Annotated in this window: 99 protein-coding genes and 1 tRNA gene (1 of these 100 cut by a window edge); 65 read left to right on the forward strand and 35 right to left on the reverse strand. The window is 68.3% G+C overall.

The window, feature by feature from the left end:
• The first annotated feature begins 406 nt into the window (after positions 1-406).
• Positions 407-1,987 (forward strand): DUF222 domain-containing protein, encoded by a 1,581-nt coding sequence (locus ACWDTI_RS11490; protein ID WP_449738199.1) that lies wholly within the window; start codon positions 407-409, stop codon positions 1,985-1,987.
• A 7-nt stretch (positions 1,988-1,994) separates the two neighbouring features.
• Positions 1,995-2,282: a hypothetical protein gene (locus ACWDTI_RS11495; protein WP_449738200.1), complete on the forward strand. Its 288-nt coding sequence runs from the start codon at positions 1,995-1,997 to the stop codon at positions 2,280-2,282.
• A 205-nt stretch (positions 2,283-2,487) separates the two neighbouring features.
• Here ACWDTI_RS11495 and ACWDTI_RS11500 read toward each other — a convergent pair whose 3' ends face one another.
• Together ACWDTI_RS11500 and ACWDTI_RS11505 are read right to left on the reverse strand one after the other, a co-directional pair.
• A complete protein-coding gene (locus ACWDTI_RS11500) occupies positions 2,488-5,406 on the reverse strand; it encodes a DEAD/DEAH box helicase (RefSeq protein WP_449738201.1) in 2,919 nt (972 codons plus the stop codon).
• Between the two features lie 52 nt (positions 5,407-5,458).
• A tRNA-Leu gene (locus tag ACWDTI_RS11505) sits at positions 5,459-5,547 on the reverse strand.
• A 65-nt stretch (positions 5,548-5,612) separates the two neighbouring features.
• Here ACWDTI_RS11505 and ACWDTI_RS11510 point away from each other — a divergent pair.
• Positions 5,613-6,959, forward strand: a complete 1,347-nt coding sequence (locus ACWDTI_RS11510) for a M20/M25/M40 family metallo-hydrolase (RefSeq protein ID WP_449738202.1) — start codon at positions 5,613-5,615, stop codon at positions 6,957-6,959.
• 60 nt (positions 6,960-7,019) lie between these two features.
• Positions 7,020-7,568 (forward strand): YbhB/YbcL family Raf kinase inhibitor-like protein, encoded by a 549-nt coding sequence (locus tag ACWDTI_RS11515; RefSeq protein WP_449738203.1) that lies wholly within the window; start codon positions 7,020-7,022, stop codon positions 7,566-7,568.
• 55 nt (positions 7,569-7,623) lie between these two features.
• On the opposite strand, the gene ACWDTI_RS11520 is transcribed toward ACWDTI_RS11515, so the two are convergent.
• Genes ACWDTI_RS11520 through ACWDTI_RS11530 form a run of 3 tightly spaced genes read right to left on the reverse strand, consistent with a single transcriptional unit; the run spans position 7,624 to position 10,096 of the window.
• Positions 7,624-8,727: a quinone-dependent dihydroorotate dehydrogenase gene (locus ACWDTI_RS11520; RefSeq protein ID WP_449738204.1), complete on the reverse strand. Its 1,104-nt coding sequence runs from the start codon at positions 8,725-8,727 to the stop codon at positions 7,624-7,626.
• Positions 8,721-8,996 carry a DUF5703 family protein gene (locus tag ACWDTI_RS11525; RefSeq protein WP_449738205.1) on the reverse strand — a complete coding sequence of 92 codons (276 nt, stop codon included), beginning with the start codon at positions 8,994-8,996 and terminating at the stop codon, positions 8,721-8,723. The genes ACWDTI_RS11520 and ACWDTI_RS11525 overlap by 7 nt, the downstream gene beginning before the upstream one ends.
• A gap of 56 nt (positions 8,997-9,052) precedes the next feature.
• A complete protein-coding gene (locus tag ACWDTI_RS11530; protein WP_449738206.1) occupies positions 9,053-10,096 on the reverse strand; it encodes a YncE family protein in 1,044 nt (347 codons plus the stop codon).
• Between the two features lie 80 nt (positions 10,097-10,176).
• Here ACWDTI_RS11530 and ACWDTI_RS11535 point away from each other — a divergent pair, with 80 nt between their 5' ends.
• The 4 genes from ACWDTI_RS11535 to ACWDTI_RS11550 are packed head-to-tail and all read left to right on the forward strand — an operon-like array spanning position 10,177 to position 13,416.
• Positions 10,177-11,019: an undecaprenyl-diphosphate phosphatase gene (locus tag ACWDTI_RS11535; RefSeq protein ID WP_449738207.1), complete on the forward strand. Its 843-nt coding sequence runs from the start codon at positions 10,177-10,179 to the stop codon at positions 11,017-11,019.
• A gap of 41 nt (positions 11,020-11,060) precedes the next feature.
• Entirely contained in the window at positions 11,061-11,822 is a 762-nt protein-coding gene (locus ACWDTI_RS11540) for an MSMEG_4193 family putative phosphomutase (protein WP_449738208.1), read from the forward strand.
• Between the two features lie 25 nt (positions 11,823-11,847).
• Positions 11,848-12,537, forward strand: a complete 690-nt coding sequence (locus ACWDTI_RS11545; protein ID WP_449738209.1) for a DUF3090 domain-containing protein — start codon at positions 11,848-11,850, stop codon at positions 12,535-12,537.
• A gap of 15 nt (positions 12,538-12,552) precedes the next feature.
• Entirely contained in the window at positions 12,553-13,416 is an 864-nt protein-coding gene (locus ACWDTI_RS11550; protein WP_449738210.1) for an SCO1664 family protein, read from the forward strand.
• 16 nt (positions 13,417-13,432) lie between these two features.
• Here ACWDTI_RS11550 and ACWDTI_RS11555 read toward each other — a convergent pair whose 3' ends face one another.
• Positions 13,433-14,299: an SMP-30/gluconolactonase/LRE family protein gene (locus ACWDTI_RS11555; RefSeq protein WP_449738211.1), complete on the reverse strand. Its 867-nt coding sequence runs from the start codon at positions 14,297-14,299 to the stop codon at positions 13,433-13,435.
• Positions 14,300-14,386: 87 nt separating this feature from the next.
• On the opposite strand from ACWDTI_RS11555, the gene mshC reads away from it, so the two are divergent.
• A complete protein-coding gene (gene mshC, locus ACWDTI_RS11560) occupies positions 14,387-15,637 on the forward strand; it encodes a cysteine--1-D-myo-inosityl 2-amino-2-deoxy-alpha-D-glucopyranoside ligase (protein WP_449738212.1) in 1,251 nt (416 codons plus the stop codon).
• A 40-nt stretch (positions 15,638-15,677) separates the two neighbouring features.
• The gene (locus ACWDTI_RS11565) at positions 15,678-15,986 is read left to right on the forward strand and encodes a hypothetical protein (protein WP_449738213.1); all 309 of its coding nucleotides are present in this window, start codon (positions 15,678-15,680) and stop codon (positions 15,984-15,986) included.
• A gap of 6 nt (positions 15,987-15,992) precedes the next feature.
• Here the strand turns inward: ACWDTI_RS11565 and ACWDTI_RS11570 are convergent, their stop codons facing one another.
• Complete coding sequence (locus ACWDTI_RS11570; protein WP_449738214.1) at positions 15,993-16,898, reverse strand: PAC2 family protein; 906 nt, start codon at positions 16,896-16,898, stop codon at positions 15,993-15,995.
• Positions 16,899-16,949: 51 nt separating this feature from the next.
• On the opposite strand from ACWDTI_RS11570, the gene metH reads away from it, so the two are divergent.
• The 7 genes from metH (at position 16,950) to hisG (ending at position 26,044) form a co-directional block, all read left to right on the forward strand.
• Positions 16,950-20,534 carry a methionine synthase gene (metH, locus tag ACWDTI_RS11575; RefSeq protein ID WP_449738215.1) on the forward strand — a complete coding sequence of 1,195 codons (3,585 nt, stop codon included), beginning with the start codon at positions 16,950-16,952 and terminating at the stop codon, positions 20,532-20,534.
• A gap of 148 nt (positions 20,535-20,682) precedes the next feature.
• Positions 20,683-21,138 (forward strand): MarR family winged helix-turn-helix transcriptional regulator, encoded by a 456-nt coding sequence (locus ACWDTI_RS11580; protein WP_449738216.1) that lies wholly within the window; start codon positions 20,683-20,685, stop codon positions 21,136-21,138.
• On the forward strand, positions 21,135-22,598 hold the full coding sequence (locus tag ACWDTI_RS11585) for an MFS transporter (protein ID WP_449738217.1): 1,464 nt from the start codon (positions 21,135-21,137) through the stop codon (positions 22,596-22,598). The genes ACWDTI_RS11580 and ACWDTI_RS11585 overlap by 4 nt, the downstream gene beginning before the upstream one ends.
• Before the next feature lie 62 nt (positions 22,599-22,660).
• A complete protein-coding gene (locus ACWDTI_RS11590) occupies positions 22,661-24,106 on the forward strand; it encodes a hypothetical protein (RefSeq protein ID WP_449738218.1) in 1,446 nt (481 codons plus the stop codon).
• 7 nt (positions 24,107-24,113) lie between these two features.
• Positions 24,114-24,845, forward strand: coding sequence for an HAD family hydrolase (locus ACWDTI_RS11595; RefSeq protein WP_449738219.1), 732 nt, complete (start codon positions 24,114-24,116; stop codon positions 24,843-24,845).
• Positions 24,846-24,851: 6 nt separating this feature from the next.
• Positions 24,852-25,115, forward strand: coding sequence for a phosphoribosyl-ATP diphosphatase (locus ACWDTI_RS11600; protein ID WP_449738220.1), 264 nt, complete (start codon positions 24,852-24,854; stop codon positions 25,113-25,115).
• Between the two features lie 77 nt (positions 25,116-25,192).
• Complete coding sequence (gene hisG, locus ACWDTI_RS11605) at positions 25,193-26,044, forward strand: ATP phosphoribosyltransferase (protein WP_449738221.1); 852 nt, start codon at positions 25,193-25,195, stop codon at positions 26,042-26,044.
• 13 nt (positions 26,045-26,057) lie between these two features.
• Here hisG and ACWDTI_RS11610 read toward each other — a convergent pair whose 3' ends face one another.
• Together ACWDTI_RS11610 and ACWDTI_RS11615 are read right to left on the reverse strand one after the other, a co-directional pair.
• Positions 26,058-26,714, reverse strand: a complete 657-nt coding sequence (locus ACWDTI_RS11610) for a response regulator (RefSeq protein WP_449738222.1) — start codon at positions 26,712-26,714, stop codon at positions 26,058-26,060.
• On the reverse strand, positions 26,711-27,901 hold the full coding sequence (locus tag ACWDTI_RS11615; protein ID WP_449738223.1) for a sensor histidine kinase: 1,191 nt from the start codon (positions 27,899-27,901) through the stop codon (positions 26,711-26,713). The genes ACWDTI_RS11610 and ACWDTI_RS11615 overlap by 4 nt, the downstream gene beginning before the upstream one ends.
• A 159-nt stretch (positions 27,902-28,060) precedes the next feature.
• Here ACWDTI_RS11615 and ACWDTI_RS11620 point away from each other — a divergent pair, with 159 nt between their 5' ends.
• Positions 28,061-28,654 carry a hypothetical protein gene (locus ACWDTI_RS11620; protein ID WP_449738224.1) on the forward strand — a complete coding sequence of 198 codons (594 nt, stop codon included), beginning with the start codon at positions 28,061-28,063 and terminating at the stop codon, positions 28,652-28,654.
• Here ACWDTI_RS11620 and ACWDTI_RS11625 read toward each other — a convergent pair.
• Complete coding sequence (locus ACWDTI_RS11625; protein WP_449738225.1) at positions 28,588-29,430, reverse strand: thioesterase family protein; 843 nt, start codon at positions 29,428-29,430, stop codon at positions 28,588-28,590. The two genes, ACWDTI_RS11620 and ACWDTI_RS11625, sit on opposite strands and share 67 nt — an antisense overlap.
• Before the next feature lie 21 nt (positions 29,431-29,451).
• Positions 29,452-30,306, reverse strand: a complete 855-nt coding sequence (locus tag ACWDTI_RS11630) for a RecB family exonuclease (RefSeq protein ID WP_449738311.1) — start codon at positions 30,304-30,306, stop codon at positions 29,452-29,454.
• Positions 30,307-30,441: 135 nt separating this feature from the next.
• Between ACWDTI_RS11630 and ACWDTI_RS11635 the strand changes: the two genes are divergently transcribed.
• The 3 genes from ACWDTI_RS11635 to ACWDTI_RS11645 all read left to right on the forward strand — a co-directional run bounded on the left by ACWDTI_RS11635 (position 30,442) and on the right by ACWDTI_RS11645 (position 35,713).
• Positions 30,442-31,287: a tRNA (adenine-N1)-methyltransferase gene (locus tag ACWDTI_RS11635; protein ID WP_449738226.1), complete on the forward strand. Its 846-nt coding sequence runs from the start codon at positions 30,442-30,444 to the stop codon at positions 31,285-31,287.
• Between the two features lie 213 nt (positions 31,288-31,500).
• Positions 31,501-33,297: a proteasome ATPase gene (arc, locus tag ACWDTI_RS11640; protein WP_449738227.1), complete on the forward strand. Its 1,797-nt coding sequence runs from the start codon at positions 31,501-31,503 to the stop codon at positions 33,295-33,297.
• A gap of 82 nt (positions 33,298-33,379) precedes the next feature.
• Positions 33,380-35,713, forward strand: coding sequence for an FHA domain-containing protein (locus ACWDTI_RS11645; protein ID WP_449738228.1), 2,334 nt, complete (start codon positions 33,380-33,382; stop codon positions 35,711-35,713).
• Positions 35,714-35,733: 20 nt separating this feature from the next.
• Here the strand turns inward: ACWDTI_RS11645 and glgP are convergent, their stop codons facing one another.
• Entirely contained in the window at positions 35,734-38,376 is a 2,643-nt protein-coding gene (gene glgP, locus ACWDTI_RS11650; RefSeq protein WP_449738229.1) for an alpha-glucan family phosphorylase, read from the reverse strand.
• A 66-nt stretch (positions 38,377-38,442) separates the two neighbouring features.
• On the opposite strand from glgP, the gene dop reads away from it, so the two are divergent.
• The 11 genes from dop (at position 38,443) to ACWDTI_RS11705 (ending at position 50,541) form a co-directional block, all read left to right on the forward strand.
• Positions 38,443-39,942, forward strand: a complete 1,500-nt coding sequence (gene dop, locus ACWDTI_RS11655) for a depupylase/deamidase Dop (protein WP_449738230.1) — start codon at positions 38,443-38,445, stop codon at positions 39,940-39,942.
• 103 nt (positions 39,943-40,045) lie between these two features.
• Positions 40,046-40,237 (forward strand): ubiquitin-like protein Pup, encoded by a 192-nt coding sequence (locus ACWDTI_RS11660; RefSeq protein WP_449738231.1) that lies wholly within the window; start codon positions 40,046-40,048, stop codon positions 40,235-40,237.
• Positions 40,234-41,088 (forward strand): proteasome subunit beta, encoded by an 855-nt coding sequence (gene prcB, locus ACWDTI_RS11665; protein WP_449738232.1) that lies wholly within the window; start codon positions 40,234-40,236, stop codon positions 41,086-41,088. The genes ACWDTI_RS11660 and prcB overlap by 4 nt, the downstream gene beginning before the upstream one ends.
• Positions 41,085-41,894, forward strand: coding sequence for a proteasome subunit alpha (gene prcA, locus ACWDTI_RS11670; protein ID WP_449738233.1), 810 nt, complete (start codon positions 41,085-41,087; stop codon positions 41,892-41,894). The genes prcB and prcA overlap by 4 nt, the downstream gene beginning before the upstream one ends.
• 76 nt (positions 41,895-41,970) lie before the next feature.
• Positions 41,971-43,329 (forward strand): Pup--protein ligase, encoded by a 1,359-nt coding sequence (gene pafA / locus ACWDTI_RS11675; protein ID WP_449738234.1) that lies wholly within the window; start codon positions 41,971-41,973, stop codon positions 43,327-43,329.
• Between the two features lie 16 nt (positions 43,330-43,345).
• The gene (locus ACWDTI_RS11680) at positions 43,346-44,338 is read left to right on the forward strand and encodes a helix-turn-helix transcriptional regulator (protein WP_449738235.1); all 993 of its coding nucleotides are present in this window, start codon (positions 43,346-43,348) and stop codon (positions 44,336-44,338) included.
• Positions 44,335-45,297 carry a helix-turn-helix transcriptional regulator gene (locus tag ACWDTI_RS11685; RefSeq protein WP_449738312.1) on the forward strand — a complete coding sequence of 321 codons (963 nt, stop codon included), beginning with the start codon at positions 44,335-44,337 and terminating at the stop codon, positions 45,295-45,297. The genes ACWDTI_RS11680 and ACWDTI_RS11685 overlap by 4 nt, the downstream gene beginning before the upstream one ends.
• Before the next feature lie 69 nt (positions 45,298-45,366).
• Complete coding sequence (gene tatA, locus ACWDTI_RS11690; RefSeq protein WP_449738236.1) at positions 45,367-45,627, forward strand: Sec-independent protein translocase subunit TatA; 261 nt, start codon at positions 45,367-45,369, stop codon at positions 45,625-45,627.
• A gap of 43 nt (positions 45,628-45,670) precedes the next feature.
• Positions 45,671-46,648, forward strand: a complete 978-nt coding sequence (gene tatC / locus ACWDTI_RS11695; protein ID WP_449738237.1) for a twin-arginine translocase subunit TatC — start codon at positions 45,671-45,673, stop codon at positions 46,646-46,648.
• Positions 46,645-49,467, forward strand: coding sequence for a DEAD/DEAH box helicase (locus ACWDTI_RS11700; RefSeq protein WP_449738238.1), 2,823 nt, complete (start codon positions 46,645-46,647; stop codon positions 49,465-49,467). The genes tatC and ACWDTI_RS11700 overlap by 4 nt, the downstream gene beginning before the upstream one ends.
• Before the next feature lie 57 nt (positions 49,468-49,524).
• A complete protein-coding gene (locus ACWDTI_RS11705) occupies positions 49,525-50,541 on the forward strand; it encodes a DUF4333 domain-containing protein (RefSeq protein ID WP_449738239.1) in 1,017 nt (338 codons plus the stop codon).
• Positions 50,542-50,598: 57 nt separating this feature from the next.
• Here ACWDTI_RS11705 and ACWDTI_RS11710 read toward each other — a convergent pair whose 3' ends face one another.
• Complete coding sequence (locus ACWDTI_RS11710; RefSeq protein WP_449738313.1) at positions 50,599-51,549, reverse strand: 5'-3' exonuclease; 951 nt, start codon at positions 51,547-51,549, stop codon at positions 50,599-50,601.
• 54 nt (positions 51,550-51,603) lie between these two features.
• Between ACWDTI_RS11710 and ACWDTI_RS11715 the strand changes: the two genes are divergently transcribed.
• Positions 51,604-52,716 carry a M24 family metallopeptidase gene (locus ACWDTI_RS11715; RefSeq protein ID WP_449738240.1) on the forward strand — a complete coding sequence of 371 codons (1,113 nt, stop codon included), beginning with the start codon at positions 51,604-51,606 and terminating at the stop codon, positions 52,714-52,716.
• Between the two features lie 18 nt (positions 52,717-52,734).
• On the opposite strand, the gene ACWDTI_RS11720 is transcribed toward ACWDTI_RS11715, so the two are convergent.
• Positions 52,735-53,136 (reverse strand): pyridoxamine 5'-phosphate oxidase family protein, encoded by a 402-nt coding sequence (locus ACWDTI_RS11720; RefSeq protein WP_449738241.1) that lies wholly within the window; start codon positions 53,134-53,136, stop codon positions 52,735-52,737.
• A 37-nt stretch (positions 53,137-53,173) separates the two neighbouring features.
• On the opposite strand from ACWDTI_RS11720, the gene ACWDTI_RS11725 reads away from it, so the two are divergent.
• Genes ACWDTI_RS11725 through ACWDTI_RS11740 form a run of 4 tightly spaced genes read left to right on the forward strand, consistent with a single transcriptional unit; the run spans position 53,174 to position 56,688 of the window.
• Positions 53,174-53,953 (forward strand): SDR family NAD(P)-dependent oxidoreductase, encoded by a 780-nt coding sequence (locus ACWDTI_RS11725; protein WP_449738314.1) that lies wholly within the window; start codon positions 53,174-53,176, stop codon positions 53,951-53,953.
• Positions 53,950-55,164 carry a precorrin-6y C5,15-methyltransferase (decarboxylating) subunit CbiE gene (gene cbiE / locus ACWDTI_RS11730; protein WP_449738242.1) on the forward strand — a complete coding sequence of 405 codons (1,215 nt, stop codon included), beginning with the start codon at positions 53,950-53,952 and terminating at the stop codon, positions 55,162-55,164. The genes ACWDTI_RS11725 and cbiE overlap by 4 nt, the downstream gene beginning before the upstream one ends.
• Complete coding sequence (locus ACWDTI_RS11735; RefSeq protein WP_449738243.1) at positions 55,161-55,949, forward strand: cobalt-precorrin-4/precorrin-4 C(11)-methyltransferase; 789 nt, start codon at positions 55,161-55,163, stop codon at positions 55,947-55,949. The genes cbiE and ACWDTI_RS11735 overlap by 4 nt, the downstream gene beginning before the upstream one ends.
• Positions 55,942-56,688: a cobalt-precorrin-6A reductase gene (locus ACWDTI_RS11740; protein WP_449738244.1), complete on the forward strand. Its 747-nt coding sequence runs from the start codon at positions 55,942-55,944 to the stop codon at positions 56,686-56,688. Before ACWDTI_RS11735 ends, ACWDTI_RS11740 begins: the two co-directional genes overlap by 8 nt.
• Positions 56,689-56,695: 7 nt before the next feature.
• Here the strand turns inward: ACWDTI_RS11740 and ygiD are convergent, their stop codons facing one another.
• On the reverse strand, positions 56,696-57,484 hold the full coding sequence (gene ygiD / locus ACWDTI_RS11745; protein WP_449738315.1) for a 4,5-DOPA-extradiol-dioxygenase: 789 nt from the start codon (positions 57,482-57,484) through the stop codon (positions 56,696-56,698).
• 126 nt (positions 57,485-57,610) lie between these two features.
• Between ygiD and ACWDTI_RS11750 the strand changes: the two genes are divergently transcribed.
• Positions 57,611-58,135, forward strand: coding sequence for a MarR family winged helix-turn-helix transcriptional regulator (locus tag ACWDTI_RS11750; protein ID WP_449738245.1), 525 nt, complete (start codon positions 57,611-57,613; stop codon positions 58,133-58,135).
• Here ACWDTI_RS11750 and ACWDTI_RS11755 read toward each other — a convergent pair.
• Genes ACWDTI_RS11755 through cobG form a run of 3 tightly spaced genes read right to left on the reverse strand, consistent with a single transcriptional unit; the run spans position 58,126 to position 61,433 of the window.
• On the reverse strand, positions 58,126-59,616 hold the full coding sequence (locus ACWDTI_RS11755) for a precorrin-2 C(20)-methyltransferase (RefSeq protein ID WP_449738246.1): 1,491 nt from the start codon (positions 59,614-59,616) through the stop codon (positions 58,126-58,128). The genes ACWDTI_RS11750 and ACWDTI_RS11755 overlap by 10 nt on opposite strands.
• Positions 59,617-59,639: 23 nt before the next feature.
• Positions 59,640-60,263, reverse strand: coding sequence for a precorrin-8X methylmutase (locus tag ACWDTI_RS11760; RefSeq protein WP_449738247.1), 624 nt, complete (start codon positions 60,261-60,263; stop codon positions 59,640-59,642).
• 12 nt (positions 60,264-60,275) lie between these two features.
• On the reverse strand, positions 60,276-61,433 hold the full coding sequence (cobG, locus tag ACWDTI_RS11765) for a precorrin-3B synthase (RefSeq protein WP_449738248.1): 1,158 nt from the start codon (positions 61,431-61,433) through the stop codon (positions 60,276-60,278).
• Between the two features lie 201 nt (positions 61,434-61,634).
• On the opposite strand from cobG, the gene cobN reads away from it, so the two are divergent.
• The 5 genes from cobN to ACWDTI_RS11790 all read left to right on the forward strand — a co-directional run bounded on the left by cobN (position 61,635) and on the right by ACWDTI_RS11790 (position 70,021).
• A complete protein-coding gene (gene cobN / locus ACWDTI_RS11770; protein WP_449738249.1) occupies positions 61,635-65,270 on the forward strand; it encodes a cobaltochelatase subunit CobN in 3,636 nt (1,211 codons plus the stop codon).
• 167 nt (positions 65,271-65,437) lie between these two features.
• Positions 65,438-65,941, forward strand: a complete 504-nt coding sequence (locus tag ACWDTI_RS11775; RefSeq protein WP_449738250.1) for an FxsA family protein — start codon at positions 65,438-65,440, stop codon at positions 65,939-65,941.
• 36 nt (positions 65,942-65,977) lie between these two features.
• Complete coding sequence (locus ACWDTI_RS11780; RefSeq protein ID WP_449738251.1) at positions 65,978-67,615, forward strand: amidohydrolase; 1,638 nt, start codon at positions 65,978-65,980, stop codon at positions 67,613-67,615.
• Positions 67,616-67,683: 68 nt separating this feature from the next.
• Entirely contained in the window at positions 67,684-69,261 is a 1,578-nt protein-coding gene (gene lnt / locus ACWDTI_RS11785; protein WP_449738316.1) for an apolipoprotein N-acyltransferase, read from the forward strand.
• Positions 69,248-70,021, forward strand: coding sequence for a polyprenol monophosphomannose synthase (locus ACWDTI_RS11790; protein WP_449738252.1), 774 nt, complete (start codon positions 69,248-69,250; stop codon positions 70,019-70,021). The genes lnt and ACWDTI_RS11790 overlap by 14 nt, the downstream gene beginning before the upstream one ends.
• 142 nt (positions 70,022-70,163) lie before the next feature.
• On the opposite strand, the gene ACWDTI_RS11795 is transcribed toward ACWDTI_RS11790, so the two are convergent.
• Entirely contained in the window at positions 70,164-71,744 is a 1,581-nt protein-coding gene (locus ACWDTI_RS11795; protein WP_449738253.1) for a DUF222 domain-containing protein, read from the reverse strand.
• Between the two features lie 152 nt (positions 71,745-71,896).
• Complete coding sequence (locus ACWDTI_RS11800; protein WP_449738254.1) at positions 71,897-72,241, reverse strand: RNA polymerase-binding protein RbpA; 345 nt, start codon at positions 72,239-72,241, stop codon at positions 71,897-71,899.
• 120 nt (positions 72,242-72,361) lie between these two features.
• On the opposite strand from ACWDTI_RS11800, the gene ACWDTI_RS11805 reads away from it, so the two are divergent.
• The 7 genes from ACWDTI_RS11805 to ACWDTI_RS11835 all read left to right on the forward strand — a co-directional run bounded on the left by ACWDTI_RS11805 (position 72,362) and on the right by ACWDTI_RS11835 (position 78,173).
• Positions 72,362-72,694 (forward strand): hypothetical protein, encoded by a 333-nt coding sequence (locus tag ACWDTI_RS11805; protein ID WP_449738255.1) that lies wholly within the window; start codon positions 72,362-72,364, stop codon positions 72,692-72,694.
• Positions 72,691-73,791, forward strand: a complete 1,101-nt coding sequence (locus ACWDTI_RS11810; protein WP_449738256.1) for a DUF475 domain-containing protein — start codon at positions 72,691-72,693, stop codon at positions 73,789-73,791. The genes ACWDTI_RS11805 and ACWDTI_RS11810 overlap by 4 nt, the downstream gene beginning before the upstream one ends.
• 340 nt (positions 73,792-74,131) lie before the next feature.
• The gene (locus tag ACWDTI_RS11815) at positions 74,132-74,377 is read left to right on the forward strand and encodes a DUF3263 domain-containing protein (RefSeq protein ID WP_449738257.1); all 246 of its coding nucleotides are present in this window, start codon (positions 74,132-74,134) and stop codon (positions 74,375-74,377) included.
• Positions 74,378-74,467: 90 nt separating this feature from the next.
• Positions 74,468-75,427: an oxygenase MpaB family protein gene (locus tag ACWDTI_RS11820; RefSeq protein ID WP_449738258.1), complete on the forward strand. Its 960-nt coding sequence runs from the start codon at positions 74,468-74,470 to the stop codon at positions 75,425-75,427.
• Positions 75,428-75,436: 9 nt separating this feature from the next.
• Complete coding sequence (locus tag ACWDTI_RS11825) at positions 75,437-75,697, forward strand: hypothetical protein (RefSeq protein ID WP_449738259.1); 261 nt, start codon at positions 75,437-75,439, stop codon at positions 75,695-75,697.
• Complete coding sequence (locus ACWDTI_RS11830; RefSeq protein WP_449738260.1) at positions 75,694-76,404, forward strand: VOC family protein; 711 nt, start codon at positions 75,694-75,696, stop codon at positions 76,402-76,404. Before ACWDTI_RS11825 ends, ACWDTI_RS11830 begins: the two co-directional genes overlap by 4 nt.
• A gap of 14 nt (positions 76,405-76,418) precedes the next feature.
• On the forward strand, positions 76,419-78,173 hold the full coding sequence (locus tag ACWDTI_RS11835; protein WP_449738261.1) for an FAD-dependent oxidoreductase: 1,755 nt from the start codon (positions 76,419-76,421) through the stop codon (positions 78,171-78,173).
• Here ACWDTI_RS11835 and ACWDTI_RS11840 read toward each other — a convergent pair.
• The 4 genes from ACWDTI_RS11840 to ACWDTI_RS11855 form a co-directional block, all read right to left on the reverse strand.
• Positions 78,149-79,273, reverse strand: coding sequence for an FAD-dependent oxidoreductase (locus ACWDTI_RS11840; RefSeq protein ID WP_449738262.1), 1,125 nt, complete (start codon positions 79,271-79,273; stop codon positions 78,149-78,151). The two genes, ACWDTI_RS11835 and ACWDTI_RS11840, sit on opposite strands and share 25 nt — an antisense overlap.
• The gene (locus tag ACWDTI_RS11845) at positions 79,270-80,139 is read right to left on the reverse strand and encodes a DUF1295 domain-containing protein (protein ID WP_449738263.1); all 870 of its coding nucleotides are present in this window, start codon (positions 80,137-80,139) and stop codon (positions 79,270-79,272) included. Before ACWDTI_RS11845 ends, ACWDTI_RS11840 begins: the two co-directional genes overlap by 4 nt.
• A gap of 5 nt (positions 80,140-80,144) precedes the next feature.
• Positions 80,145-81,176: an LLM class F420-dependent oxidoreductase gene (locus ACWDTI_RS11850; RefSeq protein ID WP_449738264.1), complete on the reverse strand. Its 1,032-nt coding sequence runs from the start codon at positions 81,174-81,176 to the stop codon at positions 80,145-80,147.
• 67 nt (positions 81,177-81,243) lie between these two features.
• On the reverse strand, positions 81,244-82,200 hold the full coding sequence (locus ACWDTI_RS11855) for a helix-turn-helix domain-containing protein (RefSeq protein WP_449738265.1): 957 nt from the start codon (positions 82,198-82,200) through the stop codon (positions 81,244-81,246).
• Between the two features lie 270 nt (positions 82,201-82,470).
• On the opposite strand from ACWDTI_RS11855, the gene ACWDTI_RS11860 reads away from it, so the two are divergent.
• The 5 genes from ACWDTI_RS11860 (at position 82,471) to ACWDTI_RS11880 (ending at position 87,107) form a co-directional block, all read left to right on the forward strand.
• Positions 82,471-83,223 (forward strand): alpha/beta fold hydrolase, encoded by a 753-nt coding sequence (locus ACWDTI_RS11860; protein WP_449738317.1) that lies wholly within the window; start codon positions 82,471-82,473, stop codon positions 83,221-83,223.
• Between the two features lie 2 nt (positions 83,224-83,225).
• Positions 83,226-84,167 carry an AraC-like ligand-binding domain-containing protein gene (locus tag ACWDTI_RS11865; RefSeq protein ID WP_449738266.1) on the forward strand — a complete coding sequence of 314 codons (942 nt, stop codon included), beginning with the start codon at positions 83,226-83,228 and terminating at the stop codon, positions 84,165-84,167.
• Between the two features lie 110 nt (positions 84,168-84,277).
• The gene (locus ACWDTI_RS11870) at positions 84,278-85,237 is read left to right on the forward strand and encodes a helix-turn-helix domain-containing protein (RefSeq protein WP_449738267.1); all 960 of its coding nucleotides are present in this window, start codon (positions 84,278-84,280) and stop codon (positions 85,235-85,237) included.
• Positions 85,238-85,239: 2 nt separating this feature from the next.
• The gene (locus ACWDTI_RS11875) at positions 85,240-86,064 is read left to right on the forward strand and encodes a helix-turn-helix domain-containing protein (RefSeq protein WP_449738268.1); all 825 of its coding nucleotides are present in this window, start codon (positions 85,240-85,242) and stop codon (positions 86,062-86,064) included.
• A gap of 218 nt (positions 86,065-86,282) precedes the next feature.
• A complete protein-coding gene (locus ACWDTI_RS11880) occupies positions 86,283-87,107 on the forward strand; it encodes an alpha/beta hydrolase (RefSeq protein WP_449738269.1) in 825 nt (274 codons plus the stop codon).
• Here the strand turns inward: ACWDTI_RS11880 and ACWDTI_RS11885 are convergent.
• Genes ACWDTI_RS11885 through ACWDTI_RS11895 form a run of 3 tightly spaced genes read right to left on the reverse strand, consistent with a single transcriptional unit; the run spans position 87,093 to position 92,049 of the window.
• Complete coding sequence (locus ACWDTI_RS11885; RefSeq protein ID WP_449738318.1) at positions 87,093-88,196, reverse strand: NAD(P)/FAD-dependent oxidoreductase; 1,104 nt, start codon at positions 88,194-88,196, stop codon at positions 87,093-87,095. The genes ACWDTI_RS11880 and ACWDTI_RS11885 overlap by 15 nt on opposite strands.
• An 8-nt stretch (positions 88,197-88,204) precedes the next feature.
• Positions 88,205-88,795 carry a TetR/AcrR family transcriptional regulator gene (locus ACWDTI_RS11890; protein ID WP_449738270.1) on the reverse strand — a complete coding sequence of 197 codons (591 nt, stop codon included), beginning with the start codon at positions 88,793-88,795 and terminating at the stop codon, positions 88,205-88,207.
• Complete coding sequence (locus ACWDTI_RS11895) at positions 88,792-92,049, reverse strand: carboxyl transferase domain-containing protein (RefSeq protein WP_449738271.1); 3,258 nt, start codon at positions 92,047-92,049, stop codon at positions 88,792-88,794. Before ACWDTI_RS11895 ends, ACWDTI_RS11890 begins: the two co-directional genes overlap by 4 nt.
• Before the next feature lie 323 nt (positions 92,050-92,372).
• Between ACWDTI_RS11895 and ACWDTI_RS11900 the strand changes: the two genes are divergently transcribed.
• The 4 genes from ACWDTI_RS11900 (at position 92,373) to ACWDTI_RS11915 (ending at position 97,500) form a co-directional block, all read left to right on the forward strand.
• On the forward strand, positions 92,373-92,720 hold the full coding sequence (locus ACWDTI_RS11900) for a hypothetical protein (protein ID WP_449738272.1): 348 nt from the start codon (positions 92,373-92,375) through the stop codon (positions 92,718-92,720).
• Positions 92,721-92,899: 179 nt separating this feature from the next.
• The gene (locus ACWDTI_RS11905) at positions 92,900-93,670 is read left to right on the forward strand and encodes a cyclase family protein (RefSeq protein WP_449738273.1); all 771 of its coding nucleotides are present in this window, start codon (positions 92,900-92,902) and stop codon (positions 93,668-93,670) included.
• Entirely contained in the window at positions 93,667-95,298 is a 1,632-nt protein-coding gene (locus ACWDTI_RS11910) for a thiamine pyrophosphate-binding protein (protein ID WP_449738274.1), read from the forward strand. Before ACWDTI_RS11905 ends, ACWDTI_RS11910 begins: the two co-directional genes overlap by 4 nt.
• A gap of 549 nt (positions 95,299-95,847) precedes the next feature.
• Entirely contained in the window at positions 95,848-97,500 is a 1,653-nt protein-coding gene (locus ACWDTI_RS11915; protein ID WP_449738275.1) for a DUF222 domain-containing protein, read from the forward strand.
• A gap of 12 nt (positions 97,501-97,512) precedes the next feature.
• Here the strand turns inward: ACWDTI_RS11915 and ACWDTI_RS11920 are convergent, their stop codons facing one another.
• Complete coding sequence (locus tag ACWDTI_RS11920) at positions 97,513-98,754, reverse strand: esterase/lipase family protein (protein WP_449738276.1); 1,242 nt, start codon at positions 98,752-98,754, stop codon at positions 97,513-97,515.
• A gap of 120 nt (positions 98,755-98,874) precedes the next feature.
• Here ACWDTI_RS11920 and ACWDTI_RS11925 point away from each other — a divergent pair, with 120 nt between their 5' ends.
• Complete coding sequence (locus tag ACWDTI_RS11925) at positions 98,875-101,232, forward strand: ATP-binding cassette domain-containing protein (protein ID WP_449738277.1); 2,358 nt, start codon at positions 98,875-98,877, stop codon at positions 101,230-101,232.
• Between the two features lie 483 nt (positions 101,233-101,715).
• Positions 101,716-103,167, forward strand: a complete 1,452-nt coding sequence (locus tag ACWDTI_RS11930; protein WP_449738278.1) for a cytochrome P450 — start codon at positions 101,716-101,718, stop codon at positions 103,165-103,167.
• On the opposite strand, the gene ACWDTI_RS11935 is transcribed toward ACWDTI_RS11930, so the two are convergent.
• Positions 103,142-103,720 carry an FKBP-type peptidyl-prolyl cis-trans isomerase gene (locus ACWDTI_RS11935; RefSeq protein WP_449738319.1) on the reverse strand — a complete coding sequence of 193 codons (579 nt, stop codon included), beginning with the start codon at positions 103,718-103,720 and terminating at the stop codon, positions 103,142-103,144. The genes ACWDTI_RS11930 and ACWDTI_RS11935 overlap by 26 nt on opposite strands.
• Positions 103,721-103,836: 116 nt before the next feature.
• Between ACWDTI_RS11935 and ACWDTI_RS11940 the strand changes: the two genes are divergently transcribed.
• From ACWDTI_RS11940 to ACWDTI_RS11950, 3 genes are all read left to right on the forward strand, one after another.
• Entirely contained in the window at positions 103,837-104,607 is a 771-nt protein-coding gene (locus tag ACWDTI_RS11940; protein ID WP_449738279.1) for an SDR family NAD(P)-dependent oxidoreductase, read from the forward strand.
• 34 nt (positions 104,608-104,641) lie between these two features.
• Complete coding sequence (locus ACWDTI_RS11945) at positions 104,642-106,045, forward strand: glycoside hydrolase family 1 protein (protein WP_449738280.1); 1,404 nt, start codon at positions 104,642-104,644, stop codon at positions 106,043-106,045.
• Positions 106,046-106,270: 225 nt separating this feature from the next.
• Positions 106,271-106,636, forward strand: coding sequence for an META domain-containing protein (locus ACWDTI_RS11950; protein WP_449738281.1), 366 nt, complete (start codon positions 106,271-106,273; stop codon positions 106,634-106,636).
• A gap of 160 nt (positions 106,637-106,796) precedes the next feature.
• On the opposite strand, the gene ACWDTI_RS11955 is transcribed toward ACWDTI_RS11950, so the two are convergent.
• The 3 genes from ACWDTI_RS11955 to ACWDTI_RS11965 form a co-directional block, all read right to left on the reverse strand.
• Positions 106,797-107,450 (reverse strand): protealysin inhibitor emfourin, encoded by a 654-nt coding sequence (locus ACWDTI_RS11955; RefSeq protein WP_449738282.1) that lies wholly within the window; start codon positions 107,448-107,450, stop codon positions 106,797-106,799.
• A gap of 262 nt (positions 107,451-107,712) precedes the next feature.
• Complete coding sequence (locus tag ACWDTI_RS11960) at positions 107,713-109,065, reverse strand: NAD(P)/FAD-dependent oxidoreductase (RefSeq protein WP_449738283.1); 1,353 nt, start codon at positions 109,063-109,065, stop codon at positions 107,713-107,715.
• Between the two features lie 35 nt (positions 109,066-109,100).
• Positions 109,101-110,537, reverse strand: coding sequence for an APC family permease (locus ACWDTI_RS11965; protein WP_449738284.1), 1,437 nt, complete (start codon positions 110,535-110,537; stop codon positions 109,101-109,103).
• A gap of 191 nt (positions 110,538-110,728) precedes the next feature.
• Here ACWDTI_RS11965 and ACWDTI_RS11970 point away from each other — a divergent pair, with 191 nt between their 5' ends.
• Positions 110,729-111,307, forward strand: a complete 579-nt coding sequence (locus ACWDTI_RS11970) for a TetR/AcrR family transcriptional regulator (protein ID WP_449738285.1) — start codon at positions 110,729-110,731, stop codon at positions 111,305-111,307.
• Positions 111,308-111,313: 6 nt separating this feature from the next.
• On the opposite strand, the gene ACWDTI_RS11975 is transcribed toward ACWDTI_RS11970, so the two are convergent.
• From ACWDTI_RS11975 to ACWDTI_RS11985, 3 genes are all read right to left on the reverse strand, one after another.
• Complete coding sequence (locus ACWDTI_RS11975) at positions 111,314-112,768, reverse strand: aldehyde dehydrogenase family protein (protein WP_449738286.1); 1,455 nt, start codon at positions 112,766-112,768, stop codon at positions 111,314-111,316.
• Between the two features lie 35 nt (positions 112,769-112,803).
• On the reverse strand, positions 112,804-114,303 hold the full coding sequence (locus ACWDTI_RS11980; protein ID WP_449738287.1) for a GMC family oxidoreductase: 1,500 nt from the start codon (positions 114,301-114,303) through the stop codon (positions 112,804-112,806).
• A 228-nt stretch (positions 114,304-114,531) separates the two neighbouring features.
• On the reverse strand, positions 114,532-115,343 hold the 3' portion of the coding sequence (locus ACWDTI_RS11985) for a PAS domain S-box protein (protein WP_449738288.1). 688 nt of this gene lie beyond the right edge of the window; the window shows 812 of its 1,500 coding nt (coding positions 689-1,500); the start codon falls outside the window, past its right edge — the gene reads right to left on this strand; the stop codon is at positions 114,532-114,534.

Raw genomic sequence — 115,343 nt, forward strand, 5'->3', positions numbered from 1 at the left:
GGCCCCGAGGAACGCGGGCGTGGGGTGCCGCTGGTTGAGCGGCCCCTAGGAACGAAGGGTATGTCGTCCCGCCGATTGAACAGCCCCGAGGGCCGCGGGGTGTCTGGCCCCGCTGGTTGAGCAGCCCCGAGGAACGAGGGGCGTGTGGTCCCGCTGGTTGAGCAGCCCCGAGGAACGAGGGGTGTCTGGCCCCGCTGGTTGAGCAGCCCCGAGGAACGAGGGGCGTGTCGAAACCAGGCATCCGCACACCGACCCGTTCTGTCGGTGGGGTGTTCTACAGTGGTCATACCGGATCGAAACAACGATGACGCTGACCAAAGCCGCTGTGTGTCTTGGTCGTTGAAGGCAACTTGATGTGGGCTCGCCGATCCGCCCGTGTCCGAGTGTGTCTGAAAGGTGTCTGGTCGTGGCGGTCGAGTCGTTGGCGTCGTGGTGGCGGGTGCCGTCACCATGGCCGGACTTGCCGCGCAGCTACACCGGTCGGGTGCACGCCGAGGACATCGGTGATCCGGATGCCGAGGTCAGCACCAACGAACTCGTCGGTGGTCTGGTGTCGAGTCAGCGCGGCCACTCCTACCTCGCCTGGCACGAGTATCAGATCGCCGCCGAAATGCACGCCCGCCTCGTCGGCGATCAGCCGCGGGAGGATGACCTGCTTCTCAAGGACGGGTTCGCCGACTGCGCCGCCCGAGTCGCGATCGCCTTGAGCATCTCCCAGTCCGAGGCCGAAAAGCAGCTGCACCGGGCGGTGTCGTTGCGCGACCGCCTCCCGCAGGTGTCGCTTCGGCTGAAGTACGGCCAGATCACCGTCGACGCGGTCAAGAAGATCATCTCCCGCACCGACCTCATCGACGGACAGGACTGCGCCGCCGATGTGGATGCCGACATCGCCGCCGAACTCGACCTCCACGCCGGTGCCTGGTCGGTGCATCGCCTGCAGATGATGGTCGACCGCATCGTGTTCCGTCACGACCCCGACGCGGTGCGCGAAGCGCGCCGACGCGCCAAGGATGCGCGCCGATTCTGGACGAGAGCCACCGATGACGGGATGGCGCAGGTGTCGGCCACCATGACCGCGGAGAACGCGCAGATCGCCGACGCCGCGGTGCACGCCCTCGCAAACACCGTGTGCGAGAAGGACCCACGCACCCTGCCGCAGCGTCTCTCCGACGCCGCTTTCGCTTCGCTGACCGGCAACCCGTTCGAGTGCCTGTGCGGGAGCGACGAGTGTGACGCGCAGATCCCCGAACCGGGTGTCACCCCGCCGGGTTCCTCGGTGGTCATTCATGTGGTGGCCGATGAGGGCACCGTCAACGGGACCGCCCGGAATGCGGGATTCATCGCCGGTCACGGCGTGATCTCTGATGAGCACGTTCGCGATCTGGCCACGCGCCCGGACGCGGTGATCCGCCCGGTGGTACCAAGGGGCACACCGATGAACCCCGACGGCACGTACACGGTGCCGGCATACTCACCGTCGAACCCGTATCGGCCGTCGACCGCGCTGGACACCTTCGTGCGCATCCGCGACGGCTACAGCGTGATCCCGGGCGACACCACCTCGTCGTTCGACTCCGATCTCGATCACGTGCGAGAGTTCGACCATGCCGACCCCGCCACGGGCGGTCAGACCACCGAGGTGAACCTGAATGCCAAGGGCCGGTTCGGTCACCTGGTGAAGACCTTCGGCCGGTGGGTCGACGAGCAATACCGCGAGCCCGACACCGGCCGCCTGCGCCAGGAGTTCATCACCCCCGAGGGCCTGGTGATCCCCGGAGATCCGGAGAACCTCGAACAACTCCTCCCCGGGCTCCGCCGCATCCGGTTCAAACGTCCACCCGCCGACAGCGGATCGGACTCCGCGGCCCCGCACCCGGACACGCCGCAACCGCCCACCCGCTCGCAGAGTCGGGTGGCGTCCAAACATGTCCGCAGACAACGAGAACGGGAGCGCAACCGGCGGAGACGGGAACAGGGGGACCAGTGATGAGCAGGTGTCGGGCTCAGCGTTCCCGGGAGAGCATCTGCCGAAGTCGTGCAAGGGATGTCTCGGTGGCCACGGCGTCGCCGAGAACCACCTGGTAGAGGACGAGGCCGTCGAGCGTGGCGTAGACGAGGAGCGCAACTTCGAATCGCTCATCGGCAGCAGCGGAACCCTCATGTGGACGCTGATCGCCAGCGTGCCGGTGGCCGCCGCTGTCGGCCTCGTCATCGGACGCCCCGTCGCCCACACCGAACATGTCGCCGAAGCAATCGACACCACCATCGTCCCAGTCGACTGACGATCGACGTGACGGAATCAACCGGCGAGAAACCGGCCGACCTCTGCGCGGACCTTGCGGTGCAGACCCGCCGGGCACACGCGCTCGGCGCAAAACGCGAGCGCCACACCCGCCGGGTGAACTCGTCGAGGAAGACCTGTGGGTCGTGGGCGCCGGAATTGCCTCCACGGGGTGTCCCGCTCGGTCCCGGAGGCCGATGTCCCGATCAGCCCACGGGCGTGAAGTCCGCCATCCAGGAAAACCCGGGACCGCCTGCGGCATCATCGAATTCGACTCCCGGTAGAGGTGTCAACCCGCGCGGGACGGTAGGCGGGTCCAGTGGTTTGAGGGCGGTCTCCGCAGACGGCAGTGGCGTCGCGCGATACCACTTGCGGCTGATGTGCAGCAGCGATACGAGCCGGCCGTCGACGGTCGTCGCGGCACCCACACGGAGTTTGAGAAGCGCTGCGAGCGAGAGGAATACGCACTCGAACTCCTTGGCGGTCGCCGTGCCCTCGAGAAACACGGTGGCCGGGGGATTCGGAGGTCCGGCGGCGGTCGCCGGCGTCACCGGAAGCAGGCGTCGGAGGTTGGTCCGCAATGCGCCCGCCCGCGCGACCGGGTCGCGGTTGCGGGGCGCGAGCATGGCGGCCACCTCGGCGAGCTGCGGATCGGGGGCCGCCTGCGGGAGCAGTTCGGCCAGGGTCTGCCCACGGTGCCCGGACCGGCGTCGTTGCCCGGCAGGTGCCGGTTGCGGCGTCAGGTCGAGGTGGGCGAGCACCTCGCGCGCATCCTCGACCGGGTCCGTCTGCTCGGGCCGCCGGGCGTCCGGGACGTCGGTGACCAGATTCTGGTAGGCGACGTCACCATCGCGGGTGAACAAGAAGACATCCGCCGACAATTCGGTCTCGTGCGTCCCGGTGTCCGGGTGGGGCAGCACCAGGGAGGGCGGTGCCGGCCGCGCCGTCGACCGCTCCCGGTGCGATCCAACCCGGGTGAGCACGGTCAGCCGTCCCTCGACGGGCGACGCGTGATGTTCCAGCGTCAGTCCGTCCGGCGGTTCGATGCCGAGGGTCGCGCGGCCGTACGCGACGACGTCGAACTGCTCCGGTGACACGTCGACGCCACGTGGGCTGCGGTTGATGCCGTCGGGCGTGGTGAAACCGGCGCGGCGGGCGCGCCGGTAGAGGTCGGGCATCCGGGTGCGCCGGTTCTCCGGTTCGAGGAGGCGTTCGAGGAACCACAGCAGCCGACCGGTGCCACGTTCGGGGTGTGGCGTCAGGTGCCACCAGGTCAGTCGGCGGGCGAGATCACCGGCGACCGCGGGCACCCAGTCGCCCTCGCCCAGGTAGCCCAGTGCGGCGGCCCACGACAGATATCGGGGGAGGGTGTCGATGACCCGGCGGATCTCGGCGGACGTCGCGCCGCGCGGCAGGTTGCGTCCGATACGGGCCGGATCCCGCAGGGCCGCGAGTGCTGCGGCCAGGGCGAAGGACGGACCGAACTCGTCGTCGAACGATCCGGCCATCGCCTTGTACGTGTCCAGGACGTCATCCGCCCAGGGCTCGTACAGCCGCGGATTGACCGGCCAATCACTGAGTGCGGCAACGTTGTTCACCACGATCTCGAGGACGATCCGTTCGGCGTCGTCGGCGTCGACGGGCCGCTCCGGCGACGCGAGCGCCCGTCGCAGACCGCCCGCCGACGCGGCGTCGATCATCAGTCGGGTGGTCAGGGCGCCGATCTCGGTGACCGTGAGTTCGCCGTCGGTGTCGGCCACCAGCCCGCGCTTGAGGAGAAGGTTGACTGCGGCACCGACGTCGGTGTCCTTCTTGGTCTGTGCGTAGGCGAAGGTGCCGCGGAACCAGGCCGCCGCGCTGTCGCGGCCGGTGATCGAACCCAGCAGGATCTCGGCGAGCAGGACGTCGGCGAGATGTCCGCGGACCTGGCTGCGGACGGTGTACCCGATGTCGAGCTTGGCCCGCCATTCCGCCTCGCGTTGGCGCGGGACGAGGACATAGCCGTATCCGTGGGTCTCCTGACCGGCGCGGCCCGCTCGGCCCAGCATCTGCTGTGCCTGGCTGACCTCGAGCGGGGTGTCGAGGCCCAGCACGAGGTCGCGGATGACGACGATGCGGGCCGGCGTGTTCACTCCGGTCGAGAGTCCCGTGGTCGCCACCAGTGTGGGGATCTGTCGGGCGTTGAACGATCGGAGCGCACGGGTGGCCTGCGGGGCGTCGCGGTAGTGCATGCCGACCCCCGCGGCGAATGCCTGCTCGGCGAGCCGCTGCTCGTCATCGTCGCGGTGGAATCCGATTCCGGCGAGCAACGCCGCGGTGCGCCGGACGGCGAGTTTGCTGCCGCAGAAGACCAGCAGGCTGCCGGTGTCGTCGATGCCGCGGACGAGCCGCTGCAGCGCCCGGTCCTTGCCTTCCTGTTCGGCCTCGTAGTCCGATTTGCTGTTCCCGTCGTCGAACGGCACCACCTCGGTGGTGAGAACTGTTGGCCGCCAATCGGTTCGGATCAGCTGGGCGTTGAACCAGGTGGCCAGCTCGGCGGCGTTGGACGCGGTCGCGGACAACGCGACGATCCGCGTGCGGCCCTGATCCGACCGCAGACGGGCGATCAGCGACTCCAGGGTCGCGCCCCGCTCGACGTCGCCGACGAGATGTACCTCGTCCACGATCAGGCATCCGACGGAGTCCAGGTGCTCGCGGAGCGACGACCGCCGATAGAGCGCCTCGAACTTCTCGGTGGTCGCCACCCACAGTTGCGCGCGACGGATGTGCGCGCTGGACATGTTGGTCTCACCGGTCAGCTCGAGCGAGGAGATGCCGTGCTCTCGCCACCGCGCGGTGGTCGTGGCGATCTCGGCGGCCAGGGCCCGCGCCGGCAGCAGCCAGACGGCCGGCTTGCGCTCCAGCACGATCGAGCGCAGCGCGGCGACCTCGCCGACGAGGGTCTTGCCGGAGCTGGTCGGCGCCACCACCATCAGGTGGCGGTCGGTGCGCAGGACCGCGGGCACGGCTGCCGCCTGCAGTGGATTGAGCCGGTCGAAACGGTCGAGGTAGGTGCGGAGCCCGGCGGGGATCAGCTCCTCCACCGGCGTCCAGTCGTCCCCGTACGGCACTGAAGAAGTATCCATTGTCGGGATCGGAATGTGAAAAAGCCCCGACCGTCTGGTCGGGGCTTTTTGCTGGTGTCCGAGGGGGGACTTGAACCCCCACGCCCGTTAATAGGGCACTAGCACCTCAAGCTAGCGCGTCTGCCATTCCGCCACTCGGACTCGCTGTAGCGCGCACAACCATAACCGAGGTTGCCCGTCTATCCCAAATCCCGTAGGAGTGAGGGGTGACTCCTGTGCCTTCCAGTCCGCGGGCCGTCGACGAAGTTGTCGATCTCGTCAGCCGGTTGATCCAGTTCGACACCAGCAACACCGGCGAACCGGAAACCACCAAGGGTGAGGAGGAGTGCGCCAAATGGGTCGCGCAACTCCTCGAGGAGGTCGGCTACACCACCGTGTACGTCGAATCCGGCCGTGAGGGGCGGGGGAACGTGTTCGCCCGGCTGCCCGGCCCACCCGACGCCGAGCACGGTGCGTTGCTGCTGCACAGCCACCTCGACGTCGTCCCGGCCGAACCGACCGACTGGAGTGTGCACCCGTTCTCCGGGTCGGTCTCCGACGGCTACATCTGGGGACGCGGGGCCGTCGACATGAAGGACATGGTCGGGATGGCGCTCGCGCTGGCCCGACAGTTCCAGCGCGATGGCACCGTCCCGCCGCGGGAGATCGTGTTCGCGTTCCTGGCCGACGAGGAGGCCGGCGGGACCTGGGGGTCGCACTGGCTGGTTGAGCACCGGCCCGAGCTGTTCGACGGCGTCACCGAGGCCGTCGGCGAGGTCGGCGGATTCTCCCTCACCGTCGATCGGCCCGACGGTACCCAGCGGCGTCTGTATCTCGTGGAGACCGCCGAAAAGGGTCTCGCATGGATGCGACTGACGGCCGACGCGACCGCCGGCCACGGATCGTTCCTGCACACCGACAACGCCGTCACCGAGGTCGCCGAGGCGGTCGCCCGCATCGGCCGCCACACCTTCCCCTTGGTGATTACCGATTCGGTCGCCGAGTTCCTCGCCGAGGTGTCCGCGGAGACCGGCCTGGACCTGCGGCCGGACGCACCCGACCTGGACACCACCCTGTTCAAGCTCGGCAACCTCGCCCGCATCATCGGCGCCACCCTCCGCGACACCGCGAACCCGACGATGCTCAAGGCGGGGTACAAGGCCAACGTGATCCCGCAGAAGGCGGAGGCCGTCGTCGACTGCAGGGTGCTGCCGGGCCGGCAGGCCGCCTTCGAGAAGGAGATCGACGAGCTGATCGGACCCAACGTCACCCGCGAGTGGATCACCCACCTCGACTCCTACGAGACGACGTTCGACGGGCGCCTCGTCGACGCGATGAACGACGCGATCCTCGAGTTCGACCCCGACGGCAAGACCGTGCCGTACATGCTGTCGGGCGGCACCGACGCCAAGGCGTTCGCCAAGCTGGGCATCCGCTGCTTCGGGTTCGCCCCGTTGCAGTTGCCGCCGGAGCTCGATTTCGCTGCGCTGTTCCACGGTGTCGACGAACGCGTCCCGGTGGACGCGGTGGTGTTCGGAACACGGGTTCTCGAACACTTCCTGCTGCACAGCTAGTTAGATGGATGCCAGTGGATTATCCGTTGGTCCCGAGCTTGATCCGAGAAAGGTGATTCGATGCCGTCGTCGTTCAACCCCTACGAGCCGCTGCCCGATCTGCCCGGGTTCACGCTGACCTCCGAGAACGTCACCGACGGTGCGTCGCTGCGCAATGAGCAGGTCAGCGGTCTCATGGGCGCAGGTGGCGAGGATCTGTCCCCTCAGCTGAGCTGGTCCGGATTCCCCTCGGAGACCAAGAGTTTCGCGGTCACCGTCTACGACCCCGACGCCCCGACGGCATCCGGGTTCTGGCACTGGGCCGTCGCCGACATCCCGGCGTCGGTGACGTCGCTGGCTGAGGGCGCGGGCGACGAGACCGGCAGCGGTCTGCCCGACGGCGCGGTCACCCTGGCCAATGACGCCGGGCTGAAGCGGTTCGTCGGCGCCGCGCCGCCGCCCGGCCACGGCCCGCACCGGTATTTTGTGGTGGTGCACGCGGTCGACGTCGAATCGCTCGGTCTGCCCGACGGTGCCACCCCGGCCTACCTCGGTTTCAACCTGTTCTCCCACGCCATCGCGCGGGCGACGATCACCGGTACCTACGAACAGCCGTCAGAAAACGTCTGATCCGTCATCGCCTGCCGGATCCGTGGCAATAAGCCGCGCCACACGCGACTTATTGCTACGGATTCGCCGCCGAACCGACCGCCTCGCTGATATCGGCGTAGCCGGCGGCACGCACCCGGGCGGCGAGGCCGTCGTGGATCTCCTTGACCCACAACGGTCCGCCGTAGATGAACGGCGTATATCCCTGCAGCAGACTGGCGCCGGCGCAGATGCGTTCCCAGGCCTGCTCGACGGTCTCGATGCCGCCCGCGCAGATCAGCGTGACCTGGCCGCCGACGCGGGAGTGCAAGCGGCGCAACACCTCCAGCGAGCGGTCCGCGAGTGGTGCACCGGACAACCCGCCGGCGCCGAGCGCAGCCACCTCGTCGGCCGGTGTGCGCAGACCGTCCCGGCTGATGGTGGTGTTGGTGGCGACGATGCCGGCCAGTCCGAGTTCGACGGCGAGATCGGCGACCGCGTCGATGTCGTCGTCGGCGAGGTCGGGGGCGATCTTCACCAGCACAGGCACTTTCACCTCGGCCTGGACCGCGGCGAGGATGGGTCGCAGCGAGTCGACGGCCTGCAGGTCGCGCAGTCCCGGCGTGTTGGGGGAGCTGACGTTGACCACCATGAAGTCGCAGAAAGGGCCGAGAACCCGTGCGCTGAAACGGTAGTCGTCGACGGCGTCGTCAACCGGCACCACCTTGGTCTTGCCGATGTTCGCCCCGATCGGCACCTGCACCGGGCCCGGCCGCGGCGCGGCGAGGTGCTCGGCCGCGACGGTGGCACCGGGATTGTTGAAGCCCATCCGGTTGATCAGCGCGTGGTCGGCGGGCAGCCGGAAGAGTCGGGGCGCGGGATTCCCCGGCTGCGCCTGGCCGGTGATGGTGCCGATCTCAGCGTAACCGAAACCGATTTGGCCCCAGGCATTCACCGCCGATGCGGATTTGTCGAAGCCGGCGGCGAGGCCCAGCGGCGCGGGGAAGTCGACACCGAACACCGTCTGCCGCAACACCGGGTCGTGGCCGGCGAGCACCTTCGCGGCGAGTTGCCGTGTGCCCGGGGTGTTTCCGGTGAATCTCAGCGCGGCGGCAGCGATCGCGTGGATGCGTTCGGGGGAGAGTAGGAACATCAACCGCAACAGGATCGGATACAGCACGTGGTTGATCCGGATCAGCATGCGGCGGCTCCCGGTTGTGGTCGGGCGCCCGGCGATTGAGCGCCGCGCGGTGGCTTCTTGCGACGCAGCAAGACCTTTCGGGTGCCGTCGGAGTACAGCCGCACCCGCTTGAGTTCCCACCCGCCGAATTCCGCCTCGATCGACAGGCGCATGGACGCGGTCACCCTGGTGACGTCGGGTGGCAGGTTGAGCAGCAGGCATTCGTGATCCTCGGTGCTCACCTCCCAGCCGCGCGGATAGCGTGCACCGAAGCGGGCGTTAACGGACATCGGCGACCGTCCTGTGTGGACGCCGATCGGTCGACGGCAGGTCGGTGCATGGCCGGTCAGTCGACGGCATTGGCCGGGGCGATCTGCAGTCCACCACGTGCGGAGAGGACGAAGACCGTGCCGGAGGCGTCGTCGACGGCGATCCGGTCCGGTTGTGCGACCGCGCCGAACCGATGCCGGGCCACGGGTTCGCCACCGGACAGGTCATAGGCCACCACCTCGTTGTTCGCCGTTGTCGACACCCACGCCAGGTTGCGCGTGTCGTCGTAGTCTACGGCGTACGGACCCGATGGCACCGGGTAGCGGAACCGCATGACCAGCGGCGACCCGAAGAACCCGATGAACTCGTTGTCGCGGGTGTTGGCGACCAGCACCCGCCCGTACCGGTCGACCGTGGAGTTGGTGGCGCCGTTGCCGGCCCGTAGCGCCGGCCCGAGCGTGCCGTCGTCGAGGTTCACCGGGGTCACCGACGACTGCGCGCGGTCGAGCACGACGACCTGCTCGGAGGGAAGATCCGCGCCGCGCGGGGAGACGGTGATGTCGTCGACGCCGACGAAGCCGTCGATGTCCCGGCCGGGCTTGAGGGTGCGGTCGAACACGATCAGGTGACCGTTGGCGGTACCGACCACCACCTGTCCGGATGCGGTCTGGGCGAGCGCGCTCGGATCGGACACCGACGTGGCGGTGGTGGTCACCGCTCCGGCGCGGTCGATCCGGGCGATGACGTCGGGTCCGACGCCGAGGAAGGTGCCGTCGCCGGCGCCGATGATCGTCGTCAGTGGGGGCGTCGTCGACCGTTGCGGCGGGGCGCTGAACGATCCGGGCCCGTAGCGCGCGACGGTGGTGCCCGATGCGTCGAGCACGGCGACGATGCCGTCGTCGACCGCGAGCGCACGGCCATCGGCAGCCGTCGGGATGACCGTGCCGGCGGGTTGTGCGGCCGGTCCGGGCGGAGCCTGGGCTGCGGAAGCCGGTGGGACGGTGGGCACATCGGGGGTCGACGACGAATCCGAGGAGCCACATCCGGCGAGAACGCCGACGGCTGTGACGACGCTTACCGCCAGCGCGGCCGTCCTCGGCAGTGATCTCGGGACTGGCATGGTCCCATCTTGCGGCACGCGGGCACCCCGACACGATCGGGGTCGTACGGTCGTCGCGTTCACCACGTAGCATCCCCGCCGTGAGTGACACCATGACGTGGACCCAGGCGATCGTGCTCGGCGCGCTGCAGGGGATCACCGAGTTCCTGCCCATCTCGTCGTCGGGCCACCTGCGCATCGCGTCGGAGATCATGTTCGGCGAGGACGCCGGCGCCTCGTTCACCGCGGTCAGCCAGCTCGGGACCGAGGCCGCGGTGCTGGTCTTCTTCGCCCGCGACATCGTGCGGATCGTCGCGGCCTGGTTCCGGGGCCTGGGCAATCGCGACGCGCGCGGCCTGGACTATCGGGTCGGGTGGTACGTGATCTTCGCGACGATCCCGATCGGCGTGCTCGGCTACCTGTTCAAGGACCAGATCCGCACCACCGGCCGAAACCTGTGGCTGGTGGCGACCGTGCTCATCCTGTTCGCCGGGGTGATCTGGCTCGCCGAACGCTACGGCCGGAAGAACCGCTCGCTCGAGCAGCTGACCCTGCGGGACGGACTGGTCATGGGCACCGCGCAGTGTCTGGCGCTCATCCCCGGCGTCTCGCGTTCCGGCGCCACCGCCAGCGCCGGTCTGTTCCTCGGGTTGGAGCGTGAGGCGTCGTTCCGGTTCTCGTTCCTTCTCGCCATCCCCGCGGTGACCGCGTCGGGGCTGTTCAGCCTGCCCGATGCCTTCCATCCGAGCGGCGAAGGCATGGAGGCCACCGGCCCGCAGCTGCTGGTCGCGACGCTGGTCGCGTTCGTCGTCGGATACGCGTCGATCGCCTGGCTGCTGCGGTTCGTCAGCACCCACTCGATGAACTGGTTCGGCGCCTACCGGGTGGTCGTGGGGCTGGTGCTGATGGGATTGCTGGCGACCGGCGTCATCAGCGCCACCTGACGGTCCGACAGGTTGACGGTGGGCACCACTAAGGTTGTGCCATGACCGTGATCCTGGTGCGCCACGGGCGCTCGGTGGCCAACACGTCCGGCGTGCTCGCCGGACGGACACCGGGTGTCTCGCTCGACGACAAGGGCCGCGAACAGGCGACGGCGCTCCTCGACCGGCTCGGCACGTGCCTGGCCGAGATCTCGGCGGTGGCCCGATCGCCGCTGGAACGCTGTGCGCAGACCGTCGCCCCACTGGTCAGCGCACTCGATGCCGACCCCGATCGTGACGTCCCGGAGATCGTCGTGGACGCGCTCGCCGAGGTCGACTACGGCAGCTGGACGAATCGGCCGATCAAGGACCTGGTCAAGGAACCGCTGTGGAAGACGGTGCAGCTGCATCCGTCGGCGGCGGTGTTCCCCGACGGGGAAGGCCTCGCGGGCGTCCAGGCCCGGGCGGTGGCCGCGGTGCGCGAACTCGATCGCACCTACGGGGGCCCCGACGGCAGCGGGGTGTGGTTGGCCTGCTCGCACGGCGACGTGATCAAGTCGGTGATCGCCGACGCGATGGGGATGCATCTCGATGCGTTTCAGCGCATCGTCGTCGAACCCGCCTCGATCAGCGTCATCCGATACAGCGCCACGAGGCCGTACGTGCACACCGTCAACAGCACCGCGGTGTTGTCGGTGCCGCCGCGCACCAAAGAGAAGGCTGCGGAGTCCGCCGACGACGACGCGGTCGTCGGTGGTTCGACCGGCGTCGACGGACGTGAACCGGAGCCGACCGCTGCGCCCACGCCGGTGGCACGCGGATAATGGACGACACCAACAAGGAGGTGTGATGGCTCGCGCGATACACGTGTTCCGCAGCCCGGACCGGTTCATCGCCGGTACCGTCGGCCAGCCGGGCGACCGCACGTTCTACCTCCAGGCCGTGCACGAGTCGCGGATCGTCAGCGTACTGCTGGAGAAGCAGCAGGTGGCCATCCTGGCGGACCGGATCGGGGCACTGCTCGAGGAGATCCATCGGCGTTTCGGCACCCCGATCCCGCCCGACGACGATCGCATCGGAGACCTCAGTCCGCTGGTCATGCCTGTCGACGCCGAGTTCCGGGTGGGCACGATGGGGCTCGGCTGGGATGCCGAGTCCCAGGCCGTCGTCGTGGAACTGCTGGCGGTCACCGAAGGAGAGTTCGACGAGAGTGTCGTCCTCGACGACACCGACGAGGGTCCCGACGCCGTGCGGGTCTTCCTCACCACTCTCGCGGCGCGTGAGTTCGCGGCGCGCTCGACCAGGGTGATCTCGGCCGGCCGGCAGCCCTGTCCGCTGTGCCACGAACCGCTCGACCCCGACGGGCACCTGTGCGTGCGGACCAACGGCTACAAACGCGACGCCGAGCTGAGCAAGTCACTGGACTTCGTCGATCCCGAGGTGTTCCGCAATCTGCAGATCACCGACGATGCCGGCTATCTGGAGACCGATGAGTCCGACGATCCCGACGCCGACCCGGATTCGTCGGCAGATGACTGACGTGCCGGGATCGACGTGAGTCAGCTACCCGAGCCGCCCGCGTCCGATGTCGACGACCTCGACGTGCTGCGCACCGGGGAGCTGGTCATCGTGGGGCGCATCCCGTCCGCCAGCAACGCCACCCTCGTCTGCGACGCCGTGCTCGGCGACACCGAGATCCGCTGTGTCTACAAGCCCGTGCGGGGCGAGGTGCCGCTGTGGGATTTCCCGGAGGGCACACTCGCCGGACGTGAGGTGGCGTCGTACCTGGTGTCCGAGGCGCTCGGCTGGTCGGTCATCCCGACGACCCTGCTGCGCGACGGGCCACTGGGCCTCGGCATGGTGCAGCGGTGGGTGGACACCTCCGACAACACCGACACACCGACCGGGCCGGCCACCGACCTGCCCGTACACCGGATGGATCTCGTCGACCTGTGCCCGGCGGACACCGTGCCCGCCGGTTACCGCGCGATCCTGCGCGCCCTGGATCCGGTCGGCGCGCCGGTCATCCTCGTGCACGCCGACGATCCGCGGCTGCAGCGCATGGCCGTGCTGGACGTCGTCATCAACAACGCCGACCGCAAGGGCGGCCATGTCCTCGAAGGCCTCGACGGCGGTGTGTACGGCGTCGATCACGGCATCTGCCTGCACTCCTCCGACAAGCTCCGGACGGTGCTGTGGGGGTGGGCGGGGGAGCAGGTCCCCGGACACCTCCTGGACGACCTCGCCGATCTGGTGGAGCATCTGACCTCCGCCGATCACCCGCTGACGGTCGAACTCTCCACCCACATCACCGACGACGAGATCCTCGCGCTCGCACAGCGCGCCGCCGACCTCGTCGACCGCGAGACCATGCCGCAACCGCCGGGTCACCGACCGATTCCGTGGCCGCCGTTCTGATCGGCGTCGGCCGCGGTCAGTTGCCGGGCCAGCCGGCCCGCGGCCGGTCGACCGGGGTCGACCACACCGTGCCATCCCAGTCGGTGGTCGCCGACAGCCCGGACGCGCCCGGCCACCGGGCACCGACGACGAAGAGTTCCGGACCCTCGGGGGTGCCCCCGAGGACGCAGGCGAAGGCACCGCGGTCGACGGTGATGCGATCGAGCACGGCACCCCCGTCGCCGACCCGGACACAGTGTCCGTGTGGCACGTCGGCGTACCAGACCGCGCCGTCGGCGTCGATCGTGATGCCGTCCGGTGGGTCGTCGTGGAGGTCCGCGAAGACCCGGCGCCCGCCGAGCGTGCCGTCGGGGAGTATCGCGAACGCCGTCAGCCGCCGGCGGTAGGACTCGGCGACGATCAGCGTGGCGTTGTCGGGGGTGACGGCCATGCCGTTCGGGAAGTCGAGATCGTCAGCCACCACCCGCACCGAACCGTCGGGCGTGACGAGCGCGATCCGGCCGGGGGCCGGCGCGCCGGGCTCGGTGGTGACGCCGAAGGGTGCGTTCGGGCTGTTCACGTAGGCGTTGCCGCGGCCGTCGACGACGATGTCGTTGGCCCCGAGCGTCGAGAGTTCGGTGAGATCGGCGAACGGGACAAGCCGTTCACCGTCGAATCTCAGCAGGGCCTGGGTGGCCGCCGACACCACCAGCAGCGTCCCGTCGGGACTGAAGTCGAAACACAGGGGCAGCGAGGCGTGTTCCACGATCACGTCGCTCGCGGCGCCCGAGGCGTCCTCGGTGAGCACGCGGATCCGGCCGGCCGTCCAGTCGGCGAACCACAGCCGGCCGTCGTGCCAGCGGGGTGACTCGAGGAGTCCGAGCCCGTCGATGAGTTTGCGCATGTCCGTCCATCCCGTGTGCCTCGACGTCGATTCTCCGGGGTTGACCGCGATTTCTGGCACAAATCATCGGGCCATACAGTGGTGGGCATGCAGTCGTGGCCCGAACCCGCACTACCCGATGTACCCGGCACCGGACCGGCCCTCCGTCTCTACGACACCGCCGACGCGGCGGTCCGACCGGTCTCGCCGGGGCCGACCGCCACGATGTACGTCTGCGGCATCACCCCCTACGACGCCACCCATCTCGGGCATGCGGCCACCTATCTCACCTTCGATCTGGTCAATCGGGTGCTGCGTGACCAGGGGCATGCCGTGCACTACGTGCAGAACATCACCGACGTCGACGACCCGCTGTTCGAGCGCGCCGAACGTGACGGCGTCGACTGGCGGGAACTCGGTTCCGAACAGATCCAGCTGTTCCGTGACGACATGACCGCCCTGCGGGTCCTCCCGCCGCGCGACTACATCGGGGCCATGGAATCCGTCGGCGAGGTCGTCGAGATGGTCGGCAAGCTGCTCGCTTCGGGTGCCGCGTATGTGGTCGACGACCCGGAGTTCCCCGACGTCTACTTCCGTGCCGACGCCACCGAGCAGTTCGGGTACGAGTCGAACTACGACCGGGCAACGATGGAGCGCTTCTTCGCCGAACGCGGCGGCGACCCCGACCGACCCGGCAAACGCGACCCACTCGATGCAGTGCTGTGGCGTGCTGCGCGGCCGGGCGAACCGTCGTGGGACTCCCCGCAGGGTCCCGGCCGTCCCGGCTGGCACATCGAGTGCTCGGCGATCGCGATCAACCGTCTCGGCATCGAGTTCGACATCCAGGGCGGCGGCAACGACCTGATCTTCCCGCACCACGAGTTCTCCGCCGCGCACGGCGAAGCGCTCTCGGATTCCCGACGGTTTGCCCGGCACTACGTGCACACCGGCATGGTCGGCCTCGACGGCGAGAAGATGTCCAAGAGCCGCGGGAACCTGGTGTTCGTCTCGAAGCTCCGGCTTTCCGGCGTCGACCCGGCGGCGATCCGCCTCGGGTTGCTCGCCGACCACTACCGTGCCGACCGGATGTGGACCGACGACGTCCTCGAGACCGCTCAGGAGAGGCTGGCGCGGTGGCGTTCGGCCACCCACGCCGGAACCGGACCCGACGCCGCGCCGGTCATCGCACGGGTGCGGGAGCATCTCGCCGACGATCTCGACACACCCAAGGCGCTCGCGGCGGTCGACGGCTGGTGCGCGGATGTCGAGTCGGGGATCGGCCAGGATGCCGGCGCTCCGGCCGCCGTCGCGGGTGCCGTCGACGCCCTCCTCGGCGTCCGTCTCGGCGACGCCCAATAGACATACGCTGGGCTACTGCGGCCTCTTGTACAGTTCTCGCGTGGCACGTACGCAGGAGATCCAGCCCGACACCACCACCGGTGTGTGGACGGTGCAGACCCGCACGTCGACCTACCTGCTGGACTTCGACGAGATGACCCTGCTCCGGGCGCCCGGTGTCGGCGTCGACGACAGCGAGGAGTGGACGGTCAGCCGCCTGCGTCGCGACTCCGAGGACATCCCCCTGCTCGGCGTGAAGTCGTGCCGTGTCGGTGAATCCGCCCAGTTCTGGGTGCGCGCGGCCGACGACCCCGATGTCCGGACGTGGCGCATCACCACGCCGGTGGTGTCGATCGAGCGGATCGGGTAGGCGCCCTCAGCCCCCGAACGGCCCGCGGCCCGGACCGCCCGGACCCCCACCCGGACCGCGGCGCTTGAGGTAGCGCTCGAACTCGGCGGCCAGTGCGTCGCCGTCGATCTTGGCCATCACCTCGTCGGTGTCGAGCTCGGCGTCGCCGCGTTCCTCGAGGCCCCGGACGTAGTCGGCGATCTCCTCGTCGTCCTCGGTCATCTCGGTGACCGCCCGCTCCCACTCCTCGGCCTGCTCGGGCAGGGTGCCCAGCGGCACCTCGAGGTCGAGCACGTCCTCGACCCGCTGCAGCAGCGCGACGGTGGCCTTGGGATTCGGCGGGGTGGACACGTAGTGCGGCACCGCCGCCCAGAACGACACCGCCGGGAAACCGGCCTGCACGAAGAGGTCCTGGAGTACGCCGGTGATCCCGGTGGGACCCTCGTAACGGCTCTCGGCGAGGTTGTACCGGGCGGCGGCCTCGCTGCTGTAGGCGGACCCGGTGACCGGCACCGGACGGGTGTGCGGCGTGTCGGCCAGCAGCGCACCCAGCATCACCGAGGTCTCGACGTCCAGCGCCTTGGCCAGGTCCACGATCTCGGCGCAGAATCCCCGCCAGCGCATGTTCGGTTCGATCCCCCGAACGAGTACGATGTCACGGTCCGCACCATGGGGGGTGCAGTAGGAGATGGACGTGGTGGGCCAGTCGATCCGCCGCGTCACGCCGTCGATCTGCTTCACCGTGGGCCGGTTGACCTGGAAGTCGTAGTAGTCGTCGGAGTCGATGTCTGCCAGGGCCACCGCGTCCCAGGTGAGCGCCAGATGTTCGACGGCGGCGCTCGCCGCATCGCCCGCGTCGTTCCACCCCTCGAATGCGGCCAACAGAATAGGCCTGCGCAGCTGGGGAAGGGTCGACATCTGCTCAGCGTTCACCGAACAAGCCTACGACCGAACCCCGAGAGAGGGCGAACTACGCTGTCAACCATGCCGGATTCCGTCACCGACACCGATCGTTACGACACGACATTCCTCTCCGCGATGTCGCGTCGCGTGCTGATCGGCGACGGAGCGATGGGCACGATGCTGCAGGCGGCCGACCTCACCCTCGACGACTTCGCCGGTCTCGAGGGCTGCAACGAGATCCTCAACGACACTCGCCCCGACATCCTCGCCGGCATCCACCGCGCCTACTTCGAGGCGGGCGCCGATGCCGTGGAAACCAACACCTTTGGATGCAACCTGTCGAACCTCGGTGACTACGACATCGCCGACCGCATCCGCGAACTCTCCTACAAGGGCACCGGCATCGCACGCGGCGTCGCCGATGAGATGGGACCGTCGTCCGACGGCACACCTCGTTTCGTGCTCGGCTCGATCGGGCCCGGCACGAAACTGCCGAGCCTGGGGCACACCACCTTCGAGGTCATCCGGAACGCGTACTACGAGTGCGTCGCCGGCATGCTCGACGGTGGCGCGGACGCCATCCTGATCGAGACCTCGCAGGACCTGCTGCAGGTCAAGGCCGCGGTGGTGGCCGCCCGACGGGCCATGAGCGATCTCGGTCGCAACATCCCGATCATCAGTCACGTCACCGTAGAGACCACCGGCACCATGCTGCTCGGCTCGGAGATCGGTGCCGCGCTGGCCGCGATCGAGCCACTGGGCGTCGACCTGATCGGCCTCAACTGCGCGACCGGGCCCGCCGAGATGAGCGAACACCTGCGCTACCTGTCGCAGCACGCTCGCATCCCGGTCTCGGTGATGCCCAACGCGGGCCTGCCGGTGCTCGGACCCAACGGCGCCGTCTACCCACTGCAGGCCGACGAATTGGCTTCGGCACTCGGTGATTTCGTCACCGACTACGGACTGTCGATGGTCGGCGGCTGCTGCGGCACCACCCCCGAACACATCCGGCAGGTGGCGCAGCGCATCGCCGAACTGATCCCGGCAACCCGGCAACCCGAGCACGTCTCGGAGACGTCGTCGCTGTACACCGCCGTGCCGTTCGACCAGGACGCCAGCATTCTGATGATCGGGGAGCGGACCAACTCCAACGGCTCCAAGGCATTTCGTGAGGCGATGCTCGCCGAGGACTATCAGAAGTGCCTGGACATCGCCAAGGACCAGACCCGCGACGGCGCGCACATGCTCGACCTCAACGTCGACTACGTGGGCCGTGACGGTGCCGCGGACATGACGGCGCTGGCCAGCCGTTTCGCGACGTCGTCGACGCTGCCGATCATGCTCGACTCCACCGAGCCGGACGTCATCCGGGCCGGGCTGGAGGCACTCGGCGGACGGTGCGCGGTCAACTCGGTGAACTACGAGGACGGCGACGGGCCGGACTCGCGGTTCACGCGCATCATGCGGCTCGTCGTCGAACACGGCGCCGCCGTTGTCGCGCTCACCATCGACGAGGAGGGGCAGGCACGCACCGCCGACTGGAAGGTGCGGATCGCCGAGCGGCTCATCGACGACATCACCGGCAACTGGGGTCTGGCCGAAGAGGACGTCATCATCGACGCCTTGACCTTCCCGATCTCCACCGGGCAGGAGGAGGTGCGACGCGACGGCATCGAGACCATCGAGGCGATCCGGCGTCTGCACGAGGCCCATCCGGACGTGCATTTCACGCTCGGTATCTCCAACATCTCGTTCGGCCTGAATGCGGCTGCGCGACAGGTGCTCAACTCGGTGTTCCTCCACGAGTGCGTGGAGGCCGGGCTGGACACGGCGATCGTGCACGCGTCGAAGATCTTGCCGATGAACAAGATTCCCGACGAGCAGCGTGAGGTGGCGCTGGACCTCGTGTACGACCGTCGCCGAGACGGGTACGACCCGCTGCAGAAGCTGATGGAGCTCTTCGAGGGCGTCTCGGCGGCCTCGGCACGGGAGTCGCGGGCCGCCGAGCTGGCGAAACTACCGCTGTTCGAGCGGCTCGAGCGCCGCATCGTCGACGGTGAACGCAACGGCCTCGAAGACGATCTCGATCAGGCGATGACCGAGGTGCCGCCGCTGCAGATCATCAACGAGACACTGCTGTCCGGCATGAAGACGGTCGGCGAGCTGTTCGGTTCGGGCCAGATGCAGCTGCCGTTCGTGCTGCAATCCGCCGAGGTGATGAAAACCGCTGTCGCGCACCTCGAACCACACATGGAGTCGACCGGCGAGGACGGCAAGGGGCGGATCGTCCTGGCCACCGTGAAGGGCGACGTCCACGACATCGGCAAGAACCTCGTCGACATCATCTTGTCCAACAACGGATATGAGGTCGTCAACCTCGGCATCAAGCAGCCGATCAACACGATTCTCGAAGCGGCCGAGGACAAGAAGGCCGACGTCATCGGCATGTCCGGCCTGTTGGTGAAGTCGACCGTGGTGATGAAGGAGAACCTCGAGGAGATCAACGCACGCGGGGCCGCGAACAGTTATCCGGTGCTGCTCGGCGGTGCCGCACTGACGCGTTCCTATGTGGAGAACGACCTCACCGAAACCTACGACGGCGACGTCCATTACGCGCGTGACGCCTTCGAGGGCCTCCGGCTGATGGACGAGATCATGGCCACCAAGCGCGGCGAGGGCCCCGATCCCGACAGTCCGGAGGCGTTGGCCGCCAAGGAGAAAGCGGCCGAACGCAAGGCGCGGCACGAACGGTCGAAGCGAATCGCCGAGAAGCGGAAGGCCGCCGAGACCCCGGTCGAGGTGCCGGCACGTTCGGATGTGGCCTCCGACAACGAGATTCCGACACCGCCGTTCTGGGGAACCCGAATCGTCAAGGGCGTCCCCGTGCACGACTACATGCAGCTGCTCGACGAGCGCGCGCTGTTCCTCGGTCAGTGGGGTCTGCGCGGGGCGCGTGGCGGTGAGGGGCCGTCGTACGACGACCTCGTCGAATCCGAAGGCCGCCCGCGGCTGCGGTACTGGATCGACCGGTTGTCCACCGAGGGCATCCTGCAGCATGCCGCGGTCGTCTACGGGTACTTCCCGGCCGTCAGCGACGGTGACACGGTGCACGTCCTGGCCGAGCCGCACCCGGATGCGCAGGTGCGCTACAGCTTTGGCTTCCCGCGTCAGCAGCGCCCACGGTTCCTGTGCATCGCCGACTTCATCACCTCCCGGGAGGCGGCCCGGGAGGCCGGCCACGTCGATGTGCTGCCGTTCCAGTTGGTGACGATGGGGCAGCCGATCGCCGACTTCGCCAACACGCTGTTCGCCGAGGACGCCTACCGCGACTATCTCGAGGTGCACGGCATCGGCGTGCAGCTCACCGAGGCGCTGGCCGAGTACTGGCATCAGCGTGTCCGCGGTGAATTGACCGTCTCCGGAACATCTTTCGCGGGAGAGGACCCGGCGAACGCGCAGGGCTTCTTCGATCTGGAGTATCGCGGCGCACGGTTCTCGTTCGGCTACGGCGCCTGCCCGGATCTCGAGGACCGGGCGAAGATGATGGCGTTGCTCGAGCCCGAGCGGATCGGTGTGGTGCTGTCCGAGGAGCTGCAGCTGCACCCTGAGCAGTCGACCGACGCGTTCGTGCTGCACCATCCGGAGGCCAAGTACTTCAACACCTGAGTTGTGGTCGCCCGCAGCGTTCTTCCCCCTCGTTTGTGTTCTTCCGCCCCGTGCACGGGGCGGAACAACGCATTTCGGGGGGAAGAACTACAGGCTGCCGACCAGAATCGAGGTTGACACCAACCAGTTGTAGTTCTACAACAGTTGTATGCGTACAACTGTCCCGGCGGAGCGCGACTCCGCGGCGCCCACCGCCACCCAGGTGTGGTTCGCGATGAACAGCCTGGTCCGCGACCAGGCCAAGCAGTCGCGTGACCGGATCAGCGCGGTCATCGACATCCCGTTCAGCCGCTTCCGCGCGCTGCGGCGGATCGCCGTGCAGGACCTCACCCAACGTGAGCTCGCCGAACGGCTGGGTGTGGACGCGCCGGCGGCCAGCGTCATCGTCAACGACCTCGTCGACCGCGGGCTGGCCACCCGGCGCCCGCACCCCACCGACGGCCGCTGCAAACTCGTCACCATCACCGAGCAGGGGCGCCACGCGGTGTCCGCGGTGACCGAGGACCCGACCACGGCACCGCCGATGTTCGATGCGCTCGACAGTGACCAGCTGCGTGAACTCGGGGGACTCCTGGAGGCACTACGAGTGGCGGCCGAGTCGTGAGCACGCGGTCGGACGAGGTGGCGGCGGCGTCGACGGAGTTGTCGGCGCGGCACCGCAGGGTCATCCTCGCGACCTGCTGTCTGAGCCTGTTCATCGTCGGCATCGACGTCTCCGCGGTCAACGTCGCGCTGCCGTCGATCAGCTCCGACCTCGGCGCCTCGCCGTCGCAGCTGCAGTGGGTCATCGACTCCTACACGCTGGTCATCGCGAGCCTGCTCACGCTCGGCGGATCGATGGGGGATCGTCTCGGTCGCAAACGCGTCTTCCAGGTCGGGCTTTTCGTGTTCGGTGTCGGCTCGATCCTGTGTTCGCTGTCGACGTCCCCGGAGATGCTCATCGGTGCCCGCATGCTGCAGGCCGTCGGTGGGTCGATGCTCAATCCCGTTGCGATGTCGATCATCACCAACGTGTTCACCGATCCGAAGGAACGCGCGAAGGCCATCGGCATGTGGGCGATGGCGATCGGCGTGAGCATGGCGTTGGGGCCGCTCGTCGGGGGTGCGCTCGTCGCCGGCATCGGTTGGGAGGCCATCTTCTGGCTCAACGTGCCGATCTGCCTGATGGCCATCGTCCTGACCGCCCGCTTCGTCCCGGAGTCCAAAGCCGACCGCGCACGACGACCCGATCCGCTCGGCCAGGTTCTCGTGTTCGCGTTCCTGGCGACCTTGACCTACGGCATCATCGAGGGCCGCGGACTCGGCTGGACCTCGGGTGTCGTCATCGGGTGCTTCGTCGTCGCCGTCTGCGCGGTCACCACGCTGATCTGGTACGAGAGCCGTCGCCGCGAGCCGCTGCTGGACCCGCGGTTCTTCCACAGCGCGCCCTTCAGCAGCGCCGTCGTGACCGCGGTGATCTTGTTCGCGGCCACCGGCGGATTCCTCTTCCTCAACACCCTGTATCTGCAGGAGGCCCGCGGTATGACCCCGCTGCAGGCCGGCGCGATGACGCTGCCGATGGCCGCCGCGAGTGCGGTCTTCGCCCCGATCGCCGGTCGCATGGTCGCCGCCAACGGCTCCCGTGCCCCGATCGCGCTCGGTGGTGTCGCGATCCTCATCAGCGGCGTGCTGTTGATGGCGGTCGGCAACGACACCTCCTTCTGGTTCATCGGCATCGCCTATCTGTTCTTCGGTATCGGTTCCGGCCTGGTGAACGCGCCCATCACCAACGCCGCGGTCTCGGGGATGCCGCGGTCGCAGGCCGGGCTCGCGGCGTCGATGACCTCGACCGGGCGTCAGGTGGGCACCGCGCTCGGTGTGGCGGTGTTCGGCACCCTCGCGTTCTCGGGAGTCGGTGGTTCGGTCGCCGAGGGGCTGGCCACCGCGGCGCGCCCGGCCTGGCTGATCATGGCGTTCTCCGGCATCCTCGTGACGGTCCTCGCGATCGCGTCGACGTCGCGGTGGGGTGCGGCGACCGCCGAGAAGACCCGCGAACTCATCGAGGCCGACGCGGCGCACACCTGATCGGGCTCAACCTCGCAGCCTGCTGACACCGTCTTCACAGTTTGGGAGCCGAGAGTGGTCGCATGACATCTGCGACCCTCGATGCCTCGATTCCTGCGGAGGCGCCTGCCGCCACGGTCGGCACCCACACGCCGCGACGCTGGATCCGGTGGCTGGTCCTGGCCGCCATGGTCGTCGCGGCCATCGCCGTCCGAGCGCACTTCCTGCATTTCGAGACGATGGACTACCAGGCCTTCCTCAGTCGCTGGTACGCCACCCTGGACACCCAGGGGTTCGGCGCGTTCCGGGAACGTTTCGCCGACTACAACTACCCGTACCTGTACCTGATCTGGGTGCTCACGGCGCTCAACATCCCGGCCCTCGTCGGGATCAAGGCGCTCTCGATCGTCTTCGACCTGGTCCTCGGATTCTTCGCCTACCGCATCGTGGCGCTGCGGACCGACCGATTCTGGTTGCGGGCGTTGGCCTTCGGGATCGTCGTGTTCCTCCCGTCGGTGATCGCCAACAGCGCCTACTGGGGTCAGGCCGACGCCATCTACTCCGCCTTCGCCCTGGGCGGTATCTACTTCCTGCTCCGTGCCCAGCGCGATCGCCTCGTGCCGAACTCGGTCTGGGCGTGCGTGTTCTTCGGCGTCGCGATCGCATTCAAACTGCAGGCGATCTTCGTCTTCCCCGTCCTGTTGTGGCTGCTGCTGCGCCGGCGGTTGCCGTGGTACTCGCTGCTCGCCATCCCGCTCGTGTACCTGTTGCTGGATCTGCCCGCCGTCCTCGCGGGCGCATCGTGGAGCACCGCGCTGTCGGTGTATCTCGACCAGACCGACTCCTACAAGCAGTTGACCCTCGGCGCGGCCAACCTGTATCAGCTGATCCCCATCGAGGGTGACGCCACGTGGCTCGCGCATCTGGGGATCGCCGCGGCAGCCGCGGTGATCCTCGCCTTCCTGGCCTGGTCGGTGTGGCGCAAGCCCGCGGTGACCCCGACCTCGATCCTGGTCGTGGCGACCGCGTCGTCGATGATCGTGCCGTTCCTGCTGCCGGCCATGCACGACCGCTACTTCTACACCGCGGAGATCCTCACCGTGGTGATGGCGTTCTACCTGCCGCTGCGGTTCGTGCTGATCCCCATCCTCGTCCAGGCCGCGGCCATCGGCGTGTATCACTCGTCTCTCAGCGGCGACCAGGGACAGGGTTTCGGTGGCCCCGGAGCCGGCGGTCGCGCCGCGGGTGGTCCGGGTGCCGGCGGTCAGGGCGCCGGGCCGGCTGGCACCCCCGGTGGGACCGGCTTCGGCGGTGAGTCTCGTCACGGCGGCCCACCCGCGCAGGCCGGGGGTGGCGGCGGTCGACCGGCCGGCGGTGGACATCCCGGTGGCGGCTCGAGCGGCGGCTACACCTCCGGGCGTGGGGACACCGCGCTCACGATCTACGCGTCGATGATGGGGCTGGCCGTGCTCGGCATCGTCTACGCGGTCGTCGACACATTTCGTCGCACGGCGAAAGCATTGCGATGATGCTGGGGTGAGCAACCCCGCACCGACCCCCGCCCAGACCGCACCCGCGGCCGTGCTCTGGGACATGGACGGAACCCTCCTCGACTCCGAACCGCTGTGGGACATCGCCATGGAGGATCTGGCCCTCCGGCACGGCATCGTGATGACGCCCGCGCTCCGCGAGACGACGCTGGGGAACTCGCTGGGGGACGCGATCACCAAGGTCCACGTCGCCGCCGACGTCGCACCACACGATCGTGACCTCGTCGCCGACGGCCGCTGGATGCTCGACCACGTCGCCGTCCTCTTCCGCAAGGACCTCCCGTGGCGGCCGGGCGCCGCGGCCGCGCTCGACCTGGTGGCGGCCGCCGGCCTGCCGATGGTGCTGGTGACCAATACGGTCCGGGAACTCGTCGAGGTGGCGCTGGAGACACTGGGGCCGCAGCGTTTCACCGCCACCGTCTGCGGAGACGAGGTGCCACAGGGCAAACCGGCCCCGGATCTCTACCTGAAGGCCGCGTCGCTGATCGGCCTGCGCATCGATCAATGCCTGGCCGTGGAGGATTCCCCGACCGGGACGATCGCCGCGACCACCGCCGGGTGCCCGACGCTGGTCGTGCCGTCGGCCGCCCCGGTACCGGCCGGAAACCTGCGGACCTTCCGGGAGACGCTGGTCGGGCTGACCGTCGACGATCTCACCGACGCGTGGACCGGCGAACACCCCGGGCACTGTCATGAGCACGGTGACATGCCAAGATAAAGACCCGTGAAGACTTTCGAGGAGCTGTTCGCCGAGTTGAGCGACAAGGCGCAGAGCCGTCCCGCCGGCAGCGGGACGGTCGCCGCCCTCGACTCCGGAATCCACACCCTGGGCAAGAAGATCATCGAAGAGGCAGGCGAGGTCTGGCTGGCGGCCGAACACGAGTCCGACGAGTCGCTCGCCGAGGAGATCTCCCAGCTCGTCTACTGGTTGCAGGTGATGATGATCAAGCGAGGTCTCTCGCCGGCCGACGTGTACCGACACCTGTAGGGCTGCGATCCAGCCCCTCCGCGAACAGGAAAGTCATCCCGGCCATCACCCAGCTCACCAGTAAGGATCCACCGAACATGTTGCGCGTAGCCGTGCCCAACAAAGGGGCGCTCTCCGAATCGGCGGCGGCCGTCCTCGCCGAAGCCGGATACCGGAAGCGGTCCGACGCCAAAGACCTCACCGTTCTCGACAACGCCAACGACGTCGAGTTCTTCTTCCTGCGCCCCAAGGACATCGCGATCTACGTCGGGTCGGGCACCCTCGACCTCGGCATCACCGGCCGCGATCTCGCTCGCGACTCCGGTGCCTCGGTCGACGAACAGCTCTCGATGGGCTTCGGTTCGTCGACGTTCCGGTACGCCGCGCCCGCCGGCCGGAACTGGACGGTCGCCGATCTCGCCGGCAAGCGGGTCGCGACGTCCTATCCCAACCTGGTCCGCGACGACCTGAAGCGACGGGGGATCGAGCCGGCCAGCATCATCCGGCTCGACGGGGCGGTGGAGATCTCCATCCAGCTCGGTGTCGCCGACGTCATCGCCGACGTGGTCGGCTCGGGCCGCACCCTGCGGCAACACGATCTCGTCGCGTTCGGCGAGTCGCTGTGCGACTCGGAGGCGGTGCTCATCTCGCGTGACGGCGGCGGCGAGCTCGAGAAGGCCGCCCGCCAGTTCGTCGCCCGCGTGCAGGGCGTCGTGTTCGGTCAGCAGTACGTGATGATCGACTACGACTGCCCGCGCACCCTGTTGGCCGAGGCCACGCAGCTGACTCCCGGCCTCGAATCCCCGACCGTGGCACCCATGGCCGACCCGGACTGGGTGGCCGTCCGCGCGATGGTGCCGCGCAAGATCCACCAGAGCCTCATGGATGAACTGTCCGACCTCGGCGCCAAGGCGATCCTGGCCACCGACATCCGGTCCTGCCGCTTCTGACCCGTCGCCGCGGCTACCGCCCGAGCCCGTGATCGAACGCGAGCCGCATGGCGTGTGCCCGATCGCGGACCCCGAGCTTGGTGAACAGGTTGTTGATGTGCGTCTTGACCGTCGCCTCACTGACGACAAGGCGGCGCGCGATCTCCCGGTTGCTCAAGCCATGCGCGATCAGGTCGAGAACCTCGGTCTCCCGCGCGGTCAGGTCGTCGAGCGGGCCCGCGTCGGTGGGGGTGTTCACGGCGTGCGACGCACCGCCGCCGGCGGCTGCCACCAGCCGGGCCTGTACCGCCGGATCGAGTACCGACTGTCCGCCGGCGGCGACCCGGATGGCAGTGGCGATTTCGTCGCGGCCCGCCTCCTTGGTGAGGTAGCCGCGCGCTCCCGCCTGCAACGCGCGCAGGATGGATTCTTCGTCGTCGTAGGTGGTCAGGAGCACCACCGCGGTGTCGGGGAAACGTGCGCACACCGCCGCGGTGGCCTCGGCGCCGTCGAGCACCGGCATCCGGAGATCGGTCAGCAGTACCTCCGGCCGATGCTCGGCCACCGCGTCGACCGCCTCCTGACCATTTGCCGCGGTCGCGACGACGTCGATGTCCTCGATCAGGCCGAGCATGATGGCCAGCGCCTCCCGGATGGCTGTCTGGTCGTCGGCGACCACGACCCGGATCATGGCCGCCCCGCCGCGTCCGGGATGTGCAGGTGCACGATCCACCCACCCGGATGAGTGGTGTCGTCGGACGGTAGTGGTCCCGAATCCACATGGGCGCCGATCGATGCCGCCCGCTCCCGCATGCCCACCAAGCCCAGCCCCGAGCCGGCTGACGCCGAGGCTCGTGCACCTGTCGGAGCGGCGTTACGCGCGGTGAAATCGATCGCGGTGGGGGTGAATTCGACGGCAAGATCAAGTGTGCTCCCCGGCGCATGACGGCGCGCGTTGGTCACCGACTCCTGCGCCGTGCGGATCAGGGTGTGTGCGCAGCGGCCGGGGATGGCGCGGGACATACCCCGGACCGCAAACGACTCGGTCGGTCCGGCGACCATCGACGCGATGGCGGCGAGCGGGTCGACGGTGTCGCCACGCAGCGTCTGCACCGCGGAACGGGCCTCCTCGAGGCCGGTGACCACCATGCCGCGCGCGGTCCGGACCGCGTCGCGCCCCTCGTCGGGGCGGTTCGCGTCGAACAGGGCGTCCGCCAACGACAGCTGCATGTTCACCCCAGAGAGCGAATGGGCCAGCACATCGTGGATATCCCGGGCGATGGCGGCACGCTCGGCCAGGGCACGCGACTGGGCCTCGGACTCCGCGGCCTTCCGGGTCTGCCGTACCACCTCGTCGGCCGCGGCGAACGTCTCCTGGCGGGTGAACCGCGCCATTCCCGGGATCAGACTCAGAAAGACCAGCAGATTGGTCCACCACGGCGTGATATCGGCTGGACCCCACAGCAATTGGACGATGACGGCGACTCCCACGTTCAGCGCGATCACCCAGACGGCCACCCGTGGGGCGAACCGGATCGCGGCGTGCAGCGCGATCATGTACGAGAACGTCGCCGGCCAGCCCTGACCGCCGAGCCCCATGAGTACCCCTGCGCCCGTTGCGGTGATGGTCGCGAGGACCAGTCGGGTCCGCAGGTCGATGATCCGGTCGGGAAGCGGCACCGTCAGCAGCAACGAAGCGCAGCCGACGATCAACGCGAGGAGCATCGGGTCGGCCGCCGTATCCGCCCACGGCAGCGTGATCACCATCATCACCGCGAAACCGATCACCAGAACCGGTTGGAGAATCCGCATCAACCGGTCCCACTCGGTCTCCCGCGGGATTCCGCTCTCGTACGTCTGGATGTCCCACCAGGCCATCGACCCATCGTGTCAGGAGCGGCCGGACGCGCCAACCACCGGCGGGTGGAGAAGCGATCTCCACCCGGACTCCACCCGCACGCCGATGTCCGTGACGTCCGGCTCGCGTTGACTCGATGACATCGCAACCGCGACCGAATCGATCGACAAGGAGCCACGATGTCGGAACTCACCCAGGCCTTCCTGATCAGCGGAGGGATCTTCGTACTCGTCATGGCCCGCGGCTACGGCCGGCGAACCCTCGACCGGCGGGCCGTGTTGCTGCCCGTGGCACTGGTGGCCGTCTTCGGGGTGATCTATCTCAAGGACGCTCCGGTCGCGGATATGCGGGATTGGGTCGTCTACGGCAGCGCGGTCGCCGTGGGACTGGTCTTCGGCGGTATCGCCACTGCGTGCACGGCGATCGAGCGGGACGACCGTACCGGTCGGATCGTGACCGTCACCGGCCCGGCATTCGTCGCCGTGTGGCTGATCGCGGTGCTCACCCGCCTGAGCTTCGTGTGGGCGGTCACCGACAACCCCACTGCACGAAACCATTTCGGCGAGTTCATGATCGGTCACCACCTCGATTTCGGGACCATCGCGCCGTTCTTCCTGCTGTGGGCGCTGACGATGGTGGTCTCCCGGATCGTGCTGCTCGAGGCCCGCGGGCGAACCCTGACTCGGCTGGAGCGGGTCTCGTCAGGTCACGCCGAGCCCGGCGCCAACAGCACCGTCTGCGCCGAGCGGCCGATGAACCCGCTCGCGTCGTAGAGATCGGCGAAGGTGGCGCCGAAACCGTCGCCACCCCGCAGCATGTCGGAATCGACACCGAGCCACGGTCCCCGCGGAACCCGGGTGAGATGGACCGTGGTGTCGGTGTTCATCCAGGTCCATTCGGTGGGATCGAGGGTGGTGCCGACACCGTTCGCGATGTCGATGACGGTGAAGATCGACTCCAGGTCGGTGATTTCCTCGCCTCCGACCAGCGGCAGCGCCGGCCGCAACCACAGCGCCATCGTCTCGCCGAGGCGTCCGGGGACGATGGCCGTCTCGCATGTGCCAATGAACCCAATTGTGCCCCAGGGAATTCCGACATCCGGATCGACGGAGATGCCGAGCGTCGGGGTCAGCTCCGCCGGACCGGGGGACAGGTGCGCGGGTAGGCGCTTGACCTCCTCGGAGTCGGCCGTGCGCAATCGCCACGCCACCGATCGTGCGGCCGGACGGAACGACCCGTCGGGCTGCGCCACCTCGAGGTCGCTGCTCACCAGGGCGATCTGCCGGCCGGCGCGCACCAACTGTGCGCGAGTTCGGTTGATGCCCAACCCGATCGGGCCCAGGATCTCGGTGGTCACGCGGGTCAGGTGCTGGTCGGGATCCGGTACGCACCGTTCCAGCGCTCGGACCATCAGCCCGGTGGGCGGTCCGCCGTGCTGCATCGTCGGTGCCCACACGCTCAGCGTCGCGTCGGTGGGCGCGAAGTACTCGTAGCCGTCGCCGTCGGCCGCGGCGGGTGGATCGATCGGGACGTAGTAGCAGCTCTCCACCCGATCACCCTATGCGAACCATCATAGGAATCCGGGCGGTGGCCCCGGGTAGGGCGGGATCTCGCCGCCGAACTCCGGACAGCGGGAGCGATGTTCGCAGGTGCCGCAGAGTCGGGAGCGCTGCGGACGGAAGTCGCCGGTGGCGACAGCCTGCCGGATCGCCGCCCAGATGGCTTTCAGCGTCCGGGCGAAGCGCTCCAACTCGTCGCGATCCGGCGTGTAGGTCAGTTGCTGGCCGTCGGACAGGTACATCAGCTGTAGCCGGTGCGGCACCACGCCTCGGATTCGCCAGATCGCCAGCGCGTAGAACTTCATCTGGAACAGGGCTTTGGCCTCGTACGCCTCGCCCGGACAGCGTCCCGTCTTGTAGTCGACCACCCGGATCTCCCCGGTCGGCGCGACGTCGATGCGGTCGATGAAACCGCGGAGCAGGACCTCGTCCAGGTCGATCTCGACGTGCTCCTCGACGGCGTCCGCCTCGAACGCGGTCGGGTTCTCCATCGTGTAGTAGGTCGCCATCAGCTTCTGCGCCTCGGCGACGAAGCGCCCGTTGGTGTCCTCGCCGATCACCTCGGCGAGATGCGGGTCGGCCTCACACATGGCCGCCCAGGCGCCTTCGACGAGCAGATCCGCCGTCTCGGGTGTGCGGAGCTCGGCGGGGATGTCGAAGAGGTTCTCCAATGCGGCATGCACCACGGTGCCGCGCGTCTGCGCCTGGGTCGGTGTCTCCGGGAACCGGTCGATCGCCCGGTAGCGGTAGAGCAGGGGGCATTGCTTGAAGTCGGATGCCCGCGACGGGGAGAGCGCCAGCGGACGGCCGGCGAGGCCGCGGGCAGCGGGGCCTCGGGTGGCGGGGTTGGCCGGGATGTTGCGCACCGGGGCTCGCGTGGACCCGGCGGCGATCGTCGTACTCACATTTGGCAGGGTAGGTCCCGACCCCGACAGATTCGGGGACGCAACGCAGACGAGCTCCGCGATCGACGCCGTAGCCACCCCCGGAAGGACCTCCCGATGCCGACGACCGGCCCATTCGCCGTGGGCGACCGCGTCCAGCTCACCGACGCCAAGGGCCGCAAGTTCACGGTGCACCTCGAGGCCGGCAAGCTGTTCCACACGCATCGGGGGGCCATCGCGCACGACGACCTCATCGGCGCACCCGAGGGCAGCATCGTCTCCGCGACCAGCGGCACCCAGTACCTGGCGCTGCGCCCGCTGCTCACCGATTACGTGCTGTCGATGCCGCGCGGCGCGCAGGTCATCTACCCGAAGGACGCCGCACAGATCGTGACCGAGGGCGACATCTTCCCCGGCGCACGCGTCCTCGAGGCCGGGGCCGGCTCGGGCGCCCTGACGTGCTCGCTGCTCCGCGCCGTCGGCGAGCGGGGCACGGTCACCTCCTACGAGGTGCGCGACGACCACGCCGAACACGCCGTGCGCAACGTCGAGACGTTCTTCGGTGAGCGCCCCGCCAACTGGGAGATCGTCGTCGACGACCTCGCACACCTCGATGCGACGGCGCTGCCCGCCGACGAGCACTTCGACCGCGTGGTGCTCGACATGCTCGCGCCCTGGGAACCCCTCGAGGTCGTCCGAAACGCCATTACACCCGGCGGAGTGCTGATCATTTATGTGGCAACTGTCACGCAATTGTCCCGGATTGTGGAGGCGCTGCGCGACCAGGAGTGCTGGACCGAGCCGAGGGCCTGGGAATCGCTGGTCCGTGAATGGAGCGCCGTCGGCCTGGCGGTTCGTCCGGAACACAAAATGCAAGGCCACACGGCATTCCTGATCACCGCCCGCCGCCTCGCCGACGGCGTCACCACCTTGCGTCCGCAGCGTCGGCCGACCCGCGGGTGACCCATTCTTTCGGATTACTCTGCGTTATTTTCTTTACCCCGCGAAACATCGCGAATACGTTGTGAATACGCACATTTAACAGACCGTCAACACCGAGTGTTGCGCGGTGTCCGGCGGTTTCTGTCGCACACCGGTAGCGTGGTGTTACGGCGCAAACACGTAGCGGGCCAGGGAGTCCGGAGACAGCGTGTTTGCCGGGGAGAGGAGTCAGCAATGACCGAATCTGACCGTCACGGCGCCACCGGCGCCGAGCGGCACGAGCCCTCGGGTGCAGACCTGCCCGAGTCCGACGAGAACTTCGTCCCCGCCTACGCACCGCTGTCGCGCCCCGACCCGTCGTCGCGGCCGTCGTTCGCGCGGCCCGCGGATGTCCAGGAACTCCAGGAACGCGTCGACAACCTCACCACCCGCAATGCCAAGCTGCTCGACACCCTCAAAGAGGCACGCCAGCAACTCGTCGCGCTGCGGGAAGAGGTCGACCGGCTCGGGCAGCCACCGAGCGGCTACGGAGTGCTGCTCGACATCTATCCCGACAGCACGGTCGACGTGTTCACCTCCGGCCGCAAGATGCGCCTGACGTGCTCACCGAACATCGAGATCGAGACGCTTCGGAAGGGTCAGACGCTGCGCCTGAACGAGGCGTTGACCATCGTCGAGGCCTGCGAGTACGACTCGGTCGGCGAGATCAGCACCTTGCGCGAGATCCTCGGCGACGGCCTCCGGGCGCTGGTCGTCGGACATGCCGACGAGGAGCGCGTCGTGTGGCTGGCCGAGCCGCTTCTCGGCGACGTCGACGGCGAGGACGGGCAGAAGCGGAAGCTGCGGCCCGGCGACTCGTTGCTCATCGACACCAAGGCCGGCTTCGCCTTCGAGCGGGTGCCCAAGGCCGAGGTCGAGGACCTGGTGCTCGAAGAGGTACCCGACGTCGGGTACGAGGACATCGGCGGCCTGGGCCGGCAGATCGAGCAGATCCGCGACGCCGTCGAACTGCCGTTCCTGCACAAGGACCTGTTCCGCGACTACGCGCTGCGACCCCCCAAGGGTGTGCTGCTCTACGGCCCGCCCGGATGCGGTAAGACGCTCATCGCCAAGGCGGTGGCCAACTCGCTGGCGAAGAAGATCGCGCAGGTCCGCGGCGACGACGCGAAGGAAGCCAAGTCCTACTTCCTGAACATCAAGGGCCCCGAGCTGCTCAACAAGTTCGTCGGTGAGACCGAGCGGCACATCCGCCTGATCTTCCAGCGTGCCCGGGAGAAGGCATCCGAGGGCACACCGGTGATCGTCTTCTTCGACGAGATGGACTCGATCTTCCGGACCCGCGGCTCCGGCGTCTCGTCCGACGTGGAGACCACCGTGGTGCCGCAGCTCCTCAGCGAGATCGACGGCGTGGAAGGTCTCGAGAACGTCATCGTGATCGGTGCGTCGAACCGCGAGGACATGATCGACCCGGCGATCCTGCGGCCCGGTCGCCTCGACGTGAAGATCAAGATCGAGCGTCCCGACGCGGAATCGGCGATCGACATCTTCTCCAAGTACCTGACCGAGCAACTGCCCGTGCACGCCGACGACCTCGGCGAGTTCGGCGGCGACCGCACCGCGTGCCTGAACGCGATGATCGAGAAGGTCGTCGAGCGGATGTACGCGGAGAGCGAGGACAACCGGTTCCTGGAGGTCACCTACGCCAACGGTGACAAGGAGGTCATGTACTTCAAGGACTTCAACTCCGGCGCAATGATCCAGAACGTGGTCGACCGGGCCAAGAAGTACGCGATCAAGTCGCAATTGGACACCGGCACCCCGGGCCTGCGGGTACAGCATCTGTTCGACTCGATCCTCGACGAGTTCGCCGAGAACGAGGATCTGCCGAACACGACCAACCCGGACGACTGGGCCCGGATCTCGGGCAAGAAGGGCGAGCGGATCGTGTACATCCGCACGCTGGTCACCGGCAAGAGCGCCGGCGCCAGCCGGGCCATCGACACCGAGACGAACACCGGCCAGTACCTGTAAACCTCCGCGCACCAGCGCGGGTCGATCAACCGCAGTACACGCGCTCGGAGAGCGTCGGAGCAGGGCTCTAGAGTCATCACCGATGAACAGCCCAGCGACGATCTCCGGGCGCGTGTCCGCGTGTGGGGTGACGCGGCCACTGGGACCGGTGCCGCGCGTGACGATCGGTCGCACCCCCGAGAACACCCTGACGGTCGAGGGCCCGCTGGTCTCGCGGCGTCACCTGGCGATCGAGTGGCGCGGCGACCGGTGGGTGGCCGTCGACCTCGGCAGCACCAACGGATGTTTCGTCGCCGGACATCGCATCACCGAGCTGCCGGTGTCCGGCGAGCTCGCGATCCGGTTGGGGGATCCGGTGACCGGCCCGCTGGTGACCGTCACGCTGGATTCGCCGGGCCACCCGGCCCGTCCGCCGGCCCCGCACCTGCGATCGCTGCGGCACGACGCCTTCCACGTCGCACGTGAGGGAACCGCCGGCCCGCCGCCGGGCCCGGCCGCCGGGATCGTCGTCCGCGGGGCACTGACGATCGGACGCACGCCGGACAACGATCTCGTCGTCGACGACGTCCTCGCCTCACGGCATCACGCGCGGGTCGTCGCGACACCGGCCGGGCTGGCCATCGAGGATCTCGGCAGCGTCAACGGCACCTATGTCAACGGCCGCCGGGTGCACCGGGAGCAGCTGCCGGACGGCAGTGTGGTGACGATCGGCAACAGCGATCTGGCGGTCTCCGGCGGCATGTTGCATCGCGGTCCGGGCCGCGAGGCGGTGGCCGGCGGGTTGGCGGTCGAGGCCGTGGGCCTGGTGGTGTCCGGCGGCAAGCAGCTGCTGTATGACGTCAGCCTCGGAGCCCGGCCGGGCACTCTCACCGCGGTGATCGGACCGTCCGGCGCGGGTAAGTCGACGGTGGCGAAGATCGCCGCCGGACTGGGCAGACCGACCACCGGGCGAGTCACCTTCGAGGGCCGCGATGTCCACGCCGAGTACGACGCGTTGCGCACCCGCATCGGCATGGTCCCGCAACGCGACGTGCTGCACCACAGGCTCACCCTGCGGCAGGCGCTGCGCTACGCCGCCGAACTGCGGTTGCCACCCGACCTGACGACCGCCGACCGCGATCGCGTCATCGACGGGGTGCTCGCCGAACTCCAGCTCACCGAGCACGTCGACACCAGGGTCGACCGATTGTCCGGCGGCCAGCAGAAACGCGCATCGGTGGCGATGGAACTGCTCACCGGGCCGTCGCTGCTGATCCTCGACGAACCGACCTCGGGTCTCGACCCCGCCCTCGACCGGCAGGTGATGGTCACCTTGCGCCGTCTCGCCGACGCCGGTCGCGTGGTCATCGTCGTCACGCATTCACTGACCCACCTGTCGATGTGCGACCAGGTGCTGCTGCTCGCGCCCGGCGGCAAGACCGCGTTCTGCGGATCGCCGGGCGAGGTCGCCGGCCAGATGGGGACCGGCGACTGGGCCGAGATCTTCGCCCGTGTCGCCGCGGAACCCGACGCCGCCCATCACCGCTACCTGGCGCGTCATCGCCACCGTCCGCCGATCCCGCCCGGTGTGCCGCCGCCCGGACCACCGCCGACGGCGCCGCGGGCCGGGGTGTCCCGTCAGTGCAGCACCATCGCCCGGCGTCAGGTGCGGCTGATCCTTGCCGACACCGGCTATCTGATGTTCCTGGTGCTGATGCCGGTCGTACTAGGCCTGCTCACCCTCGTGATCCCCGGCTCCGACGGGTTCGGCGTCAACACGTCGGCCGACACCGCGGCCGAGGCATTGCAGGTCCTGATCGTCCTGGTCGTCGGTGCCACGTTCATGGGGGCGGCGCTGACCGTGCGCGACCTCGTCTCCGAACGGGACATCTTCGAACGCGAACGTGCCGTCGGGTTGCGGCCCGACGCCTACCTCGCCGCCAAGGTCGTCGTGTTCTTCGCCGCCGCGATCCTGCAGACCGCGGTGATGGTCGGCATCACCTACGCCGGCAAGGGAGTGCCCGGCGACGGTGTCATCACCGCCGGGGCGGTCGAATTGTTCTGTGCGGTGGCCGCTCTCGCGTGCGTGAGCACCCTGGTCGGGCTGGCGATCTCCTCGGCCGTGCGCTCCAACGAGCAGACGATGCCGCCGCTGGTGATCGCGGTGATCGCCCAGCTCGTGTTCTGCGGAGGGTTGTTCCGGTTGACCGCCCCCGGCCTCGTGCAACTCTCGTGGATCCTGCCGTCCTACTGGGGGTACTCGGCCGCGGCGACCGCGGTGGACCTCAACCGGATCGCGCCGCGCGCCCCGCAGACCGCCGACGCCTCCCGCTGGGAGCCGACCGTGGCCAACGCGGCGCTGGCCTACGGTCTGCTCGCCGGCATCGGACTCTGCCTGTTGATCTTCACCTGGTCACGGCTGCGCCGCAGCCACTAGCGGGATCCACGGCCCGCGGATCAGGTGCTGGCTCCCGGCACGACGACGTTCGCCACCAGCGACGGGCCGAGGTCCTCGGCGGTACCCACCGGATAGCGCACCAGTCCGAGTTCGGCGTCGTCGGACAGCTGCGGATGCCGGGGGAGTACGCGCGCGGTGTACCCGAGCCGCCCCGACCGCGACGGGATCAGCTCGACGGTGAACAACGTGCGTCCGGACGGATCGGTCACCGTCGACGGTGCCATCTCGGCGGTGACGGGCTCCTCGATGTCGCCGTCGTCGGTGACCGGGCCGATCAACGCCTGCACCGTGACCTGGTCGGGCCCCAACTCACCCAGCGCGATGTGCGCCGTCAGTTCCAGACTCACCGTGCCCGGCCGGTCGTCGGCCGAGGTGTCGGTTCCGGCCTCGTCGATGCCCGCGACCTGCACCGCCGACCAGCCCCGATTGAGGATCTGCCGGTAATCGGCGAGGTCTCGTGCCGGGGCGTAGTCGTCGGCGACGATGGATGCGTACTGGGTGGCCGCCGGACCGTACAGGGCGGTGGTGTAGTCGCGCACCATCCGGGAGGCCTGCACCTTGGGGCCGAGCCGGCTCAGCGTGTGGCGCACCATGTCCACCCACCGTTCCGGCGTGCCGGTGGCCGACCGGTTGTAGAACATCGGGATCACCGAGTCCTCGAGCAGCGAGTAGAGCGCCTCGGCCTCGAGGTCGTCGCGACGGCGTTCGTCATGGACACCCTCGGCCGACGGGATCGCCCAGCCGTTGTCGCCGTCGGCCATCTCATCCCACCATCCGTCGAGGATGGACAGGTTCAGGCCGCCGTTCATCGCCGATTTCATGCCCGACGTCCCGCACGCCTCCATCGGGCGCACCGGATTGTTGAGCCAGACGTCGCAGCCCGCGTAGATGTCGCGGGCCATCGAGATGTCGTAATCCGGCAGGAAGACGATCCGGTCGCGCAGTTCGGGATCCTCGGTGAACCGGACCACCTGCTGGATGAGCGACTTGCCGCCGTCGTCGGCGGGATGCGCCTTGCCGCCGATCACCAGCTGCACCGGACGGTCGGGGTCGGTGAGGATGCGGCGCATCCGGGCGGGATCCCGCAGCATCAGCGTCAAGCGCTTGTACGTCGCGGCCCGGCGCGCGAACCCGATGGTTAGCGCGTTCGGATCGAAGATGTCGGCGGTCCAGCCGAGTTCGGCGTCGGTGAACCCGCGGTCCCGACCGCTCGCGTGGGCTCGACGACGGACCTCGTCGACGAGCTGCGCCCGAAGTTCAGAACGGATGCGCCAGATGTCGTCGGACACCATGTCGGCGATGGCACGCGCCTCGGCGTTCTCGTCTCCGGGCGTCAGGTCCTGCCACGCCCGGGCCGTCCACGTCGGACCGTGCACACCGTTGGTGACCGCGCCGATCGGCACCTCGTCCGCGTCGAATCCCGGCCACAGATCGGCGAACATCTCCCGGCTCACCTCGCCGTGCAGCTGTGACACCCCGTTGCTGCGCTGCCCGAGCCGGAAACCCATGTGCGCCATGTTGAACACGCCGGGGTCTGCCTCGTCGCCGAGTTCCAGCACGGTCGCGACCGGCAATCCGGGGAGCAACCGGGCGTCGCCGTTGTCGTCGGGATCGAGGTAGTAACGCACCATGTCGAGCGGGAAGCGGTCGATACCCGCGGGCACCGGGGTGTGGGTGGTGAAGATGTTCGACGCCCGCACCACCGCCTCGGCCGAATCGAAGTCGAGCTTCTCCGCGCCGCTCGTCAGTTCCCGGACACGTTCGACGCCGAGGAAGCCGGCGTGGCCTTCGTTCATGTGGAAGACCGTCGGTTCGGCGTGGCCGGAGAGCCGGGTGTACTCGCGCACCGCCCGCACCCCGCCGATGCCCAGCAGGATCTCCTGCTTGATCCGGTGGTTCTGGTCGCCACCGTAGAGGCGATCGGTGATGTTGCGGAGCTCCTCGTCGTTGACCGGCAGGTCCGAGTCGAGCAGCAGCAGCGGGATGCGGCCGACGGTGGCGACCCACACGTGGGCGCTCAACGTCCGTCCGCCGGGCATCGAGATCGAGACGACGACGGGGGTGTCTCCCTCCGACAGCAGCGTCAGCGGCATCGACGTCGGGTCGTTGACCGGGTAGCGCTCCAGCTGCCAGCCGTCGGCGGAGAGGCTCTGGTGGAAATAGCCGGAGCGGTAGAAGAGGCCGACGCCGATCAGCGGAAGGCCCAGGTCGGAGGCCGCCTTGAGGTGATCGCCGGCGAGGATGCCGAGACCACCGGAGTAGATCGGCAACACCTCGGAGATGCCGAACTCCATCGAGAAGTACGCAATCCCTTGTGGTGCAACCTGTTTCGCGTCCAAGCCGGCGGCGTAGGAGCCGAACCAGCGCGGCTGCCCGGTGTAGCGGTCCAGGTCGGCACGCACCTGCGTCAGCTTCTCGAGGAAGGCGCTGTCGTCGGCGAGTTCGGCGACTCGATCGGGGTGGACCTCGGCGAGCAGCCGAACCGGGTCGCCGGTGGCCGACCACAGTGCCGGGTCGATGGTGGCGAACAGATCCTGCGTCGGCGCGTCCCAGACCCAGCGGAGGTTGTGGGCGAGGGTGGCGAGATCGGTCAATTGGGCCGGCAGCGGCACTCGAACGGTGAACCGTCGGAAGGCTTTCACGGCGCAACAGTACCCAGCGTGGCCCGCCGGTGCGACCCATCCGACGTGAACACTTACCCTCGTCATATGCAGCGAATCATCGGCACCGAGGTCGAGTACGGCATCTCCGCGCCCGGCGACCCGACCGCGAACCCGATCATGACCTCCACGCAGGCGGTCCTGGCCTACGCCGCGGCCGCCGGAGTGCCCCGCGCCAAGCGGACACGCTGGGACTATGAAGTCGAATCGCCGTTGCGCGACGCCCGGGGTTTCGACCTCGGCCGCGGGTCGGGTCCGGCCCCGATCATCGACGCCGACGAGATCGGCGCGGCCAACATGATCCTGACCAACGGCGCCCGCCTCTACGTCGACCACGCCCACCCGGAGTACTCCGCGCCCGAGGTCACCGATCCGATGGACGCGGTCATCTGGGACAAGGCGGGGGAGCGCGTGATGGAGGCGGCGGCCCGCCACGTCGCCAGTGTGCCTGGGGCGCCGCGCCTGCAGCTCTACAAGAACAACATCGACGGCAAGGGCGCCTCCTACGGCACCCACGAGAACTACCTGATGAGCCGGGAGACCCCGTTCACCGCGGTGATCGCCGGACTCACCACGTTCTTCGCGTCGCGTCAGGTGATCTGCGGTGCCGGCCGGGTCGGCATCGGCCAGTCCGGCGACGAGGCGGGATTCCAGCTCTCGCAGCGGTCGGACTACATCGAGGTCGAGGTCGGCCTGGAGACCACCCTCAAACGCGGCATCATCAACACCCGCGACGAACCGCACGCCGACCCCGAACGCTACCGCCGCCTGCACGTGATCATCGGCGACGCCAACCTCGCCGAGACCGCCACCTACCTGAAGGTCGGGACCACCGCGCTCGTCCTCGACCTGATCGAGGCCGGCGTCGACTTCTCCGACATCGAACTCGCCCGACCCGTCTCGGCGGTGCACGCCATCAGCCACGACCCGACCCTGGCCGCCACCGTGGCCCTGACCGACGGTCGGGAGCTCACCGCGCTCGCCCTGCAGCGCGAGTACCTCGAGCGGTGCCAGAAGTTCCACGAGACCGAGCACGGCGACGACAAGCGGGCGGCGCACGTGCTCGAGACCTGGGCCGAGGTTCTCGACCGGCTCGAACGCGATCCGCTCGAATGCGCCGACATCCTCGACTGGCCGGCGAAACTGCGCATCCTCGAAGGTTTCCGGCAACGCGAGAACCTGGGCTGGTCGGCGCCACGGCTGCACCTGATCGACCTGCAGTACTCCGATGTCCGACTCGACAAGGGGCTCTACAACCGGCTCGTCGCGCGCGGCTCGATGAAGCGGCTGGTCAGCGAGGACGACGTGGTGCGTGCCGTCACCGAACCGCCGCAGAACACCCGCGCCTACTTCCGCGGCGAATGCCTGCGACGCTTCGGCGCCGACGTGGCCGCGGCCAGTTGGGACTCGGTCATCTTCGATCTCGGCGGCGACTCGCTGGTCCGCATCCCCACCCTCGAGCCGCTGCGCGGCAGCCGTGCCCACGTCGGGAAACTGCTCGACTCGGTCGATTCGGCCGCCGAACTCGTCGACCAGTTGACCACCTGAGGGTGCTCGCTTCCACCCGCCGGGGCGTGCGCACCGGTAGGGTGGGAACACACGATTTGTCCGTCCGGTCGAGGACCGGGCGGGTACGAGCGGGAGGCAGCAGATGGCGCAGGAACAGACCAAGCGCGGCGGTGGCGACGACGACGGTGACCTCGGTCCGGACGGCAGCGCCGGCCAGGAACGACGCGAGAAGCTCGCCGAGGACACCGACGACCTGCTCGACGAGATCGACGACGTGCTCGAGGAGAACGCGGAAGACTTCGTGCGCGCCTATGTGCAGAAGGGCGGCCAGTGAGCGATCGGTTCAGTTCACTGCACCCACGGACCACTTCACAACCCGACATCTCGTCGTTCACCGACTACCTGCGACGGCATGCTCCCGAGCAACTGCCGCAGTATCGGGCTGAACGCATGACCTTTCCGGTCGGCGCCACCGACGAGATCCCGCACGGCACCACCATCGTGGCGGTGTCGTTTCCGGGTGGAGTCGTGCTCGCCGGTGATCGCCGGGCGACCATGGGCAACATGATCGCCACGCGCGACGTGCAGAAGACCTACATCACCGACGACTATTCGGCCGCGGGTATCGCCGGCACGGCGGGCATCGCGATCGAGATGGTGCGATTGTTCGCCGTCGAACTCGAGCACTACGAGAAGATCGAGGGCGTCCCGCTCACCCTGGACGGGAAGGTGTCCCGGCTGGCGTCGATGGTCCGTGGCAACCTCGGTGCCGCCATGCAGGGACTGGCGGCCATCCCGTTGCTCGTCGGCTTCGACATCGATCACGAGGATCGCGCCGAACGGGGACGGATCTTCACGTTCGACGTCGCCGGTGACCGCCACGAGGAACTCGGCGGCTACCACGCGATCGGGTCCGGCTCGGTGTTCGCCAAGTCGTCGTTGAAGAAGCTCTACCGCGCCGACCTCGACGAGGCCGGGGCGCTGTCGATCTGCGTCGAGGCGCTCTACGATGCCGCCGACGACGATTCGGCGACCGGCGGTCCCGATCTGATCCGCCGGATCTTCCCGACGGCGGTCGTCGTGTCGGCCGACGGGGCTCGTGAAGTGCCGGCGACCGAGATCGAGGTGTCGGCGCGCGCGATCCTGGAACGTCGTGCCGCCGAGCACGAGGGGGATGCGCGATGACGTTTCCGTATTACGCCAGCGCCGAGCAGATCATGCGCGATCGCTCGGAGCTCGCGCGCAAGGGCATCGCCCGCGGGCGCAGCGTCGTCGCGTTGACGTATGCCGACGGTGTGCTCTTCGTGGCCGAGAACCCGTCGAACACGCTTCGCAAGGTCAGTGAGATCTACGACCGCATCGGGTTCGCCGCGGTGGGCAAGTACAACGAGTTCGAGAGTCTGCGCAAGGCGGGCATCCAGCTCGCCGACATGCGTGGGTACAGCTACGACCGCGCGGATGTGACCGGACTGTCGCTGGCCAACGCCTACGCGAACACCCTCGGCGCGGTGTTCACCGAGCAGCCCAAGCCCTACGAGGTCGAACTCTGTGTCGCCGAGGTCGCCAAACCCGGCAAGCAGACACCGTCGCAGCTCTACCGCATCTCCTACGACGGTTCGATCGCCGACGAGACCCGCTTCATCGTGATGGGCGGCGCGACCGAGGCGATCACCGCAACCCTGCGGGACAGGTATCAGCCGGACCTCGACCTGTCGGCCGCGGTCGCGCTCGCGGTGTCGGCGCTGACCGCACCGCCCGACGGCGGCAACGGCTCGTCGTCGTCATCGGCGTCGGCTCCCGCGCCGCGGGTGCTCACCGCTGCCGACCTCGAGGTGGCGATCCTCGATCGCAATCGCCCACGTCGCGCGTTCCGGCGACTCACGCAGACGACCGTCGCCGGCATGCTGCCGGCCCCGGCAGCCGAGGCGACCGGCGAGTCGACCGGCGGTGACCCGTCGGAGAAGGATTCCGACGCCGGCACGGATTCCTGACCACCACTCGACACCGACCGGACGACGCCGTCGCGTCGTCCGGTCGGTGTCGGTTTACGCGGGTAGTGTTTGACGTGTGCAGCGTCGAATCATGGGAATCGAGACCGAGTTCGGTGTCACGTGCACCTTTCACGGTCACCGTCGGTTGAGTCCGGACGAGGTGGCCCGCTACCTCTTCCGCCGGGTCGTGTCGTGGGGACGATCGTCGAACGTGTTCCTGCAGAACGGTGCCCGCCTCTACCTGGACGTCGGGTCACATCCCGAGTACGCCACCGCCGAGTGCGACAGCCTGATCCAGCTCATCAACCACGACCGGGCCGGTGAGCTCGTCCTCGAGGACCTGCTGATCGACGCCGAGCAGCGCCTCGCCGACGAGGGCATCGGCGGCGACATCTACCTGTTCAAGAACAACACCGACTCCGCGGGCAACTCGTATGGCTGCCACGAGAACTATTGCGTGGTCCGCGCCGGTGAGTTCTCCCGGATCTCGGACGTCCTGCTGCCGTTCCTCGTGACCCGGCAGCTCATCTGCGGTGCCGGCAAGGTGCTGCAGACCCCGAAGGCCGCCACCTTCTGCCTGTCGCAACGCGCCGAACACATCTGGGAGGGGGTGTCCTCGGCGACCACCCGGTCCCGCCCGATCATCAACACCCGCGACGAACCGCACGCCGACGCCGAGAAGTACCGCCGTCTGCACGTCATCGTCGGCGACTCCAACATGTCGGAGATGACGACCCTGCTCAAGGTGGGATCCGCCGCGCTCGTGCTGGAGATGATCGAGGCCGGAGTCGCATTCCGGGACTTCGCCCTCGACAACCCGATCCGCGCGATCCGCGAGGTCAGCCACGACCCGACCGGGCGCCGTCCGGTGCGGTTGGCCGGCGGCCGGCAGGCCAGCGCCCTCGACATCCAGCGCGAGTACCACGCGCGGGCGGTCGAACACATGATGAACCGTCGCCCCGACCCGGAGATGGACAAGGTCGTCGACCTGTGGGGCCGGATGCTCGACGCCGTGGAGAGCGGCGACTTCTCCGGCGTCGACACCGAGGTGGACTGGGTGATCAAGCGCAAGCTGTTCCAGCGCTATCAGGACCGGTACTCGATGGACCTGTCGGACCCCAAGATCGCCCAACTCGACCTGGCGTTCCACGACATCAAACGCGGGCGCGGCGTCTTCGACCTGCTGTCCCGCAAGGGCCTGGTCACCCGCGCGACGACGGACGAGGCGATCGCCACCGCGGTCAACGAGCCACCGCAGACCACCCGCGCGAAGCTGCGTGGCGACTTCATCTCCGCGGCCCAGAAGGCCGGCCGTGACTTCACCGTCGACTGGGTCCACCTCAAGCTCAACGATCAGGCCCAGCGAACCGTGCTGTGCAAAGACCCGTTCCGGAGTGTGGACGAGCGCGTCGATCGCCTCATCGCGTCCATGTGATGACTAAGCTGACCCGGTGGCAACTCCGAAAGCCGAACGCCTGCTCAACCTGGTGATCTGCCTGTTGTCGACCAAGCAGTTCGTGACCGCGGACTACATCCGGCGCAACGTCGCCGGCTACAACGACGACGGACAGTCCGACGAGGCCTTCAACCGGATGTTCGAGCGCGACAAGAACGAGCTCCGCGACCTCGGCATCCCCCTGATGACCGGGCGGGAACGGATGTCGGCGAGTGTCGAGGGCTACCGCATCAACCGTGACAGCTACGAACTGCCCGACATCTCGCTCGACCGTGCCGAGGCGGCGATCGTCGCGATGGCCGGTGCGCTGTGGAGCGCGCCGGAGGTGTCGGCCATCTCTCAGACCGCGCTGCTGAAACTGCAGGCCGCCGGGATCGACGTGCGCGGCGACGACGAGATCGGATTCGCACCGGCCCTGTCGGCGCGGTCGGTCGGCTCCGAAGCCGCGCTGGCGGCGATGCTGGCGGCGATCGGGCACGCCCAGGCCGTCACGTTCACCTACCGGCCGGGCGCCGCCGCGTCGACCACCACCCGCACCTTCGAACCGTGGGGAGTGGTCACCTACTGCGGCCGCTGGTACGTCGTCGGTCACGACCGCGACCGCGCCGCGACCCGCACGTTCCGCCTGTCCCGGATCTCCGACGTCGCACCGATCGGCGACCATGACGCGGTCACCGTACCCACCGGCACCGACCTGCAGCAGATCGTGTCGTCGGCCGTCGAATCGGCCGTCGGTTCCGACGGCCGTGCCGCCCGCGTGTGGGTCGCCCGCGATCGGGCCGCCGGTCTGCGGCGACTCGCGTTCGCCGTCACACCGCAGGATCTCGACGGGGAACCGGGCGACATCGTGGCGATCGAGATCCGGTCGCTCTCGACGCTGACCAGGATGATCCTCGGCGCCGGCGCCGATGCGGTGGTGCTCGACCCTCCGGAGTTGCGCGACGCCGTGATCGCCGACCTCGACCGGCTGGCAGGGGTGTACCGCTGATGGCCGCCCGTCCCGACCGCTTCAGCCGGCTGCTGGCGCTGGTGCCGTACTTCGCGACCCGACGGGGTATCTCGATCACTCAGGCTGCACGGGATCTCGGCATCACCGAGGCGCAACTCACCAAGGATCTCGAGTTGCTGTTCGTGTGCGGTCTGCCCGGCTACTTCCCGGACGACCTCATCGACCTGCAGTTCGAGCAGGGCCACGTCGAGGTGGGATTCACCGCCGGAATGGACCGGCCGCTGCGACTGACCACCACCGAGGCGAGCACGATGCTGGTCGCGCTCCGCGCCCTGCTCGACATGCCCGGTGCGGTCGACCGGGCCGCGGCCCGACGGGCCATCGCGAAGATCGAGGAGGCGGTCGGTGCGGCAGGTTCGCCGGTGGCGGCAGCCACCACCGGCTCCGACGGCGACAACCCGACCTACACGGCGATCCGGGATGCGGTCGCGGCGTCGAAGGCACTGCGTATCCGGTACTACTCGGCCACCCGCGACAGCGTGTCGGACCGGGTGGTCGACCCGATTCGCGTGCAGACCGTGGACAACCACAGTTACCTCGAGGCGTGGTGCCGGGTCAGCGAGGGGGTGCGGCTGTTCCGGTTCGACCGGGTGGAGAGCGCCGAGATCCTCGACGAGCCCGCAGCGGTCCCCGCGCAGGCGGCGGTGCACCCGCAGTCGGCGATCCTGTCGGAGAACCCGGATCTGCCGGCCGCCGAGATCGAGATCGATCCGAGCGAGCTGTGGATTCTGGACTACTACCTCATCGACCCGCTCGAACCCGCCGACGATCGAGCGGACCCAGAGGCGCCGCTGCGGGCGCGGATGGTCTACGGATCGCCCGACTGGCTGGCCCGTTTTCTCCTCGGATTCGGCGGGCGGGTGCGCCTGGTGTCGGACGGCGCGGTGGGCGACGGGGTCGCGGCGACGGCCGGCGCGGCCCGCGCGCGGTACCGGTAACCTGGCCGGCCGTTGTGTGGCCGGTGCTCGGGTAGCATGAGGTCATTCCGATTCGGAGGTGGGAAAATCATGGGCGCTATCCAGCCTTGGCACATCATCCTGGTGCTCCTCGTGTTCTTGATCCTGTTCGGTTCCAAGAAGCTGCCCGACGCCGCGCGCGGTCTGGGCCGGTCGATGCGCATCTTCAAGAGCGAGATGAAGGAGATGCAGACCGACGGCAAGGGAGACGACGCCTCCCCCGCCGCGCCGGTGACGCACGAACTGCCGTCCGGTGAGGTCGTGCAGAATCCGGCGCCACGTGTCTCCGACGATACGAAGAAGTCCGCGTAGTCCGCATCGTCGTCGCTTGTCGTCCCTGAGGTCGGGCAGCTGAGTGCGCATTCCCTTCGACCCGAGAACCCGTAAACGCAAACTCAATCCCGACGGCACCATGTCGTTGGTCGAGCATCTGTACGAGTTGCGGACCCGCGTGGTGATCTCGCTGATCGCCGTCCTGGTGACCACCATCATCGGTTTCATGTGGTATTCGCACGGCTTCTTCGGCCTCGAGTCGCTCGGCGACATGCTCAAGGGTCCGTACTGTTCGCTACCGCCGGAGACCCGGGCGTCGCTGACCCCGGACGACGCGTGCCGGCTGCTGGCGACCGGACCGTTCGACCAGTTCATGCTGCGTCTGAAGGTGGCGCTGACCGCCGGGGTCGTGCTGGCATGTCCGATCTGGCTGTATCAGATCTGGCAGTTCATCACCCCCGGCCTGCTGGCCAACGAACGTCGGTACGCGATCGGGTTCGTGTCCGCGGCGAGCGTCCTGTTCGTCACCGGCGCGGTGCTCGCCTATCTCGTCGTCGCCAAGGCCTTCCACTTCCTGCTCACCGTCGGCAGTGACGTCCAGGTCACCGCGCTCGCGGGTGACCAGTACTTCAATTTCATGCTGCATCTGCTGGTGATCTTCGGCGTCAGCTTTGAGATGCCCCTGCTGATCATCGCGCTCAACCTGATCGGTGTGCTGAGCTACGAGCGGTTGAGGAAGTGGCGCCGGGGGCTCATCTTCACCATGTTCGTGTTCGCCGCCATCGTCACTCCCGGCTCCGATCCGTTCACCATGTCGGCGCTGGCCCTCGCACTGTCGGTGCTCCTTGAGTTCGCGATCCAGTTCGCGCGGATCACCGACAAGCGTCGCGCACGTACGCAACCCGACTGGATGTCGCTGCCCGATGACGAGGCGAGTCCGCTGTCGGGGAGCGCGGCGACACCCGGTGCCGCGTCGATCCCGCCGACCAGCCCGGTCACCACCTCCGGGCCGGTGCGGACCTCGGTCCGTGACCGCGACAGCTTCGACGACATCCTGTGAGCCACCTCGACGCCTTCACCGACCGGCTCGCGTTTCGCCTCGACGACTTTCAGCGGCAGGCGTGCGTCGCCCTCGAGGGCGGGCACGGGGTGTTGGTGTGCGCCCCGACCGGCGCGGGCAAGACGATCGTCGGTGAGTTCGCCGTACACCTGGCGCTGGCCGGCGGCACGAAATGCTTCTACACGACGCCGATCAAGGCGTTGTCGAACCAGAAGTACGCCGACCTCGCCGCGATTCACGGTGCCGACAACGTGGGACTGCTCACCGGGGACAACTCGATCAACTCCGGCGCACCGGTCGTGGTGATGACCACCGAGGTGGTCCGCAACATGATCTATGCGGAATCGCCTGCGCTGAAAGGTCTTTCGCACGTGGTGATGGACGAGGTGCACTTCCTCGCCGACCGCTTCCGCGGCGCGGTGTGGGAGGAGGTCATCCTGCACCTCGAACCGTCGGTGCGGGTGGTCAGCCTGTCGGCGACCGTCAGCAACGCCGAGGAGTTCGGCGACTGGATCCAGACCGTGCGCGGAGACACCACCGTCATCGTCGACGAACACCGGCCGGTGCCGCTCACCCAGCACATGCTGGTCGGGTCGCGCATGTTCGACCTCTTCGAACCGTCACACGACCGGTCCGGTCGCGCGCGGCCCGAGGTCAACCAGGAGCTCAAGCGCTACATCCGGCACCGGATGCTGATGGCCGACGACCGCGACGACCGCGGGCGCGATCCCCGGCGCCGTGGACGATCGGCCCCCGGTGGCGGCCGCCGCCGGACCGGGGCGCCCCGCCCGCCGTCGCGTCCCGAACTCGTCGGGCGCCTCGACCGCGAGGGACTGCTCCCGGCGATCGGCTTCATCTTCTCCCGCGCCGGATGCGACGGTGCGCTCGCGCAGTGCCTACGGTCGGGGCTGACCCTGCTCACCCCCGAGGACGCCGAGCGCGTGGACGCGGTGGTCGAACGCCATCTCGAAGACCTCTCGCCGGCCGACGAAGAGGTCCTCGGGGTGCCGGAGTGGCGGGCCGGGCTGCGGCGCGGATTCGCCGCCCACCACGCCGGGCTGCTGCCGACCTTCCGGCACGCCGTCGAGGAACTCTTCACCCAGGGCCTGGTGAAGGTGGTCTTCGCCACCGAAACCCTGGCGCTCGGCATCAACATGCCGGCCCGCACCGTCGTCCTGGAACGACTCATCAAGTACAACGGCGAGGCGCACGTCGAACTCACCGCCGGTGAATACACCCAGCTGACCGGCCGGGCGGGTCGTCGGGGCATCGACATCGAGGGCCACGCCGTCGTCGTCTGGACGCCCGAGGTCAACCCCGACGCGGTCGCCGGGCTGGCCGGCGCGCGCACCTTCCCGCTGCGCAGCTCGTTCGCGCCCGAGTACAACATGGCGGTCAACCTGATCGGACGGCTCGGCCTCGCCGGGTCGCGTGAACTGCTGAACCGGTCGTTCGCGCAGTTCCAGGCCGACCGGTCGGTGGTCGGGCAAGCCCGCAAGGTCGACGAGGCACGCCGCCGCCTGCGCAAACTCGACGTCGAACTCGCCGGGGCCGCCGAGAACCGGGGCCTCGACGCGGGCCTCGTCATCGACCACCTCGACGACGACGTCGATGCCGACACTGCCGATCCGTACGCCGGATTCCTCGGTTACGTGCAGCTACGCGAGGACATCCGGCGACGAGAACGCGATCTCAAGGCGCAGCGACGGTGGACCACCACCCAGTCGACCGTCGACGACCTCGCCGCCCTGAAACGCGGGAACGTGATCGGGCTGCACGGCGGCCGGCACCGCGGGCTCGCGGTGGTGCTCGAGCCCGCGACCCAGGCCGCCGACCCGAAACCGCTGGTGCTGTCGGAGGACGCCTGGTGCGGTCGGGTGGCGGTGCGCGACTTCGTCAATCCGCCCGAGGTGCTCGGGCACATGCGGTTGCCTAAGCACCTCGATCGGCGCACCGGCCGCGGACGCCGCGATCTCGCATCGGCGCTGCGGTCCACCGGCATCGAGCTGCCGAAGGGACGGTCGAAGAAGCGGGCCGAGGCCGCCGACGACAAAGAACTGAATCGGATGCGATCGGCCCTGCGCGCCCACCCGGCACACCGCCTCGGCGGTGACGACGAGTTGTTCCGGCTCTCCGAGCGGCGCAATCGGGTCGTCCGGGAGATCGTCTCCGCGGAACGGGTCATCGGGGAACGCACGTCGACACTGGGCGTCATGTTCGACCAGATCGTCGGGGTGCTCGACGACATGGGCTATCTCGACGTCACCGACACCGCGTCGGGCCGGCAGGCGACGGTCACCGAGGCGGGTCACCTGCTCAGCCGGATCTACAGCGAGAGCGACCTGCTCGTCGCGGAGTGCATCCGGGCGGGCACCTGGGACGGCCTCGCCCCACACGAGCTCGCCGCGGTCGTCGCGGCGATGGTCTTCGAGGCCCGGCGGGAGAGTTTCTCCGGCGCCGACGCGATGCCCGGCCACGCCGCCCTGCGCGGGGCGGTGTCCGACACGATCGGCATCTGGCGCGATCTCACCGCGGTGGAAGCCCGGCACCGCGTCTCGCCGACCCGCGAACCGGACACCGGATTCTCCGTGGCGGTCTCCCTGTGGGCGTCGGGCCGGTCGCTGACCGAGTCGCTGGCCGCGGCGGGGGAGCGAGGACAACTGCTGTCGCCGGGCGATTTCGTGCGCTGGAACCGCCAGGTGGTCGATCTGCTGGAACAGATCCGGCTCGGTGTCGGCAGCGACAGCCGTCTCGCCGACACCGCGCGTGCCGCGGTTGCGGCGATTCGACGCGGTGTCGTCGCCGTCGAGCTGGGCTGACCGTGAGGTAACCTTTGCTCGCGCCGGTGGCCGTCATCGGGGAATCGGGAGGGACTCATGAGCGAGCCGTACGATCCGTCGCAACCGGCCGGTGTGCCGCAGCCCGGCGCACCGGACGCCGCATCATCCGAGCCCGACACATCCGGGGACACCACGCGCGTCGTCCGTCACCCCGAGTCGTCCGACGACCCGACCCAGGTGGTCCGGCCGGGCGGAACGACACCGCCCGCACCGCCGACGGTCTCCGCGCCGGCGTCCGGATACGGGTCCCAGCCCCCATCCGGCGGTCCGCAGAACCCGCCGGGATACGGCCAACCTCCTCAGGGGTACGGCGAGCCGCCACAGGGTTACGGTCCGCCCGCCGGCTCCGGCCCGCAGGGATACGGCCAGCAGGGATACAGCCAGCAGGGTTACGGATCGCCGGGTTACGGCCCGCAGCGTGCCCCGGCGTATGGACAGCCTCCCCAGGGCTATGGGCAGGCTCCGCAGGGTTACGGGCAGCCTCCGCAGACATCGCCGGCCCCGGGCCCGCAGGGGACTCAGGGACCCCAGGAGTACGGGCAGTCGGTCCCGGGCTACGGCCAACCCACCGGCCAACCCACCGGCCAACCCACCGGCCAACCCACCCAGTACGGCGCCCCGCCGACCGGTCAACAGCCTTACGGCACCCAACAATTCGGGGCACAGCCGCCCTACGGTCAGTACGGCGGCGGCGACCAGTTCTCGTCGATGGCACCGTCGTCGGGCAACAACCGCACCCGGACCCTGCTCTACGCCGGCGGCGGACTCGCGGTGCTGATCGCGGCGATCGTGCTGATCACCGCCTTCGTCGCACCGGGATGGGCGCCCAAGAACCTGTCGCAGGACGCGGTACAGGACGGCGTGAAGAAGGTGCTCACCGAGGACTACCAGGCGACCGACGTCACCAACGTCAGCTGCCCGTCGGGACAACGGGTGAAGAAGGGCGCGACCTTCACCTGCACGGCGACCATCTCCGGTCAGCAGCAGTCGGTCACCGTGACGATCCTCGACGACGACGGCACCTACGAGGTGTCACGACCGACCGCGAGCTGACCGGGCGCCGAGCTGACCGGGCGCCTGGCCGACCCGTCCGGGCCGGGCCGCCGCGTCCTACGACCAGCGCAGCGCCTTCGCCAGCCGCGTCACCGACCCGCCGATCCCGAGTTCCTCGACGAGATCGGCGAGTCCCGAAGGGTCGACCGGTTGGGCGGGCAGCCGATCGTCGTCGGCGCTGTCGATCGTGTCGGCGTCGGTGCGCACCAGCACCACGGTGCGCGCGGCGTCGAGGTAATCGGCCGACGCCAGCAGCGACTTGCGACTGCGCGTCGCCACCGACGACCCGTCCTCGGCGGCCGCGGCCTCGAGCGCATCGAGGCTGCCGAACTCGCTGATCAGCTTCGCGGCGGTCTTCTCGCCGATCCCGGGGACGCCCGGCAACCCGTCCGACGGGTCACCGCGCAACATCGCCATCTCCGCATACGCCATCCCCGCCCGCTCCACCGGCACTGCGTACTTCTCGGCCACCTCGACCGGGCCCATCATCTCGGCCTTCGACAATCCGCGGCCCACGTAGAGCACCCGGACCGCAACCGGATCGTCGGCGACCACCTGCAAGAGGTCCCGGTCCCCGCTGACCACCACCACCGGGTCGGTGACCTCGCCGAACGCCAGCGTCCCGATGACGTCGTCGGCCTCGCAGCCCACGGCACCGGACGTGGCGATACCGGCGCAACGCAGCACGTCGAGGATCATGTCGACCTGCGGGGTCAGCGTGTCGGGCACCTCCTCGATGTCCACGTCGTCCCCGGCATCGCCGGTGTGCGGGGCCTCCTCGGCCACCCGGTGCGCCTTGTAGGACGGGATGAGGTCGGTGCGGAACGCCGGCCGCCAGTCCAGATCGAGGCACACGACGAGCCGGGTGGGTTGTTCACGGGTCACCAGCGCAGCGATCGTGTCGATGAACCCGCGGACCGCGTTCACCGGCCGGCCGTCCGGGGCGGTCATCTTCTCCGGCAGCGCGTAGAAGGAACGGAACCACAGACTCGCCCCGTCGAGGAGCATCAGCGAAGGTGCCATGGCACAACTCTGTCATCCCGCCCGCGTAGGCTGCGACACATGGCCTACCGGTTCTCCTCCGACGTCTACCGTGACCGCCTCGACAAGGCACGCACCCTGACCGCCGACGCCGGCCTCGATGCGCTGATCGTGTCGACCGGACCGGATCTGCGGTACCTCACCGGGTCGCGCGCCGACACCTTCGAACGTCTCACCGCGCTGGTCATCCCGGCCGACGCCGCCCCGCGACTCGTCGTCGCCCGCCTCGAACTCGCCTCCGTGCGAGACTCCGCGATCGACGACCTGGGTGTCGAGGTGTCCGCCTGGGTGGATGGCGCGAACCCCTACGCACTGGCTCTGTCCGGCCTGCCCGCGCCCGCGCGGCTCGCGGTCTGCGACACCATGCCCGCGCTGCATGTCGTGCCGATCGCCGAACAGACCGGCGCCACTCCCGCCCTGGCCACCGCGGTGCTGCGAGAACTGCGAATGATCAAGGACGACAGCGAAATCGACGTGCTGCGGCAGGCCGGTGCGGCGATCGACCGGGTGCACGCACGGATGGGCGAGTTCCTGCGTCCGGGCCGCACCGAGCGGGAGGTGGCCGACGACATCCGCACCGCGATCGTCGAGGAAGGCCACACGGGCGCGGAGTTCATCATCGTCGGTTCCGGCCCGCACGGCGCCGACCCGCACCACGAGTTCTCCGACCGTCTCATCGAACCCGACGACATCGTCGTCATCGACATCGGCGGTCCGGTCGATCCCGGCTACAACTCTGATTCCACCCGCACCTACTGTTTCGCCGCACCGCCCGCCGACGTCGCGGACGGATACGCGGCGCTGCAGTCCGCCCAGCGGGCCGCCGTCGACGCGGTGCGTCCCGGTGTCTCCGCCGAGAGTGTGGACGCGGTGGCGCGAGATCTGTTGCGCGAGCACGGCCTGGCCGACCGGTTCATCCACCGCACCGGTCACGGGATCGGACTCTCGGTTCACGAGGAGCCTTACATCGTCAGCGGCAATTCGATCCCGCTGCGGCCCGGCATGGCTTTCAGCATCGAACCGGGCGTCTACTTCGACGGCCGGTGGGGTGCCCGCATCGAGGACATCGTCGTGGTCACCGACGACGGCTGCGAGTCGATGAACACCCGCCCCCACGACCTCGTCGTGCTGTAACGCGTCGGCGCCCGGCGGTCACCTCAGGAGGGTGGCCGACCCGAGCACCCGCGCGATCTCGATCTCGATCACCACTCGACGCGGATTGGGCCGCGGCTCACGGTAGCGACCGGCATATCGGCGCTCGGCGTCGATCACCCGCTCGGGCTCCCGACGGATCACCGCCGGACCCTCCAGCGTGAGCCAGCGGGGTCCGTCGACGTGCGTCACCGCCGCATACCCGCCGCGTTCGACGTTGCGCACCTTCTGGTTCCCGTCCGACGTGATCACCCGCGCCACGCCCGCCTCGGCGTCGAAGGTGAACCCGACGGCCACCACATGCGGGGTACCGTCGGCCCGCGTGGTCGCCAGCGTGGCGAGATGGCGTTCGGCCAGGAAATCGGTTGCGGCACGACCGAGATCGGCGACGGTACGGCTCATGCCCACCACGGTAGCGGGCAGTGCGATACTGCTGGGCATGGCACATGGCGAACCCAAGGACCCGTCGACCGGGGCCATCGTGGTGTTCGGGGGACGCAGCGAGATCGGCGTGCGACTCGCCACCCGTCTCGCCGCCGGCCGGGAGGTGATCCTCGCCGCCCGCCGGCCCGACGACCTGGCCGCCGAGACCGCCGAACTGCGTGGCGCCGGCGCCGACGCGGTGCACACCGTCGCATTCGACTCCGACGACACCGACACCCACCCCGCGCTCATCGACTCGCTGATCGCCGACCATGGCCCCATCGGCGTCGCGATCATCGCCTTCGGCATCCTCGGCGACGCCGCGCGCGCCGAAACCGACGTCACCCACGCCCTGCAGATCGCCCACACCGACTACTACGCACAGATCAGTGTGCTCACCCCGCTCGCCGTCGCGCTCCGCAAACAGGGGTCCGGCACCATCATCGTGTTCTCCTCGGTGGCCGGTGTCCGGGTCCGACGCGCCAACTATGTCTACGGCTCCACCAAGGCCGGCCTCGACGGCTTCGCCAGCGGACTCGCGGATGCATTGCACGGCAGCGGAGTTCGCCTGTTGCTCGCCCGTCCCGGATTCGTCATCGGCGCCATGACCGCCGACCTGATGGCCGCCGGCACCAAGCCGGCGCCGTTCTCGGTCGACGCCGACCGCGTCGCCGACGACGTCGCCCGCGCCTATCGCCGCGGCAAGGACGAGGTGTGGATCCCGGGCATCCTGCGGCCGATGTTCTTCGCGATGCGTCTGCTGCCCCGGGCGATCTGGCGTCGGCTGCCCCGATGAGCGCGCAACCGGACAGCCCCGCAACATGTTTCGTCGTCATCGGGATCGGCGCAGACGGTTGGGGCGGCCTCTCGGAGCGGGCCAGATCGCAGCTGCGGGGGGCCGAGGTGGTCTACGGGTCGCGTCGGCAGCTGGATCTGCTCGAACCGCTCGACGCGACCCTGATCGGTTGGCATTCGCCGATGTCGACGCATCTGGCGTCGGTCCTCTCGTCGTCGGAGCATCCGACCGTGCACGTCCTGGCCAGCGGCGATCCGATGTTCCACGGCATCGGCACGAGCATCGTCCGGGAACTCGGGGCGCAACGGGTGACGGTGATCCCGGCGAGTTCGAGCGTCAGCCTGGCGTGTGCCCACCTGGGCTGGGATCTGACCTCGACCCGGGTGGTCAGCGCGGTCACCGGGCACATCTGTTCGCTGGCGACCGAACTCACCGACGGCCGTCGCATCATCGTGCTCAGTCGCAGCGCCGAGACCGCGGCCGAGGCGACCGACGTCCTCAATCGGCACGGCTACGGCTGGTCGTCGGTGACGGTGCTCGAACAGCTCGGCGGGCCACGTGAACGGGAGGTGACCGGCCTCGCCCGGTCCTGGCGACCCGTCCGCCACGACCCGCTCAACCTCGTCGCGATCGAGTGCGTCGGCCCGCACCGGAGCATCCTGCCGGGCCTCGCCGACGACGAGTACGACCACGACGGGCAGATCACCAAATCGGCCTTCCGTGCGCTGACCGTCACCGCCTTGCGGCCGGGCGGACGACAACTGTTGTGGGACATCGGTTCCGGATCGGGGAGTGTCGCGATCGAATGGCTTCGCGTCGACGCGGCCGGCCACTGTGTCGCCTTCGAGAAGGATCCGGCGCGGGCTGCGCGCATCGTCGCCAATGCCCACCGCCACGGCGTGTGCGACTCCCTCACCGTGCGCGGTGCGGTGCCCGACGAACTCGCCGGGGCACCCGACCCCGACGCCGTCTTCATCGGCGGCGGCCTCGACGAACCGGTGCTGCAGACCGCGTGGACCGCATTGCTCGACGGCGGCCGACTCGTCGCCAATGCGGTCACGCTGGAAACGCAGGAGATCCTCGCGCGGTGGCACCGCGCCCGCGGTGGAACGCTGCGGCGGATCGCCATCGAGACCGCCGAACCACTCGGCTCGATGACCACGTGGCGTCCGTCGCTGCCGATCGTCCAGTGGGTGGTGGACAAGTCGTGACCGTCTACGTCATCGGCGCCGGACCCGGTGCCGCAGACCTGATCACCCTGCGCGGCGCGGAGATCCTCGGCCGCTGCCGCACGTGCCTGTACGCCGGATCGCTGGTGCCGCCCGAGCTGCTCGACCGCTGTCCCGACGACGCCGTCCTGATCGACACCGCGCGCATGCCCTTACCCGAGATCGTCGAACACATCGTCGTCGCCGACGCCGCCGGACACGATGTGGCCCGGCTGCATTCGGGGGATCCGTCCCTGTACTCGGCGATGGCCGAGCAGCGCCGCGAACTCACCGAACGCGGCATCGACGTCGAGGTCGTCCCCGGCGTGCCCGCCTTCGCGGCGGCCGCCGCCGCGCTGGACACCGAGCTTACCGTGCCGGGCGTCGGCCAGAGCCTGCTCGTCACGCGGGTATCCACCTTGTCCACCGACATGCCGACCGGCGAGAGCCTCGCCGAGCTCGCGGCGACCGGCGTCACGATGGCCCTGCACCTCGCGGCCCATCGCGCCGACGAGATCGTCGACGCACTCACACCGCACTACGGCCCCGACTGCCCAACGGCGACAGTGGCATTCGCCAGTCGGGCCAACGAACGGATCGTCCGGTGCCCGCTGCATGAGCTGCCGGCAGCGCTGGCCGGCGCCGGCATCCGCAAGACGGCGGTGATCTTCGTCGGGCGGGTCCTCGACGCCGCATCGCATCCCGCCGTCACCGACAGCTACCTGTACTCACACGCCCGGATGACCAAGCTGCGCACCGACTCCCAGGAATCCGAGACCGATGGGTGAACCGCCCGTCCTGATACTCGGCGGCACCGCGGAGGCCCGCGACCTCGCCGCCCGACTGCACGACGGCGGACCCCGGGCCATCAGTTCCCTCGCCGGTCGCGTCGCGCAGCCGCGACTTCCGGTGGGGGAGGTGCGGATCGGCGGGTTCGGGGGTGTGGACGGTCTGCGCGCCTGGGTGATCGAGCAGGACGTGGCCGCCATCGTCGACGCCACCCACCCGTTCGCGGCGACCATCACCGCCACCGCCGCCACGGTCGCCCGAGACCTGGGAATACCCCTGCTGCGGTTGGCCCGGCCGGCCTGGACCCCCGGGCCCGATGACCACTGGATCACCGTGCCGGACATGACATCCGCCGCGTCCGCCGTGGTCGCCGAGCACGCCGGCCGGGTCTTCCTCACCACCGGGCGTCAGGATGTCGGCGTCTTCGCGGGCATCGACGACGTGTGGTTCCTCATCCGGGTCGTCGACCCGCCGACCGCCGATCTGCCCCGGCAGCATCGGGTGCTTCGTTCGCGCGGCCCCTACGGCCTCGAGGATGAGCGAAAGATCATGCAGGACAATCAGATCGACCTGCTCGTCACCAAGAACAGCGGCGGCGAACTCACCCGCGCCAAACTGGTGGTCGCCGCCGAACTCGGTGTGGGCGTCGTGATGGTGCAGCGGCCCGCGCAACCGCAGACCGGCACCACGGTCACCGCCGTCGCCGACGCCGTCGAGTGGGTGCGACGCCGGCGATGACGGTGTGTCAGGCGGCGACGTCGCCCACGGTGTACGACGTCATCGACAGCGAACCGTACGAGCAGCCGTCGACGAGAACCCCGGGTTCCTCCGGGGCATCGGCGGACGCCGCCGCGAGCATCCCCGCGAGGTAGACCGAGGGCAGGAAATGATCCGGTGTCGGAACGGCTTTCGCGTAGTCGGGGTGCTCCGCTAGGGCGGCATAATCGGCGGGATTGTCGAGCATCGCGGTCCGCGCGGCATCGTCGAACCGCTGCGCCCATGCATAGCCGGAGTCCGGCCGGGAGAAGTCGACGGCGCGGAGATTGTGGACGATGTTGCCGCTGCCCACGATGAGCACCCCCGATTCGCGCAGCGGCGCGAGGCGTGCGCCCAGATCGAAGTGATACCCGAGGTCACGCTCGCCGTTGATGCTCAGCTGCACCACCGGGATGTCGGCGTCCGGGAACGCGTGCGCCAGCACCGACCACGCACCGTGATCGATGCCCCAGCTGTCGAGGTCGCTGCCCAGCCACGTCGGTTTGACGGTTTCGGCGACCTCGTCGGCCAGCTCCGGCAATCCCGGTGCGGGATAGTCGAATTCGAACAGCTCGCGCGGAAACCCGTAGAAGTCGTGGATGGTTCGCGGAGTGGCCATCGCGGTGACCGCGGTGGCGTTGATGTACCAGTGCGCGCTGATCATCAGGATCGCGCGAGGGCGGGGAACCGATCGGCCGAACCGCTCCCACGCCCGGGTGTACTCGTTGCGCTCGAGCGCGTTCATCGGGCTGCCGTGTCCGATGAACGCCATCGGCATCACGGTGGGGGAGGTCTGGTTGTCCATCGCGGGTCCTTCGCTTCCACTGATGTGGATGAATCTTCATGTTCCTGTCGATCGTAGAACGCCCTACATGAAAGTTCAAGTAGTTGTTACCATGGCCCGGTGGCGCTGACTCCCGACCAAGAGCGGGCCTTCCGTGGACTGCTCACCATCTCGATGCTGCTCGACGACGCCCTCGACACCCAACTTCGCCGGGACAGCGGGCTGACCCATTCCCAGTACATCGTCCTGTTCCGGCTGTCGGAGGCCCCCGAGCGGACGCTGGGCATGCGGCGGTTGGCGGTCCTGGCCCACGCGGAGCAGAGTCGGTTGTCACACGCGGTGACGGCGATGGAACGGCGCGGGTGGGTGCGCCGCGTGCGCTCTGGAGATACCGGTGATCGCCGCGCGGTGTCGGTCACCCTCACCGAGGAGGGCATGGACATCGTGCGCGCCGCGGCGCCATGTCACGCCGACGAGGCCGATCGGCTGATCTTCACGGCGCTCGACGCCGCCCGGCTCGCCGGCCTGAACGCGATGATCGACCGGGTGCTGCCCCACCTGGCCGAACTCGGACTCGAACTCCCCACGCCGCGCGAGGACCCGATGCTGTGGGCGGGCCGGGCCGGGCGGCTCGTTCAGCCCTGATGCCGGCGCGGCGTGTAGACCAGGTCGCCACCCGCCCGCGACACCGCCATCGTCGACGACGACCCGATGATGAGCAGCGTCCGCATGTCCACCGTCGCCGGGTCCAGTGCGCCGAGGGTCGTGGTGGTCAGCCGCTGATCGGGCCCACCCACGTCACGACCCACCACCACCACTCGGTCGGGTGAAACTGTTTCCAGCAGAAGCTCTTTGAGCGCACCCACCTGCCATGACCGGCTCGCCGACCCGGGGTTGTAGATCGCCACCACCAGATCGGCGGCCACCGCGTGTCGGATGCGCTCGGCGATCACCTCCCACGGCTTGAGCCGATCCGACAGTGAGATCACCGCGAAGTCGTGGCCGAGGGGCGCTCCCACCGCGGCCGCGACCGCACTCGCCGCGGTCACCCCGGGCACCACCCGGACCGCGACGTCGCACCAGCGCGGTTCGGCGGCCACCTCGGCCACCGCGGACGCCATCGCGAACACCCCCGGGTCACCCGAGGACACCACCGCCACCCGTCCACCCCGGGACGCCAGATCGAGCGCGAACTCGGCGCGCTCGGACTCCACGCGGTTGTCGCTGGCATGCACCCGCTGCCCAGGCCGTGGCGTGACCCGCGCGAGGTAGGTCTTGTAGCCGACGAGATCGGTCGCCCGCGCGAGTTCGGCCGACACCGCCGGCGTGGTCTGATCGTCGGCGCCCGGACCGAGCCCGACCACGACGACCTCTCCGGCGGACCGCTCCGCGGACGCGAACCGCGGATTGTTGCGGCGCCCCGGCACCACGATCATCGAGAAGTACGGCACCTCGTCCGGTGTCACATCGGCCACGGGCAGCACCCGTTGCGCCGACGTCGATGCCCGCTCGACGTAGAACGCCTCGTCCGCGCGCCCGGCCGCGACGAGGGCGTCGCGAACCCGGGTGAACGTCCGGCCGAGTTTGAGCACCGCGATGGCATCGGCGGTGCGGAACCGGGTGACCAGTTCGGTGGCCGGCAGGGTGCCGGGCACCACCGTGAGGGTTTCGTCGCCCTCGACCAGCGGGATCCCCACCGCCGCCGACGACGCGCTGACCGACGTCACGCCGGGGATGATCTCCGCGTCGAACTCACCCGCCAGGCGCTTGTGCATGTGCATGTACGAGCTGAAGAACAGCGGATCCCCTTCGGCCAGCAGTGCGACGTCGCGGCCCGCGCGCAGGTGTTCGGCCAGTCGCTGTGCACTCTCGGCGTAGAAATCGTCGAGCGCACCCTGGTAGCCGCCGGGGTGATCGGTGGTCTCGGTGGTCACCGGGTACATCAGTCGCTCTTCGAGCTGTCCGTCCACGAGATACGGCTCGGCCACCCCGCGCGCGATGCTGTTGCCATGGCGGGCACAGTGATACGCGATCACCTGGGATGACGAGATCACCCGCGCCGCCTTCACCGTGACCAGTTCACTGTCGCCGGGTCCCAGACCGACACCCCAGAGCTTGCCCGCCATGCCCACCTCTCCGTGCTCGGCGCTCACTCGACCGGACTCGCCAGCGCATTGACCGCGGCCGCCGTGATCGCCGACCCGCCCCGGCGACCGAGCACCGTGATGAACTCCAGATCGTCCCGATCGGCCAGTGCCGCACACGATTCCGCCGCACCCACGAATCCGACGGGCGCGCCCACCACCGCCGCCGGGCGGGGCCCGCCGTCGTCGATCATGTCCAGCAGCGCGAACAACGCGGTCGGCGCGTTGCCGATCGCGACGACCGCGCCATCGAGGCGGGGACGCCAGAACTCCAGTGCCGCAGCCGTTCTCGTGGTGCCCAGACGCTCGGCGACGTCCGGTAGAGACGGCTCACCGAGATAACACAGCACCTCGTTGTCCGCCGGCAGCCGGCGGCGGGTGATACCGGAGGCGACCATCGAGGCGTCGCACAGGATCGGGGCCCCGCCGGCCAGAGCGGTCCGGGCCGCACCCACCACCCCGGGCGTGGCGACCACATCGTCGGTGAGATCGGTCTGACCGCACGCATGGATCATCCGCACCACGACGGTGGCCACATCCGCGTCGAACGCGGTGAGGTCGGACTCGGCCCGGATCGTCGCGAACGACTGACGGTAGATGGCAGCGCCGTCGCGCAGGTATTCGGTCATGATCCGCTGAGCCTATCGGCGTTCGGCGTGGTAACCGCCGTCGGGATCGGCCACGACCCGCGTGTGTGGCCCGGCGGGGGAGCCGCATCCCCGGTCACATCCCACCCAGTGCTCACGCTCGCCGACGGCGGCACCTTCGGCGACGTGCCGCACCAGATCGTCGCGGACGGGTGCGTGTGCCTTCGCACATCCGGGGGCGCCCACACAGGCGGTTGCCCGCACCCATGGCGAGTTCGCGTCGAAGATCAGCCCCATCGGTGCCAGGACCCGGACCACAGTCTCGGCGACGTCTTCGCCGAGATCGCCGAGCAGGATCTCGCGGTCGGGAGTGACGATGATCGGCGCACCCACCGCGGCGACGAACTCGGCCAGTCGCGCCGGCAGCCGGCCGAGCTCGACGACGGCGCCGAGGAGCACCTGGCCGTCGTCCTGGTCGAACCAGCCCACGATCGGTCCCGCCGGATCGGGCACCGCGCCACCGATGACCTGCCCCAGACCGGCACGTATCCGCAGGTCCAGATCCCCGCGCCGGGCGTCGTCGAGATCCCTCACGCGCCACGCGTCGGTCGCGGTCTCGACGAACGCCTTCGCCGCCCCGATCAGTGCCGCAGCGATCGCGTCGACACCACGTGCGGAGCCGAGCGGTGCCCCGTCCAGGACGATGTCCGCGCGCAGCCCGTCGGCATCCGGCTCGTGCGCCACCGCGCACACGTCGGGCTCGCGCCGCAGCACGTCGCCGCGACCGTCGTCGATGCCGAACAGAAAGCGCCCGGACAGTGCGGTGATCGCCTCGTCGGCGCGCAGCAATTCGTCGAGCCGGTCGGCGAGCCCCCAGACGTCGGCAACCCCGCCGATCCGCCCGGTCAACGGGCTGACCTCGATGTTGCGCACCATGTCGTGCGCCGAGCTGGGCGCCAGGCCGGCGTCGATGACGACGGCCGCCACGGCTTCGACGTCGGTGATGCCGCGCAGCTGCAGATTGCCGCGCGCAGTGAGTTCGAGGAAGCCGTCGCCGACCGAGTCGGCCGCCTGCGCCAGCGCTTCGAGCTGACCGGGCCGGATGCGACCGCCGGGCAACCGAATCCGGGCGACCGCACCGTCGGCCGCGGCGTGCGTCGTGAACACGCCGGGGCAGTGATCGGCAGACGAGTGCGGGGAGGGCTGGTCCACAAAGCCAGCCTACGACGCCCGGACGATAGGGTGGGTGGGCCGAGAGCAGCGGAACCCGGTGAGAGTCCGGGCGGTCGCGCCCCGGCGCTGGGAGCGGAGCGAGCGGGGCGCCTGCCACTGCGAGAGTCAGACCTGCGTTCACGGCGTGACGATTGGCCGTACCGACACAACCGGGCGCGAGACCCGGCGAGGAGACCGACGATGATCCTGCTGCTCTCCACCTCCGACACCGACCTGATCACCGCGTCCGCCTCCGGCGCCGACTACACCGGCGCCAACCCTTCGCGCATCCTGCTCGACGACCTGCCCACGCTGGCCGCCGGTGCCGACCTCATCGTGGTGCGCATCCTCGGCGGCGTGCGCGCGTGGGAGGACGGACTCGCCGCGCTGCGCGACCTCACCGGCACCACCGGCACACCGCTGATCGTGTGCTCCGGCGAGCAACAGCCCGATCCCGACCTGATGGCCCGGTCCACCGTCCCGGCCGGCGTCGTCGCCGAGGCACACAACTACCTCGCCGCCGGCGGCGTCGACAACTTCGTCAACCTCCACAACTTCCTGTCCGACACCCTGCTGCTCACCGGACTCGGCTTCGCCGGACCCCAGCAGACCCCGGCGTGGGGAATCCTCGAGCGAACCGCCGCCACCCCCGCCACCACCCCCACCATCGCCGTCCTCTACTACCGCGCCCAGCACCTCGCCGGCAACACCCGCTACATCGACGCCCTCTGCCGTGCGATCGAGGACCGCGGGGCCCGCGCTCTGCCGGTCTTCTGCGCGTCGCTGCGGACCGCGCCCGACGACCTAATCGAACTGCTGGGCACCGCCGACGCGCTCATCGTGACCGTGCTCGCCGCCGGCGGCGCCACCCCGGCCACCGCCTCGGCCGGCGGCGACGACGACGCCTGGAACATCGAACGTCTCGCCGCCCTCGACATCCCCATCCTGCAGGGGTTGTGCCTCACCAACTCCCGGGCGGACTGGGCCGCCACCGACGACGGGCTGTCACCGCTGGATGTGGCCACTCAGGTCGCGGTTCCCGAGTTCGACGGCCGCATCATCACCGTGCCCTTCTCCTTCAAGGAGTTCGACGACAACGGATTGCCCTGGTACCAGCCGGATCCCGAACGCTGCGCCCGCGTCGCGGGGATCGCGGTCGCACACGCGCGACTGCGGCACATCGCCCCCGCGGACCGGCGCATCGCGCTCATGCTGTCGGCCTATCCGACCAAACACGCACGCATCGGCAACGCCGTTGGCCTCGACACACCGCGCAGTCTGCTGCATCTGCTCGACGCCATGCGTGCCGCCGGCTACGACGTCGGCCCGGAGTCCGGTTCGGATGCGATTCCCGGTGTCGCCGAGCAGGATTCCGACGCGCTCATCCACGCCATCATCGAGGCGGGCGGACAGGACCCGGACTGGCTGACCGAAGAAACCCTGGCGGCCAACCCGATTCGTGTGGCGGCCGCCGACTACCGCCGCTGGTTCGCCACCCTGCCCGAGGATCTGCGCACCGCCGTCGAAACACACTGGGGCCCTGCGCCGGGAGACCTGTTCGTGGACCGCTCCGCCAATCCCGACTGCGACATCGTCGTCGCCGCACTGCGATTCGGCAACATCGCGCTGATGGTGCAGCCGCCCCGCGGCTTCGGCGAGAACCCGGTCGCCATCTATCACGATCCCGACCTCCCGCCGTCGCACCATTACCTCGCCGCCTATCGCTGGCTGGCCGGTCGCGGCGAAACCGGCACCGACGTAGCGGGTTTCGGCGCCGACGCGGTCGTCCACATCGGGAAGCACGGCAATCTGGAATGGCTGCCCGGCAAGACACTCGGCATGTCCGCCGACTGCGGCACCGACGCCGCGCTCGGTGACGTCCCGCTCATCTACCCGTTCCTCGTCAACGATCCCGGCGAGGGCACCCAGGCCAAACGGCGCGCCCACGCGGTCCTCGTCGACCATCTGATCCCGCCGATGGCGCGCGCCGAATCCTACGGCGACATCGCCCGTCTCGAGCAACTGCTCGACGAGCACGCCAACATCTCCACCCTCGATCCGGCCAAGCTCCCGGCGATCCGCCAGCAGATCTGGACGCTGCTGACGGCCGCCAAGATGGACCACGACCTGGGCCTGTCCGAACGGCCCGACGAAGAGGTCTTCGACGACATGCTGCTGCACGTCGACGGCTGGCTGTGCGAGATCAAGGACGTGCAGATCCGCGACGGTCTGCACGTGCTCGGTCAGGCGCCGGCCGACGACGCCGAGGTCGACCTCGTCCTCGCCATGCTCCGCGCCCGCCAACTGTGGGGCGGTACCCAGGCGTTGCCCGGTCTGCGTGAGGCCCTCGGACTCGCCGAGGACGGCACCGCGGCCCGCGACCAGGTCGACGACGTGGAGACCACCGCCCGGGGCCTGGTGGCGGCATGCGCGAAAGGGGAGTGGACCGCGCAGGCCATCGACGATGCGGCAGAAGGCCATCCGGCCGCCGTCGGTGACGTGCTGCGCTTCGCCGCCCACGAGGTGGTGCCGCGGTTGCGGCAGACCGACCGCGAGATCTCCCAGATCCTGCACGCTCTCGACGGCGGCTTCATCGAGGCCGGACCCAGTGGCTCGCCGCTGCGTGGTCTGATCAACGTGCTGCCCACCGGACGCAACTTCTACTCGGTCGACCCCAAGGCGGTGCCGTCGCGGCTCGCGTGGGAAACCGGTCGCGCCCTTGCGGATTCGCTCGTCGAGCGATACCTCGCCGAGCACGGTCTGCACCCGGCCTCGGTGGGCCTGTCGGTGTGGGGGACGAGCGCCATGCGCACCTCCGGCGACGACATCGCCGAGGTGCTCGCGCTGCTCGGCGTCATGCCGGTGTGGGACGAGGCCTCCCGCCGCGTCGTCGACCTCGAACTCATCGACCTCGCCGAACTCGGTCGGCCCCGCATCGACGTCACCGTCCGCATCTCCGGCTTCTTCCGCGATGCCTTCCCGCACGTCGTCACCATGCTCGACGACGCCGTCACGCTCGCCGCGCACGCGGACGAACCCGACGAGCAGAACTACGTCGCCGCCCACTACCGGTCCGCCGTCGCCGAGCACGGCGACGAACGCCGCGCATCCACCCGTGTCTTCGGATCCAAACCGGGTACCTACGGCGCGGGTCTGCTGCAACTGATCGACTCGCGCGAGTGGCGCAGCGACGCCGACCTCGCGCAGGTCTACACCGAATGGGGCGGCTACGCCTACGGCCGTGACCTGTCGGGTGTGCCGGCCGTCGACGACATGCGCGCCGCCTACCGGCGCATCGCCGTCGCCGCCAAGAACACCGACACCCGCGAGCACGACATCGCCGACTCGGACGACTACTTCCAGTACCACGGCGGCATGGTCGCCACCGTCCGCGCACTCACCGGCAAGGACCCGGACGCCTACATCGGCGACAGCACCCGGCCCGACGCCGTCCGCACCCGCACGCTGTCCGAGGAGACCAGCCGCGTGTTCCGCGCCCGCGTCGTCAATCCGCGGTGGATCTCGGCCATGCAACGGCACGGGTACAAGGGCGCCTTCGAGATGGCCGCCACCGTCGACTACCTCTTCGGCTACGACGCCACCACGAACGTCGTCGCCGACTGGATGTACGAGAAGCTCACCGAGACCTACGTCCTCGACGCCGACAACCAGCAATTCATGCAGCAGTCCAACCCGTGGGCGCTGCACGGCATCGCCGAACGTCTGCTCGAGGCCGCCGAACGCCAACTCTGGGAGGCCCCGCCACCCGACATGCTCGACGACCTGCGCGCGGTCTACCTCCAGACCGAAGGAGACATCGAAGGCCGAGGGGAGTAGATCACCCACGGGCTGGGCGAGCGCCCCTCCCGCTGGCTGGCGCGCGCCCCTCCCGCTGGTTGAGCGAGCGAAGCGAGTCGAAACCCACCCAACCGGGACAAAACCTGGCGTTCGTGCGTTGTATGAGCAGAGACTGGACATACCCCGGTCAGAAAGGCGGAGCCGACATGCGGCTGTTCTATGTGATCGCCTACCTCGCGATCGAGATCGGCGCGTTCGCCGCGATGGTCCATTTCCTCGGATTCGCGTGGGCGGTGCTCATCACCATCTTCGCGGTGTTCGCGGGCTTCGTGATGCTGCAGTGGCAGGGCCGCAAGGTCTTCGCCGAACTGCGCCGCGCCTCCCGCAACGAGGTCGATCCGCGCGATCCGCTGACCGACACCGCGTTGCTCGCCGCGGCGACCCTGCTCTTGGTCCTCCCCGGAATCGTGTCGACCGTCGTCGGGCTCGTCCTGCTGATCCCGCCGGTGCGCCGCCTGCTGCGGCCGGCCGTGACCGCGGTCGGCGCCAAGAGTTTCGCCGCGAGCATGAACCGCGCCGGGGTCTACGCATCCCGTGGCGTGTACATGCGGGGCACGGTCATCGACGGCACGGTCATCGACACCGATGGCACCGTCGTGGATCCGACGAGTGGTTACCCCACCAACCGATCTCTGCCGCGGGGTCACTGAGATCACTGCCCGACCGTCAGGGCAGACTGGACGACCGTGACAACCGAACTGCTCGTCGGCGGGGTCGTGTATTCACCGGCCGCACCCGACGCCACCGCCATGGCCGTCACCGATGGCATCGTCGTCTGGGTGGGCAGTGACGACGTCGGTCGCGCGCTGCACCCGGACGCCCAGGTCAGCGACCTGAACGGGCGGTTCGTCGCACCCGGATTCGTCGACTCCCATGTCCATCTGACGTCCACCGGGCTGGCGCTGGGCGGGCTCACCCTCAATGACGCGACCGGCCGGTCGGAGTGCGTGCAGCGCATCGCCGCGCACGCCACCACCATCGAGGCCGGCGAGCTGATCTGGGGACTCGGGTGGGACGATTCGGCCTGGCAGCACCACGTCGACCCCGACGAACGACGCTTTCCGACGACCAGCGAGGTCGACGCGGTCGTCGGGAACCTGCCCGTCTATCTCGCCCGCATCGACGAGCATTCCGCGGTCGCGTCCACCGCGCTGCGCCGCCTGGTGCCCGATCTCGCGGACACCACCGGTTTCAGCGCCCAGGAGCCGCTCGTCGCCGAGGCGCACCACCTCGTGCGCGGCGCGGCCCGCCAACTCGTCACCGCGACCCAGCGCACCCGCGCGCAACGGCACGCGCTCGATCATGCCGCCGCCCACGGCGTCGTCGCCGTCCACGAGAACGGTGGCCCCGACATCAGTGGCCTCGACGACTTCCTTTCGCTGGCCGACCTCGACCATCCCGTCGAGGTCCGTCGCTACTGGGGTCAGCCGGTCGAGAGCGTCGACCACGCCCGGGAACTGCTTGCCATCAGCCACGCCGACGGACTCGCCGGCGATCTCTTCGTCGACGGCGCCATCGGGTCGCACACCGCGTGGCTGACCGAGCCGTACTGCGACCTCCCGGGCAACCCCGGCCACACCGGCATCAGCTACCTCGACCGCGACACGATCCTCACGCACGTCCGAGCCTGCACCGAGATCGGCATCCAAGCCGGCTTCCACGTCATCGGGGACGCCGCCACCGACGTCGTCGTCTCGGTGTTCGATCAGCTCGCCGCCGAGTTCGGCACCCCCGCGCTGGCTCGCTGCGTCCACCGGGTGGAACACGCCGAGATGGTGACGTCACAGCAGGCGGCCGTCCTCGCACGCTGCGGTGTGGTGGCGAGCATGCAGCCGATGTTCGACGCCGCCTGGGGCGGTCCCGGCGACCTCTACGAGCAGCGGCTCGGTGCCCCACGAGCCGCCGGGCTGAACAATTTCGCCGAACTCGCCCGCGAGGGCGTGATCCTGTCCTTCTCGTCGGACGCACCGGTGACCGACATCGACCCGTGGGCCGCGGTTCGCGCGGCCGTCCACCACCACCAGCCGCGCAACGCGATCTCCGCCCGAGGTGCCTTCTCCGCTGCCACCCGCGGCGGCTGGCGCGCCGGTGGCGTCAACGACGGACTCACCGGCACCCTAACCCCGGGCGCACCCGCCAGCTACGCGATCTGGGAGGTCGACGACCTCGTCGTCGCCGGGTCCCACGAGAGCGTGCAGCGCTGGTCGACCGATCCCCGGTCGCGGGTGCCGGCGCTGCCCGACGTCAGTCCCGGCGCCGCGCTGCCCCGGTGCGTCCGGACGGTTCATCGCGGACAGGTGCTCTTCGACGGCGAACGCGGGTGAGCGCTCTCACCCCGGGCCGCATCGACTGGCTGGTGCGTACGGTCGCGGCCGCCGGCGCGGGCGTGGCGATGTGGGCGGCCTTCCCGCCGCGCAGCCTGTGGTTCCTCGCCGTCGTGTCGTTGGGTCTGCTGTTCGGTGTCCTCGCCGTCGGTCGGCCGCGGGCGCGCACCAGCGCGTGGCTCGGGTTCGCGTACGGCCTCGGGTTCTTCGTCCCGCTGCTGCCGTGGATCGGTGTCTACGTCGGCCCACTGCCGTGGCTCGCACTGGCCGCCGTCCTGGCGGCCTACCTCGCGCTCTTCGGGGTGATCGCGGTCCTGACCATGCGACTTCCGATCCCGCCGATCTGGTTCACCTTGTCCTGGGTTCTGGTCGAGGCGTTGCGCTCATCCTTCCCGTTCGGTGGATTCCCTTGGGGGAGAGCGGCATTCAGTCAGATAGACGGGCCACTCCTGCCGCTCGCGTCGGTGGTGGGCGCGCCGGGGCTGTCGGCGGCGGTCGCGCTGCTCGGCTCGTCGATCGCGTGGCTGGTGCTCCTCGTCGTGCGCGCGGTGCGCACCGGCGAGCATCACCGACCGGGATTCGTCCGCGCCGCCGCCATCGGGGTGGTGCTCGTCCTGGTGGGCCCGATCGTCGCGATCGCCGTCACCCCGGCCACCGTCGACCGCAACGTCGCCGCCACGACGACCCGAGTCGCCGCCGTCCAGGGCAACGTGCCCCGGCTCGGTCTCGACTTCAATTCGCAGCGACGCGCCGTCCTCGACAACCACGTCCGGACCACGATGCAACTGGCCGACGACATCCGTGCGGGCACGGCACCCCAACCCGACTTCGTCGCCTGGCCGGAGAACGCGTCGGATATCTCCCCGCTCACCAACCTCGACGCCGCCGACGAGATCACCGCCGCCTCGGTGTCGGTGGGAGCGCCCATCCTGGTCGGCACGCTGGTGATGAACGACGACGGCCGGCCCACCAACACCGTGCTCGTGTGGGATGGCGAACGTGGCCCCGTCGATCGTTACGACAAGCACATCGTCCAGCCGTTCGGCGAGTACCTGCCGTGGCGCGGGTTCTTCCGGCACTTCTCGTCATATGCCGACCTCGCCGGCAACTTCAAACCCGGGACCGGATCGTCGGTGCTGACCGTTCCCGGCCGCTCCGGCACCGTGCGCGTCGGCGTCTCCACCTGCTGGGAGGTCGCCTTCGACCGGTCGGCACGCCAGGCCGTCGAGCAGGGCGCGCAGCTCCTCTACGTGCCGACCAACAACGCCACCTTCGGTCGCACCGAGATGACCTATCAGCAGTTGGCGATGTCGCAGGTGCGGGCGGTCGAGCACGGCCGCGCCGTCGTGGTCGCCGCGACCAGCGGGGTCAGCGCGCTCATCGACCCCGACGGCATGATCGTCGAACAGAGCGGATTCTTCACCCCCGCGGTACTGTCGAGCCGTCTGCCGCTGCACGACGACGTCACCCTCGCGACACGTCTCGGAGCCTGGCCGCAAGCGGTCGCCTGCCTCGTCGCGATCATCGGGCTTTTGTTCGCGCTGGCCCGACATACTAGGTTCTCTCAGAGGCGCCGTACCCCGCTCGACAGCCACGAGCACACGGCGCAGGAGGATCAGACAAAGGAGCTCGGTGGCATTGGGTAGTTCGACATCTGTCGTCGGCATCGACGGCGAGCGGGCGCTGGTCGTCATCCCGACCTTCAACGAACGGGAGAACCTGCCGGCGATCGTCACGCGGCTGCACGCCGCACTGCCCGGCATCCACGTGCTCGTCGTCGACGACTCGAGCCCCGACGGGACCGGCGACGTCGCCGATCAGCTCGCCACCGACGACACCGCACATCGCATCCATGTGCTGCACCGCACCGAGAAGAACGGGCTGGGCAAGGCGTACCTCGCCGGATTCGCCTGGGGCCTCGACCGCGACTACGCCGTGATCATCGAGATGGACGCCGACGGCAGCCATGCGCCCGAGCAGCTCGACCGGCTGCTCGGGGCGATCAACGACGGCGCCGATCTGGCCATCGGATCCCGTTACGTTCCCGGCGGCAAGCTGGTGAACTGGCCCAGACACCGCGAGTTCCTCTCGCGGGGCGCCAACACCTACGCCCGGGTGGCCCTCGGCGCCAAGGTGCACGACATCACGGCCGGCTACCGCGCCTATCGCCGCACCGTGCTGGAGAAGATCGACCTCGACACCGTCGACTCGGCCGGATACTGCTTCCAGATCGACCTGGCCTGGCGAACGGTTCGGGCCGGCTTCACCGTCCGCGAGGTACCCATCACCTTCACCGAACGGGAGATCGGCGAATCCAAGATGAGCGGCGGCGTCATGACCGAGGCATTCCTGATGGTCGCGCGGTGGGGCCTCGAGAGCCGACTACAGCGCTTCCGCAAGAGCTGACGCCGGGAAACCCCGACACACCCGCTTCTCCCCGCTCCCTGAGGAGCCCGCGAGCTGCTAGCCCTCGATCAGGGACCGTGAGCGTCTCCTCCCGCTCCCTGAGGAGCCCGCGAGGCGCTAGCCGAGCGAGCGTCTCGAAGGGTCAACCCAGCTCGACGACGTTCACCGCCCACCCCGACGCGATCAGCCGGCCGACTCGCCGGCGTTCCTCGGGATGACCGGGCGGTCCGGTCGGGGTCTTGGGTTGAGATGCGCCGCAACGATTGTCGGGTGGCCGCGGCCGATCACCCCGGCGCAGGTGGCGGGCAAACGCCTCGGCCACCTCCCGGGTGCGATCCACCCGGACCCGCGGACGACCCTTGCCTTTCCCGCGTTTGGTGTTGCGGGTCCAGGCCGGGCGGCCGGCATCAGGTCCGTCGGTGACGATGTGAGTCGACCACTGGCCCGGCTTGTCGCCGACCATCCGATTGTGGGTCGGGCACGCGGCAGCCAGATCCTGGATGTCGGTGAGCCCGCCGTCGACCCAGTCTTGTTCGGCGTGATGCGCCTCGGTGCGGGTGAACGGCTGACTGCAGCCCGGGCAGGTGCAGACCGCGCCGTCACGCGCGAGCAGCATCATCCGCTGGGCCTGGCTGGCGAACCGGTTGGCCCGCCCCAGATACAACGGTTGGGCTGTGTGGTCGGCAAACACCGCCAGATGCTCCTGCGCCTCGGCCGCCAGCTCGATCACATCCGCGATCGGCAGCAGAGCCCCACCCGCGGTGGTGCCCACCCCGGCCCGCTCGCGCAATTCGGTCTCGGAGATGGTGATGATCAGATGCGGCGGCAGGCCGCGGTGACTCTTGCCCAGCAGCCCACCGTCGGCGACCGCTTTCAACAAGGCATGCAGGGCATCGTGGTTGCGTTGACCCGGCGTGCGGAGGTCCCGCTCGGCGGCCTGCTTCAGGGCCTCGGGATCGGCATCGTCCTTGCTGCCCCGCGGCGAGGCCTCATCGGCCGGATTGTTCATGCCGGGCGCCGCCCACGCGTCGAGCACCACATCCAACAGGGCGCGGGTGACCGGATCGAGTTGCCCTTCGAGGGTGCTCATCAACTGTGCGTCCTGCTTGGACAGGTGCAGGCTGCGTCGCCGCGCCCGATCCTTCTCGTCGGTCAGCGCGCCGTCGGGGTCGAGGTGAGCCAGCAAGCGGGCACCGAGGGTGGTCAACTCTTGCGGGCTGTGCACCCGCGCGTAGTCGGCCATCAACTCTTCGGCCGCCGCCCGTTGCTCGGCATCGAGTGTGGTGGGGAGTTTGTCGAGCACGGTGATCACCGTGACCGCGTGGTCGACACCGATCGCGCCCTCGGCGTAGGCCTCGGCCAGGGTCGGGCATAGGGGGTCGAGTAGCTCCCCCGACAGTGCGTGCAACGACAGCAGCGCGGCCATCTGCTTACGACGCCGGCCGGGGTCGGTGATCCGCAACCGGTCCACCATGAAATCGCCGAGCGATCGGTAGCCTTCCTCGGCGACCACGTTGCGGTCCGAACACTCCAGCAGCCGCTGCAACCCGAAGAAACTCATCCGCCGCGCTGAACGCTCATGGGCTTCGGCGACCGCCACCACCTCGCCTGAGGTGGCTGGGGTGGAGTCGGCGGCGGCGATCCGATCGAGCAGGTCGTCGAGCTCCCGGTAGAGCCCGACAATCTCCGCGACGTTGCCGCCGGTAGTGGTGTCGCCGGTCATCGAGCCCCCTCTCGATCTATTCGAACTGATGTTCGAAGTCTATCGGATGCGCTGGTCAAAGGCAAGAGGTCAGGGTCGATCAAACCGACAACAAACGGCCGGGCGAGATCATCTCTCGCCCGGCCGTTGTTGGATAACTCAGTGGTTCGCGATCAGTTCGTCACGCCGCGACGACGCTGCTTGAGCAGTTCGAGCCGCTCGTTCAGCAGCACCTCGAGTTCCTCCTCGGAGCGCCGCTCGAGCAGCATGTCCCAGTGGGTACGGGGCGGCTTGACCTTCTTCTCCTCGGGCTCGGCGCCCTCGAGGATCGTGCCCTCCATGCCGTTCTTGCAGGGCCACTTCGACGGGACCTCGGCGTCATCGGCGAACGGCACATCGAAGATCTCGCCGTTGTCGGTGCGATACTGGACGATGCGTCGTGGCGCGAGGTCGTGATCGCGATCGGTCTCGTAGCTCACCGCACCGAGGCGGCTACCTCGAAGTACTCGATCTGCCATGGATGGTTCCTCTCCACATTTCAGCGCTCAACATAGTCATTCTACGCGGTCGAACCGATAGGATTCGCCACCCGCGAGCCGCGGCCACGCGGCCCGGTATGCCCGAGTACGGTCTGAGGCATGGACGACCCCCGCCGACGCCCGTACGGATGTGCGTGGTGTGGTCGTAGCATGGTCGACTCCGAGTCCGGGCGTCGCCGCAAATACTGCAAGCAGTCGTGCCGGCAGCGCGCCTACGAACAGAGAGCGCTCACCGACGGCACATCTATTCCCGGCGACGCCGTCATCCTGACCGCGGCCGAGGCAGAGGCCTTCGGCGACCGGCTCTTCGCGCTGCGCTGCGCGGCCGAGGACCTGATGACCGCCGTCAGCGAGCGGGCCGACGACGCAACCCTGACGTCCCTCGGCGACGACCTGCTCACCCTGGCCCGTGAAGCCGAGCGGCTCCGGTGATCGTCCGGATCTTCGGACTCTCGGCGCTGGTCACCCTCGGGGCGCTCGCCGCCGCCTTCCTCTACCAGGGATGGACCGGGGTGGCGTTGTGCGCCATCCTCGGTGTCCTCGAAGTGTCGCTGTCGTTCGACAACGCCGTCATCAACGCCACCGTGCTCGAGCGGATGAGCGCGTTCTGGCAGCGGATGTTCCTGACCGTGGGCGTGGTCATCGCCGTGTTCGGCATGCGTCTGCTCTTCCCGCTCGCCATCGTCTGGATCACCGCGGGACTCGCGCCGGGTGAGGCCTTCGACCTCGCGATGAACCCACCTCCCGACGGTGCCGATCACTTCGCCGACGGGAGCCCGAGCTACGAACAGATCCTGCTCGACGCGCATCCGCAGATCGCCGCATTCGGTGGCATGTTCCTTTTGCTGCTGTTCCTCAACTTCGTCTTCACCGACCGCGACCTCACCTGGCTGTCGTGGATCGAACGTCCCCTCGGCAGGCTGGGCCGGCTGGATCAGCTGTCGGTCGCCGTCGCCGCGGTGACGCTCATCCTCGTGGCCGAATATCTGGTGCCCGACGACGGCCGGTCCACCGTGCTCATCGCCGGACTGCTCGGCATGGTCACCTACATCGTCGTCGACGGCCTGGGGTCGATGTTCCACGAACCGGGAGCCGGCGCGGCGCAGCGCGGGCCGACCCCCGCGGCGGTGGCCACCGGCAAGGCCGGATTCTTCCTGTTCCTCTACCTCGAGGTCCTCGACGCCTCCTTCTCCTTCGACGGGGTCATCGGGGCGTTCGCGATCACGCCGGACCCGATCATCATCGCGTTGGGGCTCGGCTTCATCGGCGCGATGTTCGTCCGCTCGTTCACCATCTATCTGGTCCGGCAGGGAACGCTGTCGGAGTACCGCTATCTCGCGCACGGCGCGCACTGGGCCATCGGCGTGCTTGCGGTCATCCTGCTGATCAGCGTGCAGGTGCACGTCAACAATGTGGTGACCGGCCTGTTGGGCATCGCGTTCATCGGCGCCGCGATGGGCAGCAGCGTGCTCGCCAATCGTCGTGACCGGCGGCGTACCGTGGCACACCGCTCGACGGTGAGTCGATGAGGATCGGCGAGATAGTTTGCAGCCCAAAGGGGTTCGGCGCGACCGGGGTATCCGCGACCGTCTCGGGCGGCGGCGACCGAATCCCGTGAGCCTCTGACCTGCGGGCGATGGCGACAGTCGACGTTCGCGCCGGAGGTGGGGCCGGAGGTCGCCGCGCGATCTTGTTACTCTCCTCGACCGACGATTCCGCGACGCGTGAGGAATTTCCTGTTATCTGTCGGCTGGCAGGTGTACAAAGGACCTCGTTGGCCCCACCGACCGATGCCGGATCCCGTCCGGTGATCAACCGCAACGGGCAGGCAGACATCGGTGATCAACGACGACCTCCGGGGTGATGGCAATGGACAACAAGCTCGACCACAAGCTCGACAAAAGACAGCAACAGATGATCGACTTCGAGACGAGCTGGTACCAGCTCGGCGGGGGATCGTCCAAGGTCATCGTCGAGCGATTCGGTCTCAACGACCGCGACTTCTTCAGCGAGGTCGATCGCATCGTGACGGATGACCCGCCGTCGTCGCTCACCTCCGCGGAATTGCGCCGGATGCGTAGTGTCATCCGCCGCCGCCTGTGGATGGCTCGCTGACACACCCTCCCGAAATCCGGTGAAACCCTCGACGGGGACAAGCGCCGCTGCTAATCTGACTGCACCTGTATTCAGATAGGTGGTTTCACCATGACAGTCACCCAGCCGGCCTCCGACGAGGCCGTCCTCTCGCATTCCGACGACGAGATCGAACTCGTCCCGGCCGATTCGATCACCGCCGAGCTCGTCGGCCGCTACACATTCCTGCCGGTCAACGGCGCCGCGTTCGTCATGCAGGTCATGCACCCGGTGATCGGCGACATCGTCGGCGAATACTCGGTGTTCCGCTCCGATCCGCTCGGCCGTGCGATCCGTTCGGTGGATTCGGTGCTGCGCTGGGTGTACGGCGGCACCGAAGCGATCGAGGAGGGCAAACGTCTGCGACGGATGCATCAGCCGCTGCAGATGACCAACTCTGCGGGCAAGCGCATCAGTGCACTGAATCCCGAGGCGTACCAATGGGTTATCGCGACCGCGTTCCCGACCGCGCTCAGCGCCGCGCCGCTCATCATCGGCCGCGACTTCACCGCCGCGGAACAGGAGGAGATCTTCCGGGACAACCGGCGGATCGCGCGCATCGTGCAGGTCCCCATGCGCGGATATCCCGAGACCATCGACGAGTTCGGCGACTATTTCGACACGATGATCGCCGACCGGCTCGTCGCGCATCCGGTGGCGCTCGAACTCATCGAGCAGATGCAGTCACCGCCGAGGGTCGGCCGGGCGGTTCCTCCCGCATTCCGGCGCGCGGCCAACGCGCTCGCGCGGGTCGCGTCGGTGCCGCTGCAGCGGCTGAACTATTTGACCACCATCGGGGTCATGGATCCGCGCGTCCGCGAGATTCTCGGTGTCACCTGGACGGACGCGGAGCAGCGTGAGCTCGAACGGATCCACGGCGCGATCCGGGGGGCCTATCGGGTGCTGCCCGAACGCGTGACGTACTTCCCGTTGGCCTATCACGCGCGGCGTGTCCATGCCGAGATGGAGGCGATGAAACGTCGCCAGACGGGCGGCGCCGCGTACAAGATCGCCGGGGGTTCGCTTCGTTAGACTTGCCCGGTGCCCTTCTCCGATGACGATCTCGACGCGTACTTCCGCGAGATGGAGTCGCGGACCGCGGCGAAGCCCGCGCGACGACCCAGGAGTGCCAAGCCGGCGCAGGTGGGTTGTCCGACGCCGGAGAAGGATGCGTTCGCCGCGGAGATGCTCGCTCGCGACGGCATCGACCGCATCCGCCATCGCACAGTCGGCGACGTCCGATTACGCACGTACCGATGTGTCTGCGGCGCTTGGCACATCACGAGCAAACCGCCACGATGACCGCTCGCCTCGCACCGTGTGGGGTGATCGTGGATCTCGCCACCGCGGACCCTGACCAGACCGGCGCCGCCTATCGCCGACTGCTCGATCGTCCCGACCCGGCACCCCTGGCCGTGATCAACGGCGCCGTCGAGCTGCATCCCGACGCGGCGACGCACCGGGTACGGTTCGGTGTCGCCGATCTGCCCGCGGCGCGTCGCCTGCTCGACCGGCGGGGCCTGTCGCCCGACGAGCCGGTCGACATCACCGACGCGAGCGACATCGGCACAAGCGATGCCCGACGATCCCCGGGCGGCGAGCCGGCCCGCGACATCGTCGCCCTCGACCACCTCGTCTTCAGCGCCCCGCACCGCGATCGAGCGCTCGCGCTGTTCGGCGCGACCCTCGACCTGGACTTCCGTCTCGACCGGGCGATCGGCGGGGCGGCGCGCCAGCTGTTCTTCCGGTCGGCCGACCTCGTGGTGGAGGTGATCACCGGTGCAGACCTCGATGGCACCGATGCCGCTCCGGTCTGCGGGCTCTGGGGTGTCGCCTGGCGATCCTCCGACATCGACGCCACCCATCGCCGGCTGACCACCGCGGGCTTCGACGTGAGCGAGGTTCGAGTCGGCCGCAAACCCGGCACACAGATCTTCACCGTGCGCGACGACGCACTGGCCACCCGCACCGTCGTGCTGTCCGCGGCCGACCGGACCGGCCGGCCATAAGCCATCATGGATCCATGACCTCCCCGAGTACGGCGACCGATCCGACACCGAGTGCCGCGCCCGCGATCGTCGTCGTCGCCGCCGGCCAGGCCGACGTCCTGGCGACGCAGTTCGAGCGCTACCGCCGCGATTACGACGTGTCGTTCGCGTCGTCGGCCATCGAGGCGATCACCCTGCTGGGTCGGCTGCGTGGCGAGAACCGGCCGGTCGCGTTGATCCTCGCCGAATCCGAGCTCCCCGACATGGGTGTGCTGGAGGCACTCTCGACCTTCCGCAGCATCGTGCCCACCGCCCGACGGATCGTCGGCATCACATGGCAGAACTTCGCCGACCACACCGTGACGCTGCGGCCCGCCCTGCAGAAGGGCAAGTTCGACACCTTCCTGCTCATCCCACGCGGCCCCCGCGACGAGGAATTCCATTACGCGATCACCGAATTGCTGTCCGACTGGGGTGCCACCGTCGCGGTACCCGAGATCGAGGTGGTGCGCATCATCAGCCCGGCACTGACCCCGCTCACCATGTCGATCCGCGACCTCCTGGATCGAATGGGCTTGCCGTACCGCACATTTGCGCCCGACAGTCCACAGGGCAGACTTGCCGCCGAGCGGTTCACCGGCGGCGCGGACGGCCCGGCCGGCACCGGACCGCTGCCCGACGACGTGCCCTATCCGCTCGTGCACTCGTTGAAGGGACCGGCCGATCTGGTCATCGCCCCCGCGGAGGCGCGCGAGGTGGCGGTGATGATCTTCGGCCGCCCCGACGAGGTGGAGGTCGACTCGACCGTCGACCTCGCGGTGGTCGGCGCCGGCCCGGCCGGACTCGCCGCCGCCGTGTACGCGGCGTCGGAGGGGTTGTCCACCGTGGTGCTGGAATCCGAGGCCATCGGCGGGCAGGCCGGCACCAGCTCCATGATCCGCAACTATCTCGGTTTTCCGCGCGGCATCTCGGGCATGCGACTCGCCCAGCGGGCGCGCACCCAGGCGGTGCGCTTCGGCGCACGGTTCTTCACCGGATGGCCGGCCGAAAATCTGGTCGCCGAGGGTGAAGGCCCGTTCCGGATCGTCACCGGCGGTGGCGACGTGCATGCCCGGTCCGTCCTCATCAGCACGGGCGTCGCCTACCGGCGGCTCGGTGTGGCCGCGCTCGAGGATCTCGTCGGTGTGGGCGTGTATTACGGGGCGGCGATGAGCGCCGCCCGGGAGATGGAGGGGCAGGACGTCATCGTCGTCGGCGGCGGCAACTCTGCCGGACAGGCGGCCATCCACCTCGCCCGCTGTGCGCGGTCGGTCACCATCGCGGTGCGGCGCCCCGATCTCTCGGCCACCATGTCGCAGTATCTGATCGGCGAGATCGCGTTCAACCCACGCATCACCGTGCACGGGTGTTCCGAGGTCGTCGACGGCGGTGGTGACGGTCGGCTCGAGTGGGTGACCCTGTGCGACACCCGGACCCGCGTCGAGGAACGGCGCAACATCGGTGGACTGTTCCTGCTTCTGGGCGCACAGCCGCACTGCGACTGGTTACCCGACGACGTCGCGCGCGACGCCAACGGATATGTGTGCACCGGCCGCGAGGTGCCGCGGGAACTGTGGCCCGACGACGTCCCGCCGGCCGATCTGGCCACCAGTGTGCCCGGACTGTTCGCGGCCGGCGATATCCGCGGCGGATCGATGAAACGGGTCGCGTCGGCGAGCGGCGAGGGCGCGAGTGTGGTTCCGCTCGTGAACAATTGGCTGGAGTCTCAGCGCCCGCGGATGCCGCGATAGATACCCCGGCGGACGATGCCCGGCTGCAGCACCGAGTCGATGGACCAGGCCGGGAACCGGAACGGACGACCGTTCGGCGCGAACACCTCGAGGCCGTCGTGCTGTACGCCGATCACCGAACCCCACCGACGACGCCGAGCGTGGTAGCGACGCAACGGTTTACCGGCGACCATCGCTCGGATGTTGTGGGCGAGCAGCCGATCCGCCCGATTGCGTGCCGAGTTGCGCAGCGCATCGGTGGCCGCGACATCACCGACGGCGAAGATGTCGTCGCATCCGGCGACGCGCAGATCGCCGGTCACCCGGACGAATCCGCATTCGTCGAGGAGGTCGGCGGGCAGCCACTCGGTGTTCGGGCGGACCGCGCCGATGGCCCAGACGATCGCGTCCGCGGTGGTCGGTGGCTGCCCCGTGGCCCATTCGACGCGGCCGGACGTGATCTGTTGCGGCGCACCCTGATCCGGAACCCGAGCCCGATGGCCGGGGTGCGCGACGACGCCGAGCCGCTGCAGTCGGCGGCCGATGTGCGGCCAGACCCGCGGATGATGCTGGGGGAGTGGGCGATCGCCGGGAAAATAGAGATCGACCCGCTTCCCGGGCCATCGCGCGGCGACATTGGCGGCGGCACTGACGGCCGCGGCACCACCACCGACGACCGCGACGGAACCGGCGCGCGCCAGCGTGTGGTGGACGTCGGCGAGGTCTGCGTCGACCTGGTCGGCGGTCTGCACCGCGGGCACCCGCCAGAACCCGTTGCGGACTCCGGTGGACACGACGAGGATGTCGTAGCCCTCACGCACGCTCCTGCCGCCGGACAGCTCGACACCGACGGTGCGCTCGCCACGATCGAGTCCCGTCAGGGTGCCGTGCACGATGCGCACGCGGTCGAGTCCGCGGAATCGGTCGAACGCGATCCAGTAGTCCCTGGCCCAGTCGTCCGGCCGGGCGATGCGGGTGCCGACCTCCTGTCCGCTCACCAGGCCCGGCTTCACCGACACCCCGACCACGTCGACGTGCGGTGCCAGATGGATGGCGGTCAGGATGCCGGTGTCGCCGAGCCCGCCGATGAGAACCCTTGGCCGTGGCCGGATCCGGGTCATCGACCGACGGGGGTGCGTCGCGGCGGCCGCGGCACGAACCGCGGCACCCGATCGATCACGGACTGATAGTCCGGTCGTCGCTGCAGGCTGCGCTGCTCCATCATCGGGATGCTCGCACCTTCGAACATGGCCAGCATGGCGAGGCAGCCGAGGAACAACCACCAGGCGTCCGACGGCGACGCCGCGACTCCGAACAGGGCGAGTGCGAACCAGAATCCGAACTCGCCGAAGTAGTTCGGATGCCGCGACCACGACCACAGTCCACGATCCATCGCCTGTCCGGGTCGACGGTCACGCGCGAAGCGTTGCATCTGCAGGTCGGCGACGGACTCCAGCGTGATCGCGCCGAGTCCCGCCAGAAATGCGACGGCCACCAGCCACCCGGGTCCGACGGGCGTTGTCGTGACAGCGACGTAGACGGGCAGCATGGCGAGGAACACCTGTAGGGTCGGGATCAGGTGGATCGCGAAAAGATCTGCGGCCCAAGCCCATCGGCCGGCATCGTCGCGGATCATCGCGTAGCGCCAGTCCTCGTGGTGCAGGCCGGGAAACGAGCGCACCCAGTTCGCCGTCAGGCGGATCGCCCAGACGAACACGACCACCGCCAGGGCCCACGTCCGCAGGTCCCCGACACCCAGATCTCCGTGCCACCACCAATAGCAGAGCAGCAGCGGGGGAATGACACTCCAATAGGCGTCGTAGAAGCTGGAATTCGCGTATCGGTGACTGAACGCGAAGATCACCAGCGTGGCCAGGACATCGGCGATCAGCGTGTCGAGCCAGAGTCGACCCGTGTCGGGGCCGGCCAACAGCCACGCCGACCCGACCGCGACCGCAATGACGTAGGCGAGGATGATCTTCGACATCGGCGTCAGATCAGCGCCGCGAGCCGGTTGATCTCCTCGACGCTGCCCGGCGACACCAGCATGGTGGTGACACCGGCGGCTTCCCACACCTTGATCTGGGTACGGACGTGGTCGGCGTCGCCGACGATCGCCGAATCCTCCACCACCTCATCGGGAATGATGTGCGCGGCCTCGTCCTTGCGGTTGCTGCGGAACAGCGCCGTGACCTCGTCGACGATCTCCCCGTAACCCATCCGCCGGTAGACCTCGGCGTGGAAGTTGGTGTCCTCGCTGCCCATACCGCCCATGTACAGCGCCAGGAACGGCTTGATCGCCTCGAACGTCGCCGCCCGGTCGTCGGTGATGACGATCTGTGCGGTGGCACAGATCTCGAAGTCGTCGCGGGTGCGACGGGCACCGGCCCGGGCGAATCCCTCGTCGAGCCAGGCGTTGTAGGTGTCGGCCATCCGTGGCGTGTAGAACAGCGGGAGCCACCCGTCGGCGATCTCCGCGGCGAGCGCGATGTTCTTGGGTCCCTCCGCGCCGAGCATCACCGGGATGTCCGCGCGCAGCGGATGCGTGATGGGCTTGAGGGGCTTGCCCAGTCCGGTGGTGCCCTCCCCGGACAGCGGGAGCCGATAGTGCGGACCCGGACTCGTCACCGGCGCCTCACGCGCCCACACCTGCCGCATGATGTCGATGTACTCGCGGGTACGGCCGAGGGGCTTGGCGAACCTCTGCCCGTACCAGCCCTCCACGACCTGGGGCCCGGAGACACCGAGGCCGACGATGTGCCGGCCTCCGGACAGGTGATCGAGCGTCAGCGCCGCCATCGCGCACGCGGTGGGGGTGCGCGCGGAGAGCTGCAGCACCGAGGTACCCAGCCGGACCCGTTGCGTGGCCGAACCCCACCAGGCGAGCGGGGTATAGGCGTCGGAACCCCAGGCCTCGGCGGTGAAGATGCTGTCGAATCCGGCGGCCTCCGCGGCGGAGACCAGCTCCGCGTGGTTCGTCGCCGGCTGAGCACCCCAATATCCAAGCTGTAGACCGAGTTTCATCTCTCTCCTGACGCCGTGCGTGCGGTGGTGAGGCCACCGGCCTGATCTCACCCTAACCAAGCGCTTGTCAGGGCTTGCCGTCTCCGGTGGCATTGCGCCAGGCTCGTGGACTCATCCCGTACATCACGCGAAACCGCTTGGAGAAATGCGACGGGTTCGTGAACCCCCAGTTGCGGGCGATCACCGCGACCGGGAGATGCCGCGTCTCGGGTCGAACGAGGTCGGCGCGTGCTCCTTCCAGTCGGCCGGCGACGATCCACTGCTCCACGCTCACTCCGGCGTCGGCGAACACTCGAAACAGTTTGCGGACCGAGATCCCGTGGGCGGACGCGATCGACTGAGGTGAGAGCGCCGGGTCGGCAAGGTGGGCACGAATGTGGGCACGAAGCCGGGGGAGCAGAACCTCGGCCATCATCCCGCGGGCGTAGTGCACGTCGTAGGCCGACGCGAGCAATGCGCGGGAGAGTTCGATGCTGGTGTCGCCGAGCTGTCCGGCGACCGGCGAGGCGGACAGCCGATCGGCCTGCCGGGTGAGGTCACTGATGTGGTCCACCATCAGATCGTGGATCGGGCTGGCCCGCAGCCGCGATGCCGCCTCGCGCACCACCTCAGCCGGAAGGCCCAGCGCATCGATCGGTACGAACAGGCAGTACGGCGTCCCGTGGCCGTCGAGTTGGTAGGTGTAGGGGGCGTTGTGATCGGTGACCATCAGTGCTCCCGGAGGAACCAGGCGCTGGTCACCGTTCTGCTCCTGACGTCCGATGCAGTTGTCGTGCAGCGCGATTCCGAGTTGCCGGCCGGGGTTCGCCTTGATCTGGCGGATCGTGCGCTGCAGGCGGAAGCCGGTCATGTCGGCCTGGAAGACGGCCGCTGCGCCGTAGTCCCAGACTTCCATCCGGGACCTGACGGCGGCATCGGGGTGCAGGATGACTGTCGACGGCACCGACTGCTCCTGCATCGCGCACACGGTGGCCTCGATGCGGTCGGCGACCGGCAGTTGTTCGGTGTCGAAGACTACGGCCATGGTGCGTCGAGTGAACACCCCAGCGTGTTCCGGACGCCTCCTGCATGCATGCACAGAACATCTTCGTGCATACCCAGCAAGTCGGGCGTGGCGTCCTCAGCACACATCCGTGCGGTCAGAACCAGATCCGCGGCCCATCAGGAACCTAAAGTGATGGCATCGATTCTCGAGAAAGGGCTTGCGATGTCATTCTCTTCCTCTGTTTTCCGACGCGCATCCACGCGAGTGGCGGTCGCGTTCTCGTTGATCGCCGTGGTGTTGGGGCTGTCGATGCCGCCGGCGTCGGCGGCGGAACCCAAGCCCACCATCGTGTTGGTCCACGGTGCGTTCGCCGACTCGTCGGGGTGGCACGACGTGGCTGCCAACCTGCGCGCTGCGGGCTATCCGGTCGTCCTGTTCGACAATCCGTTGCGTTCGCCCGCCTACGATTCCGGACAACTGGAGAAGAAGTTGGCAACGATCGCGGGGCCCATCGTGCTCGTCGGTCACTCCTACGGCGGCTTCGTCATCACCAACACGCACGACCCCGATGTCCGAGCCAATGTGTACATCGCCGCCTTCGCACCTGCGAGTGGCGAGTTCGTCCAGGGCCTGTTGAACCCGATCACCTACCCCGGTAGCCGGTTAGTGCCGCCCGCACTTCAACTGACCGTCGTCGAGGGCGACCCCACCGGCATCAATCGACGCAACATCGACGGCTACATCGCGCGACCGTATTTCCGCGAGACGTTCGTCCAAGACGTCACACCGGCTGTTGCTGCCGACATGTTCGCCCATCAGAAGTCGGCCGCCCTCCGCGCGAACCTCGAGCTGTCCGGTTCACCATCGTGGGCGAAGGTGCCGAGCTGGTATCTGGTCTCGCAGCAGGACCGGGTGATACCACCTGCGCTGCAGCGCTTCATGGCATCGCGCGCCGCACCCGGCCGGACGTCGGAGGTCAATGCCTCCCACGCATCGCTCGTATCGCGCCCGGACGCCGTGACGCGGACGGTGCTGCGCGCCGCGGTCGCGGCCCAGGGTTGACGTTGGTTGTCGTCTTCGACAGCCTCGACCACGCGCCATCCGATCGCGCCGACGTCGCGCGCACGGTCGTCCAGGAGCACTCTGCGCCGTCGACGGTGTCGTTCGTTCGGACCGCTCGGATGGCGGCGCTCATGGAGTCGTGGGCGATTGGTGACGCGAGCCTGTTTTGTGCGTCGATGACCGGTAACCGATTGCACCGCAACGCGCGTGATATCCGGCGCGGCCCCGCCGGCACCATCGGCGTCGCCGTTCAGGCATTCGGCGTGGGTCGGTTCGAACAACACGGCCGCCGGCAGGTGGTCCGTCCCGGCGACTTGATGGTCGTCGACCTCGATGCGCCATACGATTTCGGTTGGGCCGGGTGGGGCCGGTCGCGCTGCCTGCATGTGCCGACGACGATGCTCGGCCTCACGCACGCGCAGATCAGATCCGCCGCACCACTCATCGCCGACAATCCGCTGTACGCCATCGTTCGGCGCCACGTCGACGACCTGTGCGTCGGTCGCGATGCCGAGGTCCCGACGAGCGCCGCACATTCGCTCGGCGTGGCATCGGTCACGTTGATCCGGACACTGCTGACGGTCGCGGGCTCGCGGTCTCGGGAGGTCAGGGATCCCGACGCACTGCTGCGGAAGATCGACCGATACGTCGGCGCCAATCTCGCCGACCCTGGATTGTCCTGCGACACAATCGCTCTCTACGTCGGCATGGCCGGTCACGAGCTGTTGCGGATCACCGGCGAGGCGGGCGTCGACCTGCCGCGCTGGATCGAGGCCAAGCGCCTGTCGGCCGCTCGTGACGCGCTGCGGACGTCGGCGACCGGCCCTGACCCGGTGTTCGCACAGGCCCATGGTTTCACCGATCTGGCCTCATTCGCCCGCGCCTTCACGCACTCGTACGGAATCGGTCCACGCGGCTGGTGGGAGATCCGGAATGAACGCTGATCCTTCCCGGTGGACGTGCCGATGCCTGCCGAAATCGGACAATTCACGATAATCTTGCAGGTCAAGGCCATGCTCCGGTACACGATCGGTGCTGCTGCCCAGGGAGAGACATGGCGATCGTGTACCGGTCGGCGGACGTCGCGGAAGGTGATCGTGGCGAGGTCACCCGTGCCGCCTTTCTGGAGCAGTCGTGGCCGACCACGGTCGAACTCGACGAGCCGACCACCGCGGACTCGATCATCGAAGTCTTCCCCTACGGTCGCGCCAGCATATTTCGCGCACAGCTGACCGGGGTGCATCTCGAACGGTCCGCAAGGCAGGTGCGGTCGAGTCCGGCAGATGTCCTGGCCATCGCGGTCCAGGAGCGCAGCGTCGGCCGTCACGAGATGTATGGCGAACAGCGGATGGTGCGCAGTGGCGACCTGATGGTCAATGACATGAACTCGCCGTACGTGTACGCGTGGTCGGGACGCGGGAGCTCACGCGCGCTCTACGTTCCGTTGGCCGACCTTGACCTCGCCCCGGACGTGATCCGGGTGGCGTCGAGCCGACTCATGGCGAGTCCGGTGTATCCGATGTTGCGCACCCACATCCACGAGATGACCGATGGGGGAGACCAGGCCACGGCAGAACCCGTCGTCGCAGAAGCCATCGGGGACACAGCGATCGACCTGGCGCGCGCATTGCTGGCGTCGGCTTACGATGCCGACTTCGGGCGAGGCGCGCTGGCCGACGTCCTGCTGCCGCGCATCCGGGGATACATCCGGCGTCACCTCGGAGATCCCGACCTCACTCCGGTCACCATTGCCGAGGCTCACGACATCTCACTGCGCAAGTTGTTTCGGCTCTGCGCCGACGCGGATTTCAGCCTGGAGCAGTGGATCATCGCCGCCCGCCTCGAGGGTATCCGCGACGAGCTGGCACGACCGGAGAGCTCCAGCCGCTCGGTGGTCCAGATCGCCCGTAGTTGGGGTATGACCAACGCGTCGTTCATGAGTCGACGCTTCCGGGAAACGTACGGACTGACACCGCGTGTGTGGCGCCGGTTGTCGCTCGACGCGGACGGCTGATCGTGGTGCGTCCAGCGCCCGCGGTGGGCACCTGGTCGATGGGCGATGATGTGTGGCTGACCACCGCCCAGCACCGCGGGGTCGCGATCCGGCAACCGGTCGACCGTTCACGAGATTGCCAGGAGCGTCGTCTCATCGCGGCGGCGAGCGACGACGGCACCTGGACCTTGCGCCGGGCCGGTCAGTCGACTCATTCGGGTGATCTCCTTGTGGTGGACGCGTCGCAGCCATTCGATCTCCGTGCGCTCGATGCGGGAAGCATTGTGGCAGTGAACCTTCCGCACGCACGTCTGACCTTGCCGATCGAGTCCATCCGGTGCGGCATCGACAATCTCAGTGCATCGAATCCGTTGGTGCCGTTCGTCTGTAACCATCTCATCCATCTGGGTCGCATTGCGCGCCAAGAGCCGACGATCCTCGAAGACCTCACCTCGTCGACGGTGGCACTGCTGCGGGCGTTGCTCCTGACGGCGGCGGGGGACAATGATCGATCGCCGTCGGACGAACTCGTCGCGCGAGTGCAGGCGTACATCGACGACCATCTCACAGACAGCGCGTTGTCGGCCGAGTCGATAGCCGCCGAGTTCCACATCTCGACGCGAAAGTTGTACGCCGAGTGGCCGATCGAGAATGGTCACCTCATGGATTTCATCATCCGGCGGCGCCTCGACCGGGCCCGCGACACGCTGATCACCCGGCGGCACCTCACCATCCCCGCGGTCGCGTCGGCGCACGGCTTCAGCGATTCCACGCACTTCGCCAAGCGGTTCCGGGCAGCGTTCGGTGTCACGCCGACGCAGTGGCGTCGCGACAACCCGGACACCTGAATCCTCGTCGCGGAGTGGCGACGCGCCGACATCGTGGATACAGAATCGTGCGCGCACAACCAGTTCGGACGATGTTCGAGGAGCTACGGTTGTCCGGGGTTGCTCCTGTCGGCGCCCACCCGATCACCGGCCCACCCCGATCAGCCGATCAGCCGATCAGCCGCCCACCGACCAACGCCCACCCGAGCGCCGCGCGGCGTTCGCGAACGGAGACCATCATGACCAGCGCCCCCGACACCATCGTCCTCGTACACGGGCTGTGGGTGACGCCGCGGTCATGGGAACACTGGGTGCCGTATTACCAGGACAAGGGGTACCGGGTGATCGCCCCCGCCTACCCCGGCTTCGACATCGAGGTCGAAGCGCTTCGCGAGAACCCCGAGGTGATCGCCCGTCTCACCGTCCCGGAGACGGTCGACCATCTCAGCAGCATCATCGAATCGGTGCCGACACCACCGATCATCATGGGGCATTCGTTCGGTGGCATCTTGACCCAATTGCTGCTTGATCGTGGACTCGGTGCCGCGGCGGTGGTGATCGACTCGGCGCCTACCGAAGGTGTGCGTACGCAACCGTTGTCGCAGGTCAGGTCCCTCCTGCCGATCCTGAAAAGCTGGTCCAACCGTCACAAGGCGGCGGGGTTCACGCCGAAGCAGTGGCACTACGCATTCACCAACACCCTCGACGACGCCGAGTCGCAGGCCGTGTACGACCGTTACGCGATCGCCGCGCCCGGTTCGTGGGTATGGAACTACGGTGTGCTCGCGAATCTGACGCCCGGCCATCAGGAGACGTGGGTCGACTACACCCGCGCCGAGCGTGCACCATTGCTCTTCATCGCCGGGGGTGCAGATCACATCATGCCGCCCGCGGTGAACAAGTCGAACGCCCGCAAGTACCGGAAGTCAGTGGCGATCACCGAGTTCCACGAGTTTCCAGGTCGTTCTCATTGGACGTGCGGTGAACCGGGCTGGCAGAAGGTCGCCGATCATGCCCTGGAATGGGCGGTGGCCCAGGCTGGTCCAACGCTAGACCGCGAGTAGTTGGCCGACACCCGCCGCGAGTGCCAGACATGATGTGAGGCCTGGCGATTCGATGCCGAACAGGTTGATCACCCCGGCCACGCCGTGCTGCGCCGGGCCCGAGATCACGAAATCGCCGGCCGGCCCGCCCGGCCCGGACACCTTGGGCCGGATGCCCGCGTAGTCCGGGTGCAGCGAGTCGTCGTGCAGGCCGGGCCAATAGCGGCGGATCGCCGCGTAGAAGCCGTCGGCGCGGGTCGGGTCGACCGTGTAGTCGACCTCGTCGATCCACTCGACGTCGGGCCCGAACCGCGCCGCGCCGCCCAGATCGAGGGTCAGATGCACCCCGAGGCCACCGTCGACGGGCACCGGATAGATGAGCCGGGTGAACGGGACGGTGCCGGACGAGAGCGCGTAGTAGTTGCCCTTCGCGAGATACCGCGGTGGGACGTGCTGCGCCGGGAATCCGTCGAGGCTGCGTGCCACGTCCCACGCGCCGAGTCCGGCGCAGTTCACCAGCGTGCGACAGGCCACCGATCCGGAATCGGCGATGTCGACGACGACGGTCCCATCGTCGGCGACCCGTCCACCCGTGACCGAGTTGTGCAGCGCCACCACCGCTCCGCTCTCCTCGGCGTCGCGCCGCAGTGCCCGCATCAGTGCGTGCGAGTCGATGATGCCCGTCGACGGCGACAGCAACGCGCCGACCGCATGCAGCGCCGGCTCGAGGTCGTGTAACTCGTCGGCGCCCACCAGTCGGAGGTCGGTGGCGCCGTTCGCGTGGGCCTTGTCCCTGATGCCGGCCAGCTTCGGCAGCTGATCGTCGTCGGTGGCGACGATGAGTTTGCCGGTCCGCCTGTGCGGCACATCGTGGTCGGCGCAGTAGCGGTACAACCGTTCGCGCCCGGCGACGCAGGCGCGCGCCTTGAGGCTGCCCTGCGGGTAGTAGATGCCGGCATGGATGACCTCGGAGTTGCGCGAACTCGTCTGAGTGCCGACCGCATCCTCGGATTCGACGACGATCACCTCGTGGCCCGATCGGGCCAGCTCCCGGGCCACGGCGAGGCCGACCACGCCGGCCCCGACGACGATGCTGTCCACGATCTCCATCGACATGCTCACTCCATTCCCGCCAACCGCCAGTACGCCGCGACCAGGGCGTCGGTCAGTTCGGTCCGCCGGTCGGGTTGCGCGACAACCAGTTCGGCGAACCGAATCGTCATCCCGGTGACGATCTCGGCCAGGATCGCCGGCGCGACGGGTGGATCGGCGGCACCCGCACGCATCAGTCGCTCGACATAACGGGTGTGCCGCCGGTTGGCGCGGTCGTAGATCTCGTTCTGCAGTGCGCGGATCGACGGATCCGCCAGGGCCTGATGTGCGATCACCGTGATGATCGGCTGGTGGCGGACGTAGGCATCGAGGCTCTCGGCCAGCGTGCCGCGGAGTGTGTCCCGCGGTGTGGTGACATCCGCCCGCTCCTGCAGGTCGAGGAGCTCGTGCCGAACCCGTTGTGCCAGAGCGCTGAACACTTCGTCCTTCGACGCGTAGTACGCGTACATGGTCGGACGCGTGACGCCGGCCTCCGCGGCGAGCGCAGCCATCGTCGTGCCCGCGTACCCGGCGCGGCAGAAGACGCGTTCGGCGGCGTCGAGCAGCAGATCTCGCTTGTCGTCGACCGGCAGGCTCCGATGACCGATGGCGTTCATCGCACCGGATGCGTGCCGTGGTTGCTCACGCCGTGGTTGCTCACGCCGTGGTTGCTCATACCGTGATTTGCGAGGCCGTGATTCGCGAGACACTGAACGATCACGTCGCGTGTCTCGGCCGGGTCGATCACCGCGTCGATCTCGAACACGCTGGCCACGTTGAGTGCCTTGCCGCGTTCGTAGTACACGGCGACGAGTTCGTCGTAGCGCTGCTGGCGCGCGACGGGGTCGTCGATCGCCTCGAGCTGATCACGGAACCCGAGCCGCACCGCCCCCTCGAGTCCCATGCCACCGAACTCGCCGGTCGGCCACGACACGGTGGCCAGCGGCACATGCAGGTCGCCGGCCGCCATCGCCATCGCCCCGAGTCCGTAGGCCTTGCGCAGCACCACCATGACCACCGGCACCTCCAGGTTGGCTCCGGCCCGGAACATGTCGCTGAAGCGGCGTACCGTCGCGGTGCGCTCCGCATCCGGGCCCACCATGAATCCCGGTGTATCGCACAGCGATACAACAGGCAGCCGATACGCATCGCACATCTCGAAGAACCGCACCGCCTTGTCGGCGGCGTCGCCGTCGACGGCGCCACCGAGATGCTGCGGATTGTTGGCGATCACCCCGACCGGTGTCCCGTCGATCCGGGCCAACGCCGTGACGATCCCGGCACCGAAGCCGGCGCGCAGTTCCAGTACCGACCCGGTGTCGAAGAGGGCGTCGATGACCGGCCGGATCGCATACGCGCGCAACCGGTTCTCCGGCACCAGATGTCGCAGTTCCCGCTGATCGGCGGCGGTGATCTCGGCGTCGTCGGGCTCGGCCCCGAGATAGGACAGGAGGCGGCGCGCATCGGCGATCGCGGCGGCGTCGTCGGCGACGAGCCGGTCGACGACACCGTTGGCCCACTGCACATCCATCGGACCGACGTCGCCGGGGGCGACACTGCCCAACCCGCCGCCCTCGATCATCGCCGGGCCACCCATCCCGAGGCTCGAACCCTCGGTCGCGATGATCACGTCGCAACTTCCCGCGAGCGCCGCGTTGCCGGCAAAGCAGTATCCGGACACGATGGCCACCGTCGGCACGGTGCCGCTCAATCGCGCCATCAGCCGGAACGTCGCGACGTCGAGCTGCGCCACCGCCGAGGTGTCCGTGTCTCCCGGCCGGCCGCCGCCACCCTCGGCGAACAGCACCAGCGGAAGATGTTGGCGGTGAGCCAGTTCCAGCAGGCGGTCGGTCTTCTTGTGATTGTGCAGTCCCTGAGTGCCGGCGAGCACGGTGTAGTCGTAGGCCAACACCGCAACCGGCAGGCCACCGACCCGCCCGGTGCCGGTCAGCAGTCCGTCGGCGGGAGTGCGCACGATGAGGTCGTTCACGTCGCGGCGTTGCCGTTGTGCGGCGATGGTCAGCGCGCCGTACTCGACGAAGCTGCCCGGATCGAGCAGCGCCGCAAGCCCTTCCCGGGCGGTCATCCGGCCCTTCGCGTGCCGCTTCTCGACGACCTCGGGCCGACCCTCGTCCAGCGTGTTGTGCCGTCGGGTGAACAACTCGTCGAGCTCGGGCCGGATGCGGTCGAGATCGCGATCGTCGGCGCTGTCATCCCCGGCATGGGCGGCGTCGTTCTCGACGACGAAGATCAGCGGATCGCCAGGCTCCACCGACTCGCCGACCGCCACCGCCACCGCGGCAACCGAACCCGTTGCGGGACTGGAGACGACGTGCTCCATCTTCATCGATTCGACGATCACCACGTCGGTGCGCGGGCCGACGATGTCACCGGGGGAGACCGGCACGGCCACGACGACTCCCCGGAGCGGGCTGGGCACGGGCACCGAGCCGGGGGGACCCTCGGATACCACCCGGGCGTCGGCGGTCGCCGAATCATCCTTGGGCACAGGCGGTGTCGTATCGGTGACGGCCAGTTCGGCGATGTGCGCGTCGACGAACGTCGTGTCCAGACGACCCTCGGCCAACGCGGGCAGCCGCAGGATCGATTGCAGCAGAGAGATGTTGACCGGCACGCCCGCGACGTCGAACTCGCCCAGCGCGCGGTCGGCATGTGCCGCCACCGAGGCATGATCGGAACCGGTGACGATCACCTTGGCCAGTAGCGAGTCGTAGCGAGGTCCGATCTCGTAGCCGACATAGCCGTGGGTGTCGACGCGCACCCCACGTCCGGTCGGCGGCGTGAAGCGTTCCAGCCGACCGACTCCCGGCGCGATGTCGCCCAGGGGAGAGACGGTCTCGGTGTTGACCCGCGACTGGATGGCGACGCCGCGCGATTCGGGGGTCGCCGTCAGTGCGAGGTCGTGCAGCGTGGCGCCCGCGGCGATCCGTATCCCGACCTGCACGAGATCGATGCCGGTGACCTCCTCGGTGACGGTGTGCTCCACCTGGATTCGTGGGTTGCATTCGAGGAACACGAAATCGCTGCCGGTTACCAGGAACTCGACGGTCGCCAGTCCCCGGTAGCCGGCGGTGAGTTGCCGTGCCGCCGCGAACAGCCGGGCACGCAGCGCGTCGTCGAGTCCCGGGGCCGGCGCCATCTCGACCAGTTTCTGGCGGCGTCGTTGCGCCGAGCAGTCGCGCTCGCCGAGCGCGGTCACGGTCTGCCCGTCGCCGACGATCTGCACCTCGATGTGCCGCGCATCGGCGATCACCTCCTCGACGTACACCGAGCCGTTACCGAAGGCGGCGCGGGCTTCCGACGCGCACCGCTCCAGCGCGGCTGTCAGGTCCTCCGGTGTGGACACCAATCGCATCCCGCGTCCGCCGCCGCCGGCAACCGCCTTGACCATCACCGCCGCGCCATCCCCGAGCCCTTGCCAGAACTCCTGTGCCACAGCCAGTTCGGTGGGTGCAGTGGTCGCGGCGCTGACCGGGATCCCGAGATCGACGGCTCGATCACGGGCCGCGGTCTTGTCACCGAACAACTCCAGATGCTCCGGAGACGGCCCCACGAAGGTGATGCCGGCATCGGCGCAGGCACGCGCCAACGCCGGATTCTCGGACAGGAAACCGTAGCCCGGGTGGATCATCGTGGCACCGGTGTTCTGCGCCGCCTTGATGATCTGTTCGATGTCGAGATAACCGGCCGCGCCGGCACCGTCGAGCACGACGGCCTCGCCGGCCCGCGCGACGTGGGCGCACGACGCGTCGTCTGCCGGGTGCACGGCCACCGTCGGAATCCCCATCGTCGCCGCCGTCGCCAGAATGCGCACGGCGATCTCGCCGCGATTGGCCACCAGCAGTTTCATCGACGTTCCTCCTCGTTCCCACGACTCCAGCGAACTTTACATCAGTGTCAAGTATCGGTCCAGGGTCGGGCGTCGGCAACGGGGTGCCGCGCATGTGCTGGTTGAGTTGCCTGTTCGCTGGCTGAGCCGATGCGGAGCGCCAGCGGAGTCAGCCCTTTCGCTGGTTGAGCCGATGCGGAGCGCCAGCGGAGCATCGAGTCGAAACCCTCGCAAGATAACCACCCGACTCCCAGCGACGTACATCCTCATCGATACGAAAGCTGGCACTCCACGGCGACGTCGGGCACCATCGACCAGAACGGCCCTTGCAGGAAGGATTGTCGGTGAACACGATTCAGCGCGGTGCGGCGCTCTTCAACAAGGCGGTGATCCCGCTTCTCGGCCTACCCGGCATCCGATCGGTGACGCAGGGGTCGTTCACCGTCCTCCGCTACACCGGGCGCAAGTCCGCGAAACGGGTCGAGTTGCCCGTGCAGTACCGCCGCAGTGGCAACATGGTGATCGTCGGCGTCGGCGCGGCGGACAACAAGAACTGGTGGCGCAACTTCACCGGCGAGGGCGGACCGATTTCACTCACCCTCGACGGCCAGGAAAGGTCCGGCAACGCCGTGAGCGGTCGCGACGAGAACGGGAACGTTCAGGTCCGCATCGCTCTGGATCGTGACGGCTGACCCGACCGGACGCATCGCGTCGAGATTGGTTGGCGTTCCGCCTAAACACGTCCGTGGCGGGGCGATACGTCAATAATTGACGCGTAATGGCTGTGCGAGCGCGCGTAGGCGTGCGGTCAGGATCGTGGCGCTTGGGCATCTCGCCATCCGTGATGCCGCAGCCCCCTAGGGTGGAACCCATGACCGCCATCAGCTCTCTCCTGACCAGCCTCGCCGACGGCTCGGTGACCATCGTCGACCTCACCGCCCCGCTCAGCCCGCAGACCCCGGTGCTGCAACTACCGGAGCCGTTCGCGAACACCATCTCGCTGTCGCTGGAGAAGGTCAGCGACTTCGACGACGACGGACCGTTCTGGGGCTGGAACAACATCCACACCGGTGAGCACACCGGCACCCACCTCGACGCCCCCACCCACTGGGCCAGCGGACGCGACGGCAACTCGGTCGATCAGATCGCACCGTCCCGGCTCGTCGGCCCCGCGGTGATCCTCGACTTCACCGCCGAGGTCGCCGACAACCCCGACTTCCTCCTCGAACCCGACCACTTCGAGTCCTACGTCGCCGACAACGGCCCACTGCCCGACGGGGCCTGGCTCTTGTTCAAGACCGGGTGGAGCCGCTTCAACACCGACGCCAAGGCCTTCCTCAACGCCGACGAGAACGGCCCGCACAGCCCGGGTCTGTCCGTGGCCGGGGCCGAATGGCTGGCGAAGTCGGCGATCACCGGGTACGGCGTCGAAACCGTCGGCATCGACGCCGGCCAGGCGGGCGGCATGGACCCGGCGTTCCCCGCGCACTATCACCTCCTCGGCGCCGACAAGTACGGCTTGACACAGCTGCAGAACCTCGACGCGCTGCCGCCGACCGGCGCGATGCTGGTGGTGTCCCCATTGCCGATCGTCGGTGGAACAGGCTCGCCCGCACGCGTTTTCGCGTTCGTGCCGCGATGAGCACGGTCGCCGATGTGGTCGGCGCGACGCTGGCCGAACTCGGGGTGGGCGTGGCGTTCGGGGTGGTGGGCAGCGGCAATTTCGAGGTCACCAATGCGTTGCGCGCCAATGGTGTTCGATTCGTCGCCACGCGTCACGAGGGCGGTGCGGCGATGATGGCCGACGCCTACGGTCGGCTCGCGGACCTTCCCGGCGTGCTGTCGGTGCATCAGGGCTGCGGGCTGACCAACGCCATGACCGGCATCGCGGAGGCGGCCAAGAGTCGCTCTCCGATGATCGTGCTCGCCGCCGACACCGCGGGCGCGGCCGTGCTGTCGAACTTCCGGATCGATCAGGACGGTCTCGTGCGCAGCGTCGGCGCCGTGCCGGAGCGCGTCCACGGCGCCGCCACCGCCGTCGACGATGTGGTGCGCGCCTACCGCACCGCGGTGCACGGTCGACGCACCGTCGTGTTGAACCTGCCGCTGGATGTGCAGGCGCAGGTCGTCGCGGAGCCGACGGCGGTCACCGTGCCGGCGGCGCCGGAACCGGTACGGCCGTCGGCCGCCTCGGTCGATGAACTCTGCCGGATCCTCGCTCACGCCGAACGGCCGGTCTTCGTCGCCGGCCGGGGTGGACGCCACGCCGGCACACCGATCGCCGACCTGGCCGCCCACGTCGGAGCCCTGGTCGCCACCTCCGCGGTCGCCACCGGACTCTTCCGCGACGACGACTTCGACCTGGGTATTTCCGGCGGCTTCTCGAGTCCACTGTCCGCCCAACTCATCTCCGGCGCCGACGTCATCGTCGGCTGGGGCTGCGCGCTGAACATGTGGACCATGCGTCAGGGCTCGCTGATCGGACCCGACACCACAGTCGTGCAGATCGACGACGACCTCTCCGCACTGGGCAAACACCGACCCGTTACCCTCGGCATCCACGGTGATTGCGGCGCAACGGCTCTCGATGTCCGAGCCGCCTGCGGATCAGCGAGGACCGGATACCGGACACCCGACATCGCCGACCGCCTCAAGGCCGAACGATGGTGGAATGACGTCGTCACACCCGACCTCTCGACCGACGACCACATCGACCCCCGCGTGTTCAGCGCGGTCCTCGACGACGCACTCCCGTCCCAACGGGTGGTCGCGATCGACTCCGGCAACTTCATGGGCTACCCGAGTGCCTACCTGCGGGTGCCGGACGAGAACGGTTTCGTCTTCACCCAGGCGTTCCAGTCCATCGGACTCGGATTGGGCAGTGGCATCGGCGCGATGCTCGCCCAGCCGGATCGTCTCGCCGTCGTCGCGGCCGGCGACGGCGGATTCCTGATGAGTATCGGCGAACTGGAAACCGCTGTGCGTCTGGGTAATCCGATGGTCATCGCCGTCTACAACGACGCCGCCTACGGCGCCGAGATCCATCACTTCGGAGCCGACGCCGACCTCGACACGGTCACCTTCCCGGACACCGACATCGCCGCCATCGCCCGCGGCTACGGCGCAACGGGAATCACCGTCCGCCGCCGCGACGACATGGCCGCCGTCGCCGACTGGGCATCCTCGCCCGACGGTGTCCTGGTCATCGACGCAAAGATCGCCTCCGACGGCGGATCCTGGTGGCTCGCCGAGGCATTCAAGGGTCACTGAAGGGTTCCCACCCGCGAGCGACAGAAAGACCAACGCCCGGCCGCTGGTCGAGTAGCGACGACCGAGCGCAGCGAGGTCGACGCCCGCCGCCGCTGGTCGAGCAGCGACGACCGAGCGCACCGAGACCGCAGTCCAGCCACTCGTCGAGCACCGACGACCGAGCGCAGCAAGTGCCGACGCCCGCCGCCGCTGGTCGAGTAGCGACGACCGAGCGCACCGAGACCGCAGTCCAGCCACTCGTCGAGCACCGACGACCGAGTGCAGCCAGACCAGCGCCCAGCCGCTGGTCGAGCACCGACGACCGAGTGCAGCACGGCCGACGCCCGCCGCCGCTGGTCGAGTAGCGACGACCGAGCGCAACCAGACCAGCGCCCGCCACCGCCGGTCGAGTAGCGACGACCGAGCGCAGCGAGGCCGACGCGTATCGAGACCACCCACAAGCCAAGCCGAAAGTTCCTGTCGTACCCCTGTTGTACGTTGTCGTCAGCAGGAAAGAGCGAACGAGGGGCGCACCACCGAGCAGTCGGGTGATGCACGAGTCAGAGATGAATGTGGTTGTCCTGCAGTCATGTCCGCATCTCTGAAAGGCCGCTCGTGTCACCCTCGCCCGAGTCTGCAGTGCCGCCGCTGTGGCGTGGACTGCCGGCCGAGTACGTCGGTGGCATCGACGGAGAGCAGACCGGTGACGTAACAGTCAACGAGCTGCTGCGCGGCATGAAGGACATCGACCGCGGGCATTCCTACCTCGCCTACCGCGACTACCAATACGCCGCTGTGCTCTACACCCATTTGGTCACCTCCCGCGAGGAGACCGACGGGTTCGTGGTGGACGGGTTCGCCGATGCCGCCACCCGCATCGCCCAGGTCCGCACCCTGACCCGTCACCAGGCCGAGGTACTGCTCAACGAGGCCATTGCCCTGCGCGACCGACTCCCGAAGGTGTTGGAGTGCTTGGGCGATGGGGTCATCGCCCCGTGGCAGGCCAAGAAGATCATCACCGGCACCGATCTGATCGATGGTCAGGACTACGCGTCGCTGGTCGACGAGGAGATCGCCGAACGCCTGCGGGCCGGCTCGTACTCGGCGCAACGGCTGCGGGACATGGTCGACCGCATCGTCTTCCGGCATGATCCCGACGCGGTGCGCGAGCGTCGTAAGGACGCGCTCGATAAGCGCGGGGTGTGGGTGGAGAATCGCGGCGACGGGACTGCGGAGTTGACCGCGGTGATGTCGGCGGAGAACGCCCGCATCGCCTTCGCCAATATCGAGGTGGTCGCCGAGCGGGTGTGTGAGCACGACGGGCGCACCAAGAACCAACGACTCTCCGACGCCGAATTCGGTCTGCTCAGCGGCACCGACTTCACGTGTGAATGCGGACGCGACGACTGCCCCGTCACCACACCCACCCTCGACCTCACCCCCGGCACCGACACCGACACCGACACCGACGAGCCCACACCGGCGGCGTCGACCACGCTGGTGCCGGTGGCACCGAGGTTCGTCATTCATGTCGTGTGCGACGAAGCCACTCTCGACGGCCGCGCGGACAACCCGGGCTTCATGGACGGACACGGTGTCATCGACGACGAGCACGTCCGAGAACTCGCGAGCCGACCCGACGCCCGCATCTCGCATCTGATCCCGCCGGGCACCCCGATGGACCCGGACGGGTCGTTCATCCTGCCCGGGTCGATCCCGTCAGACCCGTACCGGCCCACCACCGCCCTCGACGAGTTCGTCCGCATCCGGCACGCTTACTGCACCGAACCCGGATGCGGCACGAGTGCTTGGCAGGCCGATGCCGACCATGTCGCCGAATACGACCACGACGATCCGAGCGCGGGCGGTCAGACCACTTCGGACAACATCAATCCGAAATGCCGCCCGTGGCACTTGTTGAAAACGTTCGGCGAGTGGCTCGATGACATGAGGCGCGACGACGCCGGCCGGTTGCGTACCGAAACCATCACCCCCGAAGGACTGGTGATCCCCGGCGAGGCCGAAACGCTTGAAGACCTGCTGCCCGGGCTGCGGCGCATCCGGTTCACCGCCCGGCCCCAAGCGCCACCAACGGATTCGCCCGCACCGATGCAACGGCCGACCCGCACGCGGACTCGGACGGCGAACAAACACGCCCGCAGAAGGGCAGAGCGGAACCGCAACCACAAACGCCACACCGAGGGCCCACCGCCACCGTTCTGACGCGGGTCGGATTCATGCCGCCGGCAACATCTTCCGCGGCCGCAGCTGTTCGAGCAACCACCGATAGATCGCGTCGTTGTTCAGCAGGGTGAAATGGTTCGCACCCCCGATGTGCATGCCATCCTCCGGCCGGAAACCGATACGTACCGAACGACTTTCACCGCGGCCACTACCATCGAGCACCAGTCCGTCGCCGACGATGCGGCCCAACGGATGACGCGGGTCGCGCGTGAGACTCGCGGTGACGAACAGGTGGCGTACACCCGGGATCAGCTCCAGGTCGGCAACACGGCTCTGCCGCAACGCATCCGGGTCACGTCCGAGCCACCCGTCGTCGGTCAGCGTGCCGTGGAACAAGTCACGCACGCCGGCACTGCGCCGACCGAGGAGGTTGCCGAACGGTCGCGTCACCGGTGTGGTGCGCAGGGCGGTCGTCGCGGCATGCACCCCTTTGGCCAATGGGGCGCCGAGGTGTGGGGTCCCCAGGCTCACGGTGTGCCGAACCAGGCTGAGCCAGTACGGATCTGCGGCGGCAGCGTGGCACGCACTGCGTATCACCAGGCCGCCCATCGAATGCCCGACGAGCGTCACCTCGGTGACCGGAACCGGCCACAGCAACACCAGCTTGGCCAAGAGCTCTGACAACTCTCGACCGGTGTCGCTGATGTGCCGGCCCGTGTTGTAGCGGATCTGGACTTCGGTGGCTCCGATGTCCTCGCCGAAACGCGTTCCGTAGCTCGGCAGGTCCGGACCCGACCACGCGTATTCCGACTCCATGAGCCCGTGCACGAACACCATCACGTGCGACGTCGCGCCCGGGTACGCCGCGGCGAGTTCTTCGGCACCGACGTCGACCGGTGCGCCGTCGACGCGGATCGACATCACCGGCGCAAGCGGCGACCGCTTGCCGGCCAATTCGTCGCCGATCAGGCCGTTGAGGATGGCCAGCACGGTGGCACCGCGTGGCGAGTGAGATGGCACACCACCGGGTGTTTCGGCCGCGATCTCACCGATCCTTCCGGCCGCACAGATCGACGCGGCCACCGCCGCGTAGGTGCCGGTGCTCACTGCGTCATGGACCGCGCGTGCCGAATCGGCGTGCGGACCCAATGTGAAGCGCAGCCCGCCGAACAGCGATTCGGCGACGGCTGCATGCACCTTGCTGATACCGACCAGGGCCTTGCCCAGTTCGGCGGATCCCAGCCGCGACAGGGCCGACAACTCACTGCGACGATCAGGAGCGATGCGCGTCATGCCGCACAGTGTACAGCTGTACACCGAGATTCGCTCGCGCTTCCGGCGGGCGTCGGGCGGACCTCGCTCCGACCCACCGGACCCAGACCCGCGGCAGACGCAACTGTCTAGCATGGGCCCATGGCCCCGACCCACCCCGCCGACACCCACGACCTGATCCGCGTGCACGGTGCCCGGGTAAACAACCTCAAAGACGTCAGCGTCGAGATTCCGAAACGCCGCCTGACGGTATTCACCGGCGTGTCCGGCTCGGGCAAGAGTTCGCTGGTCTTCGGGACCATCGCCGCCGAATCGCAACGGCTGATCAACGAGACCTACAGCGCGTTCGTCCAGGGCTTCATGCCGACGCTGGCCCGGCCTGACGTCGATGTCCTCGACGGCCTGACCACCGCGATCCTGGTGGATCAGGAACGCATGGGCGCCAACTCGCGCTCGACCGTCGGTACTGTCACCGACACCAATGCCATGCTGCGAATCCTGTTCAGCCGCTTGGGCAAGCCGCACATCGGCTCACCACAGGCCTATTCGTTCAACGTCGCGTCGGTCAGTGGCGCCGGCGCCGTCACCTTCGAGAAGCGCGGGCAGACCACCAAGGAGCGCCGCAGTTTCTCGGTCACCGGCGGCATGTGTCCGCGGTGCGAGGGCATGGGGCGGGTCAACGACTTCAACTTCGCCGCCCTCTACGACGAGACCAAGTCGCTCAACGAGGGTGCGATCACCATCCCCGGATACTCCATGGAGGGCTGGTACGGGCGGATCTTCCGTGGGTGCGGCTACTTCGACCCGGACAAGCCGATCAACAAGTTCACCAAGAAACAGATGCACGATCTGCTCTACCGCGAGCCCACCAAGATCAAGGTCGAGGGCATCAACCTCACCTACTCGGGACTCGTCCCGCAGATCGAGAAGTCGTTCCTTTCCAAGGACGTCGACGCCATGCAGCCGCACATCCGGGCGTTCGTGGAGCGCGCGGTGATCTTCACCGTCTGCCCGGAATGCGACGGCACACGCCTGAACGAGGGGGCGCGGTCGTCGAAGATCAATGGCATCAGCATTGCCGACGCCTGTACCATGCAGATCAGCGATCTGGCCGAATGGATCAAGGGTGTCGACGATCCCGCCGTCGGACCGCTCATCGAGGCACTGGGCGAGACCCTCGACTCGTTCGTCGACATCGGCCTCGGCTACCTCAGCCTGGACCGCTCCTCCGGCACGCTGTCAGGCGGAGAAGCCCAGCGCACCAAGATGATCCGACACCTCGGGTCATCGCTCACCGACGTCACCTACGTGTTCGACGAACCCACCATCGGCCTGCACCCACATGACATCGCGCGGATGAACGAGCTGTTGATCCAGTTGCGCGACAAGGGAAACACCGTCCTCGTCGTCGAACACAAGCCCGAGGCCATCGTCATCGCCGACCACGTCGTCGACCTCGGACCGCACGCCGGCAGCGACGGTGGGGAAGTGGTGTTCGAAGGGACCGTCACCAACCTCCGGAAGGCCGAGACCCTCACCGGACGCCACCTCGACGACCGCGTATCGATCAAAGGCGAATTCCGTACGCAGACCGGCGCTCTCGAGGTACGGGGCGCCGACAACCACAACCTGCAGGACGTCGACGTCGACATCCCGCTCGGTGTGCTCGTCGTCCTGACCGGTGTGGCCGGGTCCGGCAAGAGCTCACTGATCGACGGATCCGTCGCCGACCGCGACGGCGTCGTCTCCATCGACCAGGGCGCCATCCGCGGCTCCCGCCGCAGCAACCCGGCCACCTACACCGGCCTGCTCGATCCGATCCGCAAGGCGTTCGCCAAGGCCAACGGCGTCAAACCCGGTCTGTTCAGTGCGAATTCGGACGGTGCCTGCCCCAACTGCAATGGCGCCGGCGTGATCTACTCCGACCTGGCGATGATGGCCGGCGTCGCCACACCGTGTGAAGTGTGCGAGGGCAAGCGTTTTCAGCCCGAGGTCCTCGACTACACCTACGGCGGCAAGAACATCAGCGACGTCCTCACCATGTCGGTCGCCGAGGCCGAAGCCTTCTTCGCCGACGGCGAAGCGAAACTACCTGCCGCGCACAAGATCCTGCAGCGTCTCGTCGACGTCGGCCTGGGCTATCTGAAGGTCGGTCAGCCCCTGACCACCCTGTCGGGCGGTGAACGCCAGCGGCTCAAGCTGGCCACCCACATGGGGGAGAAGGGCGACGTGTACATCCTCGACGAACCGACCACCGGTCTGCACCTCGCCGACGTCAACCAGCTTCTCGGCCTGCTCGACCGTCTCGTCGACTCCGGCAAGTCGGTGATCGTCATCGAGCATCACCAGGCCGTCATGGCCCACGCGGACTGGATCATCGACCTCGGGCCCGGCGCCGGCCACGATGGCGGGCAGATCGTCTTCGAGGGCACCCCCGCCGACATCGTCGCCGACGCCTCGACCCTCACCGGCAAGCACCTCGCCGAGTACGTAGGGTAGCCCGCCGCACTCGCCCGCCCGTTGAGCCGCACCCCCCCGCACGTTGCGCCGCACCCCCGCACGTTGAGCCGCGACATGCGAGCGAAGCGAGCCTGACGCGAGTCGAAACGCGCCGTCCGATGGCAACCGCTTCGACACGGCTCGGGCTCGCTGCGCTCGCTCGTGCCTGCTCAACGGGCGGTGGCAGCCCGCGCCCCCCGTTCGTTGACCCGCACCCCCGCTCGTTGAGCCGCGACATGCGAGCGCAGCGAGCCTGTCGCGAGTCGAAACGCGCCGTCCGATGACACCTTGAGCCCGGAGTCCGTTTCGACACCCAAGACACCCAACTATCCCGGTGATGCGAGCCCCAACCCGCGGTCAGCCGAAACCCCTCGCGAAGTCGCAGACAACCACTCGCTATCGTCGTACACTCAACCCAATGACACAGAACAGCCATTCCGTATCAACGAGCGGTCGGCTGCCTGTGACACCGGAGGGAAACCGATGAGCAGCACAAAGAAGTCCTTGCAAGCGACGATCGGGCGGTTGTCCGCCAAGTATCCGAGCCCGGTACAGCCGCTGGCCGAGCCGCCGGCCGGGTCCGGCCTCAAGCCCGTGATGGGCGATCAGGGCCTGCCGTTACTCGGCCACACCCTGGAGAGCCTGGTCGATCCGCTGGCGGTGACCATGGAGCGATTCGAGAAGTACGGTCCGGTGTCCTGGTCGGGTTCGGTGGCCGGCATGCGCATCGTCACCCTCGTCGGCCCCGACGCCATCGAGGCCGCATGGATGAATCGCGACAAGGCCTTCTCCAGCGAGCAGGGCTGGGAACCGATGATCGGACCGTTCTTCCATCGGGGCATCATGCTGCTCGACTTCGAGGAGCACATGCATCACCGCCGCATCCTGCAGCAGGCGTTCACCCGCCCGCGACTGCTCGCCTACCTCGACATGATCAACCCGCACATCTCCGACACCCTATCGAGTTGGCAAGTCGGAGAAGGCTTCCGGATGTACTCGCAGACCAAGGACATGCTGCTGTCATTGGCGACCGAGGTGTTCATGGGCGGTTCGCTCGACCCGGCGGAGTCCGCCGAACTCGAAGAGGCCTTCGAAGCGGCCGTGCGCGGCGGGCAGGGGATCATCCGCAAGGATGTCGGCAACTTCACGTGGGCGCGCGGACTTCGGGGTCGGGAACGGCTGCAGAAATACTTCCGGACGGAGATGGCCGGACGGCGCGCGGGCGACGGCAACGACCTGTTCAGTGTCCTGTGCCGTGCCGAGAGCGAGGAGGGACACACCTTCAGCGACGAGGACATCGTCAACCACATGATCTTCGCCATGATGGCCGCCCACGACACCAGCACCATCGCCTTGTCGATGCTGACCTATTTCCTCGGCCGCAACCCCGAATGGCAGGAACGACTCCGCCAGGAATCGCTCGCGCTCGGCAAACCCATGATCGACTACGACGACCTCGACGCCCTGCCGAGTCTGGACCTGGCTTTCAAGGAGACCCTGCGCATCAACGCCCCGGTCGGCATGCTGTTCCGAAAAGCGCTGCGCGACACAGAAATTCTGGGACACTTCATTCCGGCCGGTACCGAGGTGATGATTCATCCGTGGGCGACGATGCTGCGCGAGGAGTGGTGGCCGAACCCGCAGAAGTGGGACCCCGAGCGGTTCTCCCCGGAACGTCGCGAGGACAAAGTGCACCGTTTCGCGTGGGCGCCGTTCGGCGGGGGCGCGCACAAGTGCATCGGCCTGTACTTCGGCGGGATGGAGGTCAAGGCCGCCATGCATCAGATGCTGCAGCGGTTCGAATGGTCGGTGCCGTCGGACTACCGCCTCGACCTCACCTACGGCACTGGTCCCACCCCGGCCGACGGACTGCCGATCGACATCCGTCGACGGGCGTCCGTCGACGATCTCAGCCCTGCACGGACAGGATCTTGAGCGAGAACACGAGGGTGTCGCCCTTCTCGATCCCGGCGTCGGGCATGCCATCGGGGTAGCCGTCGGCCGAGGTCATGGCCACACCCACGGTGGAACCGACCTTCTGCCCGGCGATCGCCTTCTTGAAGCCGACGACGACACCGTCGAGCGGGAACGACGCGGGCTCCCCGCGCTGATACGAGCTGTCGAACACCTTGCCGTCGCGGCCGTCGACACCCTCGTAACACACCGAGACCGTGGCGGTGTCGGCGACGACCGCCCCGTCGCCTTCCGTGAGCGTCTTGACCTGCGTCTCGGTGACGCTGAACGGGGTGGTGATGGTGATCTTCGGGGCCGCTGTGTCGGTGGACCCGGTCATCTCCATGCTGCCCGTGGCGCCCTGGAGGGTCCATTGCGGCTTCACGTCGGCAGCCGGCGCCGCTGACGGACACGTCGCCGCGGCGCTGGTCTCCGGCGCGGCGCTCGTCGTCGCATCGGTCGAGGAGTCGTTCGACCCGCAGGCGGCGAGCGCCATCGCCAGGACCGCTGCTGGAATGAGTGCTGCGCGTTTCATCATCATTCGGGCAACGCTACCGAACACGGCAGGTGAAGAGGTCGGGGATATCCGCCACGACGGTGCACCGGCACTCGTAATGTCGGGACAACAACACCCACAGGAGGACCACCGCAGTGACCCGCTCTCCCTTCGACCTTCACGGCCAGGTGGCCGTCATCACCGGCGGCAACTCGGGCATCGGGTTGGCCATGGCCGACGCGCTCGCCGCTGCCGGCGCCGACGTGTGCGTCTGGGGGCGTAACGCCGAACGAAATGCCGCCGCGCAGGAGCAACTCGAACGGCATGGCATCAAGGCCGCGGCGAAGACCGTGGACGTGACCGACAAGCAGGCAATCGATGACGCGGTTGCGCAGACCGTTGACGAATTCGGCCGTGTGGACTCATTTTTCGCCAACGCGGGCACCGACACCGGTTTCGTGCCCTTCGTCGATCGGGACATCGACGAGTTCCGCGCGCTGATGGCGATCAACGTCGACGGCGTGGTGATGTCGCTGCAGGCGGCGGCGCGACAGATGCTCGCGCAGGGCACTGGCGGGAGCCTGGTGGCAACCGCCAGCGTCGCGGCCATTCATGGCTCGCCCGGGCGTCAGCCGTATGCGGCGAGTAAAGCCGCCCTCTGTGCGATCACACGCTCACTCGCTGTCGAGTACGGAAAGAAGGGTATCCGCGCGAACTCGATTCTGCCGGGGTGGACCGAAACCGCGTTGACGCAGGAGGGTCTCCCGACCGACGCTGCCAAGGAAAGGATGTTGCCGCGTGTCCCCGTCCGACGCTGGGGCGCCCCCGAGGACTTCGGTGGCATCGCGGTGTACCTGGCGAGCCCGGCCAGCGCGTATCACACCGGCGATACCATCGTGATCGATGGCGGCTACTCGGTGTTCTGATTCCACGAAACCCGTGCGGCGCGAAGGAGCTCCCATGACCACCTTTCCCAACGGCTTCCTGTGGGGCGGCGCCACCGCGGCCAACCAGATCGAGGGAGCCTACGACGCCGGCGGCAAGGGGCTCTCCATCCAGGACGTCATGCCGCAAGGGATCACCACCCCGCCGACCGCCGAGCCGACGCCCGACAACCTCAAGCTCGAGGCCATCGACTTCTATCACCGCCATGCCGAGGACATCGCCCTGTTCGCCGAACTCGGCTTCACCGTCTTCCGGTTCTCGATCGCATGGAGCCGGATCTTCCCGCAGGGCGACGAGACCGAACCCAACGAGGAAGGGCTGGCGTTCTACGACCGGGTGCTCGACGAACTCGAACGTCACGGCATCGAACCGCTCGTCACCATCAGCCACTACGAAACACCACTGCATCTCGCCCGTACCTACGACGGCTGGACGAACCGTGAGCTCATCGGCTTCTACGAGCGGTACTGCCAGGTTCTTTTCGGGCGGTACGGACATCGCGTCACCTATTGGCTGACCTTCAACGAGATCAACTCCGTTCTCCACGAACCGTTTCTGTCCGGTGGTATCGCTACCCCGAAAGATCAACTCACGCAACAGGATCTCCATCAAGCCATCCATCACGAGCTGGTCGCTTCGGCACGGGTCACGCGACTCGCCCACGAGATCATGCCGCAGGCCAAGGTCGGCTGCATGATCCTCGCCGTACCGATCTATCCGCTCACCCCGAATCCCGACGACGTGGTCGCGACGATGCGCACCGCACACAGCAACTATGCGTTCGGCGACATCCATTGTCGCGGTGAGTATCCCGGATACCATCTCCGGCGCCTCCGGGAGGCCGGCGTGGAGCTCGACATCACCGATCAGGACCGCGACGATCTGCGGAACACCGTCGATTTCGTGTCCTTCAGCTACTACGTCAGCGTGTGCGAAACCGCGGACACGACCGCCACCGACGGCCGCGACCTTTTCGGTGGCGTCCCGAATCCGATGTTGCCGCAATCAGAATGGGGCTGGCAGATCGATCCGCAGGGGTTGCGGATCGCGTTGAACGACTACTGGGACCGCTGGCAGAAGCCGCTGTTCATCGTCGAGAACGGACTCGGCGCCGTCGACGAGCTCGTCGACATCGACGGCACCCCAACGGTGCTCGACGATTACCGGATCGCCTACCACAACGATCACCTCGTCCAGGTCGGCGAAGCACTCGCCGACGGCGTGCATGTGCTCGGCTACACCTCTTGGGGCTGTATCGATCTCGTGAGTGCGTCGACGGCCCAGATGTCCAAGCGCTATGGCTTCATCTACGTCGACCGGAACGACGACGGCTCGGGAACCCTTGCCCGCTACCGCAAGAAGTCGTTCGGGTGGTACCGCGACGTCATCGGGTCGAACGGTGCGACCCTGCACCCGTAGACACTCGTCGATATCCGAGATATGTGCGCCCGAGTGGATTAGCGTCGAGTCATGCGATTCACCGATCAGGGTGCCACCGGCGGCCGCCGATCGACACGACGGCTGTCGACCCTTGCGATGTTCGCTGCGGTCGCGATTGCTGCCACCGCGTGCGGTGCCGATGAATCGACAGCTACTGCGCCAGAGCCGTCGGTGACCACGACTGTGATGACGGAGACGAGTGCCATGGCAAGCGAACTGGCCGGGCGAACCTTCACCTCGACCGAGGTCAAGGGCACCGAGATCCCCGGTGGGGGGCCGCTGGTCATCACCTTTCCCGACGCGGGCCGGGTGAGCCTGACCGCCGGCTGCAACCGACACATCGGGTCGATCACCGTGGACGGCGACAGCATGACGTTCCACCAACTCGCCTCCACCATGATGGCGTGCCCGCCGCCCCGCGACGGCGCCGACGCCTGGGTCGCCGACTTCACCAAGGAACCCGTCACCTGGGTGCGTCATGACAATCAGCTTGTCCTCAGCCGCGGCGACAAGCAGGTCACGCTCGTCGAGGTGCCGCCCGCCTCGATGCCGACGACGGCTACCAGCTGAGCTGGCAGCCGCAGCGTCATGCCGCCCCTGAGCAGCCCGCGAGTCTCGGCGGCCGACGACCCTGCCACCTGAGCCGCCCGCGAGGAACGCCCTTCGATGCGGTCGCAAGCTCGCTTGCTCAGGATCCGCGGGCGTCTCCGAACGGTCCGACACCCATTCCTCACGGAGGGGTCACGAAGTCGATCGGGGGAATGACGTCGATCGGCGGGATGTGCTCACGCTTGGTCTTGCCGGTCAGGAGGATGCCGTTTGCACCGGCGATGAGCTCGTCGAGATCCGACGACAGCATCCATGTGCTGACCACCTGCGGCGAGAACTGCCCGGGCGTGGCACCCAGGATGTCCACCTGGCGGTAGCCGTTGGCATCGACGTCGGGGTGCGGGTCGAATCGGACCAGCATGGGCACCGGGGAGGTGCCCTCGACGGTCAGCTGGAACCCGCCGGCGATCTTGATCGCGACATGGGTTCGTGTCCAATCGAGCAGTGTGCCTTCACGTTTCCAGTCGATGAAGCGCGCACCCGCGGCCTCGCACGCGCCGACGATGGCGGCCAGCGCACTGAGGTGCGGCTCGGCGGTCGCCGAGTCCCACGTCACGGTGTTGAAACGACTGCCGTCGACGATGCGAGCGGTGAACGAGAAATCGTCGTCGATGGTCTTACCGGCGAGATCGGTGGGCAGGGAAAAGAAGTCCGCATGGTGGACGGCGTGGCATATCTTGGTCGCGGCGTCGCGATCGAGATCGGAGGTGTCGAGTGGTCCCAACTCCTCGGAGATCCCGGCGAATCCGCCTATCTTGTGAACGGTGATGATCATGCAGCGACGCTATTGATGCTCGGCGGCCGAAACACGAGTAGTCGGCTACCCGACTTGCGCGCGATCGATCCATCGACAACCGACCGCCGTACGCGCCTGGCCTGACGCGGTTCATCCCCCTGGTGCTGGTTCGTCCGCACCGTGCGCCCTGCAGTTGGCCGGTCTTGTTCCGTGAGGGTTCGTCCCCCCCATTGTTGGATCCTCCGCACCCTGCAAGGGGGCGACGAACCAACAGTGGGGGGACGAACTGGTACAGGACCGGTCAGCGTGCTGCGGAGAGCTCCCGGATGAGCTTGCGCGCGTTCACGATCCCGGACTCGATGGCGCCGTCGACGACGACCCCGTTCCAGCCCTTGGCATAGTCGGCGCCGGCGAACCGCAGTCGGGTGTCGGTGGTGTGGAAATGGCTCCAGCCGTCGAAGAACTGACCCGACTTCAGCGTCGCCCACGTTTGCCCGGACCAGGTGTCGGCCACCCAGTCGTGCCCGCCGCAGTCGATGACGGTGAGATCGTCGAACCAGACGTCGACCGCCTGCTGCGCGGACTCCACCGTCTCGAGGTCGATGGTCGTGTGGTCGGACCCGAACCCGACCAGGATGGTGGCGTCCTCGTCGTCGAGGAACTTCTCGCTGCGCAGCAACGAGATCGGGTACTGGCCGGGCGCGCCCGCGATGACCGAGTGGCGGCCGCGGACCTTGATCCAGATCTTGAAGCCGACCGAGTTGGTGCCGTCCGCGATGACGTTCTGTTGTGCGGCAGGAAGTTCCGGCGAGAACTCGATGTTGCTTAGCGCTCCGATCGGTGCGGTCAGCACCACCGCGTCAGCCTTCTCGACGGATCCGTCAGCCAACGTCACCGCAACACCATTCACGGAGTGCTCGATCCGCGACACCGGCGTGTTCAGCCGGATCTCGCCCCGCACATCGGCGGCGATGGCCTCGTACAGCCCCCGCATCCCCGCGGTGAGCTTGAACCGCAGCGTCTGCTCGTCCATCAGCGAACTGCGATGATCGCTGAGCGCCGCCCAGTGTTTCGCCATCAAAGGCGACGCGGTGGCGGTCGGTCCCTGGTAGCCGGCCGACCAGTACGAGTCGGCGAGGTCGATGTCCTCCTGGCTGAACTCGCCGGTCCGCAGGCAGTCGAGGACACTGCCCTCGTCGGCCTTGAGGAACCGCTTGACCAGTTCCGGGTCGGTGGTGGGATCGTCCAGGATCGCCATCGGGTCATGCGGGTACGGGAAGAACTCGCGGGAGCCTTCGAAGATGGTCTCCTGCAAATGGCTCAGCTTTGCGTCGAGATCGTGTTCGGTTCCGCGGCGCACGATGCCGTCGCTGATCCAGTAGGCGTCGTCGATGTCCGGGCTCGGATAGATCTCCTGGCCGTAGCGGGTGATCTCGGTCCAGACGAACGGCTGCATCCAGTGCACCCAGGTGGCGCCCATCTCCAGGGCGTGCCCGCCCAGGCGCTCATCGGTCCAGGCACGGCCACCGATGCGATCGCGGGCTTCGACGATGCGGACATCGATGCCGGCGGCTTCCAGTTCGCGGGCGGCGATGAGTCCCGAGAAGCCGGCGCCGACGATGATGACCGATGGTGTCGAGGTGGTCTCCGACATGTTTCGTGTCCTTGCTGTTGGGGGGTGACGGGTGGTCAGGGCAGGGGTGCCGGCGCGTCGACGGCGCGGTTCTTCAGCGCGCGTCCGGCGATGAACCCGCCGAGGAAGACGGCGGCGATCACGACCAGGAACACATTGGCCAGCACCGAGGAGCCACCGATCAGCGTGGTGAAGTTGGCGATCACCAGGGCGGTGATGGCGATGAGTCCCAGCGCGCCGAGAACCGGGGCGATCTTGGTGTGCCAGAGGCGACCGTCCGTACCGGAGCGGCGGAAGTAGGCGATGATCGCGAAGCTGGTGAGCACCATCAGCACCAAGATCGCGACGATCGCGACGCCGGACATCCAGGTGAACAGTTGCAGCACCGGGTCGGCCCCGGCCACCGCGAATGCGCCGACGAGGAGGAAGGCGGTGATGGTCTGCAGGATCGAACCCGCATGCGGCGAACCGTGTTTCGCGTGCACGGCCATGAATCGCTGCGGCCCGAAGCCGGCGCGTGCCAGCGCGAAGGTGTAACGGGCGATGGCGTTGTGGAAGGCCAGGAGCGCGGCGAACAGACTGGTCACGAGCATCACCATCATCACGTCCGATGCCGTTGAACCCAGGAATGTGGCGGCCGCGTTGAACACGAGGTTGGCGGTGTCGGCCTGTGCTGCGGCCTGCACGTTGTCGCTGCCGTAGGCCAGCACGACGGCCCAACTGGCGATCGCGTAGAGAACGCCGATGGTGATCACCGCGACGTAGGTGGCGATCGGCACGGTGCGCTTCGGGTTCTTCGCCTCCTCGCCGTAGATGGCGGTGGCTTCGAATCCGACGAATGACGCGATGGCGAACATGAGCGCGATGCCGGGCGAGCCGGACATGAAGGCCGACGGCGTGAACGAGACGACGTCGATACCGTGTGCGCCACCCTGGACGAAGACCGCTGCCGACAGCGCGACGATGATCGCGATCTCCGCGACGAGGAGCACTCCGAGCACCTTGGCCCCGAGGTCGATGCTGCGGTAACCGAGCACCGCGACGATCGCCATCAGGACAAAGGCCCAGAACCACCAGGGGAGGTCCGGTCCGCCGAATCGCACGACGACGCCCTGCAGGGTCGACGCGGCCAGACCGTAGATCGCCGCCTGGATCGTGGTGTAGGCGAGCAGGGCGAGTCCCGCGGCCCCGAGACCGGCCGACCTGCCGAGGCCCTTGGTCACGTAGGCGTAGAAGGCCCCGGTGTCGGTCACCGAGCTGCTCATCGCGGCGTAGCCGACACTGAAGACGAGCAGCACCATGGCGGCGATGATGTAGGCCATGGGCGCTCCCGCGCCGTTGCCGATGGCGATCATCACCGGCAGCGCCCCGGCGACCGCGGTCAGCGGAGCGGCGGCGGCGATGACCAGGAAGACGATGCCGGCGATGCCGATGGAGCCGCGCAGCGCGGCTCCCGTCGCCGGCGGTGACGAAGTGGTGGGGGATTCGATCATGATGGACCTCTTCTTTCAGACGCCAGGAGCTGGCGTGTCACACGATCTAGGGCTGGACCAGGATTATGATTCAACGAATGTAGAACCATGTGGTGTGATGCACACTACTGAGCCGCCACCCGGAGTCGCTATGGGGAATACCTTTACTCCCGCCAACGCGCAGGTCACGGGTGGAAAGGAGAGGGGCGCCGATGCCGAGACTGGTGGACCATGACGAGCGCCGTCGCGCGATCATCGCCGCGGCCTGGCGGCTCATCGCGACGCGCGGCATCGACGGCATCAACATGCGGGATCTGGCCGCCGAAGCCGGCTACACCAACGGGGCGCTGAGCCATTATTTCGCGGGCAAGGACGAGATCCTGCGGTCGGCGTTCGAGCATGTCATCGCCGAGACCAATCGTCGGATCGAGGGGTCGGTCGGTCGGTCGCGGGGCCGCCTCGCCCTGCGCAAACTGTGCTTCGAGCTGATGCCGCTGACCGACGAGGCCCGACTCGAGGCGCGGATCGCGGTGTCGCTCTGGCAGCGGGCGCTGACCGATCCGGTTATGGAGTCGGTCAACAATGAGGCGGTGTCCGCGTGGAAGCTCGGGATGAACGACCTCTGGGCGGAAGCCATTGCGATGCAACAGCTTCCGCCCAGCGATCTAGGTGTCGGTGTCGAGTTGTTGATGACCACGATCATCGGGTTGCAGGTCACCGCGGTGTTGGATCCGGCGGCCACCACCCGACGGGCTCAGATCGCCCTCGTCGACGCCATCATCGGCGGCTGATCGCCGTCACAGGACGACGGCGACCGTCTTGGGCTCGGTGTAGGCGAGGATGCCCTCGTAGCCGAGTTCGCGGCCCACACCACTGGCCTTCACGCCGCCCCACGGCAGCTGCGGAGCCAGCGGCGACCAGCCGTTGACGCCGATCGCACCGGCCTGAACCTGCGCCGACACCGCGTGGGCACGAGACACATTGGTGGTCCACACGGTGGCCGACAGACCGTACTGGTTGTCGTTGGCCAGCGCGACCGCCTCGTCGTCGGAGTCGAACGGGATCACGATGCCGACCGGTCCGAAGATCTCCTCGCGGGCCACGGTCATGTCGTTGCTGCCGGCGAGCACGGTCGGCTCGACGAAGAAACCGGGGCCTTCCGGCGCGGAGCCACCGGTGATCACCTCGGCGCCCTCGTTGGCGCCCTTCTTCATGTAGTCGACGACGCGGTCGCGCTGACGGGCATTGACCAGCGGTCCCATCGTGGTGGCGGGATCGAACGGATCACCGATCACCTGGGCCTGCGCGGCACCCTTCAGGCCGTCGACGACGGCGTCGTACACGCTGCGATGGGCGAGCACGCGGGTACCGGCGGCGCACACCTCGCCCTGGTTGAAGAACAGACCCATCGCGCAACCCTGCACGGCCGCTTCGAGATTCGCGTCGTCGAAGACGATCTGCGGGGCCTTGCCGCCGAGCTCGAGCGCGGTGCGCTTGAAGTTGGTGGCCGAGTTGCGCAGGATCGCCCGTCCGGTCTCGGTGGAGCCGGTGAAGGAGATCTTGCTGATGTCGGCGTGCAGCGACATGGCCTCGCCGGCCACCTTGCCGATGCCCGGCAGCACGTTGACGGTGCCGGCCGGGAATCCGGCCTCCGCGACGAGTTCGGCGAAGCGCAGGATGGCCAGCGACGCATCCTCGGCGGGCTTGATGATCACCGTGTTGCCGCAGGCCAATGCCGGGCCGATCTTCCAGCCGAGGATCATCAGCGGCGCGTTCCACGGGATGATCGCGCCGACCACGCCGAGCGCCTCGCGGCGGGTGTAGGCGTGGACAGGCTGCGGGCTGCCCATGTAGCCGTCGTTGGCGATCAGGTCACCGTTGATCTTGTCCGCCCAGCCCGCGTAGTAACGCAGCGTGCCGATGAGGTTCGGGATCATCAGGGCGGCGCTGGCGCCCACCGGGCGTCCCATGTCGAGCGACTCGAGCGCGGCGAGCTGCTCGATGTCGCGTTCGACGAGGTCGGCGAGCTTGTAGAGCAACGCACCCTTACGTGACGGCTGCAGCGCGCCCCACTCGCCGCGGAACGCGGCGGCGGCGGCATCCACGGCCGCGTCCACGTCGGCGGCGTTGGCCGCCGCGAGCTCGGCGAGGGGCTGCCCGGTCGCCGGGTTCAGGGTGGTGAACGTGTCGCGGGCGTCGCGCCACTCACCACCGATGAACAGTCCGGTGTGCAGGTGGGAAATGTCGATCATGTGGGGATACTCCTTGGTGAGACGCGGGTTGCCGATCAGCCCGCGACGATCAATTCGGCTGCGCGTTCGGCGATCATCGCGGTGGGCGCATTGGTGTTGCCGGTGGTCACCGACGGCATCACGGATGCGTCGGCGATCATCAGGTTGGTGACTGCGGTGGCCCGCAGATCAGGGGTCACCACGGCGTTCTCGTCGACGCCCATGCGGCAGGTGCCGGCCTGGTGGTGATAGGTGTTGACGGCACGGCGCACCCACGCGGCGAGCGCTTCGTCGCTGTCGTCGACATCCGGACCGGGCAGCACCTCGAACGCTCCCCAGTCGTCGGACAGTGGACTCTGGCAGCCCACCTCGCGGCACTGCCGCACCGACCGGACCAGCGCCTGCAGGTCGCGTTCGTCGTCGAACAGGTTGAAGTCGATCACCGGCGCGCTGGCCGGATCGGTGTCGGCAAGGCGCAGCGTGCCAGTGCTGCGCGGCCGGATCAGGCCTGCATGCAGGGTGAAACCCGATGCGGGACCGGTCATCTGATCGTCGTAGTAGAACGGCACGCTGAAGTTGATGGGCTGGGTGTCGGGCACCGGCAGCCCGGGTTCGCTGCGCCAGAACCAGTGGGTCTGGGTGACCGGACCGAACGGCGTGGGCGGATCGATGGGCTTTTCGGTGCCGAAGATCACCGGTACGAGGAAGTGATCCTGGAGGTTGGCCCCGACACCCGGGACGTCGGCGATCGGCTCGATACCGAGCGTCGCAAGATGCTCGGACGGGCCGATGCCGCTGCGCAGCAGCACGGCCGGCGAACCGAGGGCCCCGCCGCTCAGGACCACCAACCCGGCGCGGAGTTCGCGGCGCGCGCCGGAGGCGTCGATGATCCGAGCGCCCCGCACCTCACCGTCGCTGACGATCAGGGAATCGACGAGCGCATCGAGTTCCAGCGTCAGATTCGGATGTTCGAGCACCGGACGCATGTACGCCGCCCAGGTCGAGAGTCGGCGTCCGTCACGGAGATTGAGCTTCATCCGCGAGACACCGTCGAGTTCGCCGGAGTTGTAGTCGGTGTTGACCGGGAGTCCCCAGCTGACGGCCGCATCGAAGATCGCCTGCTGAATGGGGCTCAGGTCCGCGTCCACCGTGTCGAGCAGTCCGTCGTCGGAACCGGCGCTCTCGATCCGCTTGAACAACGGTGACACCGATTCCCAGTCCCACCCGGTGTTGCCGGCCGCCGCCCACTGCTCGTAGTCCCAGGGCGACCCGTGCACCCAGATCGTGCCGTTGAGTTGATTCGAGCCGCCGACGACCTTGCCGCGCGGCACGTGCAGCCGGCGTCCCAGCGCGCGTGGTTGCGGCGCGCTGAAGTAGCCCCAGTCCTGCGGGCTGAGCCACAGCTCGCCCACCCGGGACAGGTCGTGAATGGCCGGATTGCTGTCGAGCCCTCCGGCTTCGACGAGGGTCACGGTCAGGCCGGCGTCCAGCAGCCGCCGCGTGATGATCGATCCGGCGGTGCCGGCTCCCAGGACAACGACATCGGGAGTGCGCAATGGATCCTCCTTGTGCTGGCCACAACGGAACGTCGGCGGCCGTCGTCGACGAGACGAATCGGCTGGTTCAACGAAAACCGTGTCGGCCCTTGATCTCTGAATGGGTGTGCGAGACGTGGACGACGCTGTCGGTCTCCGTTTGACGGCTCAGTGGCCGGTGCCGACAACGCTATTGGCAGGCCGCGGTGACCGCTACTGGTGCTTGCCAACACATGGGTAGGGAAACCTTTACCCGACCGATCCGATCGATGCCCGGGCCTGTGCGAGCGGAAAGGACAGGGTGACCGCGGTCCCGGTCGGCACGTTCGGCAGATATTCGATGGTGCCCTCGTGCCGTTCGACGATGTGCTCGGAGATGATCAGCCCGATGCCGGATCCGTCCTCTTTCGCGGAGAACGCGCCGGATGCCAGGCGGTCGGCGGGGGCCGCCTCCAGCATGCCGCGGCCCTGGTCGCGGATGACGACGTACGCGCGGCCGTCGCGCGCACCGGTCTCCACCGCGAGCTCCTTGACCTCGGTGGTGGGGCGGGCGATCTCGTCGATGGCGTTGACGCAGAGGTTGATGATGACCTGGCCGATGAGCACGCTCTCACCCTGGATGGACAGCGTGCGCTCGGGGATGTCGGCGAACACCCGGACGCCGTGCTCCGCGGCGCGCAGACGGACGAAATAGAGGCTTTCCTCGACGGTCTCGGTGAGATCCATGAGTGCCGAGGTGCTTTCGATGCGCCGCACATACCTCTTGACGGATGCGACGATGTCGTTGGCCCGGCGCAGCTGTTTCTCGATCTGGTCGATGCCGTAGGCGAGGCTGCGGGCGTCCACGGTTTCCGCGTCGAGCCGCGCCTTGAGCCCACTCAGGTAGTTGGTCGACGCGGCGAGCGGCTGGCCGAGTTCGTGGGCGAGGATCATCGCCATGTCGCCCATCGCGTTGTAGCGGCTCAGGTATTGAAGGTTGGCTTCCTGGTAGGCGTTTCGCTGTTCCCACGCCACCCGATCGGTGACGTCCCGCACGATCAGTACGCGGGTGCGGATTCCGT

It is taken from the genome of Gordonia sp. NPDC003424, assembly GCF_053588655.1.

What these genes read in the sequence shown, in the direction of transcription:
- ACWDTI_RS11850 (WP_449738264.1), bottom strand. Translation starts at nt 81,176, where the DNA reads ATGAAACTCGGTCTACAGCTTGGATATTGGGGTGCTCAGCCGGCGACG.
- ACWDTI_RS11705 (WP_449738239.1), top strand. Translation starts at nt 49,525, where the DNA reads ATGAGCGAGCCGTACGATCCGTCGCAACCGGCCGGTGTGCCGCAGCCC.
- ACWDTI_RS11945 (WP_449738280.1), top strand. Translation starts at nt 104,642, where the DNA reads ATGACCACCTTTCCCAACGGCTTCCTGTGGGGCGGCGCCACCGCGGCC.
- ACWDTI_RS11890 (WP_449738270.1), bottom strand. Translation starts at nt 88,795, where the DNA reads ATGAACGCCATCGGTCATCGGAGCCTGCCGGTCGACGACAAGCGAGAT.
- ACWDTI_RS11920 (WP_449738276.1), bottom strand. Translation starts at nt 98,754, where the DNA reads ATGACGCGCATCGCTCCTGATCGTCGCAGTGAGTTGTCGGCCCTGTCG.
- hisG (WP_449738221.1), top strand. Translation starts at nt 25,193, where the DNA reads ATGTTGCGCGTAGCCGTGCCCAACAAAGGGGCGCTCTCCGAATCGGCG.
- ACWDTI_RS11905 (WP_449738273.1), top strand. Translation starts at nt 92,900, where the DNA reads ATGACCGCCATCAGCTCTCTCCTGACCAGCCTCGCCGACGGCTCGGTG.
- ACWDTI_RS11755 (WP_449738246.1), bottom strand. Translation starts at nt 59,616, where the DNA reads ATGGCGGGCAAGCTCTGGGGTGTCGGTCTGGGACCCGGCGACAGTGAA.
- ACWDTI_RS11590 (WP_449738218.1), top strand. Translation starts at nt 22,661, where the DNA reads ATGACATCTGCGACCCTCGATGCCTCGATTCCTGCGGAGGCGCCTGCC.
- ACWDTI_RS11545 (WP_449738209.1), top strand. Translation starts at nt 11,848, where the DNA reads ATGGCTCGCGCGATACACGTGTTCCGCAGCCCGGACCGGTTCATCGCC.
- cbiE (WP_449738242.1), top strand. Translation starts at nt 53,950, where the DNA reads ATGAGCGCGCAACCGGACAGCCCCGCAACATGTTTCGTCGTCATCGGG.
- ACWDTI_RS11910 (WP_449738274.1), top strand. Translation starts at nt 93,667, where the DNA reads ATGAGCACGGTCGCCGATGTGGTCGGCGCGACGCTGGCCGAACTCGGG.
- ACWDTI_RS11915 (WP_449738275.1), top strand. Translation starts at nt 95,848, where the DNA reads ATGTGGTTGTCCTGCAGTCATGTCCGCATCTCTGAAAGGCCGCTCGTG.
- ACWDTI_RS11720 (WP_449738241.1), bottom strand. Translation starts at nt 53,136, where the DNA reads ATGAGCCGTACCGTCGCCGATCTCGGTCGTGCCGCAACCGATTTCCTG.
- ACWDTI_RS11715 (WP_449738240.1), top strand. Translation starts at nt 51,604, where the DNA reads ATGGCCTACCGGTTCTCCTCCGACGTCTACCGTGACCGCCTCGACAAG.
- ACWDTI_RS11925 (WP_449738277.1), top strand. Translation starts at nt 98,875, where the DNA reads ATGGCCCCGACCCACCCCGCCGACACCCACGACCTGATCCGCGTGCAC.
- ACWDTI_RS11775 (WP_449738250.1), top strand. Translation starts at nt 65,438, where the DNA reads ATGCGGCTGTTCTATGTGATCGCCTACCTCGCGATCGAGATCGGCGCG.
- ACWDTI_RS11970 (WP_449738285.1), top strand. Translation starts at nt 110,729, where the DNA reads ATGCCGAGACTGGTGGACCATGACGAGCGCCGTCGCGCGATCATCGCC.
- ACWDTI_RS11615 (WP_449738223.1), bottom strand. Translation starts at nt 27,901, where the DNA reads ATGGCCTGGTGGGACATCCAGACGTACGAGAGCGGAATCCCGCGGGAG.
- ACWDTI_RS11635 (WP_449738226.1), top strand. Translation starts at nt 30,442, where the DNA reads ATGCCGACGACCGGCCCATTCGCCGTGGGCGACCGCGTCCAGCTCACC.
- ACWDTI_RS11760 (WP_449738247.1), bottom strand. Translation starts at nt 60,263, where the DNA reads ATGACCGAATACCTGCGCGACGGCGCTGCCATCTACCGTCAGTCGTTC.
- ACWDTI_RS11820 (WP_449738258.1), top strand. Translation starts at nt 74,468, where the DNA reads ATGACAGTCACCCAGCCGGCCTCCGACGAGGCCGTCCTCTCGCATTCC.
- ACWDTI_RS11935 (WP_449738319.1), bottom strand. Translation starts at nt 103,720, where the DNA reads ATGAAACGCGCAGCACTCATTCCAGCAGCGGTCCTGGCGATGGCGCTC.
- ACWDTI_RS11880 (WP_449738269.1), top strand. Translation starts at nt 86,283, where the DNA reads ATGACCAGCGCCCCCGACACCATCGTCCTCGTACACGGGCTGTGGGTG.
- cobN (WP_449738249.1), top strand. Translation starts at nt 61,635, where the DNA reads ATGATCCTGCTGCTCTCCACCTCCGACACCGACCTGATCACCGCGTCC.
- lnt (WP_449738316.1), top strand. Translation starts at nt 67,684, where the DNA reads ATGTGGGCGGCCTTCCCGCCGCGCAGCCTGTGGTTCCTCGCCGTCGTG.
- ACWDTI_RS11840 (WP_449738262.1), bottom strand. Translation starts at nt 79,273, where the DNA reads ATGACCCGGATCCGGCCACGGCCAAGGGTTCTCATCGGCGGGCTCGGC.
- ACWDTI_RS11895 (WP_449738271.1), bottom strand. Translation starts at nt 92,049, where the DNA reads ATGAAACTGCTGGTGGCCAATCGCGGCGAGATCGCCGTGCGCATTCTG.
- ACWDTI_RS11500 (WP_449738201.1), bottom strand. Translation starts at nt 5,406, where the DNA reads ATGGATACTTCTTCAGTGCCGTACGGGGACGACTGGACGCCGGTGGAG.
- arc (WP_449738227.1), top strand. Translation starts at nt 31,501, where the DNA reads ATGACCGAATCTGACCGTCACGGCGCCACCGGCGCCGAGCGGCACGAG.
- ACWDTI_RS11950 (WP_449738281.1), top strand. Translation starts at nt 106,271, where the DNA reads ATGGCAAGCGAACTGGCCGGGCGAACCTTCACCTCGACCGAGGTCAAG.
- ACWDTI_RS11885 (WP_449738318.1), bottom strand. Translation starts at nt 88,196, where the DNA reads ATGGAGATCGTGGACAGCATCGTCGTCGGGGCCGGCGTGGTCGGCCTC.
- ACWDTI_RS11975 (WP_449738286.1), bottom strand. Translation starts at nt 112,768, where the DNA reads ATGATCGACATTTCCCACCTGCACACCGGACTGTTCATCGGTGGTGAG.
- ACWDTI_RS11580 (WP_449738216.1), top strand. Translation starts at nt 20,683, where the DNA reads ATGCGTACAACTGTCCCGGCGGAGCGCGACTCCGCGGCGCCCACCGCC.
- ACWDTI_RS11930 (WP_449738278.1), top strand. Translation starts at nt 101,716, where the DNA reads ATGAGCAGCACAAAGAAGTCCTTGCAAGCGACGATCGGGCGGTTGTCC.
- ACWDTI_RS11960 (WP_449738283.1), bottom strand. Translation starts at nt 109,065, where the DNA reads ATGTCGGAGACCACCTCGACACCATCGGTCATCATCGTCGGCGCCGGC.
- ACWDTI_RS11610 (WP_449738222.1), bottom strand. Translation starts at nt 26,714, where the DNA reads ATGATCCGGGTCGTGGTCGCCGACGACCAGACAGCCATCCGGGAGGCG.
- ACWDTI_RS11555 (WP_449738211.1), bottom strand. Translation starts at nt 14,299, where the DNA reads ATGCGCAAACTCATCGACGGGCTCGGACTCCTCGAGTCACCCCGCTGG.
- ACWDTI_RS11540 (WP_449738208.1), top strand. Translation starts at nt 11,061, where the DNA reads ATGACCGTGATCCTGGTGCGCCACGGGCGCTCGGTGGCCAACACGTCC.
- mshC (WP_449738212.1), top strand. Translation starts at nt 14,387, where the DNA reads ATGCAGTCGTGGCCCGAACCCGCACTACCCGATGTACCCGGCACCGGA.
- ACWDTI_RS11835 (WP_449738261.1), top strand. Translation starts at nt 76,419, where the DNA reads ATGACCTCCCCGAGTACGGCGACCGATCCGACACCGAGTGCCGCGCCC.
- ACWDTI_RS11660 (WP_449738231.1), top strand. Translation starts at nt 40,046, where the DNA reads ATGGCGCAGGAACAGACCAAGCGCGGCGGTGGCGACGACGACGGTGAC.
- ACWDTI_RS11860 (WP_449738317.1), top strand. Translation starts at nt 82,471, where the DNA reads ATGCCGCCGGCGTCGGCGGCGGAACCCAAGCCCACCATCGTGTTGGTC.
- ACWDTI_RS11800 (WP_449738254.1), bottom strand. Translation starts at nt 72,241, where the DNA reads ATGGCAGATCGAGTACTTCGAGGTAGCCGCCTCGGTGCGGTGAGCTAC.
- ACWDTI_RS11795 (WP_449738253.1), bottom strand. Translation starts at nt 71,744, where the DNA reads ATGACCGGCGACACCACTACCGGCGGCAACGTCGCGGAGATTGTCGGG.
- ACWDTI_RS11525 (WP_449738205.1), bottom strand. Translation starts at nt 8,996, where the DNA reads ATGTCCGTTAACGCCCGCTTCGGTGCACGCTATCCGCGCGGCTGGGAG.
- ygiD (WP_449738315.1), bottom strand. Translation starts at nt 57,484, where the DNA reads ATGCCGATGGCGTTCATCGGACACGGCAGCCCGATGAACGCGCTCGAG.
- ACWDTI_RS11520 (WP_449738204.1), bottom strand. Translation starts at nt 8,727, where the DNA reads ATGCTGATCCGGATCAACCACGTGCTGTATCCGATCCTGTTGCGGTTG.
- ACWDTI_RS11830 (WP_449738260.1), top strand. Translation starts at nt 75,694, where the DNA reads ATGACCGCTCGCCTCGCACCGTGTGGGGTGATCGTGGATCTCGCCACC.
- dop (WP_449738230.1), top strand. Translation starts at nt 38,443, where the DNA reads ATGCAGCGAATCATCGGCACCGAGGTCGAGTACGGCATCTCCGCGCCC.
- metH (WP_449738215.1), top strand. Translation starts at nt 16,950, where the DNA reads ATGCCGGATTCCGTCACCGACACCGATCGTTACGACACGACATTCCTC.
- ACWDTI_RS11620 (WP_449738224.1), top strand. Translation starts at nt 28,061, where the DNA reads ATGTCGGAACTCACCCAGGCCTTCCTGATCAGCGGAGGGATCTTCGTA.
- prcA (WP_449738233.1), top strand. Translation starts at nt 41,085, where the DNA reads ATGACGTTTCCGTATTACGCCAGCGCCGAGCAGATCATGCGCGATCGC.
- ACWDTI_RS11645 (WP_449738228.1), top strand. Translation starts at nt 33,380, where the DNA reads ATGAACAGCCCAGCGACGATCTCCGGGCGCGTGTCCGCGTGTGGGGTG.
- ACWDTI_RS11870 (WP_449738267.1), top strand. Translation starts at nt 84,278, where the DNA reads ATGGCGATCGTGTACCGGTCGGCGGACGTCGCGGAAGGTGATCGTGGC.
- tatA (WP_449738236.1), top strand. Translation starts at nt 45,367, where the DNA reads ATGGGCGCTATCCAGCCTTGGCACATCATCCTGGTGCTCCTCGTGTTC.
- ACWDTI_RS11740 (WP_449738244.1), top strand. Translation starts at nt 55,942, where the DNA reads ATGGGTGAACCGCCCGTCCTGATACTCGGCGGCACCGCGGAGGCCCGC.
- ACWDTI_RS11855 (WP_449738265.1), bottom strand. Translation starts at nt 82,200, where the DNA reads ATGGCCGTAGTCTTCGACACCGAACAACTGCCGGTCGCCGACCGCATC.
- ACWDTI_RS11965 (WP_449738284.1), bottom strand. Translation starts at nt 110,537, where the DNA reads ATGATCGAATCCCCCACCACTTCGTCACCGCCGGCGACGGGAGCCGCG.
- ACWDTI_RS11955 (WP_449738282.1), bottom strand. Translation starts at nt 107,450, where the DNA reads ATGATCATCACCGTTCACAAGATAGGCGGATTCGCCGGGATCTCCGAG.
- ACWDTI_RS11805 (WP_449738255.1), top strand. Translation starts at nt 72,362, where the DNA reads ATGGACGACCCCCGCCGACGCCCGTACGGATGTGCGTGGTGTGGTCGT.
- ACWDTI_RS11845 (WP_449738263.1), bottom strand. Translation starts at nt 80,139, where the DNA reads ATGTCGAAGATCATCCTCGCCTACGTCATTGCGGTCGCGGTCGGGTCG.
- ACWDTI_RS11725 (WP_449738314.1), top strand. Translation starts at nt 53,174, where the DNA reads ATGGCACATGGCGAACCCAAGGACCCGTCGACCGGGGCCATCGTGGTG.
- ACWDTI_RS11530 (WP_449738206.1), bottom strand. Translation starts at nt 10,096, where the DNA reads ATGCCAGTCCCGAGATCACTGCCGAGGACGGCCGCGCTGGCGGTAAGC.
- ACWDTI_RS11710 (WP_449738313.1), bottom strand. Translation starts at nt 51,549, where the DNA reads ATGCTCCTCGACGGGGCGAGTCTGTGGTTCCGTTCCTTCTACGCGCTG.
- ACWDTI_RS11815 (WP_449738257.1), top strand. Translation starts at nt 74,132, where the DNA reads ATGGACAACAAGCTCGACCACAAGCTCGACAAAAGACAGCAACAGATG.
- ACWDTI_RS11515 (WP_449738203.1), top strand. Translation starts at nt 7,020, where the DNA reads ATGCCGTCGTCGTTCAACCCCTACGAGCCGCTGCCCGATCTGCCCGGG.